Below are 114361 nucleotides of genomic sequence, written 5' to 3' on the forward strand. Positions count from 1 at the left end.
AGTCAAACGTGACCCGCCAATAGATTTCATGTTTACGCCGCATTACTCTCTGGTGGTAGGGTTGCTGCGGTCCAGCATCTGCTGTCGCAGTTTCCACATATGTCCGGCGTCCGGCCTCGCGGTTCGATCACCGCGCCGCAGTCGCGGCAAGCCAATGGCCCCTCGTGAACGACCTCTCGGGGACCATAGGTCTCGGGTGGATAAACGTCCCAAGCAGGTTCAATCGGCAAGCCGGGCTGCGGCGATTTCGCTTGAAAAAAGCTGAAACTGCCTGAGGATTCTAAATAGCCCTGCCGCACCTCACCCAAGTTGACAAAACCATCATTCCTCAAGGCTTCAAACAACTCGCTTGTGCCAATATTTCTGTGGCGCAGGGTCTGCATATTGGCCACGCCGTTGCGAATGACCTCTGCTGTTTTGCCATCAATGAGCTTCTCAACCGATTTGTAACGAAAAATAAGGATGTCGAGCGCCTTGTTAATTACAACAACAACGGTGATGACCAGCATCGCGTGAAACAGCGGCACCTCGGGGTAGAACATTGCGTCTCCCACGGAGGAACCTAGCGCGATTACCAGAAGAAATTCGACAGTCGACATCTGCGCAACTGTTCGCCCGCCGACCCAGCGGATCAGTGCCAGCGCATAGGCGTAGACAACCCCGGTGCGAAATATGATTTCGAGATAGAATAACGCCGGATCCGTCCCTAGGAAAATGCGCGTCAAGTCAAAGGGAACGATTGGATCTTCCACAAACAGCAATCCTAAAGCATGGCGAAATTCGAGGGAGCGGAAAATTCAGCCCCCTCGATCGTCTTTACTCTTACGCGTCACTCTTACGCGTCGGCGGTTGATTTCGCTGCGTCGTTGACGGTCTTGTCAGCAAGTTTGGTCAGATTCTCATCGGTCTTCCATTCCTGCTGCAAGGTCTCGTCGAGCAACTTGGCGGCCTCTGTCATTCCAAGCTCCTTAGCCCAGCGGTGCAAGGTGCCATAACGGGTGATCTCATAGTGCTCCACAGCCTGCGCTGAAGAGATAAGCCCCGCGTCCAGCGCCGGGCTGCCTTTGAATTCGTCCATGATTTCTTCGGCTTCGGAGATGATGCCTTCAATTGCATCGCAGGTTTTACCGCGCGCGGACTTTCCAAGGAGTTCGAAGACTTTTTGCAGTCGTTCAATCTGCTCCTCGGTCTCACCATGGTGTTTCTCAAATGCAGCGACCAGTTTTTCGTTCGTGGCAGCCCGTTTCATTTTCGGCAAGGCCTTCAAAATCTTGCGTTCAGCGTAGTATATATCTTTCAAGGTATCCAAAAACAGGTCGTCCAGAGTCTTCTGCTTAGCCATCGTCGCGTCCTCAATACTATTAACGGAAGTTGCTCAAAACTGTGCGTGGAGCAGGTAGTGAACGTGTAGCGGCGCGAGTGGTTCCGGCTGAAGTAAAAATCCTCAGGCCTCGATACGTAGAAAACAGAGGACGATCTTTTGGCTTTATGTAGAGCAGGTGTACGATCCTTACTGAGGCTGAGCTAACCGATACCCTTCGCCCCAGCACGTCACAATCGCACCGCCCATCTTCGCTGCCCGCTGAAATTTTGCTCGGGTTTTGCAGATGAAGACGTCGATAATCTTCACATTCGGAAATTCATCAAAATCATAGAGGTGATTCAGCAGCTGATCCCGCGTGACAATCTTCCCTTGCGCAAGCAACAGCCGCTCGACCAAAAGAAATTGCTTTCGCGGGAGCTTCACCAATTCACCCAGAATACGGAGGCTGCCGGTAGTGATGTCCATCTCAATCGGACCCGCGTGAATTAGATTATTGCGCGCTAGTGCAAACTGCCTAACGGCGGCCACCGCAGCCATCTCCAACTCAGAAACGGTCGCGTTCTCGGCGAGACAAATCATCGCGCCGAGTTCCCAAGCGCGGGCACGCTCTTGGCTACAGTCATTCTTAAGTATTGCAATAATGGGCCTGTGCGCTGTGGCATATTTCAAGCTGATTAAGGATGCAAACCCATCCGGAGCATTGCCGTCAATGTAGATAAAGACCACTTGAAACTCACTGAGCTGAAGAAGTTCATTTGTTTCAAATTCACAGCGCGGGGCAATTACCTCCCAACGCTTGCGCTCACCGAGCCTTAAAAGCGCACTCAGACGTGAAGCCATGTTTATCGCCAATATTTTCACTTGAAACTCCAAGCTTGATGTAGAAATTTTTTTATGATTACCCATCAGGGCGCTAAACTTCTCAGAAAATATATTTCTTCTGTGGTTGCATATTGCCCCACTGGCGCCCGCGCGAACGAATTGGCCTCCCAATCCTAGAAACACTGTGTCCGACGCATTCGATGGCGGCTTCATATCGGTCATGAGCGATCACTTTAATCTCAAAGGCCAAATACGATGAGTATTTATCCACTTTTGACCGAGACAAATATTGTTCCGAAAACATACCTGTAGTGAGGGCCGAATTTTCGTCGATGCCCGCCAGTATTTCAAGAAGAACCGCCCTCGGATCACGGGCAACACTACTGTCGGGGTTTAGATTAAGCGGGAGAACTTTCCCCATGACGAAGTTCCTCTCAATTAGTTGTTAACCACTTTCGAGGAATTTCCGTTCTCAATCTAGTCGGCGGATGTATAATGGCGCAGCTCATTTGAGCAAAGTTGTCTAAAAGGAGTATGAGCGTATATACTTTTGGACACGTTTCTAAGGTATGCGAAATATACGGCGCTACATCGATACGTTTTGCCCTTAGTATAAGATATTGGCTATCGAAGTTCAGGGTAATATACAGGCCCTAACACACCCCATCCTGATCTATCGGGATGATAGTCAAAAAATAAAACAGTCTGATTCCACGATTTTCGACCAAGTGGTTTCTTCTGTCACATTAACGAGAATACGCTCGTTGCTATCTCTGACCATCAAACTGAAATGAAGATCATCATCGACCATCGTGCGCCAGAGTCTCAGGTCGGATATTCCGTCCACATCCGCGACGCTAGACAAATCAATTGTATCAACCTCCGGATTGAAGTCGGTGACGTGATCAATCTGCGCCAGCCGTTCTGCACAGGATCCAGTCAGATTGCCCCAATCAACTAGGTCGTTACGTTGGAAAATGAAAACGTCTCGTCCGTGGCCCCCGGTGAGCATGTCGGCACCCGAGCCGCCGAGCAATTTATCATTTCCTCTTCCACCATTCAGTGTGTCGTGCCCCGCTCCACCGATAAGACTATCAGCGCCCATATTACCGACTATGTGATCGTTGTCGCCGCCGCCATTGATGCTATCGTGCCCACCGCCACCAAAAATGCTATCGGCACCCGTGCCGCCCCACACTGTATCATTCCCGAACCCCGCATATATTTGATCATTGCCTTGATTACCGTAAAGTCGATCGTTCCCTTCGTTTCCATAAAGTGCGTCATCGCCACCCCAGCCGGATAGCTTGTCCGACCCTGCTCCGCCATAAGCCCGATCGTCACCGCGCCCACCAATGATGACCTCATCGCCTAGCCCGCCGTAGAAAACGTCATTGCCGTCCGCGCCAAACAAGGTGTCGTCACCCGTGCCGCCCCAAATGGTGTCGTCGCCGCTCTGTGCATATACGACGTCATCGTTCAGCCCAGCCGAGATGAGATCGCCCCCCATCGACCCCATTACTGGGGCTAGTACGTCAGATCTGTTTTCATCATCGTCATGGATGATCCGCCCTCCATCGGTAGGGACAAGCCCTGCCGGGACGTAATTCTGAGGGTCAGAGAAGGCCACATCCGTTAACTGGCCGAAATCAGGGACGTCCTGTATCCTGATAAAGTGGCTCTCTTGATCGAAATCCCCGGTGAGTGGATCAAAATTTGCACCCCCATTTCCATTCATATCCACGCGAGCACCGTGCAAAGCGTAGAAGATGAATCCGCCGCCCGTGTCGATAAGCATCCACTGCTGCGGCGAGGCGTCAGGATCATTATGATCGCCATTGAATGAAACAATTCGCACATTTTCCGGTGGATTGCTCAAATCTATCGGTGTGCCACCGATCTGGATCACGTCACTTCTTGAGTCAAAATCTTCTAGCCTGCCAACGACAGTGGACCCCACTCGATGGATGTTGGTGAAGTTGAAAGTATCATTGCCACCGCCACCCCTTGCATGATGCCCGTGCGAAAATTCAGATATCCAATCAAAATCGAGGTTTTGGACGTCGTCGCGCTGGTTATCCGCGCCCCCCGAAAAGGTATGAATTTGACTTGCGCTACCCGCGCCACCTCTTACTGTAAACGTATTCGTCGGCATTTATTCTAGTCCCATCCAAATTGGATTTTTTGAGATTCTTGATTATTTTTGGATATTATTTTCGTTGAAGACGCCCGCTTTCTTCCTTGCGTTTTTCTAAACGCCGCATTGAATCTAGAATTTCATCCAGAAAGGCAGCATAAAGATCAGCTTCCGGATCTCTGGAGCTGCGGGGCTCTCTTTTTAAATTGGGAGGGAATATTTTTTCCATGGCTGCGCTCCTTTCAATTGGCTTGTTAAACAAGATTTATGAAAGGCGCTTCGCAGTCGAACGAGCGTAGGGATAATGTCTGGAATAATTGATTAGAATTTTTTTTAAAGTATATCCTTAGCTATACTTTCAGGACTAAGTTCCCGTTAAAGTTGGGAATTCACGTTGCCTGGTCTGCGGCACAAGAGGTAAACCGCTGGCCAGCGGACGTCGAACCTATGCTGTGACAGTGCAACCCATCGCGGCACAATCGACCCGAAATTCCTTGGTAACGGCTACAGTGACGTCCGCCAGCAAAATGCTGCCCGGTAATAGCAAAGTAATCGCCCCCAGCCGTGCGACCTAATTACTTCATCGAAGCTACCAGCACCATTTATACACCCGTTGGTCTGTGAGGACTTTAGGAATCTACAGATTAGCCCATCGACTTGCGATCCGCATAATTTCTGACGAAGTCACCAATCTTTTCTTCCGAGAGATCGAGGCCATTTTTCTGACCCAAGGCGATCGCCCCTTCACCAGTCAGCCCATCGTCCGCAGCCCGCGCCATTAACACCATTGCGCTCGCGCGTTTGCCCGATGCGCAATGCAGCAAAACCGGTTTTGGCAGTGCCGCGAGCTTTTGGCGAAACTGATCAACCACGCCCGCATCTAAAATATCCGCCGAAACGGGGTGATGTAGATATACGAGCCCCGCCTGCTCGGCCAAGCGCTGCTCGTCGTCCGGCAAGATATCCTGTTTTTCGTCACGGGTGCGGAAGTTCACCACGCTCTTAAAACCCTGCTCTGCAGCCCGCTCAAGGTCAGATGCATCTGGCGCAAAACGTGCGACGCTGTGATCGCTGTCGAAACTTATAAGGTTGTCCATGTCGATTCCCATCCTGTACGAACTTTCGAACTCTGCGATACTTAATGGAGATTACCGGCAGCGGCCCATGCCAAGAGTTGCTGGCTCTCCCTCCACCCAGAAACAACCGGAGTGAAGAAAGGGTTCCAGCACTGATTGCGTCGCTGCCCCGGACCAAGCGACAAGCGCAGTGGTTCGTGGTTAACGCGCCGCAGCGATCACAAGCATTTCGATGCGGTAATGCGGCTGCGCCATGCGCGCTTCTACTCACATGCGGGTCGGCGACGTGAAGCCTCAAACCCATGCGTCCCAGACCGCTTTCTTCCCGGCGTAATCACCGATATCAACCATCCAGATCTGCACCGATATCAGGCCTTCGTTTACGATCCTGCTTCGGCCAACAGCGCATCGACCTTGACGAAAACATCGCGGGACAGCGCGGTGATATCTCTGTCCTTTAGCTGCGACACTTGCCCCGCCAGATGCACCTGACCGTTGTGGATCGCACTGGCGGGAAAACGGGCCGTGCCGCCGAATTTCTTGAGGGGGCGTTCAGGGGTTTGCTCCAAGCAATGTTAAATTTTCGCTCTTATGGACAGCGCGCTATATTTCAGGCAAATTTTATCTGCTGAACGTAGCTTCAGGGTAATTGAAATTGGCAATTAAGATCGAGATGCTTCGCTGCTACTGCGCCGTGGTGCAACAGGGCAGCCTGAACGAGGCCGCAGCACAGTTGAACCGGACCACCTCTGCGGTTTCGATGACGCTCAAACAGTTCGAAGAGCATGTCGGTGCAGCTCTGTTCGAGACGGCCCGCAAATCGCGGCTCACCCCGCTAGGAGCGATGATCTATAGCGAGGCGCTACGCGAAATCGAACATTTCGAACGCACTGTCGCAACGATCGAGGGGTTATCGCGGGCCGAGGAAGGGCAAGTACGTCTGGCCGTCACGCCCTCGGTGGCCGCGGCGATCCTGCCCAATGTGATCCGGCGTTTCCGGTTTGATCATCCTAAAGTCAGGATCGACATGCGCGACATGGACAGCGAGTCGGTGCGCCGCGCTTTGGAGGGGGAACGCGCCGATATCGGTATCGGCAGCATCACCGTGGGGCCGGAATTCGAGAGCAAGCTGCTGTTTTCAGATCCGTTCGGCGTTGTCTGCGGGCCAGATGATCCCTTAGTGCGGCGCGGCAGGCCAGTAAGTTGGGAGGATCTTGCGGCGCGGGACTTCATTGCGAACGGTCTGTGCCGTTTAATCACCGATGCCAGCTTTGCGCCTATTCTGGAGGCAGCTCTTTTATCGGTGCCCAACACGGCGTCCTTGCTGGCGCTGGTCCGTGGCGGCGTTGGTCTTACCTTGTTGCCGCGCCGCGCGGTGCCGGAGGAGGACAACGGGCTCGCCTTCCTGCCCTTGGCACAGAGCGATGCGCGGCGTCGTCTGTATCTTTTTTCTCAACCACGGCGCCTGTTACAGCCTGCGGCGCGCGCTTTCTTGCAAGTCCTCGATGCTGAAGTAGCGGCCCATCAGGACACATAATTTCAGAATAGTTGAATTATATTCAATTTCTTTGAGTTTGAGTGAAGTCACTACATCAGGTCTAGTGCCTCCAACCGCGTCCGGAATTTTCCGGTCCAGACTGGAGACACACTATGAATGCCATGACGGACCTTAACTGCAACTATATCGCTGGCGCATGGGTGGCCGGTGACACAGTGATCGAGAATCGCAACCCGTCCGACCTGAGCGATCTTGTCGGACGCTACGCACAGGCAACCGCCGCGCAACTTGACGCGGCGTTGAAAGCTGCCCGCGAGGCACAGGTCATCTGGGCGGGCTACGGCCCCGAGCGGCGGCACAATGCGTTGATGGCAATCGGTACCGAGATGATGGCCCGCTCGTCCGAGTTGGGCGAATTGCTGTCCCGCGAGGAGGGCAAGCCGCACGCCGAAGGTAAGGGAGAGGTCTACCGCGCAGGCCAGTTCTTTACCTATTACGCCGCCGAATGCCTGCGACAGATCGGCGATACCGCCGATTCCGTCCGCGCCGGTGTCGAGATTGATGTGCGGCGCGAGCCTGTGGGCGTGGTCGCGGTCATCAGCCCGTGGAACTTCCCCACCGCCACAGCAAGCTGGAAAATCGCTCCCGCGCTGGCCTATGGCAACGCGGTGATCTGGAAGCCCGCAAATGCCACGCCCGCCTCTGCCGTGGCGCTGACAGAGATTATTGCGCGGCAGGATATTCCGGCGGGCCTTTTTAATCTCGTCATGGGGGCGGGCAGCGACATCGGCCAGAAATTGATTGAAAGCCCCGAACTGGATGCCATCAGCTTCACCGGCTCGGTGCCTGTCGGGCGCGGGATCGCCGCTGCTGCGGTGCAAAACTTTTCGAAGATACAGATGGAGATGGGCTCCAAGAACGCGCTGGCCGTGATGGATGACGCGGATATCGACCTTGCGGTCGGCCTTGCCCTCGGGGGCGCATTTGGCGGCAGTGGCCAGAAATGCACCGCTTCCTCGCGGCTGGTTGTTCATGCAGCGGTGCACGATGAATTTGTGGAAAAACTGGTCGCGGGGGCCAAGTCGCTCAAGGTCGGGCACGCGCTGGAGGATGGCACCCAGATCGGGCCAGTTGTCAGCCAAGCCCAGCTTGATGCCAATCTTGCCTATATCGAACTGGGCGCCTCCGAAGGCGCGACACTGGCCTGCGGCGGCGAACAGTTGAGCTTCGCGACGGAAGGCTACTATATAGCCCCCGCCGTCTTTACCGGCACCACCAATACGATGCGGATCAACCGCGAGGAAATGTTTGCGCCCATCGCCTGTGTCATCAAAGTGGACAGCTACGCCGAAGCGCTTGAGGTGGTCAATGACACCGAATTCGGGCTGACATCGGGCATCGTCACACGGTCCATCGCGCGCGCCACGCATTTCCGGCGCAACGCCCGCACCGGCTGCGTCATGGTCAACCTGCCAACTGCGGGGACCGATTACCACGTGCCGTTTGGTGGCCGCGGAAACAGCTCGTACGGACCGCGCGAACAGGGGTCCTACGCCGCGGAATTCTACACCACGGTCAAAACCGCCTATATCGCGGCAGGGACGCCGGAGGAACTGGCATGACCTATCGGATCGACTGCCTGCAATATGCCAACTGGTCGGAAAAGATCTTTCGCCAGATGCGTCAGGGCGGCGTTGATGCGGTGCATGTGACCATCGCCTATCACGAGAATTTCCGCGAAACGGTCCTGAATATTGAACGCTGGAACCGCTGGTTCGAGCAGTTTCCAACCCTGATATTTCAGGGCCGCACCGGCGCCGATGTTCGCTTGGCCCGCGAGACCGGGCGCACCGCGATCTTCTTCGGATTCCAGAACCCTTCGCCCATTGAGGATGACATCGGTCTGGTCGAGATCGCCCACACCTTGGGCGCGCGGTTCATGCAGTTGAGCTACAACAACCAATCGCTGCTGGCGACGGGCTGCTATGAGGCCGAAGACCCCGGCCTGACCCGCATGGGCCGCGAAGTGATCACCGAGATGAACCGCGTCGGGCTGGTTGTCGATATGAGCCATTCGGCTGATCGCTCAACACTGGAGGCGATTGCGCACTCAACCCGCCCCATCGCAATCACCCATGCCAACCCGCACGTCTGGACCCCCGCCCTGCGCAACAAATCTGACGACATCATCAAAGCGCTGGCCGAGAGCGGCGGTATGCTGGGGTTCTCGCTTTATCCACACCACCTGAAAGACAAGGGCGATTGCACGCTCGAAGGCTTTTGCGAAATGGTCGCGCGCACGGCGGAGCGGTTCGGGACGCAGTGTTTGGGCCTCGGGTCGGACCTGTGCCAAGACCATCCCGACAGCGTGGTCGAGTGGATGCGCACCGGCCGTTGGACCAAGCATATGGACTTTGGCGAAGGCTCCGCCGCCGCACCGGGATTTCCCGAAATGCCCGCGTGGTTCCGCGACAACCGCGACTTTGACACCATCGAAAGCGGGCTACGCGCCGTGGGTTTCGACGCCGAGGAGACGGCGGGGGTCATGGGCGAAAACTGGCTGCGCTTCTTCGACAACAGCTTTTCGGCGGCAAACAATGTCGTCGCGAAAAAGGCCGCGGAATAAGCAGCCGTCTTGCGCTTTCACGCATGAAAACTTCTTCTGGGAGGATGAGATGACAGACCAACCCCTAACGACTGCGGCCCCAAGCCCCGGTCACATCGGGCTCACTGTGCCTAAGTTTACTGTGTTCCAACGGAGCTGGTTCATCGGCTACGGCCCGATGATGGCAATCTTTTTTGCGCGCGTCAGCCGTGGCCGCTCGTCCCTGCCGGTCAGGGCATTCTGGGGTCTGGCGATGGGGCTGATGGCGATCAACCTGATTTCGCTGGGGTCGGGTGGTATCGGCAAACTGCAAAGTTTCATTGTTGTGACTGCGGTACCGGTATCGCTGATGCTGCTGCCGTCGCTTTGGGATGCGCCGAGGATCAAGCTCGCAAAAGGTCGCGCGTTAAAGTGATCATGTCGTCGGGCGACCCACATCGGGCCGCCCGACACGATACGTGGTATCATGCAGGAGGAGGCGCGTGATGAAGCTCGAAAGTGTCACCCCCGAAAGCGTCGCTTTGCGGCCCGCCGAGACCGTGATGCGCTTGGCACGTCTGGGGTCATTCCACCAGTCGCGCCTGTCCTTTATGCGTGTGCTCCTGCGCCGATTGAAAAGCGAGAGCTGGCGCTTTGAGCGGCGTGCCTTTGAAATCAACACACAAGGTGTCGGCCACGCGGTCTATACCATGCATGGCCCCGCGCGCAGCTACAGCCTTGTCGCCTTTGCCCACGATCTGCCGCCGGAGCAGCGCTCTGACAGGGTGATTGCAACGGCGTGGGACGCGACCTTTGCGCTGTTCGACGGGCTGCCAACCGAGGCCGACATCGCGCGGCTTTCCCTTAACGTGCCCTTGCAGGAGGCGGGGCGGGTCACCTCGCGCGAGCTGACAGTATCGCGCGCCAACCGCTCGGTGCGGCTGTTTGAACACGTCGTCAACTGCCTGAGCCGCGGCCTCCAGCCGATGGCGGCAGATATTGAAGCCGTCGGCTACCTGATGCGGACCACAGCGGTTTACGGCTCTGGCAAGCTGGGGGCCGCCGACCGCGAAGGCATCGCTGACCGCCCTGAATTTGCCGCGCCCTTTCAGGCCGAAATGCTTACGGTTTTCCTGATCAGGGCCTTTGCGCTGGACCTTGTCGAGCACCTTGCGCATCTGCGCGGCGGCAACAAAGCCGTACAGATTGAACCGACGCTGCGTCGCCGTTTCGGCATCGGAAATTCGACCGGTCTTGGCATGGCGCCCTTCTTGCTCAACCACCCGATTCTTCTGAACAACTGGATCAATGCCCGAGAAATTGCCCTCGCGCGGGTCCGGTCACTGACCGCAATCTCACCTGCGGAAGCCGAGGCATTTCGGATCATGCTGCGCAGGGGCCGCAGCAATGTCGATGACTGGCATTCCGAACATCCGCTGCAATCCGGAAAGATCGCGGTACTTAAGACCGATCTTGATCGCCTGGCTGCGCATATCGAGACAGGCGTGCTGGAGGCGACACAGCCATGGGATACCCTGTATCTGTGGTCCGAAAAAGAGCTTAGCCTTGATGGCCAGGAGCTTTTGGTAGCTTTGATGATGGAGCCCTACGGCGCATTGATCGACGATCTGCCCGCGCAGATGAGCGCCGACGAGGGGGCCGGTTTCGGGATCGACGGGGCGATGACTGTCGCGACTCTTCGCACAGTTGTGGAGAGCAATTACGCTTGGGCTTTGAAGATTGACTGGAGCACGCCGGAAAGTCAGGCCCGCACGTGGTACGTCTCGGCTGAGAAGCTGGAGCCGCGTCTCGGCGAGCGTCACTCAGAACCGCTTGACGGATATGAGCAGCCTCTGGCCCCCGGACGCGATGCAGCATTGCTTTATGAGGACCTCGTAAACGACCCCGCCGAGGCCCGCGTTTCCGACTTTTTGCTCCGCCATCCCGAGCATCGCCACATCCTGCGGCGTGTGCAAATCACCGCCCGGCACGCCTATGCCGAAATCCGCGACAACACAGTAAGCGCCGACGTGATGCCCATCGATCTGCTGCGCGCCAAGCTGTCGTTTTTCGGGGCTTGCCACTTTGACCCCCGCTCCGACAGGTGGGTGCGGATCAACATGTTCCGTAATGCGCCATTCCCCCACGAGCTTGCCGAGATGGAATTCGCAGGCTGGACTTATCCGGCCCTGTCAGAGGTGCCAACATGATCTACTCGCTCAACGAGATCGAGGCGCTGGCCCGCAAGGCCGCCCGCGGCAGCGGGTTGAGCTGGGGATTGGCCGAGGAAGCAGGCAAGGCCGTGCGCTGGCTCTGCGCCAACGGGTTTCAGGGGACAGAACTGCTAACCAAGCTGCTCAGCGCCAATGACGGAAAACCCTATTCCGATCTGGCCCCGCAGCAGATCGATGATGTCTGGCGCGCCCGAAGCGGCATGCTCTGCCCGATTATTTTGGGCGCTTTGATCTGCGACCGTGCTGATGAGTTGGGGCGCGGCGAGCCGATCAAAGTAGGCGAAGTCGCGATGCCGCTGATGCTCGCCCCCTTTGCCTCCCACGCTGCGCGATCTGCAGGTGTCACCGTGACGCTGGAATGGCAGGGAGCCAAGCTCACACTTGATGGCGGCGCGCCCGGGGTCCAAGGGGATGAGGCAGCACTGCACGCCGCTCGGACGACATCGGTCACGCTATCTCAGACGGATGCCGCCATCTTCCGGTCCGTTCCAACCGAGAGGGGCCGTCAACTCACTCCTGAAATCTTGAAGACACTAGAGGCCTTCGCGCAGCGCACCTACGCTCCCGCGACCGAAGCCAGCCGTGCCGGAGCGGGTGCAGAAACCGATGATGACTAGGCGCGTAGGCTTTCGACCTCAACCGCCATATCCTCGGCCAATTGACCGAAATCACCGGCCTCCATCCCCTGATGCAACGCAAGCCGCAGCGCGGTAACATTAGCCTGAAACCGACGCGCCAAACGATCGGGGTCTGCCGTTGGGGGCAGTTCCCCCGCCGTGCGGGCAGCGGCAAACGCAGCGGAAAATTCGCTCTGGATCGCGGCCAGATAATCCCGTGTCACCGCCGCAATCTCGGGGTCGGTGGTGCGTGTGTCCACCATGGTCTTCGTCAACATGCAGGCCTTGCGGGCCACATCATCGGGCGCCAGCCGCGCATAGGCACGAAAGTGCTCCGCCAAAGCCGTGAGTGGCGAGGACGCACGCGCCACCTGATCGCGAAAGCCGGTACGCGAATTCTCGAAATACCGCGCCAGCGCCAACAGATAGAGGTTCTCCTTGCTGGAAAACGCCGCATAGATGCTGCCGGGTTTCATCGCCAGCGTCGCCTCAAGATCCTTGAGGGACGTGGCATGAAACCCCTTCTCCCAGAATACCCCCATCGCAGCGTCGAGCGCTGTTTCACGGTTGTAAGAGGCAGCGCGGGCCATGGTTTAGCCCGCCTTTTGGGTCAACTGGGTGAGGATACTTTTGTAGTTTTCGGCACCCTGCGCACCGGTGACCAGATGCTGGCGATCAAACACCACGGCAGGCACACCGCGAATGCCCTGCTGGATCCAGAAGTCCTCACTCTTGCGCACCTCAGCGGCAAAACGCTGATCATCCAGAACCGCCAAAGCTTCCTCGCGATCAAGGCCGATTTCACCGGCAACATCGGCCAGAACAGCGTTGTCGGAGAGGTCGCGGCCATCGGTGAAATGCGCGGTGAACAGCGCCATTTTCAGGTCGTGCTTGCGCCCCCCCGTTTCCGCCCAGTGCAGAAGCTGGTGGGTGTTGAAGGTGTTGTGCATCCGCATGTCTTCGGTGAAGCGGAAATCGATGCCCAAATCGGCGCCCAGTGCTGCCATCTGCGCCCTGCTCTGCGCCGATTGCTCAGGGGTCGAGCCGTATTTTTCCATGATATGCTCGCGGGTATTTTGACCCTCGGCGGGCATGTCGGGGTTCAATTCGAACGGATGCCAGTGCACCTCATGCGCGACACCGGTGGCATCCAGCGCCTGCGCCAACTGGCGGTATCCGATAATGCACCAAGGGCACATCACGTCCGAGACAATGTCGATACGGAGGGGTTCGGTCATGAGATCATCCTTTTTTCCGGCAGGCGCGGTCATTGCGCAAATATAGGTGCAAACGTCGGCGTGGAAAACCGGCACATTGTGCTATCGGGAAATTTGCCCTCCGAAGAGGGGTTCGGGGCAGAGCCTTCCCTGCCCCGAGGCGTCGATTATTCAGCAGCTTTTGCTGTGCGCTCCCAAGCGAACTTTTCAAACACGCTATCCACTGGCGTCTTGGCGAAATGATTAGTGTAGTTTGACATCAGCTTCTGCGCGGCACCCAAGATCACTTCGAGGATGTTGGCATTGGTGAAGCCCGCCTCGAGGAACGCCTGCGTGTTGGCTTCGCTCACGAAACCACGGTCGCGGATCACCAGCAATGTGAAATCGCGCAGCGCTTCGAGCTTGGCTGTCGGCAGCGCCGTTTCATTGCGCAGCGCTTCGGTGATCGCGTCGTCAACTTTCATCATTTTGGCGATGCCAGTGTGGGCCGGAACACAGTAGTGGCAATTCTGCTCAACATTCACGGTTTGCCAGACAACGGTTTTTTCTTCGTCTGTCAGGCTGGTGGCCATGAACTGCTGGTGGGCAAAGTTATAGGCCGCGAGCAACGCGGGAGCATCGGCCATTACGGCGTGCAATCCGGGGATACGGCCATTGTTTTTCAGCGATGTTTCCAGATGCGGCTTGGACGCTTCGGGTGCGGATTCGATCGTGTGTTTGGTAAAAGTGGTCATATCGGCTCTCTTGGGTTGGGGTGTACGTTCGAGAACCTACTTAGGCTTATTTGAGTGATCACTCAATGCCGATATTGAGCAATCACTCAAATGTGAGTAATTCTCGCGCAAGCGCGACCTCTGTGCCTATAAGTTAAGAGAATACTGGCAGTAAATGATTGCTGGCCTTTGGTGCAGCATTGCACAGGCAATGGCGATGCAGCAGATCCTCCGAAGTTTCGAAGCCGGCATTTCAGCCTGTTTTCTGCAAAACCATTGCCGGATCCAACCGCGGCAGGCTCAACCGGAAAGTACTGCCTTTGCCCTGAATGCTCTCGACCGACAATTTGCCGTTATGCAAGGACGTAAGCTGATCTGCGATCGCAAGCCCCAATCCCAAACCACCATTCTGGCGCGACATGGATCCGTCTACCTGTTGGAACCGCTGGAAAATCCGCTCAAGATCGCATTTGGGAATACCACACCCTGTGTCTGTGATGCTGAAACTGATCTGCTCGTGCTCCTGCGCCATCGATAGGTGGATGCTGCCTTTGTCGGTGAATTTAACTGCGTTGCTGATCAGATTATACAGGATCTGTTTCAACCGGATCGCATCCACCAGTGCCTCGGCTTCGCCATCGGCTGAATACGTAAGGGTTAAACCCTTGGCGTCAGCGTCAGGGCGTAGATCTTCGGCCACGGATGCCGCGATCCCCCCGACTTCGGCGACCGCCATATCAAGCTCCAGCTGGCCGCGCGCCACCTTGGTCCAATCCAGCAAATCTTCGACCAACCGCAACATATGCTTGGCGGATTCGGCGATCTTCGCGCCCTGCTCAGAGACGAAGCTCTGATGGGTGTTGACCGCCAAAACCAGTTCTTCCTTCGTGGTGTCTTCACTCTCCAACGCCATTTTAACCCGCCGCGACTGGAGCATCTTCTCGCTGTTTCGCAGAAATGCGGCGCGCCCCGATATGACAGTCAGCGGCGTGCGCAGTTCATGCGAAACATTGTTGAGAAATTCGGTCTTTTCGCGGTCGGTCGCCTCGGCAGCTTCCTGTGCACGCTTCTCGGCGGTTACATCTGTGCGGATACCAACGGTATAGCCGTGCGGCGTACGCGCCTCGGTCACCTTCAGCCAGCGTTGCTCGTCTATCACCTGCAAAAACGGCTCTTGCGGATGGCGGAACTGTGCAAGCCGCTTGGCGATCCAATCCGCCTCCTGCCCCGCCGCTTCGGGATAGCGGCCATGGGCGACTTCCAGCTTCAGCAGCTCGCTCATCGCCATGCCGGGCACCACACGGTCGGCAAGCGCGGGGTGATAATCGAGGTATTTCTGGTTCACGATGACCAAACGCTCCCGCTCGTCGAAGGCGATGAAACCCTCGTTGATACAGTCAATCGATTCAGCGAGCAGCGCGTGGGCGTTTCTTTGCTTCACGGCGAGTGAGCGATACATTAAAAGCACACCGACAAGAAGCAGCGCCGCAACAAGCGCAAAACCGAGCAAATAAGGACTTTGCGGAGAATAGGACGGCCACCCGCCAGCAGGAAGGGCCGTCGCCTGCCACTTGCTGCCAAACATGGCAAACTGCGTTGTGACCGGTTGGTTTTTGTGAAGCTCGACCGCACCATGCAGATCGGGCGGCACGGCTTCGTTGACTTTTATTTCGCGCAAATTGAAGATATAGTTCGCGGCGTCTCCAATGTCGTGCTGATGGGCTTTCAGCAGCCCCTCCGCATCAACCACGATCGAGATAACGCCCCAGAAACTTTCGCTATTCCGTTCGTCGACCTGCAAAAATACCGGATAGCGCAGAATGTACCCCGAACCGCCTTGGATAAGCGGAACTGGTCCGTCTACAACAGGCGTCCGTGTCCGGTAGGCCCGCGCAACACTGGCCAATTGCTGGGGAACTTCCCAATATTTTAGCCCAATAGCTGAACTGTTATCGCTCTGGGGAAAACTGTGGGTTACCTGAAGATTTGGTGCGAGTGCTAATGCCAGCACACCCGGGATATGGGCTTGCAGGTCCTCAACAATGCGACCGATCTTTTTCTCGGGAATGCCATCCGAAACACTCAGCGCGCTCTCAATCTTGTTTCCGACCAGTTCGGCCTCAAAGAAGCGCAGCCTGATCTGATCTGTCGCAGTATAAAGCGCCTGTTCCACGTCCAGCCGTACAGCAGACATATGATTGTCGCGGTCGAGTTTGATCAGCGCATAGCCGATGCCGACAACACTTGCGAAACCGATAATTGAAAATAGAACGTAGGCCTTTGGGGCCAAAAACGCCCTGAACTTTTGAAACACTGCAACTCTCTCCCCGCGAAACCTGTATCGGTGCTCAACCCTTTTGATGGGCTTGGTATCTTTCGAGCACTCTTTGGCCGCAGCCTCGTTAACATTGTTGTCATAAAACGGGCGGGGTCGGCATATTTTCATGGCTTGACCCTAGGGAACGCCCAATAAAGCGGCATATTTGGCACATTTTGGTACGCCAGCGGTGCAGGATGACCTTCCGGAAGCGCTAAGTGGCTGCGTTTATCGCACAACTTGGCCAACCTGTGACGCTTGGCGTACCCCTTTTAGCCGATGTATTATGTATATTCCGTTACCCTCGTACCCTCGGGCTTTGCACAGGGCATTCGAGTTCGGTGACAAGCAGGGGCGGCTGTCCCTCGCCCATTCCCGCCTTCTAGGCGCACGCCCCAAATCTTAGGAGCCCAAAACTTAGGAACAATGCCGCAGGTGTCGGGTTAAAACCCTATCACCCACCCGAGCGAGCCGACATGCAAACTTCTCTGGGCAGACTTCTCTGGCGCGCGCGAAAAAGCAGGACGGCATTATGAAAACCGCATTAACAATCAACGGCACCACGTATCAGTTGGAGGCCGACACCCGCACCACGCTTTTAGATGCGCTGCGCAATCATTTAGGGCTAACCGGCTCGAAAAAGGGCTGCGACCACGGCCAATGCGGTGCCTGCACAGTGATCGTGAACGGGCGGCGCATCAACAGTTGCCTTACCCTCGCCTGCATGCACGATGGCGATGAGATCACTACCATCGAAGGTCTCGGTCAACCCGATGCGATGTCAGCGCTCCAAGAGGCATTCGTGCGCCATGACGGGTACCAATGTGGCTATTGCACGCCCGGGCAAATCTGTTCGGCCACCGCGATGCTGGAGGAGATCAAGGCAGGCTGGCCGAGCAATGTCTCGGACGATCTGGGCACTGACATTCGCCTGACAGCAGCAGAGATTTCGGAGCGGATGAGCGGCAATCTTTGCCGTTGCGCCGCCTACCCCAATATCGTCGCCGCGATTGCCGAAGTCGGGGGAGATAAATCATGAAGCCGTTTGATTATGACCGTGCGAAAGACGCGACTTCGGCCAGTGCTGCCGCTGCGAAAGGTGCCACAATCATCGCGGGCGGCACCAACCTGCTTGACCTGATGAAGCTTGAGGTTATGGCACCTGACAGGCTGATCGACATCACTCGCCTCCCGCTCAAAGAGATCACGCGCACCTCTGACGGCGGCGTACGCATCGGGGCTTTGGTCAGCAACAGCGACCTTGCTGCCGACCCTACGATCAGGACGAATTATGCGGTGTTGTCACGTGCGCTTCTGGCGGGGGCATCCGGTCAATTGCGCAACAAGGCGACAACAGGCGGCAATCTGTGCCAGCGCACGCGGTGCTATTACTTCTATGACACCGACATGCCTTGCAATAAACGCGCACCCGGATCGGGCTGTCACGCGCTGGAGGGGTTCAACCGTATCCACGCGATCCTTGGCACCAGCGAAGCCTGCATCGCCACCCACCCCAGCGATATGGCGGTCGCCCTGCGGGCATTGGATGCCAAGATCGAGATTGAGGGTTCAGGCGGCAGCCGCACGATAGGAATGGAGGGCTTTTACCGTCTTCCTGGAGACCGTCCAGAATTAGACAATACGCTGCAATCCGGCGATGTAATCACCGCCGTGATGCTGCCTGCGCCTGTGACCGACGCACGCCACGTTTACCGGAAGGTCCGTGACCGCGCCTCCTACGCCTTTGCACTGGTATCGGTCGCGGCGGTCGCCCAGATGGACGGCGACAAGATCAAGGAGATCGCGCTGGCCTTTGGCGGGCTTGCGCATATGCCATGGCGCGACGGTGCTGTGGAAGATCTTCTGCGCGGCGAGCGACTGACACCAGCGGTGCTGGATGCCGCGGCCGACAAGTTGCTTGCAGATGCCAAATCCTTTGGCGGCAACGATTTCAAAATTCCACTCGCCCGCCGAACGCTCAAAGCCGTTCTGCGCGAGGCCTGCACCACAGGAGAGCGGACATGAACAAGGTATTTACCATGGACGCGCCGGCGACCAGCCGGCGCTTGGATGACATGCGCCAAGGCCTTGTGGGCAAACCGCTCGACCGGCCGGACGGGCCGTTCAAGGTCACCGGAACCGCGACCTACGCTCATGAATGGAACCTAGATGGCATGGCTTACGGCGTGCTTGTAAGGGCCCCTTTCGCCCGTGGCACCATCACTCATATCGGGCGAGAAGACATTGAAGCGATGGCAGGTGTTCTGCGTGTCATCACCGATGCCCGCTTTCTCAGAAACCCCGCCCAAGGCACGGCAGACGAAGCACCGATACAAGGTCCGACCGAGGTCTTCTACCTGGGCCAGCCCGTCGCACTGGTGGTGGCCGAAACGTTTGAGGCCGCCCGCCATGGCGCACAGCAGCTGACCATGAAGTGGGACTGCAAAACGGCTGTGATCGACCCCGAGACCGCCGAAACCGAAGAAGGCGAGAACCTTGAACAAGGCGATCTCGACGCGGCGATGAAGGCCGCCCACGCGACCGTTGACGCAACCTACCATACCCCCTGCCACACAAGTGCGGCAATGGAGCCGCATTGTTCCACTGCCGTTTGGGAGGGCGACGAGCTGACCCTCTACGGCAGCTACCAGATGCTGAATTATAATATCAACGAGCTGGCCGATTCACTGGGGATCGACGCGGCAAATATCCACATGCGTGCGCCCTATGTCGGTGGTGGCTTCGGCTCTAAACTTGGCATCGCGCCTGAGGCGGTGGCCGCCGCGATTGCCGCGAAAGAGCTGGACCGCCCCGTCGTGGTCGCCCTGTCACGCCCGCAGGTTTTCGAGACCACGATGCGCCGGTCAGAAACCACACAGCGTTTGCGGCTGGCTGCCGATGCGAACGGGAAGCTGACAGGTCTGGGCCACGAGGCTTTGGTGTCGAACCTTGAGGGGGAAACCTTCTCCGAACCAGTGACCCAATCAACGCATTTCCTCTATGCCGCCGAGAACCGCAAAATGGCGATCAATATCGCGCGCCTCAATAAAACATGCGCTGGTTCGGTCCGCGCACCGGGCGAAGCGGTGGGCATGCCGACCTTGGAGAACGCGATGGACGAGCTGGCGGAAAAGCTGGGTCTGGATCCCATCGATCTGCGCAAACGCAACTTGCCAGAGCGTCATCCTGAAGAGGATATTCCGTACTCCTCGCGTAAATACGCCGAAGCGATGGATACCGGTGCCGCGCATTTCGGCTGGGACAAACGCAATCGAACTCCCGGTGGCTTGCGCGAAGGCGAATGGCTGATCGGCCACGGTATGGCGGGTGCAAGCCGCGTGAATTCCATCGGCGAGGCATCGGCTCGGGTCACCCTGTCACGCGCTGAGGATGGCAGTGCCCTTGCCACCGTAGAGACTGATATGACCGACATCGGCACCGGCACCTACGCCGTTCTGTCACAGGTTGCAGGCGAAATGCTCGGCTTGCCGATGGCGCAGGTCATCACCAAACTAGGCGATTCCCGCTTGCCGAAAGGGGCGGGGTCCGGAGGTTCGTGGGGCGCGTCTTCCTCAGGCTCTGCGGTGTTTCTGGCCTGCGAGGCAATCCGCTCCCAGATCAGCGAAAAACTGGGCTTGCGCGAAGAAGAGCTTGAGATGAAAGACAGCGAGGTCACATCCGGCAACACCCGTCGCACATTGGCAGAGGTGCTGGAAGACGGCCCGATCTCGGCAGAAGGCACGATCAAGCCCGGTGATACCGCCGACGATGTGAACCAGGCCTCCTATGGCGCGTATTTCTGCGAAGTTGCGGTCAATGCCGTGACGGGCGAAACTCGCCTGCGTCGGATGACAGGGGTGTTTGGTGCGGGGCGGATTTTGAACGAGAAAACCGCGACGTCTCAGTGCTATGGTGGCATGGTCTGGGGCATCGGCATGGCGCTGACCGAGGAGATGGTGCACGACCCACGCGACGGCCATATCGTTAACCATGACCTCGCTGAATATCACCTGCCGGTGAACCTTGATATGCCACAGCTTGACGTCATCTTGCTCGACGAACGGGACGACTGGGCCTGCCCTATCCAGACCAAGGGCATCGGTGAGCTCGGCTTTTGCGGCGCTGCGGGGGCTATCGTGAATGCAATCTATAACGCCACAGGCGTGCGCATCCGCGACTACCCCGTGACCCTTGACAAGCTGCTCGATGGATTACCGGAGGACTAAGATATTTTCGACCTCGGCAGTCGTGCCGTCTCCGCTTCGGGGGCGGCGCTTTTGCTTGGGCGGGACTGTGGGGCGGAAATGATGATCTTGGCCAAGCCCACTGGTGCGGTTACCATCCCGGCTGCCACCAACCGGAGCATACCGCGTGAAAGCTACTGCCAAACCACGACAGAAGCCTGTGCAAAACCTATCGCGCCAGCCACAGCGCAAGCGCGGCATCAGACGGTTCGAACATCTACTGGATGCTACGGAGCAGCTACTTTGCGATCAGCCTGACAGCGATATCAGCCTGTCGCTGGTGGCACAGATTGCCCAAGTACCGCTGCCATCGATCTACCACTTCTTTCCGAACAAAGACGCGATTCTGGTGGCGCTGGCCCAGCGCTATCACCAGATGCTGGGCGAAATGGCCCGCCTGCCGCTGGACCCGCCTCCCGACAGCTGGCAAGAGATCATCCGCCGCAGGCAAAGCGCGGGGGTGGATTTTCTCAACGCGCACCCCTCGGCCCTGCGCCTGTTCATGGGTGCCGGCGTGAGTGCCGAGGTCCGCACCCTCGACCTGCAAGGCAACACGGCTCTGGCAGCGCTGCGCGCCGCTGAATTCCGACAGTGGTTCGATTGCCGTGCATTGGTTGATCTGGAGAAGCATCTGGCGATTTCGATCGGCGTGACCGATGGCGTCTGGGCAATCTCGTGGTCACAACACCGCCAGATCAGCGCCGATTACCTCGCTGAGAGCAGCCGTGCTGCCATCGCCTACCTGCGTTGCTTCCTGCCCGAGTCTCTGCAACCACAGGTTACAACACATAGTTAACAAAATTTTCTATCGTTATATGCAGCTCGAAATCTGGCGGAACCCTATACGCCTCTCTGTGATTTCTCTCGGAAAACCTTGCCAATACCGCCTATAAACACCGTTAGACTGTCACATCAACACCCGCAACTACCGCACAGCCACTACCCACAAAAACCCCCTATGCAGCCGAATTTTCTGTCGCTAGCGTTGATGTAGGCGACTTGGTGCACGGGGCGCAAACGCGAGGTTCGGAATACCAAGGGCAATCAGCCGCAGGTATTCCTACAATGCGACACTAACCCCTGCCGCCCTGATTGCCTGCCGTCGCCCATGCGACCTCGCGATGGAACATGCTGTCTTATAAAAGGGGACTTACTCATGAGAAATATTTCTTTGTCCAAGAACCGCAGACGCGCGCGGCGCACGGGATTGCTGCTTGGCACAGTGGGCACTTTGGCCTTCGGCTCGGCCCTCGCCGCGCAAGAAACGCTGGTTGTCGGACGCTCGATGGATGTCAATTCGCTCGATCCGTCGCGTGCATTTTGTGACACCTGTCAGGTCTATCTAACGGCCGTTTATGAGCCTCTGCTGACTTTGGGAGAGGACAATAAAACCCTTGTGCCCAAGCTGGCCACCACATGGGAAAACAACGACACTTTCACCGAGTTCACCTTCAACCTGAACCCTGATGCCGTGTTCTCCGACGGCAGCCCAGTTGAGGCATCCGACGTTGTCTGGACCTTCGAGCGGCTGCGCAACCTCAAAGGATCGCCTTCGTTCCTGATGGATGGCACCCAGTCGATCGAGGCAGTCGATACACACACGGTCAAGATCATCGTCGAAGCGCCGAACTCGGAGTTTCTCAACAAAGTCTCCGCGCCCTATACCGGCATCATGAACGCCGAAGCGGCGATGGCGGGCGGTGCGCTTGCCGATGAAAGCGCTGCCACCGCAGATGGCGCCGAAGGCTGGTTCCTCGAAAATTCAGTTGGCAGCGGCCCCTTTGTGCTGACCAATTACGCCCCCGAAGACGAACTGCGCCTCACCGCCAACAGTGCCTATTACGGCACGGCGCCCGGCTTTGGCGAAGTAGTGATTACGCAAATTCAGGACTCGGTCAGCCAAGCCCAAGCGCTGGAAACCGGATCGATCGACATCGCGATGCAGATTGACGCCGATACCGCCAAAAACATGAACAACCCCGATGTCGTGACCGAGATCGTGCCGTCATTCAACTTCGTCTATTTCGCCTTCATGCCCGGCTCGGAAGCGATGAAGGGTAAGTTGACCCCGCCTGTCCGTGAGGCGCTGACCTATGCTGTGGACTACGACGGAATGATCGAATTCACCGTCGGCGGCAACGGCAACAAGATCGCCGCGCCCATCCCCAACGGCTTTCCGGGCACAGCAAACCTGATGCCACGCTCACAGGATGTGGAAAAGGCCAAGTCGATGCTGGCCGACGCAGGCTTGGGTGATGGCTTCACAATGGAAGCGGTCTATCCGAATGATAACGTCTACGGTGTTGATCTGAACATCATGATGCAAAAACTGCAGCAGGACTTTGCGCAGGTTGGCGTAGATGTAACCCTCAAGCCGGTGACCTACCCTGTCTGGCGGGAGGACATGGCCAATGGCCGTGCCGATCTGACAGCAGTCTACTACGCGCCAGACTATTATGGCTCGGGCCAATATGCCGCCTATTTCGGGATGACCGAAGGGTCCACATGGGTCAGCCGCGCTGGATATAAATCACCAGAAACTGTCGTGAATGCCAAAGAGGGCGAGATTTATGCCGCTGCTCTGGCCGCATCGGGCGATGCTGCTGATGCCAAATATGAAGAGCTGGCAAAAGAGCTGATGGCCGATAACGTCATCATTCCGCTGGTCAGCCCTAACCTCGTACTGGCCCATCGCAGCGACATCCAAGGCGTGCGCTACAGCGCCTGTTGCAACCTGCCACTGGCAGAAATCTCGCGTAAATAAGGGGATAGGCCATGCTGCGATACATCATACGCCGCATCTTGGGGGTGCCGTTCCTCCTGTTCGGTGTTGCCAGCGTGGCCTTCCTTCTCTCGCAAAGCACCAAGGGCGATCCTCTCTCCGCCCTTGTGCCTGAACGGATGATGAACAACCCCGAGATTGTCAGCGCGGTTAAGGCGCAGTGGGGTCTCGATCAACCGCTACCGGTTCGCTACGTAATCTACATGAAGAACCTGGTGCAGGGCGATATGGGCACCTCGTTCAACACCCGCCGCCCCGTAGCCCGCGACATCGCCGACCGCCTGCCTGCCACGTTGGAACTTGTGACTGCCGCAATGATCATTGGCACCACCTTCGGGATGGGCATTGGTCTGTTGTCGGCGCGGTTCCGCTATTCGCTGTTTGACAACGCCGCGCGGGGTTTTGCCCTGCTGGGATCGTCACTGCCGATCTTCTGGTCTGGTCTGATTATGCTCTATATTTTCTCGGTCCAGCTTAAATGGACCCCCGGCACAGGTCGGCTCGACGCGCGCAGCACGCCGCCTGAACATATCACCGGCTTTTATTCTATCGACTCGCTGCTGGCAGGCGACTGGGCGCTGCTCGGCCAGACCTTGAGCCACCTCGCCCTGCCCGCCTTTGTATTGGGTTGGTCGGTGGTCGGGATTGTGGCGCGGCTGGTGCGGTCGTCTCTGCTGGAGGCGTTGAGCCAGGATTATGTGCGCACCGCGCGGGCCAAAGGCGCGCCCGAGCGGGTCGTGCTGATCAACCACGCTTTGCGCAATGCGCTGATCCCTGTACTCACCGTCTTGGGCTTTACCTTCGCCTATCTGATCACCGGTGCGGTTTTGACCGAGGCAATTTTTAGCTGGCCCGGCATCGGCTCCTATGCGGTCGCGGCGGCACGCTCTCTGGATTATCCGGCAATTGGCGGCGTGACGATTGTCGGGGCCACGGCATTCCTGCTTGCCAATCTCGCGACCGACATCGCTTACGCTTGGGCCAATCCACGCATCAAGGTGTCAGGATGAGCATGGCGAGCACCTCACCGCGCGCCCGTATGCGGGCTCTCTCATCTGGCCGCGCTCTCTTTGGCAGGCTGCCATTAACAGGTAAAATCGGGGTGCTGATCCTGCTGTTCTGGGCCATTACCGTGGTAAGCGTTCAGTTCTGGCCCTTGGTTGATCCATTGATGATGGCGGGCCGCAGATTGCAGCCCCCCAGTGGCGCTCACTGGCTTGGCACTGATGCCTTGGGGCGTGATGTCTTTTCCCGCACACTGCACGGGGCGGCCTATACCATCCCCGTTGCGGTGATGGTGGTGGTCTTTGCTGTCGTCATCGGCTCTGCGCTTGGCGCGATTGCGGGTTATTTCGGCGGCTGGTTCGACGCGGTCATCATGCGCACCGCCGATGTGACGCTGTCGTTCCCGCCGATCCTGCTGGCGATGACCGTCGCCGCCGCACTGGGTCCGGGTTTGCCCAATGCGGGGCTGGCGATGATCATCGTCTGGTGGCCGATCTATGCCCGGTTGATGCGCGCCCAGGTGCTTGAAGTGCGCACCCGCGAGCATGTCGAGGCTGCGATTGCCGGCGGCGCAGGGCGGGGCCGGGTGTTGGTCGTGCACATCCTGCCGCTGTGCTGGACGCCGACCCTGATCAACGCAACGATGGACTTCGGTCAAGTCGCGCTGCTGGCCGCCTCGCTAAGCTTCATCGGCTTAGGTGCGGTGCCGCCGAGCCCTGAATGGGGCAGCATGATTTCCGAAGGGGCGTCAAAATTCTATAGCTGGTGGATCGCATTCGGCCCCGGCATGGCTATCCTTTCGGTGGTGCTGGCCACCTCGTTTCTGGGCGACGGTCTGCGCGACATCTTTGACCGCAGGGGGCCACAATGACCGCCGCGCCGCTGCTGGAGATACGCGACCTGCGCGCTGCGTTTCGGGGGCCGTCCGGCTTTGTCGAGGCGGTTCGGGGCGTCGATTTCACGCTTAACGCTGGCGAGGTGCTGGGCATTGTCGGAGAGAGCGGGTCCGGTAAATCAGTCGCGATGATGGCCTTGCTGCAACTGTTGCCCGCCCAAGCGCGGGTCAGCGGCTCGGCCAAGTTTAAAGGGCGCGAGTTGATCGGCATGCCGCAGCGACAGATACGGCATATTCTGGGGCGCGAGATCGGCTGTATCTTCCAGGATCCGCTGAGCGCGTTTAACCCGGTGCTCACGATCGGTGCCCAAATCATCGAGGCGATCCGCCTGCATGATCGAAAGATCAGCAAACGCGCGGCCCTGGCCCAAACCATCGACTTGCTGGCCTCGGTCTCGATACCCGAACCAGAGCGGCGGGCGCAACAATATCCCCACGAATTCTCCGGCGGGATGCGGCAGCGGGCAATGATCGCCATGGCACTTGCCAACAACCCCAGCCTGCTTATCGCGGACGAGCCGACCACTGCACTAGATGTCACAGTACAGGCGCAAATCCTCGACCTGCTGCGACGACTGGCCCAAGAGCGCGACATCGGCATGGTGCTTATCACCCATGACCTTGGCGTGGTCGCGAGCATGGCGCGGGATATATCGGTGATGTACAGTGGCCGCGTCGTCGAGACCGGCAGCGCTGACAGCGTGTTCTACGACACCTGCCACCCCTATACCCGCGGGTTGATCGCGGCGATGCCCTCGCTTGAAAGCGTCGGCACCCTGCTGACCCCCATAGACGGCACACCGCCGTCGATCTTTGACCGCCCGCAAGGCTGCAGCTTTGCGCCGCGCTGTGGCTATGCCCTGCCCGCCTGTCATGAAACCGACCCCGAACTGCGCCAGATCGGCACCACCCGTGCGGCCTGTCTGCGCGCCGAAGAGATCGCCGCCGGGACCGTCCGGCCCACCGCGCCGCTTAGCGAAAGCCTGCCGGTATGAGCTTGCATAATCTCACTCCTCCCGTGCTCGACGTGCGCAACCTGTCAAAGGTGTTCCCCATCGGCTCTAACCTGCTGGGCACCAAACCTGCGCAGATGTTGCAGGCCGTCAGTGACGTCAGCTTTCGCGTCGCCCAAGGCGAGACCTTCGGGCTGGTCGGCGAAAGCGGCTGCGGCAAGTCGACCTTGGGGCGCTGTATCCTGCGGCTGATCGATCCCACCCAAGGCGAGGTGTTGCTCGCCGGAACCGACATTACCCATCTGAACGCCGCCGAGATGCGCCCGCTGCGGCAGGACTTGCAGATCGTCTTCCAAGACCCGATGTCCTCACTGCATCCGGGCATGACAATACGGCGCATCCTGGCTGAAGGGCTGCGTTTGCTCAAGCTTGACGCGCAGACCGAGGCCGCCCGCATCGCGGAACTGATATCTCTGGTGCAACTGCCTGCCGACGTTGCTGATCGCTATCCGCACGAACTTTCGGGCGGGCAACGCCAGCGGATCGGTATCGCGCGGGCAATCTCGGTCAATCCCAAAGTGATAGTTCTGGACGAGCCGGTTTCGGCGCTGGATGTCTCGATACAGGCGGGGCTGTTGAACCTGCTGCGCAGCCTGCAAGAGCGATTGAACATCGCTTACGTCTTCATCGCCCATGATCTGAGCGTCGTACGCTATGTCTCGGACCGGATCGGGGTGATGTATCTAGGCCGGATTGTTGAAACGGGCCGCGCCTCCGATCTGTTCGATAATCCGCGCCACCCCTACACCCAAGCGCTGCTGTCGGCGATCCCCTTGGCCGACCCGCGGGCCGAGCGTAAACGCGCACGCACTGTGCTGGAAGGCGATCTGCCCAGCCCGCTGAACCCGCCATCAGGGTGTAGCTTTCGCACCCGCTGCCCGCGTGCCCGGCCGCTCTGCGCCGCCGAGCGGCCGCTGCTGGAAGACACCGCCCATGCCGTAGCCTGCCACTTTCCCGACCCTGCGGGCACCGAGGCAACTGCCCGCGCCACCCCATCAACATTGCAAACCGGAGAGGGTGCATGACCTTGCAACACGCCCAGACCAATTCGCCCCGTGACCGCATCCTGCGCGAAAGAGCCGCCTACGTTATTCCGGGCGGCATGTGGGGCCATCAACGCGCCGCCGCCTTGCCCAGCGGCTATCCGCAGTACTTCTCCAGCGGCAAAGGCGCGCGGGTGACCGATGTGGACGGGCGCGAGTATATTGATTTCATGTGCGCTTGGGGGCCTGTCATTCTGGGCCACCTGCACCCCACTGTGGAGGCCGCTGTCGCGCAGCAATCAGCGCAAGGCGTGTGCCTTAATGGCCCGACCGAACACGCGGTAACGCTGGCCGAGCGGCTGGTCGCGATGGTCACACACGCCGACTGGGCGCTGTTCCAGAAGAACGGGTCGGACGCGATGACCACCTGCGTCACCGTCGCCCGCGCCGAAACCGGACGCCGCAAAGTGCTGGTCGCCCACGGTGCCTATCACGGTGCAGTGCCATGGTGCTCGCCCTCGCTGGTGGGGGTGACCAGCGAAGACCGCGCCCATCTTCTCCACTTCACCTTCAACGATACGGCGAGCCTCGCGCAGGCCGTGGAAGCTGCCGGAGAGGATTTGGCTGCCATCGTCGTCTCAGCCTTTCGGCATGACCTCGGCGTGCCGCAAGAAATGCCCAGCGCAGCCTTTGCCAAAGCGGCACGCGCTGCCTGCGATTATGCCGGTGCGGCCTTAATTGTCGATGATGTGCGAGCGGGCTTTCGCCTCAACCTCGCCGGATCGTGGCAAACCCACGGGGTTGCCGCCGATCTCAGCGCATTTTCAAAGGCCATCGCAAACGGCCATGCTTTGGCCGCTGTGACCGGCAACGACCGGTTTCGCGAAGCCGCGTCGCGGGTCTTTGTCACCGGATCATTCTGGTATTCCGGTGCCCAGATGGCCGCCGCTATTGCCACGCTGGACGAGTTGTCCCGCATCGACGGCCCGGCGGTGATGCAACGGGCCGGCCAGCGCTTGCGCGACGGGTTAGACGCGCAGGCGGCTCACTATGGTTTTGAGCTGCGCCAATCCGGTCCGCCCGCCATGCCCTTGGTGCAATTCAACGGCGACGACGCGACCGCCACTCTGGGCGATGCCTTCTGCACCGAGGCTCTGCGGCGGGGGGTTTATCTGCACCACCGCCACAACATGTTTCTCGGCACGGCGCATACAGATGCAGAGATTGACAGCGCGCTTGACGCGACCGAGGGCGCCTTTGCCGCGCTCGCCAAAACCCGCCCCCTGCCATCAGGAGAAGCCGCATGACTACCGCGCCTCGCAACGTTACCCTCGCTGTCCTCAAAGACCGGGCCAAATTCATCCGCAAGGAAACGGTGCGCCTGTCGCGCATCGCAGGGGCTGGGCATTATTCCTCCACCTTCTCCTGCGCGGAGCTGCTCTCGGTTCTCTACTACGATCAGATGTCGATCGAGCCCGCGCAGCCCGACTGGCCCGAACGGGACCGCTTTGTTATGTCCAAAGGTCATGCCGCCATCGGGCTTTATCCGGTGCTGGCGGATCTGGGCTACTTCGACCCTTCGGAGCTTGATACCTACACGCGGCTCGGTTCCAACTATGGCGATCATCCCGACATGAAGAAGGTCAGAGGGCTGGATTTCTCTTCCGGATCGCTTGGTCACGGGCTGTCGGTTGGTGTCGGCATGGCGCTGGCGGCACGGATGACCAAACGTGCGTACCGCACCTATGTGATGCTGGGAGACGGCGAGCTCAGCGAGGGCCAGATTTGGGAGGCCGCGAATTGCGCAGGTCACTACAAACTGGACAATCTTGTGGCCATCGTTGACCGCAACGGGCTGTCAATTGACGGCCATACCGAGGACATTATGAGTGTCGAGCCGCTGGACAAACGCTTCGAAGCCTTCGGCTGGGACGTTCAGCGCATCGATGGCCATGACCTCGGCGCCATTCAGACTGCATTTGCGGCCCTTGCGACCACCACAAGCGGCAAGCCCCAACTGATCATTGCCGATACCGTAAAGGGGCGCGGCGTAGCGCGGATGGAAATGTCGCTCGACTGGCATGTCGGCAATCTGGTGGGCGAAGATTATGATGATGTGATGGCCGAGCTCGACGCCGGACTGAAACCCTTTGAACCGGAGGCGGCGCTATGACCACCGATATGCAAGACGAAAGCGAAATCTTCCGCGGCACCACCACAGGCAGCACCCGTCTGCGCGACGCCCGTTCGGTCCGTGGCACCCCCAAGGCAGGTATGCCCGCCTTTGTGCTCGGCGAGGAACTGGCCGATATCGCCGATACCGACCCGCGCATCGTGGTGGCCACGGCTGATCTGGCCTCGGCCAACCGCACCAACGATTTTCGCGATCGCCATCCCGACCGTTTTGTGAACTTCTCCATCGCTGAAAAGAACATGATCACCGCGGCGGCGGGCATGGCGTCGACAGGGCTTATCCCTTACGTCGCGACCTTTGCCAGTTTTGCCGCCATTCTGGGTGCCGAGGCGATCCGCACCGATTGCGCTTACCCAAAGATGAAGGTCCGCGTGCTGGGCAGCCATTCGGGCATGTCGATGGGCTTCTACGGCAGCTCGCACCATGCCTTGGAAGATCTGGCAATGTTGCGGTGCATGGCCGACCTGACGGTGGTCTGTGCGACCGACGCCAACCATCTGCGAGCGATCCTGCGCGCCTCGGTCGAACATCCGCGTGCGATGTATATCCGGCTGGGTCGGGGCCGCGATCCGGTCGTGTATGACACCGTGCCCGAAATTGAATTTGGCCGCGCCCTTCGCCTGCGGGAAGGCACCGATCTGACGCTCATCACCTGCGGCTCGCAGGTACGGGCCTCGCTTGACGCGGCAGAGGCTCTGCAACAGCAGGGCATATCAGTGCGGGTGGTGGATATGTTCACCATCGACGAGATGGACCGCGAGGAAATACGCGCGGCGGCGGATGACACTGGCGCGATCCTCACGGTTGAGGAGCATAACGTGACAGGTGGTTTGGGTTCAGCCGTCGCGGATGTGCTGGTTGATCTGCCCCGCATCCGGTTTCGCAAACATGGGGTGCCCGATAAATATGTCGAGGTCGGCCCGCCTGCTGCACTTTATGCCCATTACAAGCTGGATGCAGCGGGCATTACCGAGGTCGCAAAGTCCTTTTTAGAAAAGTAGTCGCGCTATGTCAGGCTTGGCGCCAAGGCCAGAAATGCCAAGCCTGACAGCCCAATGCTCAACCCCAGCGGAAAGCGGCTGTGATCCTCTATGCCGCGCCAACCGGTTTCGCGATTCTTCAGCGCAGCGCGCAACACCATCAGCAGCACCACACCCGCGACGATTCCCACCGACAGCACCAGCGCGAAGACCGCCAGCGCGTCTGTGGGGATCAGCAAGGTCAGCACAGCGAGAAGCTTCACATCGCCTCCGCCCATGAGCCGCAGCGCAAAAAGCGTCAATCCAAAAACAAAAACAACTGCCGCAGCAGCCGCACGCCAGACAATCTGTTCCAGCGACACGGAGAATGCCAGACTGCCAACGGCGACGACCAGAATGACCAGCACCAGCCGGTTGGGAATGCGCATAAAGCGCATGTCATAGAGGATGACGCAAACCAACAGGGGCGCGATGATCCAACTTACCGGGAGTTGCAAATCCACAGGTCCGTTCATTCACTTGCCTGACGCGAGTCGTTGATCACGGTGATCAGCTCCAATTGGCCGCTGGTTGATGTCTTGGCGTAGATATTGCGCAGATGCGTGCGGATTGTAGGCACAGATAACTCCAGAGTCGCGGCGATGTCTTTGGCCTTTGTGCCAATCGCCAGAAGCTCGCAGACTCGCAACTCGGCACGGCTGAGGCCACACGGATTGGCGGCGGTCAGGATATCCCCGCCAAGATAGCGCTCCGGCATGGCCTGCGAGCGTCCGTTCGAGCGGATGATCCGCCCCGCCAGCCCCTTAACCCGCAGCGCCCAGGCCTCGGCCAGGGCCGTGGTAACCAGTGAGGGGTGCAACTGCGGGTGCAGTTTGGGCGGCTGATCAAAGATCATCTCGATGGCATCAATCTGCTCGGTGTTCGCATGCAATATGACCAGGCTGACTTCATTGACCTCAGGGCGCTTGCTCCACTCTGCCGCTGCCGAGGAGCGCGCGAAGCTCGTTTCTTTTCTAAGCCGCGAAAGCCGCCAGATTGACCCCGGCACAAGCGCATCCAGCCGGGTATCGCGCAAATAGCTCGCCAACTTGCCACTGCTCACCTCGGGCTTGGAGGTCAGCAACGCATGGGTTGCGCCCGCAATCGGATGCGCCCGCCCGCCGCTCAGCCGGTACATCGCGATATTTAGCGCATCGGTCTGGCGCGAGAGTACCGCAAGCACATCCCCGAGCGCTGAGCGGCCCGAAACTGCCGCGTGAAAATCATTGAGCAGCGCAAAGCTGCGGGAAATCCGCAATTGCAGGTCATTCGCCTCTGGAAAAGGGATGACCTGCGAACGATCTCTAACGATGTGTTGTGCCATATTGATGCTCTGTCTTATTGCGCCATCCCCTAATTGCAGGGTGAACAAAGGTACAGCACGTCCACAAAACGGCAGAAAGATGGCAGAACCACCAAAACGCCACTTTCGTTAATGAAAATACGTAAGGTTTATGGTGTTTGGTGCGAATTTCCCGCGCTAGGGGAGTTTTTCACGCCCTACGAGCAGTACCAAAGCCGCACACATGCCGCGATATGGCCCCACTCACTCATCCACATGAATGATGTGAGCCCTACGCAATTCTAGTAAATTTTTATTCATCGGCGGCCCAGTGAGGGCCAAAATCACTGGGCCAATCCGCCCCCATTAATAGGAACACAACGATGAACAAATTTACAAACCTCTGGACCCGTTTCCGCACCTGTGAAGAAGGCGCGACACTGGTTGAATACGGCATCGCATTGAGCCTTGCTGTGACCCTTGGCGCCGGTGCGCTTATTGCTTTGGGCGACGATGTCGGCGCCACCATGAATGCGGCCGGCGACGCGATGCCAGCCCAAGCTGCAGAGGCTGATAGCGGTGGCTCCATTTAAGGCTATGCCTACCCCGCTCCGGTCTTTCAGGCCGGAGCGGGCCCTTTTTATCGGTTCTGTTGAAAGCGATATCCATGCCCCCCCGCTCCTCCCTCAAAGCAATCAAAGAAAGCGAAGACGGCGGCGTCCTTGTGATCTGGGCTTTGGCGTTGGTGATTTTTCTGGGGCTCATCGGTATCATTTTCGACATTGGCCGCCTCGCCACGACGCAGGCCGAACTACAGTCCTTTGCTGATTCAGTCAGCCTCTCTGCCGCAGCAGAACTTGACGGTCGCGCCGACGCCATCTCGCGGGCACAGACAGCGGCGACGACATTGATCCGTGACACCCAGACGTATGGTGATGGCGGTGCCGCTCTGGGTGCCGAGGATTTCACCTTAACATTTTACTCCCCCGGATCAGACGGTCAGTTCTCAAGCGATGCTGCCCGCGTCACCACCAACCCGCACAACGCGCGTTTTGTGACCACGCGTGTTAACCCACGCCGCGTGGCCCCCGGCCTCGGTGCCGCTTTCGCCGCGTTGAGCGGGACCCGTGAAAACTCTGGCGAGACCTCTGCACAAGCCACCGCAGGCTTTTCTCTTGAGGCCTGCAACGTTGCTCCAGTGGCCGTGTGCCTGCCGACCATCGACTTTGATGCCGCTACCAGCATTGGCCAAACTCTCGAACTTCAAGCCACCGTCGGCATCGGTCAGTTGTTGCCCGGCCAGCTGAGCGCCGTGAACTCGCTTACCAATGCACTGGACGGGCTCAGCATTTGTGCGGGCTTGTTGGGCGGCAGCCTCGAAGCCTGCCTGATCGCATCGCGCGAACCGGAAACCGCCTGCACAGGGCGCGGTGGGCTTGAGCTTTCTGCTGATATATCAGGCTCAGGCGTGCTGGATGCTATTAACACCCGCTTTGACCAATTTGGCGGAGTCGCGGCCGGACTTCAAAACAACCCGGCCTTTTCCGGTGCGCCCAACGTGTTGACTGGTATCACGAACAGATTGGGCCAGTGCAATTTTCTGCCCGGCCTTCTTAACGGGCTTTTGGGCGGCGGGTCCGGCGCTGGCGGCGATCTCGGCTTGCCTGCTGATGATTGTGTAAGCTCAGGCGCTTGCGGCATACAAGGCGATGGCACGTGGGAGGCCGGACGTACCGCCTATATCAATGCCCACTATAAGGGCACTGATCCGCACCCCTCCGCGCGGACGCGTTTCGCATTCTACCAAGCCGAGATTGCAGCATCTGCGCAGGTCACGGGCATACCCGTCATTGGTAACCTGCTGGGCGGGTTCACCGGACAGATGTGCGCGCCCCAGCCCAATAAGGATCCGACCCGCCGGCTGATGGTTGTAGCTGGCATCGATTGCCTGTCTGCCAACGTTGATGCAGCTGTCTCCGTCCCCCCTGTTCAACAGTTTTTCGAAGTCTTCGCGCTTGGTCCTGTCTCCGGCGGCAAGCTCTCCGTCGAGATCACCGCCTGCCTGGGTGGCGGTTGTGGCGGCGGCAATCTGGATACCGAAGTGAAAGATATCGTGAGGCTGGTGGAATGAAATTGCCCCGTATCCTTACGCCGATCTGGCAAGACGAAAGCGGTGCCGCACTGGTGGAATTCGCACTGCTGCTGCCTATGGCACTGCTGTTTCTTGGTCTGTGCTTTGAAGGCGGTCGGACGTTCTGGTCTTATCAGACCACCATATCCGGTGTGCGGGACGCAACGCGTTACCTGAGCCGCGTCGTCGATGCCGATATCTGCGTCAACGGCGGCTCGACCACTGAATGGAACGACAAGTTGCTCGAGATCGTGCGGACCACGCAATCAGGCGCAACCCTGTTTCCGACTGCGGTTTCGATCTCTGCTGTGACTTCCGAACTGGCGTGCATTGCAGGCAGCTATCGGGGCGGTGCAGCCCCCGTAGCGACCGTAACAGCCAACCTAAATATCGGCGTGCCGTTTGCGGGGCTGTTCTCCATCGCTGGCGTCAACGTCCAAACCATACGCACCAGCGTCACAGACAGCACAAGGGTGCTGGGGCTATGAGCGACACAGGTCTCCTCCGGCGGTTCTCAACTGATGAAACGGGTTCGGTCTTGATCGAGTTCGCGGTGGTGCTGTGCATTTTCTTCCTGCTGGTCTTTGGCATCATCGATTTCGCCCGCCTCGGGTTTTCAAACGTCATGGCCGAGAAAGCGATGGAAACGGCTGTACGCATGGCAACCGTGCGCCCCGTCGCCTGCGAGGACGTACCTACCGTCAACCAGCGCGGACTGCTCGGCACCCTGTCGGTCGATCTGCCTAACGGTACGGCGTGCACCGCGCGCGCTGGCCTGTGTGTCGAGGCCGAGACCGTGTCTTGCACCGGCGCCTCCGGCAACGCGACCTCCGCAACGATCTGGGCGCAGATCGAGCCGCTGCTGCCCGTCAACGCCGTGCCAGACAACCTGCAATTCAGCTACAGCTTCGACCCCGAACTTAACCGCGTCGGCGCGCCCTATGCCCCGATCGTGACGGTGACGATCGTCGATCTGCAGTTCGATTTCATCTCCCCACTCGGGGCGCTTGCCGCCTTGGCCGGAGCCAACGACACGAACGAGCTTGGTGCGAGTTTCGTGTTCCCGTCGCTCAGCGCCTCCCTCCCTTCTGAAGACCTAAAATAGGACTTTGACATGACACTTGCGCATCACGATATCGAAAAGCAGGTCGCGTCGGCGATCACCCCCGCGACACAGGCACCTGCGCCTGCGCGCACCAAGGTCCTGATCGTGACGCAGGATCCGGCGATGGCACAAATGCTGCAAAGCGAGATGGCCAGCGACGCAAGCGTCACAGGGCGTATCCACTCAGGCGCCCTCGCTAGTGTGGTGGATGTCCTTGCCAGCGCAAATCATGTCCCCAATGTTTTGGTATTTCAGCTTAGCGAAGATGACAACGCCGCGCTGTCTGCCATTCGCGCCCGCCATCCCGGAATGCAGATTGTTGCGATCACGCCGACCGACTTGCCTGACGCAGACCAAGCCGCCTTGCGGGCCGCTGGGGTGCAAGAAGTGTTGGTGATGAAAGTGGCCAGCGAAGCTCCTGTCGCCGAGGACCTTGAGGAAGCTCCGATTGCTGCTGCCGAGATTGAGAAGATTGTCGAGCCCGACGAGCCTAATATCGACACTGATCTAGATCTCGACCCCGAAGCGAACTTCGAAGACGACCTCAACGCCGGCGGTGAGGAGGAAAACGAAGCGCTAGCGACTGTTGAACCCGAACTGGCCGAAACGTCTGAAGCGGTTGAGGCAGAGGCCCCCGCCCTCTCCAAACCAGCCAAGTTGCCGATGCCGAAACCCACCCCGCCGCTCGCGCCCGCTGCCATGGGCATCCCCGCCCCGGCCGCGACGCCGCGCACGCCGCGCCCTCATCATGAACAGGGGCCTGCCCCCCTGTCTGCCGCCACCCGCCCTGCCTCCGCCGGAGGGGACATCACCGTCTTGCTTCGTGCGCGGGGCGGGGCCGGAGCCACGACCCTTGCGGTCAATCTGGCTGTGGCGCAGGCAAAGCGCAGCGGCGAGGGCAAAACCGCGCTCGTCGATCTGGATATCCAGAACGGCGCCGTCGCGCTGTTGCTGGACCTCCCCGATTCTGCCGAAGCCACCCGCTTTTTGCGCGGCGAAACCGCGACCGACGGTACTTTTCTCGACACAGCAATGGTGCGCCACAGCAGCGGCGTTGACGTGCTGACCGCGCCTGATGTCTTTGGCCCGCTCACCTCGATCCGCCCTGAAATGGTGGCCAGCCTGATCGATGCACTCAAGGCCCGCTACGATCATGTGATCCTCGACATGCCGCAGGCGGTCGTCGACTGGATGGAGCCGGTGCTGTCAAAAGCTTCGCGGCTTTTGGTGGTCAGCGACATGTCCCTGCTCGCGATCCGCCGCACCCGTAGGCTGATCGATTTGATCGCCGAAGAGCATATGACCCTGCCGCTGCATGTGGTGATGAATTTCCAGAAAAAGCCTGTGCTCAGCAGTGCCGCGCAGAAAGAAGCCACCCAGTTGATCGGTCGTCCGCTCAGCTATTGGATCCCCGCTGATCCCAAAGCCGCCCGTCGCGCCAGCGATACCGGCGCGCCAATGGTGCTGCAGTCCAAACGTGCGGCTGCATCCAAGGCCATTTCCGCGCTCGGCAAAGTGATTTTCGCAAACAAGACAAAGGGGTAATTTATGTTCCGCTCGTTCCATTCCGCACCCGCTGCCCCTGCCGCAAGCCAAGCCACGCCCCCCGTGGTCCCCAATGAAACAGCCCCCGTAATGACGGCACCCGCACCTGTGGCCGAACCCGCGAAGTCGCCCACACCTGCCACCCCTACCAGCGCAGCCCAGTCTGAAGGCACGGCTGCCTATAGCGGCCTGAAAAGCGAACTGCATGTCTTGTTGCTGGAGCAGCTAAACCTCGCGCAGCTTGATAAGGTCAGCAAAGCCGAATTGCGCCGCGAGATTGCCAATCTGACCGCGACCTATATGCAAGAGCATGGCCGCCACATGTCCTCGGCTGATTTTCAGTCGCTGTTGGACGAGTTGCTGGACGAGGTGCTGGGCCTTGGCCCGCTGGAGCCGCTGCTGGCCGACCCCACGATCAGCGACATATTGGTTAACGGCGTCAACAATGTCTTTATCGAACGCAACGGTTTGCTGGAGCGGACATACGTGCAGTTCCGTGACGAGCGGCATCTGCTGCGGATCATTGACAAGATCGTGTCGAGCATCGGTCGCCGGATTGATGAAAGCCAGCCTTGGGTCGACGCGCGGCTCGAAGACGGCAGCCGCGTCAACGCGATCATCCGCCCCTGCGCCATCGACGGGCCAAGCCTGTCGATCCGTAAGTTCTCCAAGACGCCGCTGCGGATGGACAAGTTGCTGGAGCACGGCGCGCTATCAAAACCTGCGGCGCAGTTTCTTGAAGCGGCTGTGAAAGGCCGGATGAACATCCTGATCTCTGGCGGCACCGGATCGGGCAAAACCACCATGCTGAACGCTCTGTCAGCCTATATCGACCCACGTCACCGCATGGTCACCATCGAAGACGCCGCCGAATTGCAGCTGCAGCAAGAGCACGTCGTACGCCTTGAGACCCGCCCGTCGAATGCCGAGGGCAATGGCCGCATTACCCAGCGCGATCTGCTGATCAACGCCCTGCGGATGCGCCCTGACCGGATCATGGTTGGCGAGGTGCGCGGCCCCGAGGCGTTTGACATGTTGCAGGCGATGAATACCGGCCACGACGGCTCCATGACCACGATCCACGCCAACACCGCGCGCGATGCCATCAGCCGGCTTGAGCAGATGGTGACAATGATCGGTGGTGATTTCCCGATGCAGGCGGTGCGTTCGCAGGTCGCGGCGGGTTTGCAGATTGTGCTGCAGCTCAACCGTTTGTCCGATGGCAAGCGCAAGGTCACCAGCATTTCCGAGATTGTCGGTCTGGAAGGCGATGTTGTGATGATGCAGGACATCTTTGTTTTCAAGAAGATGGGTGTCGATGCCGATGGCAATGTGCAGGGCCGGATGATGGCTACTGGCGTGCGCCCGCATTGCTTTGAATCGTTGATGGCGTCGGGCGTGCCTTTGGCCACCGATGCCTTCAGCACCTTCGGTCAGGTGGCATAATGGACCTTTTCGGCACTGATATTATCTCGATCCTGATCGGCTTGGCCGTTCTGCTTGTTGGCGGGCTGGCCCTGCGCCTGGTGTTCGCGCCAGAAGCTTCGCAGGAGAAAGCAGCCGCCAAGCGGATCAAGAACCTGCGCGGCACCAGCGATCAGAAAACCGCCGAAGCGATGGTGCTGAAAAAGCGCCAGCCAATAACCGGGCGCGACCTGCCTTTCGTGGGGAACTTGCCACTTATCGTGCAACGTGCAGGGCTGGAGGGGAAAGAACCGCTTCTGATCCTGATCACTGCCTCGATTGCCATGGTTCTGACGGTTGTCCTGTCGCTGAAGCTCGGATTTTACTTCGCTTTGCCCACCGGTATTGTTCTGGCCTGCCTTGGCGTGCGCCAAGTGCTGATGGCACGGCACAACAAACGCGTCGATGCCCTGACACAACAATTGCCGGACGCGCTTGATTTGATGATGCGCGGCTTGCGGGTTGGACATCCGGTCAATGCCACCATCGCGAATGTCGGACGCACTATGGCCGATCCAATCGGGGCCGAGTTTCGCATTCTGGCGCAACAGGTTAGCCACGGCGACTACCTGACAGACGCCTTCACCGACTTTGCCGAGCGCGTCGGGCGAGAGGACGTTGAATACCTTGCTGTTTCGATCAATATCCAGCACGGCACTGGCGGCAATCTGGCCGAGATGCTGAGCACACTGTCCACGGTGGTGCGCGACCGGATCCTTATGCGGCGCCGGGTGCGGGCGATCTCCTCCGAAGGGCGAATCTCGGCATACCTTTTGTCGTCCTTGCCTGTCGTGATCTACCTCGCGACCACCATAACCGCACCGTCCTATTATGCCGACGTCAGCGACGACCCGCTGTTCAAACCCATCGCCTTCGCCATCGTTGCACTGGTGGTCGGGAACTTCCTCGCCCTGCGTAAACTCGTTTCATTCCAGTATTGAGGTCTATCATGTTGTCATTTCCAGACCTTGCCGCAGCGCTTTCGTTCTCCGAGCCGCAAACCTTGATCCTGCTCTGCGCGGGCTTTGCGCTGATGCTGCTCTTGGGCGGATCGGCTGGGGTCTATACAACGCGGGACCGCTCGGTCTACCGGCTGCGCAAGATGAACGCATCGATGAACCCCGGCATCTCGTCGCTGACCAAAAAGTCAGAGGCAGACCCGCGCGGCTGGAAGAAAGCGTTGATACCCGAAGATCCGTCCGAGCGGGCGCAGATCCGGTTCCAGCTGACCAAAGTGGGCTTTGACCGCGCCGACTCGGTCGAGCTGTTCTTCCTCGGGCGGCTGATCCTTGCGCTGCTTCCGCCGGTCATCGTCTTTGCGCTGATCTTTATGCTAAAGGCCAATCTTCTGCCGCTCACGGTGCAGGAGGCGGTCATGTCGGTCTCGCGTCTGCGCTTGTTGCAGATCGCTGCCGTGGGCGCCGCGGCAGGGTTTTACGGGCCAGGCTATTGGCTTAATACCCGCATCAAAAAGCGCAAAGCCAAGATTTCGGCAGCATTTCCCAACGCGCTGGACTTGATCCAGATTTCTGTCGAGGCAGGATTGGGCTTTGATGCCGCGATCAACCGCGTCGGGCATGAATTGGGCCGGGTGGCACCAGAGGTCGCTTATGAGTTGATCCTGCTCCAGCTTGAGATTCAGGCGGGACAAGACCGCGAAGCCGCGCTTTTCGCGATGGCCGAACGGATGGGTATCGACGAGGCGAAGTCCTTTGCGCTGGTGATTTCGCAATCGCTGCAGTTCGGCACCAGCCTGACAAAAGCGCTCAAGACCTATGCGACCGAAATGCGCCAGATGCGCGAATTGGCCGCGCAGGAAAAGGCCAACAAGCTGCCGGTACAGATGTCAGCAGTGATGTCATTGCTGATGTTGCCCGCGTTGTTCATGATCACGCTGACGCCCATCGTGATCCGCTATATGGCGATTTATTAAAACCGCCGCGACGGCTTACTTTAGGCCGTTGCGCGCAATGTAGGTGGCGAGGTTGAGGATCAATTGGCCCCGCGCCGTGGCGATGGCCCCCGGCCCCCCCGCAGGATCGAACGGCACAGCGAGGTCAAACAACCCCGACCGCTCGCGCCCGCCGCTGGGCACCCCGACAAAGTATTGACCCGAGGCGCGAAACTGGCCCGCAGCACTTGCGACAAGCTCGGAGAAACGCACTTCAAGGCGGGCATCTGGATAAGCCTCGAATGGCCAAGGTTCGGAGGCCACGGCGCGACCCGACATTTTCGCGAGGTTCTGGCTGAGTTCAAGCGCGATGGCGCGTTCCGGCGCATCGGCCCAAAGCACTTTAGTCGAGCTGATCAATGTGCCGTTTGCATCCTGAACATGGATCGCATCCGCCGCGGCATAAGTCGGCAAGGATACATCGCGCACCTCGACATTGGCAAACCCGATACGGACCTGCTCAGAAACAACAGGCGGCTTGACGGCAAAGCTTTCAGGCGTGCCACAGGCGGCCAGAGTAAGGGCCAGTCCGAGGATCAACGTGCGTGATGCATATGTCATGATTTAGCGTCCCAGCAAAAGTGAATTGGGGTTACGTTCTATAGCGCGGGCCAAAGACGCAAGAGCGTCGGCGGCCTTCTGGATATCGCGCAGGGTCTCTTTGGTGGCACGGCTCAGCTCTTCGCCACGATCATAACCTGCGATCGTTGTGCTGGCCTGTGAGAACAGTGCGGTCAGGCGTGTCACAATCTGCGGCAGGTCTTTGGCGGAAACCGCGATGCTATCAGCAGCATTGCGGGCCGAAGCGAGGGCTCTGTTGACGTTCTCGACCGCCCCGCCTTCACGCAATTCCTGCAAAGTATAGTTCACCTCGTCCAACGCCCGTTTTAGCGCGCCCGGTAGGGCAATCGCGTCTTCGGTGCCAACGACCGCATCCACCGATTTCGTCAGGGCGGTCAGTTCAGTCAACAGCTCTTCGACCTCAAGCGATTCCGCCTTGGCGGCAACCGCTTTGATCTGCTCAACCAGCTCTGGCACCCCTTCGACCGATGAGGTGACCGAGTCTGCTGCGGCTGCCGCATTGTCGAGCACACCATAGAGGCGTTGGGTGATTTCAGGCAATGTTTTGGTGGTATTGGCAATATCGTTCGCGGCAGAGCGTGCCGAGGCCAAGGTCGCGTTGATGTCACCCAATGCGCCACCCTCACGCAATTCACGCAGTGCGGTCGAGACTTCGGTCACTGCATCTTTCAACGCGCCCGGCAATGCGGCGGCATCGTCTGAACCCAGTACCTTTTCGGCGGTCGCCACCAGCGTTGTCACTTCGGCGACGAGATCTTCGATCTTGAGCGCTTCGGCCTTGACCGCCACAGCCCGCACATCGGCAATCAGCCCCGGCACGCCTTCGATAGAGGTCGAGACATTGCTCGCCGTGGCGACGACGGTATCCACTGCATCGACCAGCTTTTGCGCGAGACGCTGTTCCTCAAGCTGGGTCACGAGGCTTTCAACCCGCGTCAGCGTCGCGTTCAGCGAGACCGGAATGTTCTGCACGTCATCCGAAGTTACCAACTCGCTTAGGTCAGTAAGCAGCACGCGCAGGTCTTGCGGGGTGCCACGGATATCGGGGTCAGAAACCAGCGCATCTGCCGAGTTCATGAACGAAATGGCGCTGTTAAGCAGCTCTTCGATAGGCAGGTTGTTAATGCGGTTAAACACCCCCTCAACAGTCGCGGCTGCGTCGGAAGTTTCGCTTTTTGTGGTCGGCATTACCGCCACACTGTTTTCCGTCGTGGTCATTCTGGCCTGCGGTGCATCGGGCACATTCACAAGCTCGACCTTGAGGCCGCCTGTCAGCAAGCTCGCCGATGTAAGACGCGCCCGCAGACCGCCCTCAACGCTCTCGGACAGGAACTTCAGCGCATTTTCAGCCGTCACATCGCCGGGCAAGCCCAAACGTGCGGGCTGGATCGACAGGTTCACGTTCAACCGCACGCGGCTGTCGCCAAACTGGTTGTAATCCACCACGCCGTTCAGCGTATCGACCTTACCGATTTTCAACCCGCTCAATTCAACCGGAGCGCCGACAGTGAGGCCGGAAATATTGTCATCAAAGATTACACTGACTTGGAGAGGCTCAACTTCGGAGGAGTTGAACACCGAATTGCGTGCGGTCTCTTTGTCGGGGAAAATCTCGAAAACCGTGCCGTCCTGCACAGTGCCACCCCCTGACACAAACGTGTCAAAGGTCACGCCGCCGCCGATCAGCGTGGCGAGCGAAGAAAAGTCGATCTCTGCCCCGCCGGGGCCAATGTTAACGCTGAAGCCGGAGACATCCCAGAACCGCGTGGAGGCATTGATCAGCGAGCGGTGCTCGTCATAGATCAGCGCTTCGACAATCGCGAAGTTGCCCTTCGGCGCGATCTTGGCACGCCCGACCCGCCCGACTTCGATGCCTTTGAACAGGATCGGGGCATTGTCGGTCAACTGACCGTTGGCAGAGGTACGAAACGCGATCTCGAGCCCGCTTTGGCCCGAACGGATCAGGGGCGCCTCGGTCGCGCCGACAAAGCGGTAGGCGGGGGTGCCGATCTGGTCGTTCCATGAGCCTTCGATATGCACGCCGCTCAACACTGTGCTCAGCCCTGTGATGCCTTGCGCGGTTACTTCAGGCTGCACGACCCAGAAGACCGAGTCGCTGTCGACAAAAGGCGCCACGTCCTTGTCGATACGGATCGAGGCCAGAACGCGTTCCAAACCTTGGGTGAAGCCAACTTTTTCGACAACCCCGACCGTAATGTCGCGATACTTCAATTCGGTCGCACCGGCGGCGATGCCTGCGCCATTCACAAACTCGACTTCGATGATCGGGCCACGGTCATTATAGCTGCGCCATGCCACAGCAAGGGCGACAAAAAGCGCAAGGATCGGAAGGATCCAGATGATAGAAGCGCCACTGAGGAAAACTTTGCGGGCCGGAGAAACCGATACGTCCGGTGGTGTATCACTCATTACGTCTCAGAACCCCTATCGCCAGTCGGCTTGGTCTTGGCCTGGACATCCCAGATCATGCGGGAGTCAAAGGCCTGCGCAGCCAGCATCGTGAAAATCACAGACAGTGCAAAGAACATCGCCGCAGTGCCCGGATGGATGGATGCAAGTGTATTGAGTTGCACCAATGATGATAAAATCGCAACAACAAAGATGTCGATCATCGACCAGCGGCCAATATACTCAACGATTTCGTACAAAACCTGCCTCTGGTGGCGCCCGCGCCCTGTCGGCTGTTGCACAGATAGCGCCAGAAATGCCACGGCCCAGAATTTGCCCAAGGGGATCACAACCGAGGCAAAAAGGATGATCGCCGCAATCCCGAGGTTGCCATGGGTGGCCAGCTCGACCGCCCCGCCAATGATTGTGCTTTCATCGACCTGAAACAGCGTTTGGGTCTTGAGCATCGGATAGATATTGGCTGGAACATAGCAAATGACGCCCAGCACCCAAAAGGCCCAGACCCGCTGTAGGCTCATTCTGTCGCGCGAGACCAGCGCATGGCCACAGCGCCCGCAGACCTGTGTGCCCAAAGGCCAAGCCTTGGTGCAGCGCGTGCAGGCAACGATGCCCATCTCCCGCGCGCTCAGGATCTTCGGGGCCGTTCCAGAGCGTTCCATACTGACCACTTACACATAAAGTTGTCCTGCGCGATTACGAGGACAACAAGAATTCCAAACATCCAGAATGCCGGACCGAAACCGACTGTGGCCAGATCGGCCACTTTCACAAGCGCGATCGCACAGCCGATCACGAATATCTCTGCCATAGACCATGGTCGCAGCGCCTCCGATAAGCGAAACGCTTTGACCGCATGGCGCGCGGGCGGGCGGTCCAGCACCAGCGGCACCAAAACATAGATCGTCAGCAGCATCCGCGCCAATGGCACCACGATGATCAGCGCCGCCGTCGTCAGCGACAGCAAGATCATCGGCCCGCCGACAAAAGCGAGTGCGGCATCAATCACCGATACCGCGTTTTTGTTGCCCGCGGCATCAATTGTCAGAAACGGAAACACCGCCGCACCGGTGATCAAAAACACCACTGCCAGCGACACCGCGATGATCCGCAGCCCCGCATTGCGGCGCGGCGCGATCAGCACCTTGCCGCAGCGCTGGCAAATCGCCCGTTCCCCATGGGCCGGAACCTTGAGGTGATAGGCCGCATCGCACTGTGGACAGACAATCAGCTCTGCCAAGGGGAGGCTCGTATCAGGGGCGAGATCATTCATGGAACGAGTGTTATAGGAACCTTGGTCTGTGTGTAATCACTTTATGTATAGCACATTTTTCGTGACGCGGCGTGATTTCGCCGCGCGGGCTGCCTTGCCTTAGCGGCAGCAATTCAAGTGCGCCTTACGCTGCAGCCGGCATCAGCACCGAACGGCCGCCTTCGACGAAGTCTTTAAGTGACAAGGCCCATGTCGTCCCCGGCCAGCGCAACTCCATCTCGCGTTTGCGCGGGCGGTAAACGGCTGTGTAGAGCGTGCCAAACCCTGCGTTGAACGCGGTCGAGTAAAGTGGCGGCTTGAGAAAGGCGTTGATGAATTTCTCTTCGGGATCGCGGTGCAAGCGGAGACGTTGCAGCAAGAACCGCTCGCGCTCGACCGTGGCAGTGAACCGCGCGTGGCTGATCCACTCGACATTCTCTTGATGGTTGGTCGCCACTGCCGCGCGGGTAATCAGGGTTTCGCGGTCCGGCCCCATCATCGCAGTGATATAGTTGCGCTTGGCGTCCAGCACGGTGACGTTATAGCTCATATGGGTCGGCACTCGCGATAACACCGCCGCCGCCTCATCGGTGGTTTTGCAGGTTTGCAGCACATAGCGCAGGATCAAAGGCACGCCAAAGCCTTCACCGACGATGCGCCGCCCGCCAAAGGTCAGCGAGATCGACAAGCCCGCGTCATTGACCCCATCCACCAACCCCCACAGTCCATCCGAGGTGCCCATGACCTGCCGGCCCTGCCAGCCGGTTTTCAGCACCAGCCCGTCAAAGGCATTCGGATTATAGTCATAATTACGCACCATGACCGGCTCTTTGCCCGCCCAGATCGCCTGACTACAGGCCGAGAGGTAGGGCGGAGGACAATAGAAACTGAGGAACCGCGCCGCTTGATCTCCGCCCCCTGCCAGCCCGCAAAGTTGATCGTAAAGCGGCACCATTTCGGGCATGTGTTCGGTCAGCGCACGGCGGCTGGTGGCATAGGTCGGACGCGCGGCGTCACCTTCCTTGAGCCACCACTTGCGGTAGTCGGGCCAGTATTCGGCGAAAAGCCCGGACCATTTCGGTCCGGGCATTTCTTCTGACAGGGCGCGCCAAAACATGGGCTGGCCTTTCTGGGGGCTCACAAGATCTTGAAGGCCGGATCAGACAGAAACGGATCAGCCTGAGCAGTGGCCAAAGGTTTGCCGTCTACGGCTTGCTTGATGCCGTGAATCCACTTTTTCGCCCGCTCATTCAACTGGAAAGACTTGGTCATCGACCGGCCCCGCGTCACGAGTATGCCGATATCGGCGCCTTCATAGCGGTAATCGCCCGGTTGCAGGATGCGCAGGAAGAACGCTTCGTTCTCGGATTCGACCGCGCGGCGGTGATAATCGAAACGGTCAAACACCACGCTGCCGTCTTCCTTCATCTTATAAATGCCGGTTTCGGGGCAGGACGCACAGATATCAACGCTGTCATCGGTGTGCTTGATCACCATCTGCGACCAGCCGTCGATATTGTCCGGATCGGCCCAGCGGGAGTTCAGTTCATCCACATCAAGGTTGAACTTCTTCTTGGAGAACTCAAGCAGGTGGAACAGGAACAACGGCGCATCGGCGTGGGCGAAGGCCGCGTGGTTGGTCATCGACGAAGCACCGGTGATGCGCGGGTTCAACTCGCCCAACCAAAGGTCGCCGGTTTTCCGGTCGATCAGAAAATCGAGCTCGAAATAGCCGCGATAACCTTCCTTGCGGAGCTGCTCACCGAACTTGAAGGTCAGCTCACGCGCCCGCTCGCGCACCTTAGGCGGGAATGCCGTGGCGAGGATTTCGTTGCCACACCAGCCGCCACGATAGGGGGTCAGCTCCTTAAAGCCGACCAGTTCGGTCATCAGCGGGCCGACGATGGTGCCTTCTTTGGTGGCACAGCCCTCGATCGCCGCACCGCGGCAGTCGATCCGTTTCATGATCTTGATCTCGCCCTCGCCGATAATCTCGGACTCGTGGCGACGGAAATCGGCTTCGGACTTGATAAAGAAGGTGGTGTGGCCGCTATCGCCGTAAGCCGATTGCAGCACCAGATCATGGCCGATACCGGCCTTCTCACAGGTCTTCTTCAGGTCGTCATAGGACTTAACCTCGGCCAGCACGTTCGGCACCGAAGGCACCCCCGCCTTATTGCCGATCCGCACAGTTTCGATCTTGTTGTCCATCGACTGGCGCAGCTTGGCCTTGGGGAACCAGACTTCGGCGCCGAGTTCTTTCGACAGACGCTCGGTCTCTTCGTCGAACATCAGGAAGACAAACTTGGGCTTGCCACCGCGCCGCTTGATAAAGTCGATGACCTCTTTGTGCTGCAGCAAGTAATTGTTGATGTCCTCGATGGACTGGAATTCCGCATGCGGCTGCTCGGACGGGCAGAACACGTTGGGGTGCTTGCCGCCGTAGCAGTCGATGTAGCAGATATATTTGAAGTTCTTTACCCATTCGTCCAAGCCCAACAGATTAAAGTTGGTCGCCGAGATGAAGTAAACAGGGTCTTCGTTCCGGTGAAAGAACCGGCGGATTTCAGAGATATTTTTCAGAACTGTAGCCATTTTAGAAGGTCCTTTTCTTAAGCAGGAGAAGACGAGAGGTTTTTCTTGCGCACGCTTTTCAGCGCCGCATCGGTGAAGACGCGGAGCCCCAGATCGGGGCGGTAGCCGTGGATTTCGCTGACATCCAAGGCCCGCATGAACGACAGGATTTCCTGACTGACCACCTGCCCCGGCACGAGGATCGGAAAGCCCGGCGGATAGGGGATGATGAAACTGGCCGAGACCACTGTTTGCCCTGCATCCATCGCCTCTTTCAGCGATCCGTTAAGCTCCAGATAGTCGCAATTCTTTTCGTCATAGGCGAGAAAGAAGGGCGTGCGGATATCGCCTTCGGGGGTCACATCATCGGCGCGAAACGCCTCGTGGAAGCGGCTAAAATCCGGCAGCGGCGGGTAGTTTTCCATCAAGTTGGCAACGCGGCGATCAAACGACAAACGCTCCATCCGGCTGGCATCGTCCAACAGCTCGTCGAGCGAATTGGCGATTTCGACCAATACTTCGATCAGGTAGGCCACCGAAGACCGCGTGGTGCCGATGTTGGTCATGAACAACACGGTATTGCGCGAGGTCTTATTGATCTGAATGCCGTATTTATCCATCAGAATCTGGGTCTTGAAAGTATCGCCATCCCAGCCGGTGCCGCCAACTGCCAGCGTGACCCGGGTGGCATCGAGCACAAACTCGTCCTTCTCCCAGCAATCCCACATATCCGTCCAGCCTTGTTGCTGGTCGGAATAGCTGGTGACGCCGCTTTCACGGTGCTCCTCGGGGATCATGTCGCCCGCTGTCAGCACCTTGAAGTACTTGTTCAGCAACGGATGGTCGGTGATCGCGCGGCGCATCGACATCGCGGCCTCGATCTGGCGCTGGACGAACTCGAAACCCTCGAGCTCCACCTGCCTGCGCCCGACATCAAGCGAGGCGATGATCTGATAGTTCGGTGAGGTCGAGGTATGGGTCATATAGGCTTCGTGGAAGCTCTGCTCGACCTCGCCCTTAAAGTCCTGATCGTTGACGTGGATCATTGACCCCTGCCGCAGCGAGGTCAGGGTTTTGTGGGTCGATTGCGTGGCATAGACCCGCACCCGCGCCGTGGGTGGCGGGATGAGCCGCGTGTTCATCAAGGTCTCGTCGTCGGCGTTCTTCAGTGTTTCCTGCTGCGCTTCATAAGCACGGGCGTGGGCCTCGGACTTGAACTTGACCCGCAGGGTGTTCGCGGCGTTCATGCCCGTCCGCTGGCGGTAGGTCGGGTTGAAACGGGCAAAGGCAAACCACGCCTCGTCCCAGAGGAAAATCAGGTCGGGCTTGATCGCCAGACATTCCTCCATCATCCGCTCGACGTTATAAACCAGCCCGTCAAAGGTGCAGTTTGTCAGCAACAGCATCCGCACACGGTCAAGCTTGCCTGCCGCCTTCAGCGCCAGCAGTTGATGCTTGATTTCGCGCAGCGGCACCGCGCCATACATCGAATATTTGTTCAGCGGATAGCTGTCGAGATAGCAGACCTGCGCGCCTGCCAGCACCATGCCGTAGTGGTGCGACTTGTGGCAGTCCCGGTCAACCAGCACGATATCCCCGGGCCTGACCAGCGCCTGTACCACGATCTTGTTACAAGTCGAGGTGCCGTTGGTGGCAAAGAAGGTCTGTTTGGAGCCAAAGGCGCGGCTCGCCAGTTCTTGCGCTTCCTTGATCGGCCCATGCGGCTCCAGAAGGCTGTCGAGGCCGCCGGAGGTGGCAGAGGTTTCCGCGAGGAAGATATTGGGCCCGTAGAACGCGCCCATATCCTGAATCCAGTGCGAGCGGGTGATCGACTTGCCGCGGCTGATCGGCATCGCGTGAAACACACCCGTCGGTTGCTTGGAGTATTCGACCAACGCCGTGAAGAAGGGCGATTTGTTGCGCGACTGCACCCCGCGCAGGATGTTCAGGTGCAGTTCCATGAAGTCTTCTTGGTTATAGAAAACCCGACGGCAAATCCCCAGATCAAGGCCGGCAATATCCTCGACCGAGCGTTCGGTCACCAGATAGGCGTCAAGCTCGGGACGGACCTTGGCAATCATCCGGCAGAGTTCGGGGCCATAGTTTTCAGGTTCAAGCGCGCTGATCTCTTCGCGGCCACCCGCGCGGGCAAGATAGCGGGTCAGGATGGATTCGACCATTTTGGATTGCAGCGTCAGACCCGGGCGGACAACGATGGCTTGAATGTTGTGGTTGAACATCACCGCGATTAGCGCATCCTCGATGGACGGCACTACCACCGCCTCATAGATAAACGGATCTTCGGGGCGGCGCATACGGGTGACGTTGGACTTGAGCCAGCGTTCTTGCTGCTCGTTCACGTTGTCAACGATGAGCACTTCGAAATAGGGTTTGCTAAGCGCGCGTGCTTCGGGGCTGAGCAACTCCTCGTCGTTATGTTCCTCTGAATCCATGCTGTCGCGTTCCAGCGGGATCGTGCGACGGCGGTAAGCACCCGTGGTCAGGGCGCGGGTGACGCGGCTTACGGCAAAGGCCATATCGTCATAATTGCCATGGGCCAACTGGCGGCGCATATAATCGAAGGCAGGCATCCCCGGAAACGCCCAATAGGGTTCGATCAGCTCCAGAGATTTGAGCAACTCTTCGGCACGTTTGACCAATACGGTTATTTCGCGGGCATTGGGCCCACGGGTCAGTGCAGCACTGGCTTCGCGCAGCGCGCTCCACCGGTCGGATCGCAACTGGATGGCAGAAGAATAGTCGTTCATTGAGTGCATCAATCGTTCTCCGTTGTACGGGTTCGAACGATGCACTCAGGGTCCGGCGGTAGTGCCGGACGTGAACGCTTCGCTCTACCCGCTGGATGTATCGCCCGATCCGGTGAGAACACCGGGTTTCACGGGAGGATTAGGGATCGCCGCAGGTGCGACAGGTGCAGCGACAGGAATATTGGCCGTGCCCGCAGACGGGTTCGGCATTGGCTCTATCGGGAATTCGCTGGCCGTAAGGCCGTGCGCCGCCACGGAATCGTGACCTTTGAAAACTGGCAGTTCCGGCACCACTTGCGCAGGCACATCAACGTGCAAGCCTGCGCGGCTGCCCTGATGTGGGATTTCGAGTGGCCCGAGTGTGTGCAGATAGGCATCGGTGCCGCTGTCACGGTCATAGACAGAGAAGTCGGTCGACCGGTCGCGGAAGGATTTCAGAACCTGCCCCAAACCTTTCATGCCCGCCTCGCGCTGGCGGCGCACCATGCTCAGATCGACCTCGATCGGGAACATGTCTTCCTGGCCTGCCGACTGGTGCAGCACCATGGAGGTCGGATCCACAACGCAGGACTTGCCCACACCGCCAGCGCCAAGGCCATTCACGTCAATGATATAGCACTGGAATTGTGCCGCCGTGGCGCGCGCGATCGCCAGTTCGGCATCGCGGTCGGTGGTGCCGGTCAGCACGGGGTGCAACAGCACCTCGACGCCTTGGCTGGTCAATTGGCGCGTGGTTTCGGGGAACCACATGTCATAGCAGATCGATAGGCCGAAACGGCCCACATCCGGCACGTCAAAGACGCAAAATTCGGTGCCTGCTGCGATGCCAGCCTCATAGGGCCGGAACGGAAACATCTTGGCATAACGGCGGATGATCTCGCCTTCGGGGTTAATCACCACCGAGGTGTTATAGATGCGGCCATCTTCAGGGTGCTTGAGGAACATGGACCCCGGAATGAGCCAGACACGGTGCTTGGCGGCGGCCGCCTGAAACTGCTCCAGCGCTTCGTTCTGCTGTGGCAGGGCAAAGCGGTCCAACGGGCCAAAGGGGGCAAGTTCGGAGAACAGCACCATCTGGGTCCACGGGAAGCGGGCCATCAGGATATCAAGCCGCTGGATCATCCCTTCGACATTCGACTGAAGGGCGTTGACGTACATCTGGACGCCGGCAATCGCGAATGGTGTCATAACTGTTCACTCCGTACAGGGCAGACCGGCACGGGGGAGATCCCCCCACGCCTCGGCCCGCGTTGCACGTTCCTTACGCCGATGCGCACAGATGTGGAACAGGTGACTTGCGAACACCGTAAACGGCCTGTGTAAGGCCCATATGCAGCGAAATCCCCGATGACCTTCAGGCCGCTGCCGTCTGACGCAGACCGCGCGTATTGCGCCCGCGCTGCAGGAACACGATGAGGCCCAGCAACAGCAGCGCCGGAATGAACATCAGATACTTGCTGGGCTGCGGCACAGGCTTGAGCACGCGCAGCACCTCTTGGTCCCAATCAAGCCCGGCAGACTGTGCCGCACTGTTATAGGTGACGTCATCCACGATCATCTTGTCGCCGTCCTCGCGGAAGAGAAGACCAGCGTTTTCAAGCTTCTCCTCGCCTGTTGCACCATCGCCAATTGGCAGCAGCGCCACAAAAGTGATCGGATCGCCCAGATCGTTCATCCCCGCGACCCGCAGGCGCAAACGATCCCCTGCTGGCGTATCCGCCGCCGCCTGAACGATCTCGGACGGTGCTTCTTCGACGTAGGGCGGAGAGACCATATCCATCCAGAAACCGGGGCGGAACAGCGTGAAGGCGATGAGCAACAATGCGATGGATTCGTAGAAGCGGTTTTTCGCCAAGAACCACCCTTGGGTTGCAGCCGCAAAGAGCAGCATCGCGATGGTCGCGACGAAAAACACGAACAAGCCCTGTGCCCATGTCACATTTATCAGCAGTAATTCGGTGTTGAAGATGAACAGGAACGGCAGCGCCGCCGTCCGCAAGCTGTAGAAAAATGCGATCACACCGGTTTTGATCGGGTCACCGCCCGACACGGCGGCGGCGGCAAAGCTCGCCAGACCGACGGGCGGGGTCACGTCCGCCATAATACCGAAGTAGAACACAAAAAGGTGCACCGCGATCAGTGGTACGATCAGGCCGTTTTGCTGACCCAGCGTAACGATAACCGGTGCAAGCAAGGCTGACACCACGATATAGTTCGCCGTTGTCGGCAGCCCCATCCCGAGGATCAGCGACAAGACCGCCGTGAGCAACAAGATCGCAAGGATATTGCCGCCAGACAGCACCTCGACCACATCGGCCAGCGCCGAGCCAACACCGGTCTGGCTGACTGCGCCGACGATAATACCGGCCGTCGCCGTGGCGATACCGATGCCGATCATATTGCGCGCACCGGTCACCAATCCGTCGATCAGATCAAAAACACCGGCCTTAATGTCCGCCACCAACCGGCTTTCACCGCGGAAAATTGCCATCAGCGGACGCTGGGTGACGAGGATGAAAATCATAAATGCCGAGGCCCAGAAAGCCGACAAGCCCGGCGACAGACGGTCCACCATCAAGGCCCAGACCAGCACGACAACTGGCAGGATGAAATGCAGACCCGAGCGCACCGTCGGACCCGGCAAAGGCAGCGAAGTCACTGGCGCGTCAGGGTCTTCCATCTTGAGCGGCTTTTCACGCGAGGCGACATAGAGAAGCCCGGCGTAGACCAGCGAGATGAAGGCAAAGACGATATAACCCGCCGTCTCGGGGAAGGCCGGACGGATCCAGCCCATGCCGTAATAAACCGCAAAGGACACAACGCAGATCACCGCAATCGTAAAGGCGATACCGATCAGACGCTGGACGATCGGTTTGGGCGTATAGGCGCGCGGCAGACCTTCCATGCCCGCCTTCAGCGCCTCAAGATGCACGATATAGACCAGCGCGATATACGAGATCACCGCAGGCAGAAACGCATGTTTGACCACGTCGAAATAGGGAATGCCGACATATTCGACCATCAAGAATGCCGCAGCGCCCATGACCGGCGGCATGATCTGACCATTGACCGAGGACGCAACCTCGACCGCGCCTGCCTTTTCAGAGCTGAAGCCGACCTTCTTCATCAGCGGAATGGTAAAGGTGCCTGTGGTCACGACGTTGGCGATAGAAGAACCCGAGATCAGCCCCGTCATCGCAGAGGACACGACCGCAGCCTTGGCAGGTCCGCCCTTCATATGGCCCATCAGGCTGAAGGCGACCTGAATGAAATAGTTGCCCGCGCCCGCACGGTCGAGCAGCGAGCCGAAAAGCACAAAGAGGAACACGAAAGAGGTCGAAACCCCCAGCGCGATGCCGAAAACGCCTTCGGTGGTGATCCACTGGTGGTTGACGATCTCGGACAGGCTGTTGCCCTTGTGGGCAATGATGCTGGGCATATTCGGGCCCATAACTGTGTAGAGCAGGAATACCGAAGCCACGATCATCAAAGCTGGCCCCAGTGCGCGGCGCGTCGCCTCCAGCAAAATCAGGATGCCCGTGACGGCAACCACATAGTCTTGCATGATCGGGGCACCGACACGGTCAGCGATGTCGCGGTAGAACATAAACAGGTACAGCGCACAAAGTGCACCAACGATGGCCAGCGCCCATTCCCAAACCGGCACGCGGTCTTTGGGAGAACCGAGCACGACCGTCGCAATAACAAAAAGCGCGGGGATCGGCACCCACCAGACGGCTGTGCCGTCCTTCGCGCTGAGCATGAAGAGCGCGGCAAGTGCCAAGGGTATGATTACCCCGAGGGCGAGTTGGAATTTCGTCCGGGCTGCGGGAAACATCATGATGCCCAAGAACACCGCAAAGCCGAGGTGGATCGAACGGGCCAGCGTGTCGTTAAACAGACCGAAAGGAGATGCGATATAAAGCTGGAACAGCGACCACGCCAGCGCAACCAACAAAAGCAAGGTGCCTACCATGCCGGAAACAGACCGCCCGCCCGTATCGGAAGAGGCAACCAGCTCGTCGAGCTCCATCTGGCTCAGCCCGCCATGGCCCGCGCCGTAGGCTTCTACAGCCGCGGCCTTCTGTTGGTCTTTCTGAGACATCGCATTTTCCCTGATAACCCGACCTTAAGGTCGGTGTTTTTATTTTTAGGTGCGCACGGCGGCGCAAAACGCCGCCGTGCAAAAGCAATCTTAGGCGATGATTACATCAGGCCTGCTTCTTTGTAGTACTTCTCGGCACCAGGGTGCAAAGGTGCAGACAGCCCGTCAGAGATCATCTCTTCTTTGGTGAGATTTTCAAAGGCAGGGTGCAACTTTTTAAAGCGGTCGAAGTTCTCGAACACGGCTTTCACCACCTCGTAGACCACCTCGTCATCTACATCCGCCGAAGTGACAAATGTCGCCTTCACGCCAAAGGTTTCGACGTCTGCGTCGGTGCCTTTATACATGCCGCCCGGCACGGTGGCCTTGGCATAGAACGGATTGTCGGCGACCAGCTTGTCGATCTCAGGACCAGTGACGGGCACGATATGCGCATCGATGGTCGAAACCGCCTCCTGGATGGAGCCGTTGGGATGGCCGACGGTATAGATGATCGCGTCAACCTTGTTATCGCCCAATGCGGCGGCCTGTTCGGCTGGCTTCAGCTCCGACGCCAGCGCGAAATCGTCCAGCGTCCAGCCTTTGGCCGCCATCACGACTTCCATCGTTGCCCGCTGACCTGAGCCAGGGTTGCCGATGTTGACGCGCTTGCCTTTAAGGTCATCGAAGCTTTCGATGCCGCTATCGTTACGCGCGATCACGTTGAAAGGCTCACCGTGTACCGAAAAGACAGCGCGTTCTTTGTCGAACTTGTTGCCTTCGAATTCGGACGTGCCGTTATACGCATGGTACTGCCAGTCGGACTGGGCGACGCCCATATCCATGTCACCCGCTTTGATTGCGTTGATGTTGGCAATCGAACCACCGGTGGAGGGCGCCGTACATTTCAGGCCGGTTTTATCGCTGTCACGGTTAACCAGACGGCAAATCGACTGACCCACAACAAAGTACACACCCGTCTGACCGCCGGTCCCGATGGTGATGAACTTTTCCTGAGCTGTCGCCGCGGTTCCGGCCACAAGAGCCCCCGCGATTGCTAGTGTTTTGAACATTTTCATAAATGTCTCCCCTTTTTTAATTTTTGATCACCAAGCCCCGTAAGCTGGCCATCACTGGCCTAAGGCTAGTCTTTTAAAAAGTGGCTTCAAGTCAAACCCGAACAGTACCGGATCCTCCCCTACTCTCGTTTAAAAGCCGCACCGTCACACAACGGGCAAGATTCTTGCGTTCAGGTTAGGCATGTTTGATATTATGATCAAGCCAGCATCGCATAAAGCCTTTTTCGGGCCATAAGCGCATGAATTCGCATGCTTTAGCTAGGTCACTGATCAGATAATTACGGAAAAATCACCCAATGTGTTTAATATAATAACCAAATACCGGCTTTACGCCACGCGCTCCCTTGCGCATTTCGGTGAACTCAGCAAACTGCGCCCTCCGGCCCTTTTTCGCGATTTTCTGGAGCAAACATGCCCGACTTGCAACGCTATAACCGGTTTATTCCTCTCATCGGGATCGCCCTGCTCGCGGCAGTCTCCCTTGTACTGAGTTTCACTTGGTCGATCTGGTTTCTCATCCCGCTCGCGGTGCTGGCCATCCTGTCGGCGTTGGGCATTTACGACTTGTTCCAGACCAAACACTCGATTTTGCGAAACTATCCTGTGCTCGGGCATATGCGGTTTTTCTTTGAAGGCATCAGGCCAGAAATCCGCCAATATCTGATCGAATCCGATCAAGACGAAGAGCCGTTTAGCCGCGATGATCGCAGTCTGGTGTACCAACGCGCCAAGGGCGAGGAAGACGCCCGCCCCTTCGGCACGCGCATGCGGGTCTATGATGCAGGGTATTCATGGGTCACCCATTCGGTGCAGCCTAAACACATCGAGAACACCGATTTTCGCGTGCGCATTGGCAATAAGGACTGCAAGCAGCCCTATGACGCGTCGATCTATAACATCTCCGCAATGAGCTTTGGCTCGCTGTCGGGCAATGCGATCCAGGCATTGAACACCGGTGCACAGCTTGGCGGATTTGCCCATGACACTGGCGAAGGCTCGGTCAGCCGATACCACAAGGCGGGTGGCGGAGATCTGATTTATCAGGTCGCGTCGGGCTACTTTGGTGCGCGGGCGGCAGATGGCAGCTTTGACCCTGATAAATTTGCCGCAACCGCCTCGCTGGATCAGGTCAAGATGATCGAACTCAAGCTGAGCCAAGGCGCCAAACCCGGCCATGGGGGCATGTTACCCGCCCGCAAAATCAGCCCCGAAATCGCCGAGGCGCGCGGCGTACCGATGGGAGTAGATTGCATTTCGCCCGCCCACCACTCTGCGTTTTCGACCCCGATCGAGATGATGCATTTTCTGGCAAGACTGCGCGAGCTTTCGGGCGGCAAGCCTGTGGGTTTCAAACTCTGCATCGGCCACCAGCGTGAATTTATGTGCATGGTCAAGGCGATGCTGGAAACCGGCATAGCACCTGATTTTATTGTGGTTGACGGGGCCGAAGGCGGCACGGGTGCGGCCCCGCTCGAATTTGCCAATCACGTCGGCATGCCAATGATCGAAGGGCTGACCTTTGTGCACAACACACTGCGCGGCGCTGGCATCCGGGATCAGGTCAAGCTCGGTGCGGCAGGTAAGGTCGTCTCGGCTTTTGACATCGCCCGCGCATTGGCGCTGGGGGCCGATTGGTGCAATTCGGCACGGGGTTTCATGTTTGCCATCGGCTGTATTCAGGCGCAGGCCTGCCATACAAACCATTGCCCCGTCGGTGTCGCCACCCAGGATAAAACCCGCGAGCGGGCTTTGGATGTGGGCGATAAAAGCGTGCGCGTCGCACGGTTTCATCGCAACACGATGCGAGCCTTGGGCGAGATGGCTGGGGCGGCGGGTCTGGGCCATCCAAACGAGTTTCTACCGCGCCACCTGATGCAGCGCCAAAGCGACCGCAGCATGGTGCAGGGTGATCAGGTCTATGCCTATCTGCCCGAGGGGTATTTGCTGGACGACAGCGCGGCCGACTATAAGGGCAACAAAACCCGCTGGGCACGCGCCCGCGCCGATAGCTTCGCGCCGTTTGACTAGGCGCGGCCGTCAGGGACTTAGGAAATAAACGCCCGCGCTTCGCCGCGATGCTCTGGCGCAAACCGTTTGAACGCACCGGGCGGCATGATCGCATCGCAGACCTTGAGCGCCGCGCCAAATCCCTTGCCGCCCGTTACGATGGCGAGCCTGCCAACCTTATCAAGCTGCGCGAGGATGCGCGCGTCGAGCGAACGTTGGTCCGTTGTGCTGGGTGCAGAAAGACCGGTCATGTCGATCATCGCGTTCACCGCGCCTTCGTCTTCGAGATAGGGGCCGAGGATTTTTTCGATTGCTTCAACATCGCGCGCGTCGATCTGACCGGTCAGCGTCATCGCGAGTTTTCGAGGGGCAAATTCCTGAATTTCAATCACGTGCAAGCTCCTTCATTGAAGCCGATAAACGCATGCCGAAGCTATGTTGTTCACAATAAAAAAGCCGCCGAAAGATTTCCGGCGGCTTTTCGCTTGAGTTTCGGTGTGTGGAAAAGCTTACTTTGCTTCTTCTGCAATCGCAGCTGCGATCGATGCTTCAAAGATTTCAAGGCCTTCTTCTACAATCGCGTCGGAGGCGGTCAACGGCACCATCACACGGATCGCGTTGCCGTGCATGCCACAGCTCAGCAACAGCAGGCCGCGCTTGAGGGCGTGCGCGATAACGCGTTTGGTGAAATCGGCGTCCGGCTTGATGGTGTCAAAGTCAGTGACAAACTCCACCGCGACCATCGCACCCAGCCCGCGAATATCCCAGAACCGATAAGGCGCGGCGCGCGCACCGATTTCTGCGAAACGGACCTTGAGGGTTTCACCCATCGCCGTTGAACGTGCCAGCAGACCTTCGTCTTCGATCGCTTCGATTGCTGCCAAAGCCGCAGCACAGGCAACAGGGTTGCCGCCATAAGTGCCGCCCAGACCGCCGGGGGCCATGGCATCCATGATGTCGGCACGGCCAATTACGCCGGCCAGAGGATAGCCGCCCGCCATTGATTTAGCGACGGTGATCAGGTCTGGCACCACGCCGGAATGTTCAATCGCGAACCATGTGCCAGTCCGGCCAAAGCCCGCCTGAACTTCATCAGCGATCAACAAGATACCATGCTGGTCACAGATGTCGCGCAGGGCTGTCATCATTTCGAAGGGCACTGGCGTATAGCCACCTTCGCCCAAAACCGGCTCGATGATGATCGCGGCCACACGTTCGGGCTGTGCATCCGTCAGGAAGAGGTTCTTCAAACCAGTCAGCGCGTCCTGGACAGTGATGCCATCGCGGACCGACGGGAAAGGCGCGCGGAAGATATCGGACGGGAACGGGCCCACGTCTTTCTTGTAGGGAGAGACCTTACCGGTCATGCCCAGCGTCAGCAGAGTGCGGCCATGGTAGCCGCCGGTAAAGGCGATCACACCGGGGCGGCCTGTTGCTGCACGCGCAATCTTCACGGCATTTTCGACAGCTTCAGCGCCAGTTGTGACCAGAAGTGTCTTCTTGGGAGCATCACCGGGGGCTAGGCTGTTCAGCTTTTCCGCAAGTTCGATATAGGGGCCGTAAGGCACAACCTGAAACGAGGTATGCGTGTAGTGGTCTTCTTGCGCCTTGGCAGCTTCGATCACTTTAGGGTGGCGGTGGCCGGTGTTCAGCACACCAATGCCGCCGACGAAATCGATGAAACGGTTGCCTTCAACATCCCAAAGCTCGGCGTTTTCCGCGTACTTGGCATAGATTGGCGCGGCAGAGGCAACACCGCGTGGCACGGCGGCTTCGCGGCGGGCAATCATCTCGGCGTTGGTCAGGTCGGCCGACTGCACCAGCTTTGGCGAGATGGACTGCACAACTGCCATTGCCGGCTTTTTCTTTGTGCTATTTTTGCTGGACTGCTTTTTGACGGTGCTGGACATTTCAGATTTCCTTTGCTGCCAACGCGCTCTTGCGTTTAAAAAAACGTCTTAGAATGTTTAATATAATTGTCAATCACCTTGTCTGTCCTTAGGTAAACAGCCGCAGACTGCGGAACTTTGGCTGTGACATCGGGGCCAACTGCCGTTAGGTAAATTCGGGCAGGAATTCAGGGATATAGCTGTTGGACATCGGACAGAAACTCAGAACCATCCGTAAGCAACGCGGCTTGTCACAGCGAGAGCTGGCAACGCGGGCGGGGCTAACCAACGGGACGATTTCGCTGATTGAAAAGAATCGCACCAGCCCTTCAGTTGCGTCTCTCAAAAGTCTGCTGGACGCGATCCCGATCAGCATGGCCGAATTTTTCTCGACACTGGAGCAATCGGACACGCCGAAGGTGTTTTACACCGCCGATGAGTTTACCGAAGTTTCCCCCTCGCGGCCTGGGCAGGTCAGTCTGCGGCAGTTAGGCGATGCGGAGCATCACTCGTTGCAAGTGCTGCACGAAACCTATCCCGCAGGAGCCGACACCGGACCTGAATGGCTGTCGCATGATGGCGAGGAAGCAGGGGTAGTGGTGCGAGGCTCGATTGAAGTGACTGTTGACGGAAACATTTCGGTGTTGAACACAGGCGATGGTTATTTGTTCGACAGCACTTTGCCGCACCGTTTTCGCAACACCAGTGACGAGATCTGCGAAGTGATCAGCGCCTGCACGCCACCGAGTTTTTAAAACGACCTGACCCCGCAGGGGGTGCTGCGGGGTCAGGTCATGTCAAATATAGTGCTCCAGTCAGTCCGACCTTGGCATGCGTGACGCAGTTTTGCGATTGTCTGCCGACTTGTCGCGATAGGAGTATTTCTCCCGGCTTGAGGTCGTCAACGTCACTATAATTACAGCCGCCAAGGTAAGAAGAGTAAAGCAACCAAGAAGTAGTTCGGTGGTCATCTCGTCTCCTTTCCAAGTCAGGTTTCACAAGCACAACCTACCTGCGACACGAGGGTTCCAGCGGGAGGAAAGGAATCTTTTTACGTGGGCGACATGTTGCGCAGTTGCACAGCGCTTTCTGATGCTAGTAGTCGCGGATTTCCTTGCCCCGCTGGGGCACGGGGAATTTGACGGTCAGGGTGTAATCGGTCTCGGTCTCCTCGACCTCGATCTGTCCGTTAAGCTGCCTTGTGAAGGCAAGGATCAAGCGTGATCCAAGGCCAGTGCCAGGCTCGGTGTGGTCCTTACCGACGGCATTTTTCACTATTAAAATAGCGTTTTCGGGGCTGTCATAACCAAGGTTCACAGTGATGTCGCTTTCGCGCTCTGGGTCGCGCGACACGTATTTTAGCGCATTGGTCAAAGCTTCGGAAACCAACAGAGTTAGGGGCGCGGCATCATCGGCGTCGACCGATATCTTGTCATAATGTTGGTGCACTTTCACATCAGATCCAGGCGCGAGACCGACGCTGAGCAGTTGGTTCACAACTTCGTGCAACAGCACGCTGGCGTCGACGCGTACCAAATCGTCGTTCTGGTAGAGGTTCTTGTGCACTGTCGCGAGGCCGAGAATCCGCTCTTGCAAACGGCGCAAGACGAAACGGGCATCCGCCGTGGATGCCTGCCTGATCTGCATATTCATGATCGAGGAAATCAGTTGCAGGTTGTTCTTGACCCGATGGTGCACCTCTTTGAGCAGGATGTTCTTTTCGCGCAGGCTGTCCTCTAGGGTCGCTTCGTCGCGCAGAATGGATTCAGCCATTCCGATAAAAGCGCTCTCCATCTCCATCAGTTCGGTCGGAACACTGGGGTTCAGCGTATCGCGCGGCAAGGTGCGGTTGATTGCAAAGCGCCGCATCTGACGCCCGAGTTTGCGGATATGCGTGATCGCCAAACGGTTCAACGCCCAGAAGGCCACGATCAAGCTTGCCAGCCACATCAACACAGGCAGCAAAAGCCCGATGCGGGACGACAGCGGCGTCTGCAAAAACGGCGTGTCCGATGGCCAAACGCTCAGCGCGAAAACCGTGTTAGGCACGATTGGTAGCACCGCGTAGGCCCGCTCCTGCCCACCCTTGCTAGCCGCGCGAAACACCTTGGTCTCATCGCCGGTGAACACCGAAAGCGCCACATCCTTCGGGAGTTCCTTCTCAACCACGGCATAGCCCCGCTCGGTGGTGAGGATATCGCCGTTTTGGTTAAAGGTCATCATCGCCAGCGGCGTCAAACTAAGGGCCGGTTCGGAGACCTTTTTGAAGGTTTCAAATGGGATCGAGATCGACATAACCCCAATCAATTCGCCTTGATCGAAGACCGGCGTGTTCACCACGGTCACGGGCCGCTGACTGACAGTGCCGCTGCGGAAAGTGGTCGCGCGTCTTTGTTGGCTTTCGACGGACAAATGAAAACTGTCGTTCTCAGTGAAATCGAATTCCTTCTCTTCCGACGAACACTCCATAATCCCGTCGGCTCGAATGAATCCGACCAAAGTATAAACGTTAGACGCGTCTCGATAGTCGCGCAGGAAAGCCGAACAATCTGGCGAGTCCCGGCGGATACGAATGATTGATCCCAAGGCCTCGGCGGCGCCAAATGCTTCCTGCAGCACCTGACGTTCGGCTCCCGACGCCTGTTCGGTCACCGCAAGCAACGAAAGCTCGGCGTTCAACTTGCTTTGCTCGGTGATCTGCTGGGTTTGCACAACAGCGATCAAACCGATTGGCAACAGCGCGAGCGACAGAAAGAATAGCACTCTGAGTTCCAGCCCTCTCATGACACTCCCGCTGAAAAACCCTGACGTCATCGCTAGAACGAAGACACTTTGGAGGCTGAAAGCACCGACATTGTCGCATCGTCCGTCATCTCAAGTGAGTCGTTTTCGCCGTGACCCATCAGTTCTGCCAGCCGGATTCGGGCGCGATTGGTCCGGCTTTTGATGGTTCCGACGGCCACGCCACACATTTCTGCGGCTTCTTCGTAAGAAAATCCAGAGGCGCCGACGAGCAACAAAGCCTCGCGCTGTTCGTCTTTCAGCTTGGCCAATGCGCGGCGGAAATCCGTCATCTGCATGTGACCGTCGTGGGCAGGTTTCTCGGCGAGATTCTCGGTGAACACCCCGTCCACATCCGACACTTCGCGCTTGGCTTTGCGGCGAGATGAATAATAGGTGTTGCGCAAAATCGTGAAGAGCCAAGCCCGCATATTTGTGCCGACTTCAAATTTCTCTATATTTGTCCACGCCTTAACAAGCGTGTCCTGAACCATGTCATCCGCGATTGCCCCGTTGCGGGTCAAGCTGATGGCAAAAGCCCGCATGGCCGGTAGATGCTCTACCAGCTCCTCACGTGGGTCGCGTTGGGTCATGTTATTGAACCTTGCCGGTGTCTTGCTGTTGCAACTGCTTCAACAAATCTTTGAACCGGTCAGGAATCCCTTCTTCGAGCGTTTCGTCAAAAACGCGTTTCAGATTCTCGTCAATGACGCGTTCACGATCTGCGCTGGTGTTAGATTTCACAAACATACCTCTGGATTCGCCCGCTAGTAGTCAAATATTATACACATGCATCGGAACCAAACACCGCTGATCCACGTTTGGTTCCGAGAATAGTAAAAAAAAAGGACTGGTCCAGATGAATGACGCACCTAACACGCCAAGTATCAGCGACGAACTCGGGGCGACGATCCCATTTCTGCGCCGGTTCTCGCGGGCAATGACGGGCAGCCAGCAAAGCGGCGACTCCTTCGCCGCTGCCGCTCTGGAAGCGATCCTTGCGGATCGGTCTGTCTTGCAAGGTAGCTCGACCAAGACGGCATTGTTCAAAGTTCTTTACAGCATTTGGGCCAGCGTCGGCGCCCCTGTCGAGCACGGTGAACATGGCGCGCGCGCCAAAGCGCAGAAGCGTTTGGAAAGCCTGACCAACAACAGCCGCGAAGCGTTGTTGCTGCACACCATCGAAGGTTTCTCCTTTGACGAGATCGCCGAAATCATCGGCGTTGAGCAAAGCGAAGCAGAAGAACTGGTGACAATTGCCCGCCGTGAAATGGCCGATAGCGCCACAGGTTCAGTGATGATCATCGAAGACGAAGCGATCATCGCGATGGATATCGAAAGCATCGTGGCCGAGATGGGCCACCGTGTGACCGGCGTTGCCCGCACCCGCGATGAAGCGGTGAAGCTGGGTAAGGCCGATGTGCCTGACCTGATTTTGGCGGACATCCAACTGGCCGACAACTCGTCGGGCATTGATGCGGTCAATGACCTTCTTGAAGCTCTGGGCCATCGTCCGGTGATCTTTATCACAGCCTTCCCCGAGCGTCTGTTGACCGGTGACAAGCCAGAGCCAGCCTTCCTGATCTCCAAGCCATATTCGGTCGATCAGGTCATGTCGGCTGTGTCTCAGGCGATGTTCTTTTCGTCGACCGAAACCATCACTGCTTAAACTTTAATAGGCAGTAAACCACTTCATGAACGCCGGGCTTGCGAAAAGTCCGGCGTTCTTTACACTTCCGGGAACAATTCTCGCGTCCGCTGCGTTTGTCGTTTGACACATACATCTCGACCTCTTGGAAGGAGCCATCACATGGCGACCACAACCACCAACGGCAAAAAGTCCGACTCCATCGTCACGATCGACGATCTGGCGGGCCAGCTTACCACTCTGAAAAACGAAATCGCTTCGCTGACCTCGGCGATGGGCGATTATGGCAAGGCAAAAACTGCCGAAGTAAGTGACACGGCAAAATCGACAGTGAACGATTTGTCGAATGCAGGTCGCGAACGGGCGCTGGACGCCCAGAAACAGGCCGAAGAGTTTGTCCGCACTCAGCCCTCGACCGCTTTGGGCATTGCGGCTGGCGTAGGTTTTCTTGTTGGCATGATCACGGCCCGCCGCTGAGATGATCTCACTGATAGGCCAGCACGTTCAGGATGCTGCATCACGGACCGCACAAACTGCTGTGATCGGTCTGGGTGCAGCAATTGCCATGTTTATCGGACTAGGCTTTCTGACGCTTGCCGCATGGCTTTTTCTGATCGCTGTTGCCACACCCATCACGGCCGCCTTGATATTGGGCGGCCTTTATTTTGGCATAGGGTTGGTCGCGCTTTCCATTCTATCGGCGCGTCAAAGGGCACGGGCGCGCGCCAAAGCAGTCGCCGCGCAGCAGTCCGCCAGCGCCGAGGGCGCACTGTCAAAAATAATCTTGGCCTTTATCACCGGCATTACCGCAGGTCAGAAATCGCGGTCCTGATCGCGGAGATCAGCATCGTCGTATCAAACGGCAATGGCACCATCTGCATCCAGCCCGGCAAGGGCTGAGACACTTTGCTGCCGCCCCCGATCACCACAAACCGCACATTCTGCGCCAACTTGGTCGGATCCATCAGCCGTGCGAACAAGCACACGGTCGGACGCGCGACAATTGCGACAGCGGGTTCGGTGTAGGCCGCCAGAGTTTCGAACAATTCATCTACCGAGTCGAACAATCTTATGGAACAGTCAGAAAAGAGCTCCGACAGTGTTTCGGAGATATCCTCCTGAACAATAAGATCTGGCTCATAGATAAAGAAAGACATCACGCACCCTCCACGAATAGTGCAAGTTCTATGCAACCTCTTCGCGGGGCGCATTAAACAGTGACATACACAAAGGCTATTTTTCGATGACAACCCAATGTCGGTACTGTCCTTTACTTCGCAAGGACGCCTTTGTTCGCATGTCGAAGGAAGAGATTGAATTTATGCAAAAATTCAAGGCTGGTGAGCTTACGGTAGAGCCGGGCACGCCAATCTTGATGCAAGGCTCGAACGCGCCGCAGTTGTTCACCGTACTTTCCGGTCTCGGTATACGCGACAAGATGCTTGAAAATGGCCAGCGTCAGGTGATCAACTTCGTCTTTCCGGGCGATTTTATCGGGCTGCAGGCAGGTGTACTGGGCAAAATGGGCCATTCTATCGAGGCGCGCACCCACATGCGGCTTTGTGTTTTCAATCGGTCCGAGTTCTGGAATTTCTTCAAGAACCACCCCTCACGGGCGTTCGACATCACATGGCTGGCCGCTATTGAAGAGCATTTTCTGGGCGAAACGCTCGCTACTTTGGGTCAGCGTACAGCCGTTCAGGCAGTCGCTTGGGCATTAGTGCGGATTTATCAGCGGGGTGAAACGCTCGGCATGGTGACCAACAACCAGATGGAGCTGCCCTATACCCAACGCGATATGGCCGATGCGCTTGGGCTGTCGCTGGTGCACACAAACAAAACACTCGCCAAACTGAAAGAACGGCAGCTTGCCTCCTGGTCGGATCGCACGCTGCGGATTTCTAATTTGCATGCGTTGGCCGAAGTGGCTGTTACCTCCCTGACCGAACCGCCCAAACGCCCGCTGATGTGAAACCGCGGGGCCAGCAGCTTCAGCCGTCCACGTCGACCACATGATCGGCGACGTAAGCGCCGCGCTTGCCCAACGGCTTGGCGCGCCCGGTGGTGCTATCCGACTTGGTGCGCAGTTCGATTTGCGCATTCAGCGAGGCACCCAGCAGCACCAGAAAGCTGGTGATCCACAGCCAGATCAGCATGGCGATGACCGCACCGATGGACCCGTAAACTTGATTATAGTTGCCGAAATTTGCCACGTAATAGGAAAACCCGATCGATACGGCAGCCCATGATGCCACGGCCAGAATGGCCCCGATGCTCAGCCACTGCATCTGCGCGGCTTTGCGGTTCGGGCCATAGCGATAAAGTACGCCAACCCCCATCAGCAGCACAGCAATCGCAATGGCCCAACGCAGAAACTCGACCGCGAAGTTACCCAGCCCACCCAGCGGAAAGAACGCCAGTATCACAGGTGCTACCACCAGCATCAGCATCGCGATAATCCCGACAAACACGAGCGCGATGGTCAGGATCAGCGCCCGCGCATAATGGTGCGCGGCCTTGCGATTGCGTTCACTATAGACGTTATTGAGGCCCTTCATCATCGCCCCCACCCCTGCGCGCGCCGACCACAGCGCAAACAGCAGCGACAACACGCCCGCCCAGCTCAGCTTGTCGGCACTGGTATTCACCAGCGAGACAACCTGCGCATTGATCAGGTTATAAACGTCATGCGGCAACAGCCCGCGCACATCCTCAAGCTGCGCCACGACGACAGCGGGGTCAGAGATCAACCCGAACAGCGCAATGATCGCCGCGAGGGCAGGAAACATCGACAGCATCGAGAAAAACGCCACACCCGCCGAAATCAGGCTGAGGTCGTTTTCCGCCACGTGGGTCAGGCTGGCCCTGAAGGCCTGCCAATAGAGTATCGGGCGCGTCGGAAGGCTGCGCTTCATAGGTGTCCCCTGCTCGTGCCGCGTCAAGTGCTTGGTCGGGCGCTAGCTGCCCTCGACATCATCGCGCACTTGGCCCCATGCAACCAGCGTGAAGATAACGGTTCCTCCGACGATGTTGCCAACCAGCACCGGAATAAAGAACCGGAAGATTGCTGGCAGAATGTCCAGTTCACCGCGCACGATAAGGAACGCCATCTCGACCGAGCCCGCGACAATATGGGTGAAATCCCCTGCCGCGATCAGCCACGTGAAGGTGAGGATCAGGAAAAATGCCGTCTCATCGGCCTGCGGCAGCATCCACACGATCAGGGCCACGATGACACCGGCTGGAATAGCCCGCCAGAAACCTTCCATCGCGGGCATCCCAGTCGCGTGATGCGACAGATCGGCCATAGCGGCAAGTACCTCACCCGATACCGCAGGCGTAAACTCGAACAGCGACGCCGCCGCAAAGGCGCCAATGACATTGGCCCCCAGAACAATGCCCCAAAGCCGCAGCATACACATCAGCGCGTGCGTAGTCCGCGCTTGCATCACAGGCAGCACGGTAGTGATCGTGTTTTCCGTGAAAAGCTGCATCCGGCCCATGATCACGGCGAGAAACCCCAGAGAGTAGCCAAGGTTCTCGATCAAAAAGCGATACGGCGTATCGGGCAGATAGGCGCGAAAGATCGATTCGCCCAAAACCGAGAGGCTGATCAACATCCCCGCCGCGATCCCCGACCAGACCAGCGATTTGGTCGAGCGGCGCAATTCTTCCTCGCCCTCGCGCCGGATCACTTCGTAGATCAGCTTGGGCGACAGCGCCGCCGCTTCGGAAACGGATCTTTCTTCCGCCGCCGCCTCGACTGCGGCCTTACGTCTGTGTTTCGAGATCAGCGGAGCCATATGCGTCTTCCATCTTAGAGTTTTGCTAATCTAGCGCAGACTGGCGTTTCGCACACCAAAAATGATCAGACAGATCATCGCATTCGACTTGCACACCCCGCGACAAAAGCAAAAATAGCGCGACCTGAAAGGACCCTCCTATGACCGCTGACCTCTCCAATCTGATGCCCGAAATCCGCAGCCGCTTTGCCCATGTAGAGAGCTGCCCGTTTCAGGGCCCTCGGGTATTCTTTGAGAACGCGGGCGGTGCGCTGACGCTGAATTCCGTCGTCGAAACCTCGACTAAATTTGCCGCCATTCCCGACAATCAGGGCCGCGACAACCCTGCCTCCAAGGCTTTGGTCGACATCATCAACCGCGCAAAAGCCGACATGGCGGTGTTCTTCAACGCCCCGCAAGGCCGCTTTTTCGTTGGAGAATCCGGCACCGAGCTAAGTTTCCGCCTGATCCGCACCGCGATCATGGGCAGCGCGACCGGTGGATCGGTCATCGGCTCGTCGATTGAACACCCCGCCTCGCGCAGTGCCGCACTGCATTGGGCCGAAGTCGCGGGCAAACCCTATATCGACGTGCCGCATGATGACGCCACCGGACAGGTCACCGCCGAAACCTATGCTGCCAAGATGACACCGGACGTGCGGGTCGCCACAATCCTGCACACTTCGCCCGTTACAGGCATCGGAAATGACGTGGCGGCAATTAGCGCCGCAATCCGCGCAGTTTCGCCCGAAGCGTTGATTTTCGTCGATGGCATCCAGCACGCCAGCCACGGCAGGATCGATATCGCCTCCTATGATATCGATGGCTATGTCGTTTCGCCCTACAAGGTGTTCTCGCGCCACGGCTATGGCATTGCCTGGGCGTCCGACCGGCTGACAAGCCTCTCAATCGAGACACTGCGCAACAGCCCCGCTGGCAACTGGGAGATGGGCACCCGCGATACCGGCGCCTATGCGACATTCTCCGATGTGGTGGCCTATTTTGACTGGCTCGGCGGCCAGGTATCGGACGCCGATACTCCGCGGGGCCGGATCGAGGCGGCAGGGGCGGCAATCCATGCCCATGAAAAGACCCTTACCGATGCGATGCTGCATGGGGTTGGCAACCTGCAAGGCTTGGCCGAACTGCAGGGTGTCACGATCCTGGGCGGTATTGAGAATAAAGACCGCGAAGGGCTGGTATGTTTCGCGCTAGACCACGTGCCCGCCGCAGACATCGTTGCCAAGCTGAATGATCAGGGCATCCGCACCCATATGCGCAAGGCGGATCATTACTCCGGTAACGTGCTGAACCCGCTAGGAATAGAGGCTGCCGTGCGCGTGTCGCTGTGCCATTACAACTCGCTCGACGAGGTGCGCAGCCTGCTCGCTGCTATGAAAGGCATCGCTGGCTAACGGATCGGGACGAATTCAACGCTGGGTGGTTCGCAGCCTCTTGCCAAGGGGCGCGAACCGTTCAAACATGCGGCCATGATACAGTCCCTTTCCAGCACCATTCACGCGCGGCGCGACGATCTGATCGCCCTGACGCAAGACCTGATCCGCATCCCGACGCTTAACCCTCCGGGCAGCGACTATCGGCTGATTTGCGAATACCTTGATACACGCCTGAAAAAGCACGGCTTCCAGACCGAGCTGATCCGTGCCTACGGCACACCGGGCGACAGCGAGAAATATCCGCGCTGGAACATCATCGCGCGCCGCGAAGGCACGCACTCGGGCGATTGCGTGCACTTTAACAGCCACACCGATGTTGTCGAAGTTGGTGCGGGTTGGACCTTTGATCCCTTCGGCGCCGAGATCTCGGACGGGAAAATCTATGGCCGTGGCACCTGTGACATGAAGGGCGGCTTGGCGACCTCGATCATCGCCGCCGAAGCCTTTATTGAAACCTACCCCGAATACAGCGGCGCCATCGAAATCTCCGGCACGGCAGATGAGGAATCCGGTGGCTACGGTGGCGTCGCCTATCTGGCCGAAAAGGGCTATTTCGATCCGGCCCGCGTCCAGCATGTGATCATCCCCGAACCGCTGCACAAAGACCGCATCTGCCTTGGTCACCGCGGCGGCTGGTGGGCCGAGATCGAAACCAAGGGCGAGATCGCCCATGGCTCGATGCCGTTCTTGGGCGATTGTGCGGTACGGCATATGGGCGCGGTGCTGTCGGAGTTCGAATCCAAACTCTTCCCAGCCATGGCATCCCGCTTCACCGAAATGCCCGTAGTGCCCGATGGCGCCCGCAATTCGACGATGAACATCAACTCGATCCACGGCGGCCAAAAGGAGCAGGACGACGACTTTGACGGCCTGCCCGCGCATTGCGTGCCGGATTCCTGCCGTATCGTCATCGACCGGCGGTTTTTGGTCGAGGAATCGCTGGATCAGGTCCGCGACGAGGTGACCGCCTTGCTCGAAGGGCTGCGCGCCAACCGTGTCGATTTTGACTATGAGCTGACCGAGCTGAACTCGGTCCTGCCCTCAATGACCGACCGTGATGCACCCGTGGTGCGCACGGTGGCCGATGCGATTGAAAAGGTAATGGGCAAGGTGCCTGACTACGTCGCCTCGCCCGGCACCTACGATCAAAAACACATCGACCGGATCGGCAAGCTGAAGAACTGCATCGCGTACGGCCCGGGCATTCTGGAAATGGCGCATAAGCCGGATGAATACATCGGCATTGATGACATGGTCGATGCCGCCTGTGTGATGGGTGCGACGCTGGAAACGTTACTGCTGCCCAAAAGCTAGGCTGCAGGGCGATCAGTCAAAGGCGCTGGCCGACGCGATGGCCAGCCCGTCGATAATTGCGGTGAGCGCCGAGCCGCGTTGCATTGTTGCCTGCGGGAACCGGCTCTGCAGCGCAGTTTCGATTACCCCCATCAGGCTCGATCCGCCCACAAGAATAAGCCGTGTGACTTGGCTCGGCTCGATCTGCGCCATGGTCGCCGTCTCGACGGCAGTCTCGGCAATCTCTGCCGCCATGTCGCTCAGGATGGCCATGAGCATCGCGGCAGGCAGCGGCAAGCGCAAATCCCGTTCCAACACGCCCAGCTTGATCTCGGGCGGGGCGCTGGCATTGGGCGTATTGGCGGCGATCTTGCCCGCCTCCACGGCAAAGGCGATATCGTGGCCCAACTCTTCTTCCAGCACCATCACCAGCCGGTTCAGCAGCTCCGGTTGTTCGGCGTATTTTGCAAGGTCGGCGGCGGCGCGGCGGGTTTCATGGGTATAAAGAAACGGAATTTTCTGCCACGTCGCCAGATCGTCAAAGATTGATTGCGGCGCGGCATGGCTTTCGTCACCGAAAACATGGCGGATTTGGCTGCCCAACCCCAAAACCGGCATCACCTGATCGAGGCTGATCTCGCGGTCGAAATTTGTGCCCCCCAGCCGCAAACCGTGGCTGACCAGAATATCGATCCCGTCCTGCGCACCCTGCCGGAACAGCGTGAAATCCGAGGTACCACCGCCGATATCGACGATCAGCGCCAAATCTCCTGCTTCCAGCGTATCGCGATTGGCCAGCGCCGCAGCGGCAGGCTCGGCCATGAAGGCAACATCCTCAAACCCAGCCGCCTGATAGCATTCGCGCAGATCAACCAAAGCCTGCGCGTTGCGCGCCTCGTTGGCGCTGTGAAACAAAACCGGTCGGCCCGAGAGTGCATGGGTAAAGGTCTGCCCTGTCGCGGCTTCGGCGCGGGCCTTCAGCTCGGCCAGAAACCCGCCGAAAAGCGCGATAAAATCCATCCGCCGCCCCAGCACCATCCGGCTTTCACGCATCAACGCTGTGCCCAGAAGGCTTTTCAACGCCCGCATATAGCGCCCTTCGACACCTGCAATCAGCGCCTCCTGCGCGGGGCTGCCATAGACCAGCTTTTTCTCATATGAATCAATGAACAGCGCGGTGGGCAGGGTCATGCCCCCTGCCTCCATCTCGATCAGCCGCCCTTGGCCTTCGATGGCATAGCCGACCGCAGAGTTTGATGTGCCGAAATCAACGGCTAATGTGGAGAATGTCTGTGCCATAATAGGTGCTTTTCTTAAATCCGGAGCCAGCCTCATAGCGGTTCAAAAGCAGGCATGCCACGCCAAAGCGGCTGCTAGTCAAACAAAACAAACCGCGCTAACGTTCGGACGTCATAAAAACGGGGAGCCCCACCATGTCACATTTTCGCGCACTTCTGCTTGGCGCCAGCGCGGCGTCGCTGATCGCCGGTGCTGCGTTTGCCCAGCAGACCGACATCACCGTCGCGATGCAGCTTGAGCCGCCACACCTTGATCCCACCTCGGCAGCCGCCGGTGCGATCGATTCCGTTCTCTACTCCAACGTGTTCGAAGGGCTGACCCGCTTCATGGGCGATGGCTCGGTCGTGCCCGGACTGGCGCAATCCTGGGAAATCTCCGAAGACGGAATGACCTATACATTCAAGCTGCGTGACGGTGTGACCTTCCATGACGGCTCCACGATGGACGCCGAAGATGTTAAATTCACCCTCGACCGGATCCTCGCCGAAGACAGCGCAAATGCACAAAAGGCGCTGTATACCGGCATCACCGGCGTCACCGTGATTGACCCGATGACCGTTGAGGTAAAGCTGGCCGAACCGAACGGCAACCTGCTGTTCAATCTGGCTTGGGGTGACGCAGTGATCGTGGCACCCGAAAGCATCGACAACATCAAGCAAGCCCCCGTCGGCACTGGTGCTTTCAAGTTCGATAGCTGGACCCAAGGCGACAAGGTCGAACTGTCCAAATACGCCGAGTATTGGGGCACCCCCGCAAAGCTCGACAAGGTGACCTTCAAGTTCATTTCCGACCCGACTGCCGCCTTTGCAGCGATGATGGCCGAAGATATCGATGCCTTCGCTAGTTTCCCTGCCCCTGAAAACCTGCCGCAGTTCGAGGCAGACCCACGCTTTCAGGTCTTGATCGGCTCGACCGAGGGTGAAACGATTTTGGCGATGAACAACAAGCAGGCACCGTTTGACAACAAAATGGTGCGCCAAGCTGTTTCCCACGCGATTGACCGTCAGGCGATTATCGATGGTGCGATGTTTGGCTACGGCACCCCGATCGGTACGCATTTCGCGCCGCACAATCCGGCCTATGTCGATGAACTTGCGCTGAGCGCTTATGATCCTGAACAGGCCAAGGCGATGCTGGCCGAAGCCGGATTTCCCGACGGTTTTGAAACCACGCTGGACCTGCCCCCTCCCTCCTATGCCCGTCGTGGCGGCGAGATTATTGCCGCGCAGCTGGCCGAAGTTGGTATCACCGCCAAAATCAATAACGTCGAATGGGCGCAGTGGCTTGAAACAGTGTTCAAGGGCAAGAACTTTGGCATGACGATCATCAGCCATACCGAGCCGATGGACATCGCGATCTATGCAAATCCGGATTACTACTTCCAGTATGACAATCCGGCATTCCAAGAGCTGATGACCAAGCTTAACAGCACCACGGACGCCGCCCAGCGCGACGCGATTTTAGGTGAGGCCCAGAAGATGATCGCGGAGGATGCAGTGAACGGGTATCTGTTCCAGCTTGCTGCGCTGTCAGTTGCCAAAGCGGGCGTTCAGGGGCTTTGGACGAACGCACCGACCCAGGCCGCCGATATGACCGGTGTCAGCTGGGCTGAGTAAACGCACATGGTGAGGGTGGCGCTTCTCAGGCGACCCACACCGAAACACAAAAAAGGGGCGCCAAATGGTGCCCCTTTTTCGTTACGAACGAGTGGTTCGGTTACTTGGTGCCGTCAAGACCGGCAGCAGCTTCGGAAACCATCGCGTCGAGGTTCTGGTCGCAAACAGTGATGAATGCTTCGAGATCTTCTTCGGTCATGGGCTCTGAATCCATGTTCGAAGCAGCTTCGTTGCCGCCCGTTGCTTCAACAGCTTTTGGCTCGCCATCGCTGATGCTGCCAACTTCGGCAGTGCTATCAGTCGCTTCGGCTTCGGTCGTGGTGCCACCAGTGGCTTCGACTGCCATGGCTTCGCCTTCAAGGCTCTGGCCATCAGCGCCGCTGCTGACTTCGGCAATCGCCATCGTGGCAACTGTCATCATGTCTTCGCTGCTCAAGGCTTTGAATTCTGCGCAGCTCATTGAGGCGCTCATGTGCGCGTCGGCGAAGGCAGGCGCGGAGACTGTGCCCATCAATGCGGCGATTGTAAGTGATTTAAATACGGTATTCATTTTTACGCTCCAGTGCGATTGACTATATCACGGGGAGAACCCCGCCCACGCCATAAGGTTCCCAGCCATATGCAAACGTGACAATTAAAAGCGAGGGCACCCGCAGGCACCCTCGCATTTTAGTATCAGGTAGGTTTCGTAACAGATTAGCGTGTGCCGAACTGGCCTGCCGCAGCTTCGGATACCATTGCATCCCAGTTGCGCGAACATACGCGGTTCAAGACTTTGATTTCTTCTGCAAAGCGGGTCATGTCGTCGTCGGCAGGCCGCGTGCTTGTCGCCATCGCAGTGCCTTCGAGCGATGCGGTGCCGTCGCTTTCAACAGCCGCAGTGCCCACTGAGGATTCAGTCGCGGTGGCTGTGCCGTCGGATGGCTGGCCATCGTCGTTCAATTCACTGACGGCCATGACCGCAATGGTATCACGCTCTGCGCCGCTCAGCTGGTTATAGTCTTCGCAGGTCATGGAATTCAGGTCCATGTGTGCGGCGGCAAACAGTGGTGTCGAAAGGGTGCCCATCAGGCCTGCGATCGCGAGAGTTTTGAAAGTGTTTGTCATAATAATCTCCTGGTTGGTTGGGAATATAACTGAGCGGCCAACAAATTGGTTCCTAACAATCTGCATAAAAGCGACATCACATGCCGCAAACGAGGCACGTGATGGAATTTTCACAAATAACATTTGGCCGGACTGGACGCCGCCGCACGGCCCGCATACCGTCCGCCCTAATGCTTCGATATACCCTCAAACGCTTTGTCTCTTTGGTGCTTTCGCTGGTCGTGGCTTCAATGGTGATTTTCACGGTGATCGAGATCGCACCGGGTGATCCGGCGTCGTTTATGCTCGGGATCAATGCCCAGCCCGAAACCCTCGCCGCTTTGCGTGCCGAACTGGGATTGGAAGGCTCCAAGACCACCCGCTATCTGGCGTGGATCGGCGGCATGGTGACGGGCGATTTCGGCACTTCCTATACCTACCGCACCCCGGTGTTGGACATGGTCGGCGACAGGCTTTGGGTCTCTCTGCCTCTGGCCAGTCTGGCGCTTCTGCTCAGCACCCTCATTGCATTTCCGGCGGGGATTTATGCGGCGTCTCGGCGCGGGCAAGCGGGCGATATGGGCGTGATGGGGGCCACACAGCTTGGCGTAGCGGTGCCCAACTTCTGGTTTGCGATGATGCTGGTGCTGGTATTCGCGATCAACCTGCGCTGGTTTTCGGCGGGCGGTTTTGTGGGATGGGACAAAGGCCTGCTGGCAGGATTGCACGCGCTGACCCTGCCCGCCATCGCATTGGCGCTGCCACAGGCGGCCATTCTAGCCCGCGTCATGCGCTCCTCCCTGCTGGATGTGCTGGGCGAGGATTTCATGCGGACCGCGCGGGCGAAGGGGCTGAGCGAGCGGCAAGCGCTGTGGCGGCACGGGCTGCGCAATGCATTGATACCGGTGCTGACAATCATCGGCTTGCAGTTTTCCTTTCTGTTGGCAGGGTCGATCATCATCGAACAGGTATTTTACCTGCCGGGCCTTGGGCGGTTGATCTTTCAATCGATCTCGGCGCGCGATCTGATTGTGGTGGAGTCAGTGGTGATGCTGTTGGTCTTCTCGGTGATCATGATGAACTTTCTGGTCGACTTGGCTTACGCCGCCGTTGACCCGCGACTGAGGGCCCGCACATGAACCGCAACCTGATCACCGGCGCGGTTCTGTCGGGCATCTTCGTTGCTGCCGCGCTGATCAGCTTTGTCTGGACCCCGTTCGATCACAGCACCCTGAACATCGCCAACAAGCTCAAGCCCCCAAGCGGCGCGCACCTGCTGGGGACCGATCATTTTGGCCGCGATATCCTGAGCATGATCATGGTCGGCGCGCGCACGTCGATTGCGGTGGCGTTTGTCGCGGTGGGGATCGGCATGGGCGTGGGCGTGCCGCTTGGCCTCTGGGCTGCGGCCCGCAACGGCACGTGGCTGGATGAGTTAATCATGCGCGGTAACGATCTGGTCTTCGCCTTCCCCAGTCTGGTCATCGCGATTCTCATCACGGCGATCTTCGGCGCGGGCGCGGTCAATGCCATCATCGCCATCGGCATCTTTAACATTCCGGTTTTTGCCCGCATCACCCGCGGCGCGGCGCTGTCGCTCTGGCAGCGTGAGTTTATTCTGGCGGCCCGTGTGGCCGGAAAATCCGCCGCGCGTATTTCGGGCGAACATATCCTGCCCAATGTCGCCAACCTGCTGATCGTTCAAGGCACGATCCAATTTTCCTTAGGCATCCTTGCCGAAGCGGGGCTGAGCTATGTCGGCCTTGGCGCGCAGCCGCCAACCCCCTCTTGGGGCCGGATGCTCGCTGATGCCCAGACGCTGGTCAGCATCGCGCCGCATATGGCGCTTGTACCGGGTTTTGCGATCATCTTTACCGTGCTGGGGCTGAACCTGATGGGCGACGGCCTGCGCGATTTGCTTGACCCACGTTTGCGGGTGGCGCGGGTATGAGCTTGCTGGACATCACCAACCTGTCGCTGTCGATCCACGACTACAGCGTATTGCACGATGTGACCCTGACCGTTGATGCGGGCGAGATCGTGGCAATTACCGGTGAGAGCGGCTCTGGCAAGTCGATGACCGCTCTCGCCGCGATGCAGCTGCTGCCCAAGGGCAGCCGGACCTCGGGCAATATCATGCTCGGCGAGCGTGATCTCACCCGCCTGTCCGAGCGGGCGCTCTGTGATATTCGCGGCAACGAGATCGGCATGGTGTTTCAAGAACCGATGACCGCGCTCAATCCGGTGCAGACCATTGGCCAGCAGGTGGCCGAGACGATCCGCGTCCACCACCCCGAGATTACCCGCGCCGCCGCGATGGCGCGTGCCGCCGAAACGCTGGCCCGGGTCGGCCTGCCGTCCGAGCGTTTCCCTCTGTCGCGCTACCCGCATGAGCTCAGCGGTGGCCAGCGCCAGCGCGTGGTGATCGCCATGGCCATCGCCCTGCAACCCCGCCTGTTGATCGCCGACGAGCCAACCACAGCACTTGATGTCACCACACAGGCGCAGATCCTCGCATTGCTCAAACGCCTGACCCAAGAAGACGGCATGGGCCTGTTGATGATCACCCATGATCTGGCCGTTGTGGCGGATATGGCCGACCGGATCGTGGTAATGCGGCAGGGCAAGGTCGTCGAACAGGGTGCCACACACCAGTTGCTGCGCGACATGCGCCACCCCTACACCAAGATGCTTTTTGCCGCGTCGGGCCATTTGGTCAACCTGCCACCCGCGCCACCGCCGCGCCCCTTGCTGAAGGTCGAAAACGTCAGCCGTGCCTACCGTCTGCCGCGCAGCAGCCTGTTTGGCGCGCCGTCCTCAATGACAGCTGTCGATGATGTGTCCTTTACCATCCAGCGCGGCGAGCGGTTGGGGCTGGTCGGCGAATCCGGCTGTGGCAAATCCACCCTGACCCGCGCGCTGCTGGGGTTGGAGCAAGTGCAATCAGGTGCCATTACGCTCGATGGTGAACCAGTATTTTCCGGCGACAAACCCAACCTCGCGGTGCGGCGCAAGATGCAGGTGGTGTTCCAGGACCCCTTCGGCAGTTTCAACCCCCGCCACCGTGTCGAGCGGCTTATCACCGAATCGTTTCACCTGTTGCCCACTCCGCCGCGCGGCGCCGAACGCCAAAAGATGATTGACGAGGCGCTTATCGCTGTGGGCCTCAAACCCTCCGACGCCCGCAAATACATCCACGAGTTTTCCGGCGGTCAGCGCCAGCGCATCGCCATCGCCCGCGCGTTGATCATCCGGCCCGATCTCATCTTGTTTGACGAAGCCGTCAGCGCGCTGGATGTCTCGGTACGGGCGCAAATCCTTGATCTGCTGGCCGAACTCTGTGCCGCCTACGACCTGACCTATCTGTTCATTTCGCATGACCTTTCGGTGGTCCGCACCGTCACTGACCGCGTGCTGGTAATGAAATCCGGCAAAATCGTCGAGGAAGGGCCGACCGCGCAGGTTTTCGAGAACCCGCAGCATCCCTATACCCGCAAGCTGATCGCCGCAGCCCCTGTGCTGCCTGACACGTCAAAGGTTCCGGTATGACAGGGCGCATCTCCATCTCTCCGGTCCCCGAAAGCCGCCGCGCGATGATTGACGCAATGGCCGCCGCCTATTTCGACGAGCTGTTGCCCGAGGGTCCGCGCTTTTACCCCGCCGCCATTGACCGTTACTGGATCGAACGGGGCCGCCACCCCTATCTGATCGAGCAGAACGGCGCAGCCATCGGCTTTGCGCTGGTCTGGAACCACCCAGACGGCACCCATGAACTTACTGAATTCACTATCCAGCCCGCCTTTCGCCATCAGGGGATCGGCACCCAAGCCGCTGGCCTGATTTTTGCCGCGCTTGGCGGGGATTGGGTGCTCGGCGTCGCCGAAAACTCGCCCGGCGGCATGGAGTTCTGGCGCCAGTGTCTGGACGGTATCGACGGCGTCTGTGACGTGGCAGAGGCCCCCCCGCGCACCCGCCACCAAAGCGGCAGCTTTTCGTTCCGTGTCGAGCGTTAGACTGCACGCTCTTGGCAAGTGGCTTGGAAAACTTCACACTCAGCCGCATCTGCACCCTTAACGGAGAGCTGCCATGCGACTGACCGGAAAGACTGCAATCGTGACCGGAGGTGCCTCCGGTTTTGGCGCGGGCATCGTCAGGCGATTCCTGCAAGAAGGCGCGAAAGTAATGATCGCCGACATCAACGGCGAGGCCGCTAAACAGTTGGCACAGGAGATGGGCGATCACGCCACTGCACTGCGGGTTGATGTCGGCGACAGGCCGAGCGTGCAGGAAATGGCCCGCCATGCCATCGAGCAATGGGGCCATGTGGACATCTTGATCAACAACGCCGGCATCACCCATATGCCGACCCCGCTGGAGGAGGTCAGCGAGGAAGATTTTGACCGCGTGTATCGGGTGAATATGAAATCGGTGTACCTGACGGCCCATGCGCTGGTGCCGCATCTCAAGGAACGCGGCAAGGGGGTTATCCTCAACATTGCGTCTACGGCGGGCGTATCGCCCCGCCCGAAGCTGAATTGGTACAACGCCTCCAAGGGCTGGATGATCACCGCGACCAAGGCGATGGCGGTCGAGCTTGCGCCGGACGGCATTCGCGTCAACGCGCTCAACCCCGTCGCAGGCGAAACGCCCCTGCTGAAAAGCTTTATGGGTGAAGACTCACCACAAATGCGGCAAAAATTCTTGTCAACGATCCCGCTGGGGCGCTTTTCGCAGCCCGAAGATATCGGTAATGCGGCGCTGTTCTTATGCTCAGACGAGGCCAGCATGATCACCGGCGTCGCTATGGAAGTCGATGGCGGTCGCTGTATATGACGCCCGGTCCCAAGAACCTGATCACCGATGTGCGCGGTCTGCGGGTCGGCAATGCGCAAGACGACCGCTTGAAATCGGGGGTGACGGTGTTGCTGCCTGACCAGCCCGCTGTGGCATCGGTGCATGTGATGGGCGGCGCCCCCGGCACGCGGGAGACTGACCTGCTGGCGCCAGATAAGTCCGTCGCCGCGATTGACGCGTTGGTGCTTTCGGGCGGGTCAGCCTACGGCATCGACGCCTGTTCCGGCGTGGTGGACCGGCTGCGCGCCGCTGGGCGGGGTTTCAAGGTCGGTGCCGCGACGATCCCGCTGGTGCCCGGCGCGATCCTGTTTGATCTGCTCAATGCCGGCGCCAAGGACTGGGCCGAAAATCCCTATCCCGCGCTTGGCCGCGCCGCCTTTGACGCCGCCAGCGACGATTTTGAGTTGGGCACCGTGGGGGCTGGCACCGGCGCACTCAGTGCAATGTTGAAAGGCGGGCTTGGTTCCGCGTCACTGCGACTGCCGGATGGCACGATGGTCGGCGCGCTTGTCGCCGCCAACCCGGTCGGGGCAGTGACCACACCCGGAGACAAGCATTTTTATGCCGCCCCGTTCGAGATTGCGGGCGAGTTTGGCGGGCTAGGTCCCGATCCGGCAAGCGGCCTTGGTTTGTCGCTCGAAAGCCGCAAGGCCGCGGCCATGTCACCGCGAGAAAATACCACCATCGCGATCATCGCCACTGATGCCACGCTCACCAAGGCCGAATGCCACCGCGTTGCCGTTGCCGCGCATGACGGCATCGGCCGCGCCACAGTGCCAGCCCATACGCCGCACGACGGTGATCTGGTGTTTGCCCTGTCGACAGGCGTGCAGGCCAAGGGCGATGTGCTGATGATCGGCCATGCAGCCTCGCTCTGCCTTGCCCGCGCGATTGCCCGCGCGATTTATGCCGCCACCCCCGCCGAAGGGGATTTGTTGCCCTGTTGGAGCACTTTGAATGCCTGAACTATCGCTAAAGGACGTCACTCTGCATTATGAAATCGAAGGCGACGGCCCGCCGCTGTTGATGCTTGCGGGGATGATGGGGGATAGCGCCAGCTGGGGTGCGCTCGCGCCACTGCTGACCCCGCATTTCACCGTAATCCGCCCCGACAATCGCACCACCGGACGCACCATTCCATGGAACGCGCCCGTATCTGTGCACCGGATGGCACAGGATGCGCAGGCGTTGATGCAGCACTTGCGGCATAGCTTATATCATGTTGCAGGCCATTCGATGGGCGGGCTGATGGCGATGGAGTTGGCAGGACTGGCAGGAGGCGCGCTTGCATCGCTCAGCATCCTCGCCTCCGCGCCCGTGCGGGTGCCGCGCACTGCGGCCGTCTTCGACACGCTGCTGACAATCCGCCAGAGTGCCGCAGGCGAGGAGCTTTGGCTGCGGGCGCTCTATCCGTGGATATTCCAGCCCAACTTTTTCAACGATGCCAAAAATACCGAAATCGCGCTAAAGGCCGCGCTTGGCTATCCACATGCGCAAACAGCCGACGCGATGGCCCACCAGATCGAAGCGCTGCGCAGTTTTCGCCCGACCGTCCGCCCCACCGATCTCGCCTGCCCGACCCAGACCCTTTTCGCAGAACATGACCTTTTGATCCCCGAGCCCGCGGGCCGCACCGTGTTCGAGGCAGTCCCTGACATTACTCAACACAGCGTCGCAGGCGCGGGCCATTCCCTGCATTGGGATGCCCCGCAAGCAGTGGCCGACCACCTGCGCAGCTTTATCGCCCAACACCCCATTGCGGAGCCAACATGACGACCGATCTCTATGGCTTGCCGATCACCGCAAGCACCGCCGCAACCGAGGCTGCGATAAACGACTTCATCCACGGTTTCATCGCCTATGAGCAAAAGGCCACGGGTATCATCGCCGCTGCCGACGCTGATCCGGAATGCGGTCTCGCCAACGCCTATGCCGCGATGCTGTGGATGTTTCTTGAGCACCCGGTCGCGCCCGCGAAAGCCGCGCCTTACCTTGCTCGCGCGCGTGCCGCGCCGCAGGGCACCGCGCGTGAACAGGCGGTTATCGACGTGGTTGGCTACTGGGTGGACGGCGACATCCCTGCCGTCCTCACAGGTTGCGACGCGATCACCACCGAACACCCGCGCGACATGGGTATGCTCAAGCTGGCGCAGTACCACCTCTTCAACCTCGGTGATGCGGCGGGCATGTTGCGGATGGCGCTAAAGGCCTTGCCGGATGCAGCAGACATTTCTTACGTTCACGGCATGATCGCTTTTGGCTATGAGCAATGCCATCTGCTCGACCAAGCCGAAGTCGCCGCACGCCACGCGATGTCCCTGCGCCATGATGAGCCTTGGGCGCATCACGCGCTGGCTCACGTGATGCTGACCCAAGGCCGCGTTGCCGAAGGGGCGACATTTCTTGAAAGCGTCGCACCGACATGGCAGCCGCTGAACTCCTTCATGCGTAGCCATAACTGGTGGCATCTGGCGTTATTCTACTTGTCGCAGGGACGGCACGATGAAGTGCGCAATGCGTATGACACGCATATCTGGGGCTTGGCCAAGGACTACAGCCAGGATCAGGCTGGCGCCGCCTCCATACTGGCACGTATGGAATTTGCCGGTGTCGATGTCGGAGACCGTTGGGCCGACGTTGCTGCCCATGTCGCCGCGCGGGGCATCGACACCGTGAACCCCTTCCTGACCCTTCAGTACCTCTATGCACTGGGCCGGACCCGCCACGGCGAGGCGAAGATGCTGCTTAGGGCGATTGAGGAAAGGGCCGCCACAGCCGAGCGTTTTGAACATGCCGCTTGGGCAGAGGTCGCTCTGCCTGCGGCGCGGGGTATCCTGGCCTATTGCGAGGGCGACTTGTCCACGGCGATCCGCCAGCTTGGGCAACGCCTGCCCCGCATGGCGGAATGCGGAGGCAGCCACGCCCAACGCGATCTGTTCGAGCAAATTCATCTGGATGCGCTGGTGAGGGACGGACGTGCTTCAGCCGCGCAGCAGGTGTTGGAAATGCGCCGCACCTATGATCCCGACGGGGTGCCGCTTAACCTGCTGTTAGGGGATATCTATGACCAGACTGGTCTACCCGATCTGGCCGAAATAGCACGGGCCCGCGCGGCGCGGACCCGTGCAGAGTTTCAAACCGCGTCGGGCTGATTGGCAGGGGCCGCATCTGCCAGCACTTTTACGTTCATGCAGTTATCGTGGATGCGGCTGATCGTCGGATAGGCCGACATATCGACATCGAACCGCGCATTGTTCAACACCTGAGCATAGAGGCAAAGATCGGCCAGCCCCACCGCATCGCCGTGGCAGAACGCGCCGGTTTCCGACTCGCTTGCCAAACGCGCTTCAAGCGCCGTCATGCCTGCTTCTGCCCATTTGCGGAACCACGCAGCTTTGCCTGCGGCATCAACGCCGTATTCGGCCTCCAGATGCTTGAGGATGCGCAGGTTGTTCAGCGGATGGATGTCCAGCGCCACGATATGCGCGAGGCTGCGCACCCGTGCACGGCCCCATGCGTCAGCGGGCAGCAGCGGCGGCTCCGGATGCACCTCATCCAACCATTCAAGGATCGCCAGAGATTGCGGCAACGGTCCTTGGGGCGTCACCAAGGTCGGCACCAACCCCGAAGGGTTTAGCGCCATATGCTCCGCATGCGCATGCTCCCCTTTCAGTAGCGAGAGCGGCACATAGTCATAGGCCAGGCCCTTGAGGTTTAGCCCTGCCCGAACCCGCACCGAAGTGGACGAGCGAAAGTAGTTGTGCAGTGCCAGATCGCTCATGCGCGCGGGCCGATCTTAACCTCAAGCTCGCCAATACCGTCAACGCCACCCGTAATCACATCCCCCGCAACAACCGAGCCGACACCGGCAGGCGTGCCAGTCATAACGATATCACCAGGCTCCAGCGTCATGGATTTGCTGAGCGTCGACACATGTTCGCGCACCGACCAGATCAGATCAGCGAGATCGGCGTCTTGGCGGACTTCGCCGTTCACCGCCAGCCAGATGCGACCCGTTTCGACCGAGGGCACATCGGCAATCGGCTTGATCGGCCCGATCGGCGCGGAGGCGTCGAAGGCTTTGCCCCAATCCCAAGGGCGGCCCATGTTCTTGGCTTCAGTCTGCAGATCACGGCGGGTCATATCAAGGCCAACGGCAGCGCCCCAAACGTGGTCCATCACATCCGTCTCGGCAATATCCGAGCCGCCTTTGCCGATGGCGATGACAAGCTCGATCTCGTGATGCAGATTCGCGGTCAATTTCGGATAGACCATGGTGCAGGGCGTATCGACAGCGGCATCGGCGGGTTTGGTAAAGAAGAACGGCGCCTCACGGGTCGGGTCTTTGCCCATCTCGCGGGCATGGGCCTCATAGTTGCGGCCAACGCAAAAAATCCGGCGGATCGGAAAACGGTCCTCGGTGCCCTGAACGGCAAGGCTGGCCTGCTGCGGCGCGTCAAATACATACATCAGTGGTTTCCTCTGTGGTCGCGGAAAAGACCGAGCTTTTCCTGAATGGGTCGGTCGGAGTACGAAAACAGCACGGCGTCGCTGTCGGCGTCGTGGATGATCTCGTGCCAGCTTGGCACAACGAACACGTCACGCGGGGCCCAGTCAATCACCTGATCGCGCACGCGGGTGCGGCCCGTGCCTTCGACACAGACATAGACGGTAGCATCGGTAGACTTATAAGGCGCGCCGCTAAAGCCTTTGGGCAAAAGTTGCAGACAGGTGCCAATGGTCGGCATCGCCCAACCCCCATCGACCGGATTGATATAACGCATTTTCAGGCCATGCGACGGGTCCCATTCTTCGGTCCGGCGCATCAGTTCCAGCGCCTCGCGCGAGCGGGCATAGGGGTAGTTGAAGATTGGCGAAGAGGGCTTGGCCCGTTCATATCCCAAAGGCAGCATATTGGCACCATACCGTGCCGTACTGTCATTGGTCGGCTTGGTGATTTCCTGCTGGTCCTCGCCCAACCCTTCGGCAAAGGAGGCATCGAGAAACTGCACAACGGGGATATCGAGCCCGTCGAGCCAGAAAATCGGATCTTCAGTAGTATTGCCGTGGTCATGCCATTCCCAGTTCGGCGTGATCACGAAATCACCAAAATGCATCTCGGTCTTTTCGCCACCGACTGCCGTGAACCCGCCTGAGGATTCCAGCACGAAGCGCAGTGCTGATTGGGTGTGTCGGTGCGCAGGCGCGACCTCGCCCGGCATCACGCATTGCACGCCGCAATAAAGGCTCGTGGTGACCTTGGAGCTGCCTTTGAGGCCGGGGTTCTCGAGGATCAGCACGCGGCGCTCGGCCTCCTTCGCAGTGATCAGCCCTGCGGCTTCGATCAGCCGTGCGCGCACGCTGTTATAGGACCATTTGAACGGGATACAGCCCGACTTCGGCTCAGGTGTAATGATGCCCGCCATGACGGACCACAAGGCGCGCATCGATTCCGGTTCAATCGCGGCATAGAACGCATCGCGTTCGGGGGTGTTGGGCGGAGCGTCTTGGGTCATCTCACAGTCTCCATGCGTTTCAGGGCTTGGCGATCGATCTTGTCGGTGCCGGTTTTTGGCAGCGCATCAAGAAAGACGATCTCTCGGGGGTATTTATGCGGCAGCAGTGCTGCCTTGGCATGGCGTACCAGATCGGCACGCAGGGCGTCGTTGCCTTTGGTTAGCGGCGCCACCCATGCTTTGATCGTCACCCGCCCGTCGTCCAGCGGCATGGCAAGCACGCAGGCCTCGCGGACCTGCGGATGATCGTTCAGCGCCCATTCGATCTCCAGCGGATAAACCCACTGCCCGCTGACCTTGACCAGATCATCGGCGCGGCCTTTGAAGAAGTAATAGCCGTCTGCATCGCGCGTAAAACGGTCGCCGGTATCAATCCAGCCGTCGACCATAGTCTCAGCCGTTTTCTCTGGGCGGTTCCAGTATTGTTCGGCGCCCGACAGGCCCATGACCTGCATCACGCCCTCCTCATCGTCCTCGGCCTCGCGGCCTTCAGGGGTCAACAGCCGAATGCGATATCCGTCGACAACACGCCCCGCCGCGCCCGGCTTTTGCATGGCCTCAGTGTTGCTGAGGTAGATGTGCAGCATCTCGGTAGAGCCGAGCCCTTCGACGATGGGCAGGGCGAACCGTTCCTGCCACTCCCGCGCCAGTTCGGGCGACAGCACCTCGGCTGCGGAAACGCAGAGCCGGACCGAGGCCATATCCACGCTCTCGATCGCCGCATCGTTGGCCAGCGCAGTATAGAGCGTCGGCAAGCCAAACAGGATCGTCGGGCGGTGGGTATTGATCTGGTCAAAGCAGCGCACGGGTGTGGGCCGCTCTGATAGCAGGACCGATGCCGCGCCGACGGCGAAAGGGAACGTGACCGAGTTACCGAAGCCGTAGGCAAAGAATATTTTGGGGATCGAGAAGCAGATATCATCCCTGCTGATTTTCAGCACTGTGCGGGCGTAGGTATGGGCGATATAGGCTGCATCCTCGTGCCGATGCACAACGCCTTTTGGCTTGCCTGTTGAACCCGATGAATACATCCAAAATGCCATATCTGTCCGCGCTGCCGGATGTTCGGCAAGCGTGGCGGGTTGGTCCTGCCACGGGCGGTCAGCGGCGTTTAGCACCTTAACTTTAGCACTTGCGAACAACTCACCATACGATGCCGAATGGAGTACGGCCGTCGCACCTGAATCCGCAAGATAGAAGTCTACCAATTCTTGTGTCGACAGCGTATTAATCAGCATAGGCACCAGCCCGGCCCGCATCGCGCCCATAATCGCCGCCGGATAGACCGGATGGTCGTCGAGATAAAGCAGCACCCTATCGCCAGCGGTGCAGCCAGCGGCCAGCAGCGCATTGCCGATCCGCGCGGCCTCGGCCTGAACATCGCCGTAGGTCCAGTTGCCGTCGTCGTGAAAAATCGCCATGCGGGCGGGATTATTGTCCCACAGCAGCCGTGAGGCGTTGTAGCTGTCCGGCAGATCGAACCCGACCGATTGCGCCAGATCTTGGGCGTTCATACCGTGGCCTCCAGATTGATGCCCATGGCTTGCAATTTTGCTGTGAACTCGGGCGCCAGACGGGCAAGGCGGTCTGCATCCAGCCGTCCGGCGCGGCGGATGTAGCTTAGCGCGAAGGGATAAGGATCAAGCTGCATGTGTGTGCCGAAATCCTCGTACCAGTTTGCACTCGCTTGGGCGGCGGTGACAATTTTATTGAGCACCGGCTGGCGTGCGGCCTGATAGGCAGGCAAGGCGGCGGCCACATCCCAGTCGGCGTCGCGCAGGGCGCGGGCCAAGGCGATCACATCCTCCAGCGCCAACCGTGTGCCGGAGCCGATGGAGAAATGCGCCGTGTGCAGCGCGTCCCCCACCAACACGCGGTTACCGAGATGCCACGTTTCGCAAGTCAGGGTCGGAAACTGCCGCCATGTCGAATTGTTGGGGATTAGTTCAGCCCCTTGCAGATGGTCCGCAAAGAACGCCTCACAGGCGGCGCGGTACTCAGGCTCCTCCATCTGGTCAAAGCCATTGCGGCGCAGAGTTTCGGACCCCATCTCGATGATGAATGTCGCGCGCGCCGGTGCATAGCTGTAGTGATGGGCATTCATTGGGCCGTGCGGCGTGTCGATGAAGGTCTGGGTCAGCGCATCAAATTCACGGTTTGCGCCGTACCAGACAAAACGGTTGCCTAAGTGGCTGACGCTCTCGCCAAAAGCATCGGGCGTAGCGCTGCGGACAACCGAGTTCAGCCCATCTGCGGCGATCATCAGGTCTGCTTCCGGCAGGTCATCAGGCTTGTCGATGCGGATGTCGTATTGCGGCACTACGCCCAGATCAGCGGCGCGGGTCTGCAGGAGCTTAAGCAGCTCCAACCGCCCAATGCCGGCAAAGCCGATACCGTCGATCGCGATGCGTCTGCCTTTGTGGTTGATCACGATGTCCGACCACCGCTGCATATGCGGCGCGATCAGATCAGCGGTGTCGGGATCATCGGCACGCAAAAACTCAAGTGCTTGATCGGAGAACACCACGCCAAAACCAAAGGTCGCGCCCGCCAGATTTTGCTCAAAAACCCGCACGTCCAGATCGGCCCGCATACGTTTGAGCAGAATCGCGGCGTAAAGTCCTGCGGGCCCTGCCCCCAAAATATTAATGCGCATGGCCTCCCCTTCCCTTTGCATATTTTTACGTAACACGTTACGCTATACGTAATCAAGGGAGTTATCAGATGGCTGATCAGGATCGTGGACGGGGCGTGCAATCGGTTGAGGTATCGGTCGCGCTTTTGACGGCATTGGCACGGCACGGGGCGGCAATGCCGCTCACCGATCTGGCGGCGGCGGCAGGCATGGCGCCCGCAAAGGTCCACCGTTATCTGGCAAGCTTCATCGAAAGCGGCATGGTGCGGCAGCGCACGTCGGGCAAATATGATCTGGGCCCCCGCGCCGCCGAGATCGGTATTGCCGCCGTGGCACGTATTGATCCGGTGAATTCTGCTGCCGATGGACTGTCGGACTTGGTCGAGCAGACGGGAATGAGCGCTACCCTTGCCGTTTGGGGCACCCACGGCGCGACCGTGATCCGTTGGGAGCGGGCGGCGACGGCTCTGGTCACGACATTGGGGGTCGGGTCGGTTTTGCCGGTCACCCGCTCTGCAACGGGCCGGATTTTTCTGGCGCATTTGCCCGACAGGTTGTTGGCGGATTTGGTCAGTGCCGAGGGCACCAACCTCGCCGCCACTGAACCTCTGCGCGCCGACATACGCAGCATTGGCATCGCAATCGCCGATCAGGAATTTATCCCCGGTCTCTATGCGCTGGCCTGTCCTGTCATGGATGTGCAGGGCAGTCCTGTTGCCGTGGTCACGCTGGTCGCGACCGACCGCAAAGTGCTAAAGCCCAACCATCCGGCCCGCCAACAGCTACGGGCCTATTGCGCGCGATAACCATTCGTGGCTGTTATTTGCCGGTACGGTTGATAACATAGGTTTACAGTTGCCCCATATCCGTCTTTTAACGGGGCGCAATTCAACCGAACCAAATAAATTGTCCGTAATTACTTTTATATCAATCATGCTAAAACGCTAGTCGCCTGAAGGCGCATTGGGCGTGAATTAGACGAAGGATAAACTATGACGTCGAACGACATCACACCGGTCATCTTGTGCGGCGGATCGGGCACACGGCTTTGGCCCGTGTCACGGCAAAGCTTTCCTAAACAGTTCATCCAGCTGATCGGCGAAGGCAGCCTGTTTCAGCAGTCCAGCACCCGCCTGTCCGGTGCCGGATTTGCCGCGCCGATTGTGGTGACCAATTCCGACTTTCGCTTTATCGCCACCCAACAGTTGGCAGAAGCGCAGATTGATCCCGGCGCTGTGCTGATCGAACCCGCTGCGCGCAATACCGCACCCGCCCTGCTGGCAGCGGCGATTTTGCAAGCCAAGACTGACGCAAACGCGCTGATGCTGGCGGCTCCCTCGGATCACTACATCACGCAGGCCGACACTTTCCGCGACAGTGTGCGAAAAGGCATCACCGCCGCGCAGGCCGGACAAATCGTCACCTTCGGCATCACCCCAGACCAGCCTGAAACCGGCTATGGCTATCTGGAGCTTGGTACCGATGAGGTCCATGGCGCTGTCCCGTTGAAGCGCTTTGTCGAAAAACCGCAACTGGCCGAGGCCGAGCGGATGCTCGCGGCTGGCGGCTATCTGTGGAACGCTGGTATCTTCATGTATACCGCGCAGGCAATGATTGACGCTTTCGCCAAACATGCGCCCGAAACCCTTGAACATGTCACCGCTGCGGTTGATGCGGCTGAACCCGACCTCGGGTTCTTGCGGCTCGATCCTGCGGCATGGAATAAATGCGCCGATATTTCGGTCGATTTCGCAATTATGGAGAAGGTCGATAATCTCTCGGTCATCGAACACCACGGCGACTGGTCCGATCTAGGCGGCTGGGGCGCTGTGCATATGCATGCCGACACAGACGAAAACGGGGTTGCCGTGCAAGGCGCTGCCCTCGCTGTAGATTGCGAAAATACCTTGCTACGGTCCGAGAATGACGGGCTGCAGATCGTCGGTCTGGGCCTTAAGGATATCGTCGCTGTAGCAATGCCGGATGCGGTGCTGGTGGCGGATCGGTCGCGGGTCGCAAATTTGGGCGATGTGGTTAAGCAGATGCGCAAATCCACGATCCCGCAGGCCAATACCTTCCCCAAAGACCACCGGCCATGGGGCTTTTTCGAGACCCTGATCTTGGGCGGGCGTTTTCAGGTGAAACGGATTGTCGTGACGCCCGGCGCGGCGCTCAGCCTACAAAGCCACGTCCACCGCTCCGAGCATTGGATCGTTGTGGCAGGCACGGCAAAGGTCACCATCGACGACAAGGTGCAATTGGTTTGCGAGAATGAGTCCGTCTATATCCCGCTCGGCGCGGTTCACCGGATGGAGAACCCCGGCAAGGTACCGATGGAATTGATCGAAGTGCAAACCGGCAGCTATCTCGGCGAGGACGACATCGTGCGCTATGAGGATGTCTATGCCCGCGGTCAGGGCGCCAAGGGGTAATTTCCCGCCCCCGCCACGGCAAAAATACGTGGTTATATTCTAATGATCTGGCGGGAAAGTATTTCGCCAGATCGGCCTGTACAAATGGCACCAAACGCGGAAATGCTGCCCCCGACAGAAGCGTTTGATTTGGGGAGACGGCAGCAGATGCATTTTGGATTGTCCGAAGAGCAGGAAATGATCGTATCAACGGTCAGAAGTTTCGTCGAAAAAGAGATTTACCCGCATGAAGCAGAGGTCGAGCGTACCGGACAAGTGCCGCATGAGCTTGGCGAGAAGATCAAACAGAAGACCATCGACCTCGGCTTTTACGCCTGCAACTTCCCCGAGGAAGTCGGCGGCGCAGGGCTCTCGCATGTCGATTTCACACTGGTCGAGCGTGAGCTTGGCCGTGGCTCGATGGCGCTGACGCATTTCTTTGGCCGCCCGCAGAACATCCTCATGGCCTGCAACGACGAGCAGCGCGAACGCTATCTGCTGCCTGCCGTGCGTGGCGAGCGGATGGACGCGCTGGCCATGACCGAGCCCGATGCAGGATCAGACGTGCGCGGCATGAAATGTAACGCCGTACGCGATGGTGGAGATTGGGTGGTGAACGGTTCCAAACACTTCATCTCGGGCGCAGAGCACGCGGATTTCTTTATCGTTTTCATCGCGACAGGCGTTGACGACACCCCAAAAGGCCCGAAAAAACGGATCACCACCTTCCTCGTCGATCGCGGCACACCCGGGTTTGAAGTGCGCGACGGCTATAACTCGGTCAGCCACAAAGGCTACAAAAACTGCATCCTCTACTTCGACAACTGCCGCCTGCCCGATGCGCAGGTTTTGGGCGAGGTCGATGGCGGTTTTGCGGTGATGAACGAATGGCTCTACGCCACGCGGATCACAGTCGCTGCGTTTTCCGTCGGCCGCGCGCGGCGCTGTTTCGATTACGCGCTGAACTATGCCGCCGAGCGCAAACAGTTCGGCCAGCAGATCGGCAAATTTCAGGGCGTTGGCTTCCAGATCGCCGATATGATCACCGAAATTGACGCGGCTGACTGGCTGACGCTGGCGGCGGCATGGCGGCTGGATCAGGGTCTGCCCGCCAACCGCGAGATTGCCTCGGCCAAGCTTTATGCCTCCGAGACTCTGGCGCGGGTCACCGACAAGACATTGCAGATCTTCGGCGGCATGGGCCTAATGGACGACTTCCCGATCGAGCGTTTCTGGCGCGATGCACGGGTTGAGCGCATCTGGGACGGCACCTCGGAAATTCAGCGCCACATCATCTCCCGCGACCTTCTGCGACCCTTGGGGGCCTGATGCCGCGCGATCTGAACCGGCTGCTCCGCCCCCGCTCCGTCGCTGTGATCGGCGGTGGCGCGTGGTGCCGCGCTGTGGTGGAGCAATGCCGCAAGATGGGTTTTGACGGGGCGATCTGGCCGATCCACCCGCGCGAGGCCGAGATCGCAGGCGTGCCCGCCTATCCCGACCTAGCCGCCCTGCCCGAAGCCCCCGATGCGACCTTTGTTGGCGTAAACCGCGAGGCCACTATCGCGCTGGTAAAAGAATTGTCGCAGCGCGGTGCAGGCGGCGCGGTTTGTTTCGCCTCCGGTTTTCGCGAAGCGCAGGCCGAGGACGCCAGCGGCGCAGGGCTGCAAGACCAATTGCTTGAGGCGGCAGGCGAGATGCCGATTCTTGGCCCCAACTGCTACGGCTACGTGAACTATCTCGACGGCGCGCTGCTTTGGCCAGACCAGCATGGCGGCAAGCGGGTGACGCGCGGCGTGGCCGTGGTCACGCAAAGCTCCAACATCGCGATCAACATTACCATGCAGACCCGCGGGCTGCCGCTGGCCTATGTCGTGACCGCAGGCAATCAGGCGCAATCGGGCATTTCGGAGATTGGCCGTGCCCTGTTGGATGACCCTCGCGTCACAGCGCTTGGCCTGCATATCGAGGGCATCGGCGATTTGCGCGAGTTCGGGGCGCTCGCCGCCCACGCCCGTGCCTTGGGCAAGCCCATTGTGGCGATCAAGGTCGGGCGCTCGGCGCAGGCCCGTGCCGCGACGGTTTCTCACACCGCATCACTGGCAGGCGGTGATGCTGGCGCCGACGCGCTGCTCTCGCGGCTGGGGATCGCGCGGGTGAATGACCTGCCGACCCTGCTGGAAACTCTCAAGCTGCTCCATGTCACCGGTCCCCTGCCACAAAACGCCATTGCGACGATCAGCTGCTCCGGCGGAGAGGCGAGCCTTGCCGCCGATACCGGCGTCGGCCAAGTCGTCTTCCCGCCACTGAACGAGCGCCAGAAGGCCGATCTGCGCGCCGCTCTCGGCCCCCGCGTCGCCCTTGCCAACCCGCTGGACTACCACACCTATATCTGGCGCGACGTACCCGCGATGACCCGTGCTTTTGCCGCGATGGCTGATCCGCAAATCGCAATAACCCTGCTGATCGTCGATTTCCCCCGCCCTGATCGCTGCGACCCCTCGGACTGGGATTGTGTGATCGCTGCCGCCACGGGCGCGGCGCAGCAAACCGGCGCCCGCTACGGCATGGCCGCAACTCTGCCCGAGCTGATGCCCGAGGAAGTCGCCGAGCAGTTGGTCGCCGCAGGTATTGTACCGTTCTCGGGCCTCAGCGAAGCGATTGCCGCCTGCGCCGCCGCGACCCTAACCCCCGCGACTCACTCCGCACCGATCCTGCTACCGGGGGAAGACGGCGTGCCGCAGATAGTTTCTGAGGCTGAAGCCAAGCAGCGCCTCGCAGCCCACGGCCTGCGCGTCCCGCGTTCGACCCGCTGCGCCACGGCCAAAGAGGCAGGCAAGGCTGCCGCAGATGTTGGCTTCCCCACCGTGCTAAAAGGCGAAGGCATCGCGCATAAGACCGAAGCCGGCGCGGTACGGCTGGGCCTGATGTCCGCCGCCGAAGTTGAAGCCTGCGCCGCCGCAATGCCTGCGACCGGGTTTCTGGTTGAGGAAATGATCACCGGCACGGTCGCGGAACTGCTTGTCGGCGTGGTACGCGACCCTGCGCATGGCTTTGTGCTGACCCTCGCCGCGGGCGGCATCTGGACCGAGATCATGCGCGATTCGGTATCGCTACTGGTGCCTGCCACTGACGCTGTGGTCGACGCCGCGCTCAGCCGGTTGAAAATTGCGCCCCTGCTTGATGGCTACCGCGGCGGCGCTCCCGCTAATCGTGCGGCCATCCTGCAAGCGATCCGCGCGGTTCAGGACTATGTTATCGTCAACGCCGACGGCCTGCACGAGATCGAGATCAATCCGCTGATCTGCACCACCGACGACGCCATCGCTGCCGATGCCCTGCTCCGCACAACCGACTGAAAGGATTCTGCTCATGTCAGACACGATCAAAACCCGTACCGAAGGGGCCATTTTCGAGGTCACGTTGGACCGTCCCAAAGCCAACGCCATTGACCTCAAAACCTCCCGCGAGATGGGCGAAGTTTTTTCCGCCTTCCGCGATGACCCTGCCCTGCGCGTCGCGATCATCACCGGCGGCGGCGAGAAATTCTTTTGCCCTGGCTGGGACCTCAAAGCCGCCTCGGACGGGGATGCCGTGGACGGCGACTATGGCGTCGGCGGCTTTGGTGGTTTGCAAGAACTGCGCGGGCTTAACAAACCGGTCATCGCTGCTGTGAACGGTATCGCTTGCGGCGGCGGGCTGGAATTGGCCCTGAGTGCCGACATGATACTTGCTGCTGAACATGCGACCTTCGCCCTGCCTGAAATCCGCTCCGGCACCGTGGCAGACGCGGCGAGCGTGAAGCTGCCCAAACGTATCCCCTATCACATTGCGATGGAGCTACTGCTGACGGGCCGGTGGTTCGACGCGGCGGAGGCCAAGGGCTGGGGTCTGGTCAACCAGATTTTGCCCGCTGACCAGTTGATGGACCGCGCATGGGAGCTTGCCCGCCTGCTCGCCTCTGGCCCGCCGCTGGTCTATGCCGCGATCAAGGAAATCGTGCGCGACGCCGAGGATTCAAAGTTTCAAGACGCGATGAACCGGATCACGGGCCGACAGCTTTCCAGCGTCGATGTGCTATATTCATCCGAAGATCAGCTAGAGGGCGCGCGCGCGTTTACGGAAAAGCGCGATCCGGTCTGGAAGGGCAAGTAGAAACGAAAAAGGCGCCCGCATTGGGGGCGCCTTTATTGGCAACCGTTCAGCTATACGAAGGAGCGAACGGTCTCTATCGCGCCCGTCAGTGCCTTGCCTTCAGGGTCTTGCAGGGCAGCTTCGCGCAGTCGGGCGATCCATTCTGCGGCGTCCTTGCGACCTTTTAACATGTCTGCTGCATTCATCACCGTGTCGAATTTGGTCAGCCCCCGCGCGTGGGTGTCGGAATAGCCTTTGACCAAGCGGCGGCATTTCAGCAATTCAACACTTAACGCATAGTCTTCGGCCAGCGGCGCCAGCGACCGATCCAGCCACGATTGCAGATGCGCCATTTCGACGGCATGACGCCGCGTACGCAGCCGATAGCCTTTTAGGCCACCGAGAATATGCAGCATCAGGAAAGCAGGCAGGGTATCGGTGCGAAGCCGACGACCTTTGCCAAACAGCCGCTCAAGCCGTTCCATCGTGCGCGGGTTCGCTTCTGCTCGTGCCCCTAGCTTGGCGGGCAACATGCCAGCGACTTCCTCGGCACGGGGATGAAAGAATTCGGTCAACTGCACGAGCTGGCCATCCTTCACGCTCATTTCGTCTCTAATACGGGCAAAACGTGGGGCGCGGGTCTTGAGGTCGGCGACCTTGATGATGTCGTCATAGGCCATCGCGTTCGCGATATACTTTGCTGCGGTGGTGCTGAGTTCCCATTCTTGCGCAGCGCTGTCGCGGCCAATAACTGCGTTCAACTCATCCAGATAGGTCGCGCCATAAGTGCAGTCTTGGAAATCAACAACCTTACCCAAACCCGCCCGTGCCATCGCGACAACGGGAGCGGGCAAGGCCTCCGTGCGGTCCAACAGAACCTGCCATTCGGTGGCTTGCTCGTTCGACCCTGTCACGGGGCTTTCATCCGTTTCTAAAATAGGCTCCGGCGCGGCCACACCATTCTGTGCCACATCAAAGCCAACGGCAAAGGCCTTAAGCGAGGGATCCACCCCTTTACCACCTGCACGGATCGCATCCTCAAAGGCTTCGCGTGAGAAAGGCAGCGCGCCGGACCCCGCCAACGCACCGAACAGACTGGCAGATATCACCGACCCTTGTAGAACGGCAAGCTGGTCCATATCCGCCAAAATCAGTCTCTGTGCAGCGATTTCAGCGGCCGCCTTAACCTCTTCCGCGTCAGCAATCCCGTCCCCCGGGACGCTCTTTTCACTTACTGCCAGCTGGCGATGGGTCGAACCAATTAGCGTTGTCCTGTCTGGCGTCACAAACCCGCGCATGACTGCGCGGCCCACTTCCATCATCTCGGCGGCGATCACCACATCGACATCACCGGCGGAGGGCGCGAGGGCGAACACTGGCTGGTTGTCACTGTGCGGGATCATCTCGACGTAGTAGATCGTCGCCCCCGTCCGCTGCGCCACGCCCGCGACACTAGTCGATTGGGCAACATAGCCTTGCGACCGCGCCAGCGATTCAATCCAGCCGGTCAGCACGCCGCCGCCTTGCCCGCCAACGGCCATCACCGCCAACTTGATAATTTCGGCGACCCGCGCATCGGGGGTCTTTTGACGCAGCATCTGGTTCACGTGAGCGCTCCCATCGGTGGTTGTGGGGCTGCCCGCGCGCCTTGTGGGGCGGTGACATGCACATCGCCGACCCGAATGCGCCGTGCATCGCGGCGGTTTTGCAGCCAGCTGATTGTTTTGGTGCGAAGCCCAGCACGCCATTTCTCGAAACTCGAGGGGTTATGCACCACATCAGCACGGTAAAATGACGGGCAAAGCACGGCGGCGTCAGCCACCTCGCCACAGTTACCGCAGCCCACGCAGGTCTGGTCAATATGCGCGACGGGGTCATCACGCAGCGGATCCTCCAGCCGCTTCAACGACAACGACGGACAACCCGAGAGCCGAATACAGGCGTGATCACCCGTACACACATCACTATCGACACCAAAGCGAGGCACGTCGACGCGGCGACCTTCCTTGATCGCCTTGTTGCGCAACGGTTTTTCACGGCGCTGTTTGTTGAGCATGCATTCCGACGACATGACGATGACTTTCGGACCGTTGTAATCAGTCGTCAGCGCCTCGCGCACCGTGTCGCGCACTTTGGCCACATCATAGGTATGGTCAATCTGACGGATCCACTCCACGCCGACGCCTTTAAGCGCAGCAGAAATTGGATTATTCGTCGATTTAGTGTCGTTATGCGCCCGTGAGGACAGCACGTCCTGCCCGCCCGTGGCGGCGGAATAGTAGTTGTCCACGATCACCGCAACGCTGTCAGACTTGTTAAACACCATGTTCCCGATCGAGGAACTGAGACCGTTGTGCCAGAACCCGCCATCCCCAAGGATCGAGATCGCACGCCGCTCGCCGCCACCGTCAAAGGCCGCGTTGGAGGCTGGGCCAAGGCCATAGCCCATTGTCGCGCCGCCAATTTCGAAGGGCGGCAGGCTTGCGAACAGGTGGCAGCCGATGTCGCCGGTGATCTGGTGCTTGCCAAGTTCCTGCTCAACCAGTTTCATGCCTGCAAAGATCGGGCGTTCAGGACAGCCGGTGCAAAAACCAGGCGGACGGATAGGCACTGTATTGCTCAGATCGGGGATCGCGGGTGGCGCATCGTTTGGCGCCCGAACCTGCCCCGGCAGCATGTCGGGCGCTGCGGCCTTGAGGAACCCGGTTACGCCGTCAAGCATCACTTGACCTGTATATTCCCCCGCCATCGGCAAGACGTCTTTGCCATAAAGCTTGGTCTTACGTCCCAGCTTATAAAGGTAGGACCCAAGCTGCTGTTCAATGTGGTCGGGCTGGCCTTCCTCAATCACCATCACATGATCTTTGCCGGCGCAGAATCCGTCAAATTCGTCTCTAACAATAGGATAAGTAACGTTTAGAACATAGATCGGGATTTCGGTGTTGCCGAAAACATCAGCGAGGCCCAGCCGTTGCAGAGCGCGGATCAACCCGTTGTACATGCCGCCCTGCACGATGATGCCTAAGGGCGCTTTTTCAGGGCCAAAGAATTCATTAAGCTTGTTCTCGACGATGAACTTCTCGGCGGCAGGCCAGCGGTTCTTGACCTTGTCCTGCTCGTGCAAATAGCTCATCGGTGGCAGCACGACGCGGTTAAAATCAGAACGCGGGTTGGCCACAGCCTCTTTCACCGTGAGCGGCGGGCGCACATTATCCTTGGTCGCAAAACTGCCGGTGACGTGGCAGGACCTTATCCGCACCATCAGCATTACGGGCGTGTTCGACGCCTCGCTCAACTCGAACCCGTCCTTCACCGCCTTGGTGATCGACGGCAGGTTGGGACGCGGGTCCAGCATCCAGAACTGCGATTTCATCGCGAACGCGTGTGAGCGCTCCTGCATGATCGACGATCCCTCGCCGTAATCCTCGCCGACGATCACCAACGCACCACCGGTCACCCCTGAGGACGACAGGTTCGCCAGCGCGTCCGATGCTACATTGACCCCGACTGGCCCTTTGAACGTCACAGCGCCGCGGATCGGGTAATGCACCGAGGCGGCCAGCATCGCCGCTGCGGCAGCCTCGCTCGCGTTGGCCTCGAACCGCACACCAAGTTCGGACATCAGCTCTTCGGCGTCGGCCAGTACATCCATCAAATGGGAGATCGGCGCGCCCTGATAGCCGCCGACATAACCGACACCGTTTTCCAGCAGCGCTTTGGTGATCGCGAGAATCCCCTCGCCGGTAAAGACATCCCCTTCGCCTTTGCGCAGATGCTCTACCTCGGCTTTGAACGAACGTTCGGCCATGGTCTCTCCCTCTTAAAAATCGTGTTTTCGGATGTTGCGCATGATCGTCTTGAGCGTCGCGATGAAGGCCTTCTTCTGCTCATCGTCGATCCCGCGAAACATTGCAGCATAGGCATCCGACATATGCGGCCAGAGCCGCTCATAGGTTTCGCGGCCCGCGTCGGTCAGGAAAACGCGGGTGGCACGGCTATCGACTTCATCTGTCTCTCGGCGGATCAAGCCGTCGCGTGCCAGTGCGTCTAGTGCCCTGCTTAGAGTCGATTGTTGGACAACGGCATACACTGCCAGTTCCCTGATCAGGATGCCATCAATCGCCGACAGCACCGACAAGGACCGCATCTGCGGCGTGGTCAACCCAAGCTCGGCCATTTCGCTTTGCACGGCGGCGTTATAGCGGCCCATGATCCGGTTCATCAGGTAGGGCGCGAAATTCTCAAGCCCCATTTCAGCCAGCCGTTGCGAGGCGGCTGTGGGTACGGCTTTGTTCTCGTTCATGCGCCCAGTCCCTTTGCGATGTTAAATCCCGATCCACCGCCGAGGCCGGGACCGGGATGGGTGGAGGCGCCGATATGGTGCAGCCCCTTGATTGATGTGGCGTTATTTACCTGCCCTGCAAACGGGCGCCAGACAAAGAACTGGTCCAACGCACATGCGCCGCCATAGGGATCGCCGCCCACCAAATTGACATTCAGCCCCTCAAGATCGGCGGGGGAATATGCGCGGCGTTTCAACTTCAAAGTGTCAAAATCTTCGATGTGAGAGGCCAGGATCGCCTCAATCCGGTCAGCGAATGCCTCTCGCATCGCTTCGGTCCATTCCGGCGTGGTATCGATCCGCCCTGCGGCATCGCCTTTGATTACCAACGGCGCGTCGGGAATTTGCAGCCACAGGATCGCCTTGCCTTCGGGGCAGCGCGACGGGTCGAGCCGGTGCGGCTGTCCGACACAGATGGTCGGCGTTGCAGGCAACATGCCGCGCTCGGCTTCGTTGCTAGATTTTGAGACCGCGTCGATCCCGTCAGACAGGTGGATCAAGGCAACGTCGTCCAGCCCCTCGGCCTTCCATTTGATTGGGCCATCAAGAGCGTAATGCAGTTGGAAATTGCCACGTCCGTGCCGGAATTTCTTCGGGCTTTCAGGGCGGTGCTGTTGCGGCAGCAATTGGTCGTAAAGCTGCCCCGGCGCCGTGCAGGCAATTACGTTGCGGGCGTAAATCTGCTCTTCCTGCGACGTGATGATGCCGTGCGCTTTTCCGCCATCGATCATAATGCTGCGCGCCTCGACACCGGTGCGAATGACGCCGCCGTTCGCCTCGATCAAAGCTTTGAACGCGTGTGCTGCTCGGCCTGCGCCGCCTTTAACAACCGGCGCGCCTGCGGCTTCCAATGCAAATGCAATCACGCGGGACATCTGCCCGCCATAACTTGCTTCGGGTGTCAGCCCGACATGCAACACCCAAGGTGCCCAAAGCGCTTGGATCGTTTCAGAAGCATAGCGCGTTTCAAGCCAGCCCCGCGCAGGCTCCAAAGCTTCGCCGAACCATGCTCTTAAATTATGAATCCCGCGTTTCCACGCCTGTTTCGTCAATAAAGCGGCGGTTTTTCGCGACCACAAGGATTGGCCCAGCAGCGCAAAAAGAAACTCTGCATCCAGCTCAACACGGCCCACATCGGCCCCGTGTTGATCCCCGTCGCCCGCACTTTGAGCGTTGAAGGCGGCGACGTTAGCAGCGCGGTCGGTGCTTAGCACCAGCGCCCTTCCATCAGGACGCAGCACAGCCGTTGGATGCGGGCTATGGCAGAATTCCAGCCCGTGGCGGGCCAGATCTTCGGCTAAAGCTGCATAGGCCGGACTGGTCAGAAACAGCACGAATGTCGCCGCCATCACATCATGATGATAGCCCGGCAGCGTCACCTCGTCCGTATACATGCAACCGCCGATGCGGTTTTCACGTTCCACCACCAGCACGCTGTCGCCTTTACGCGACAGCAATGCTGCGGCCACCAACGCATTGATGCCCGATCCGATGATCAGATGGTCGAACGTGGCCACCGCTTCAGCCTTTCGGAACCAGCGCCAGCGCGCGAATCGGGCTGCCTGTGCCGTCCTTGATCTTAAGCGGTGCAGCAATCAGGATCGCGCCCTTGGCGGGCAGTTTGTCCAGATTTGCGAGGCTCGCGAGACCAAAACAGTTGTCGCGGTGCAGCAAGTTATGCGCAGGATAGGGCGGGTCCATCTCGCCAGCTTGGCCTGCATCGGTGCCAATGCACTGGGTGCCCCAGCCGACGATCTTTTTCGACAGCAGGTATTCAATCGCATCTGGTGTTGGGCCAGGCGAATGCGGGCCTTTGTCGTCTGCATTCAAGAACTTGGCCTCGTCGCCGGCACGCTGATCCCAATCGGTGCGCATCACAACCCATTCGCCGGCGCCGATCTCGCCGTACTGGCTTTCCCACTCTTTGATGCCCGCCGCCGTCAGCAGATAATCCGCGTTTTCCTGAGTTTGCTCGGAGCAATCGATAACGTTCACCGGCGCAACCAGACGCTGCACATCAAGCTTATCGGTATAGCCGTCGGGGTAATCCTTGCCGGTGATCCAGTGGTGCGGCGCATCGAAGTGCGTGCCTGAATGCTCGCCCAGTACCATCCAGTTCCACGCAAAGAATGGGCCGTCTTCGTCATATTCCGAGATTTTGTGGATCTCTACTTTCGGTGTATTCTTGGCAAAATCTGGCGGCAATTGCAGGATGGGCGTATCAGGACCCAAAACCCCCGTGCAATCGACCACCTCGACCCCGCCAGAGGCCAGCATCTTACCCAAATTTGTTACGACGTCCGCAGCGCTCATTTTTTGTTCTCCCTGATGTCCGGGCTCTCTACGCCCGGTTGAAATCATAATTCAATGCTAGACATGTTTAGATGCATTTGCAATTATATTTCAGGCAAGGGGAGCGCAAGAATTTATGGCTGAAGATGCAGACGCAATCCTGATCGGAGCAGGGCATAACAGCCTTGCCTGTGCGTGCCATCTGGCTGTGCAGGGTTGGAAAGTTTCGGTCTATGAGCAAGCCCCCGAAGCAGGGGGGGGGGTAAAATCCGGCGCCTATACTTTGACCGGTTTCCGGCACGACTGGGCCGCGATGAACCTGTCGCTTTTTGCCGGATCGGCTTTTCATACCCAGCACGGAACCGAGCTGGCGCAGCATGGGCTGGCCTTCGCACCAACGGCCCATCCTTTCGCCAGCCTGTTTCCAGATGGCCGCTGGATGGGGGTGTCCAATGACGTGGCCACCACGACCGCGCGGATCATGGCGTTCTCCGAGAAAGACGCCGAGACTTGGGGCGCACTCACCGAAGCCTTCCCCGCCGAGGCAGAGACGATCTTTGCCCTTCTCGGCAGCCCGATGCGCATGGGTGCGCTGTCAAAACTGGGATGGAAAACATGGCGCAAGCGTAAGGCCGAGACTTTGGATCTTGCGCGGTTCCTGATGATGTCGCCCCGCGCATGGCTCGACCAGACCTTCGAGAGCGACCATCTGAAGGCGACCTTGGCGGCGTGGGGCATGCACCTCGACTTCGCGCCCGACATCGCGGGCGGCGCAATGTTTCCCTATCTCGAAGCGATGGCGGGTCAGGCCTTTGGCATGGTTTTGGGCCAAGGCGGTGCCGATACGGTGACCCGTTCAATGGTTAGGATGATCGAAGCCCGCGGCGGCACGGTTCACTGCAATGCGCAGGTGACAGGGATTGAGCAGGCGGCGGGCAAAGCCACGGGCATCACCCTTGCGGATGGCCGCTTTGTCGGCGCGAAAAAGGCAGTTATCGCCAATGTCTCGCCGCAGGCCCTTTTAAAGCTAACGGGCGGCACTGGCGAAGCCCGCCATGAACGTGCGCTTGAGAGCTATCAATACGCGCCCGGCACGATGATGATTCATCTGGCGATGGACGATCTGCCCAACTGGCCCGATGCCGCGCTGCGCGATTTTGCCTATGTGCATCTGGCGCCCTCAATGGACCAGATGGCGCGGACCTACGCGCAGGCCAAAGCAGGATTGTTGCCGGATGAGCCGGTGATCGTTTGCGGACAGCCCAGCGTGGTAGACCCCTCCCGCGCCCCTGCGGGAAAACATGTGCTCTGGCTCCAGGTGCGTATGGCCCCCGGCACGATCAAAGGGGACGCCAAGGGCGAGATAACCGCGACCGATTGGGAAAGTGCCGCCGAACCCTTCGCCAATCGCGCGCTGGATATTCTTGAGGGATACGCCCCCGGCACACGAAGCCGCATTCTGGCGCAAAAGATTGTCACTCCCGCCATGTTAGAGGCTGATAACCCCAACCTCGTCGGCGGTGATCAAGTCTGCGGCAGCCACCATCTGCACCAGCATTTTATGAACCGCCCTGCACGGGGCTATGCGGATGGCAGTACGCCGATCCGCAATCTCTACCACACTGGCGCCGCCGTTTGGCCCGGTGGGGGCACTGGCGCAGGGCCCGGCACCCTGCTCGCCAAGAAACTCGCCGGATAAATATAAAAAGCGAACGACCAACAAGGGAAACACACCAATGAAACTCTCCAGAAGAAGTTTATTAAAAACCACTGCCGCCGCTGCGGCCTTTGCCACCGTCGGCCTGCCCAGCTTTGCGCAGGCCATCGACGAGCTTGTCATCGCCTATAACGTCAACCTGCCGAGCTGGGACCCGACCGTCGGTCCCTCGGCGGTGAACCCGACCATTCAGGGCTTCTACCAGTCGGTCTTTGACCTCTATATCCCGCAGAACCCTGATCTCAGCTTTGGCCAAGGCATCATCACCGACTACGGCTGGAACGATGACCAAAGCCAGATCTGGATGGACGTGCGCGAAGGTGTGACATGGCACAACGGCGACCCACTGACCGCAGAAGATGTGGTTTGGTCGCTGACCCGCGCCGGCACCGCCGAGACCGGCAACCCGATCCAGTTCATCTGGGGTAAGGTCGCCAATGTGCAGGCCGAGGGCAACCGGGTTACCGCCGACGTCAAGGAATACGAGCCAACGTTCTTCAAATGGATGTCCTTCCTCACCGGCTATATTCTGCCCAAGAAATACTACGAAGAAGTCGGCGCAGAAGGGTTCGAGGCCGCGCCTATCGGTTCCGGCCCCTACATGGTTGAGAAATTCGAGCGCAACGCCTTCGTGCGTCTGAAAGCCAATGAAAATTACTGGGGCGGTGCGCCGGAGTTCAAAACCGTGACGATCAAGTTCGTCACTGATGCCGCCAGCCGCGTCGCAGAGATTGAATCGGGCAATGCCCATGTCACGCTCGAAGTGCCTTACGAGGAGTTCGACCGTCTGAAAGCCAAAGACGGCATCGAAGGCGTGGCCGAGCCGATCTCCGACATCGGGATGATTTTCCTCAACGATATCGAGGTGATGACCGACCCCAACGTGCGTAAGGCCGCGGCCCACGCCATCGACAAACAGTTGATCGTGGACCGCCTGCTCTCCGGCTACGGCGTGCCGATCGACACGCTGCAAACCCCAGACTACATCGCTTTTGACGACACCATTAAGGTCGAATTTGATCCTGAAAAGTCCAAGGCGCTGCTGGCGGAATCGGGCTTTGGCCCTGACAATCCCGTCAAGTTCACCATCCAGACCACCAAAGGTTTCAAGCCTAAGGACTATGAGATGGTGCAAGCCATCGTCGGGTTGTGGCGCAAGGTCGGTATCGAGGCCGAAATCGAAGTCTACGAGATCGCCAAACACTACGAGTTGCGCGCGGCCGATACGCTGGCCCCTGCGGCCTTCTACAACTGGGGCAACTCGGTGGGCGATCCCACCACGTCGACAGGTTTCGCGATGTTCGGCCCCTCGCCGCACTCGGTCTGGGACGGGCAGGACACCTTTGACATGATCGCGCCACTCTGGGGCGAAAAGGACGAAGCCAAGCGCATCGCCGGCTGGAAGGCCGTGGACCGCCACATTGCCGAACAGGCCGAGGTGATCCCGCTGCTGCAATACGTCCAGCCGATCCTGCATGTCGCAGGCGTGAATGTTGTGCCGCATCGTTCGGGCGCGCTGTTGCCGCATCTGATGACTCGCAGCTAATCCACCCTCCCTGAACTGACGGGGCCGCATCGTCGGCCCCGTCCTTTTGTCTGGACCCTTCATGGCTCTATTGCGCGCTATCCTCGTGCGGCTCCTCACCACCGCCATCACGCTTTTCGGCGTGGCGGTGATTGTGTTCGTGGTGATCCGTGTCGTTCCCGGTAATCCGATTGCGATGATGCTTCCCCCCGGCGCGACCGAGGCGGATATCGCCCGCCTGCAAATGCAATACGGCTTTGATAAATCGATCTTCGAGCAATTCACCATCTGGCTGTCCGGCGTGGTGCAGGGTGATTTCGGCACCTCGATCTCGCTGCGCCAGCCCGTGTCCCTATTGGTGTTGAACCGCCTGCCCGCAACGCTGGAGCTGAGCATCGTCGCCCTGCTGATTGCGGTCTTGATCGGCGGTACGATGGCCTTGGTCGGCACCCGCTTTCGCGACACCGGCGCCGAGGGTGCGATTGATATGGGCGCAGGCATGGCCCTGTCGATCCCCGATTTCCTCTGGGGGCTGGTGCTGATCCTGCTCTTTGGCGTGCTTTGGCCCGTCTTTCATATCTCGGGGCGGATATCGCCTTCGCTCGACATCGATTTCACCACAAATTTCTACCTTTTCGAGGCGCTGTTCCGGCTGCGCTTTGATGTGCTGGCCGATCTGATTGGCCATATGTTCATGCCCGCCGTGGCACTGGCCATCCCGCTCGCCGCGATCATCGCGCAACTGCTCAAGCAAAGCCTGAAGGAAACCATGCATCTGGATTACGTCACGCTGGCGCGCACCAAAGGCTATGCCGAGCGTACGGTGATCACCCGCGAGGCGCTGCCCAATGCGATCCTGCCAACGCTGACGCTGGTCGGGGTACAATTTACCTTCCTGATCGGCGGCACCGTGATCATCGAGCGGCTGTTCAGCTACGAAGGCCTTGGCAACATGGCGATTGATGCAGTGATCAACCGCGACTTGCCGTTAATCCAAGGCATCGTGATCCTGTTTGCGCTGATCTTTACCCTCGTCAATCTGGTGGTCGACATGATGTATGTGGTGCTGAACCCGAGGCTCCGCCATGCGTGACGCCCGCAGCGAGTTGACACGCCCGATTGGAGTGCGGCTGTGGCTTTCGGGCGGCTGGCTGATGCTGCTAGCCTGCGCCGCGATATTTGCGCCGTGGATCGCACCGCAAGACCCGCTGGCGCAGGACCTGTTCCTTGGCCGGATGCCGCCCTTCTGGGAGAACGGCAGCGAGGCAGGGTTCTGGCTTGGCACTGATTCACTGGGCCGCGATGTGCTGTCGCGCATCCTTTATGGCGCGCGTCTGGCGATGATCGTGGCACTAGTGGCGGGCACGCTGACCTGTCTGATCGGCGCAAGCCTTGGCCTGATCGCAGGCTTTTATCGCGGCTGGCCGGACCGGATCATCAGCCGTTTCGTTGATATCTGGATGGCTTTCCCGCCCGTGCTCTTTGCCATTCTGCTGATCGCAGTGTTGGGCACGGGCCTAACCTCCATCATCATCGCCATCGTCATCATCGACTGGACCCGCTTTGCCCGCGTCATCCGCGCCGAAGCGTTAAGCCAAAGCGCGATGGATTACGTCGCCTCTGCCCAAGTAGCAGGGCGGGCCCGGTTTGGCACCATGCTGACCGAAATCTTGCCCAACGTCCTGCCGACCATCGTCGCACTGCTTACTTTGGAAATGGGCATCGCCGTGATTGTCGAGGCGATCTTGAGCTTTGTGAACCTCAGCATCTCCACCGACAGCCCGACATGGGGCGGGATGATCGCCGAAGGTCGCATATCGGTGCACCAAGCATGGTGGGTGCTGGTTTTCCCGCTGATCACACTGTTCCTGACTGTGCTCAGTTTCAGCCAGTTGGGCGAGGGCCTGAAAGACCGTTTCGATCCGGTGCTGCGATGAGCGGATACCTTAACATTCGCAATCTCTCGGTGTCGCTGCGTGGCGGGGGCCCGATCTTGCGGTCGGTCACGCTGGATGTGGCGGCGGGGCAGGTGCACGGGCTGGTGGGCGAATCCGGTGCGGGCAAGTCAATGATCGGCAAGGCGGTTTTGGGCACCCTGCCCCGTGCGTTGCAGATCACCGCGGGCGAGATTTGGCTCGACGGGCAGGACCTACTTAAACTCTCCCCCGGCCAGCGCCGCCACCGGATCGGCGCCACCACCGCGCTGATTCCGCAAGATCCGCTGACCGCGCTCAACCCCTCGCGCCGCATCGGGCCGCAGATCACCCGCCGCTTGGTCGATATCCTCGGCTGGACTAAAGCTGCCGCTGAGGCCCGCGCGTTGGAGTTGCTGGCGGAGGTGGACATTCCCGACCCGCGCCGCGTGATGCGCACCTATCCGCATGAGCTGTCTGGCGGCATGCGCCAGCGCATCCTCATCGCCTCCGCCTTCGCAGCAGAACCGAAGCTGATCATCGCAGATGAGCCGACGACCGCGCTGGACGTGACTGTGCAGAAGCAAATCTTGCGGCTGATCGCTGAGATGCAAGCCCGCCACGGCACCGCGCTGCTGTTCGTGACCCATGATCTGGGCGTGGTCAGCAAGGTCTGCGACAGCCTCTCGGTGCTTTACGCGGGCAAGATCGTGGAGAACGCGCGGATGCGGCGGTTCTTCATGCACCCGATCCACCCCTATTCCGCTGCCCTACTCGCCGCGACGCCGACCTATACCAACCCGCAAGGCAGCCTGATGCCCGTGCCGGAATCAGTGATCGAAACGGTTGAGCAGGAAGTGACCGCCCATGACAGACGCTGGGGCCGCCGATGATGTACCAAATCCGCGATCTGCATCTGTCGCTGCCTGACATGACGCGCAAACCCCTGCTCGGCCCCGCGCCGCGCATCAACATCCTGAACGGGTTGAGCTTCGACGTGCCACAAGGCGCGGTGCTGGGCATCGTCGGCGGCTCCGGATCGGGCAAATCCACGCTGGGCCGTGCCATGTTACGCTTGTTAGAGCCTACTTCCGGCAGTATCACATTTGATGGCATCGACATCACCCATCAACGCGAAGCCGAGTTGCGCAGCATGCGGCGGCGGTTTCAGATGATATTTCAAGACCCGATGTCCTCGCTCAACCCGCGCCGTCGGGTGGGCGGGATTATCGCAGGGCCGCTCAAGCTGCACGGGTTCGACAACCCGCGCGCCCGTGTCGATGAGGCGCTTGATATGGTCGGGCTGCCCCGCAGTTTCGCCAGCCGCTATCCACATGAACTGTCCGGTGGACAACGCCAGCGGGTCGGCATCGCGCGGGCCATCGCGTTGCGCCCCGATTTTATCCTTGCGGATGAGATTGTCTCGGGCCTCGATGTTTCCAGCCAGGCGCAGGTGCTGAACCTGCTCGAAGAACTTGTGCGCGAGTTGGGCCTGACACTGGCCTTCATCAGCCACGACCTCTCGGTGATCCGCCGCTTGTGCAGTCGCATCGTTGTGCTGCATCAGGGCAAAATCGTTGAAGAAGCCGAGACCGCCGCCCTGTTCGACGCCCCACAAGCCGAATATACTCGTGAATTGATGCGGGCGATCCCGCTACCCGACCCTGATCAGGTCTGGATCTGACCCCCAAGGAGTGCGACCATGGCTGACGCCAATGACCCCGGCTATTTTCTTTATCACTCCATTGGCCAGTACCCTGACAAGGCCGCGGACATGGCGCAGATGCTCGGCACCTTCGCCGATATCTGGGGCACACTGGATGACGCACAATGGCCAAAGGTGCTGGAGGCGCGGCAGGAATTTATCGACCATTGGCGCGCCCTGCTCGGTGCGCCCGAAGGCACGCTCACCAGCGCCGAGAACGTCACAACAGGGCTGTTTTCGATCCTTGGCGGCCTGCCCGCGCATCATCTGCGCGGCAAGCGTGTGCTGATCGCGGCGGATTGCTTTCCGTCGCTGCATTTCCTGCTGAGCGGGCTGGCTGATCGGATGGGGTTTACGCTCCACACCGTCCCGCTCCGCCCCGGCGCACATTGGGTCGAAGATGAGGACATGGTCGCCGCATGGGGGCCTGACGTGGGCCTCGCGCTACTCACATGGGTGACCTCGACCTCTTCGCACCGCTGCGATCTACCGAGCCTGATCGCACATGGTCGCAAGATGGGATCGCTTATCGGCGTCGATCTGACCCAAGGCATCGGGATCATTCCCTTCTCCCTCAAAGAATACCCAGTCGATTTCGTCGTTGCTTCTTCGCTAAAATGGCTCTGCGGCACGCCGGGGGCGGGGATTATCCAGATGCACGCGGATTTGCTTGCGACAGTTGAACCCGAGCTCAGAGGCTGGTTCAGTCAGGATAACCCGTTCTCATGGGACTTGGATGCCTTCGACTATGCCCCCGATGCGCGGCGGCTGGAACATGGCACACCCTCGGTTTTAGCCTGTTTAGGGTCTATTCCTGCATTGCGGTGGCACAGGGCGCAAACCGGTCTATTGGCCGATAATCAATCCATGACCACGCAGATCATCGAAGGTGCCGCTAACGCAGGGCTGACCCTTGCAAGCCCTGCCGACAAGGACCAGCGCGGCGGCTCTGTCATGCTGCAATTGCCTGAAGACACCGACACGGCGGCCTGTGTATCTCAACTCCGCGCGCAAGGTCTGTTTGTTGATTGCCGCGGCCGCATCATGCGCCTTTCACCCGGGGCGGTGACGAAACCGCACCACGTCACACGGCTGATCGAGGCGCTGCACCGCATCGGTTGAGGCTTAAAGCTCGTTGAAGAACCGTTGCATCCTGTTCATCGCCTCGTCCAACACCTCAAGCTCGGCACAGCCGAAACAGACCCTAATATGGCCTTCACCTGCGGCGCCGTAAAAGCTGCCCGCCTCGACCACCACGCCGGTCTCATGCAGCAGTCTGTCTGCACAATCCGCCGCACTTAGGCCCGTGGCCGAGATGTCGGGGAAGGCGTAAATCGTGCCTTCCACTGGCGCACAACTGACATTCGGCATCTGGTTAAGGCGCGAAACCACCAGATCACGGCGCTTGCGGTCCCGCGCGACCATCTCGTGCAGCACCTCGGGCGGGCCGTTTAGCGCGGCAATCGCGCCCGCCTGAATAAAGGTGTTCACATGGGTCACCTCATTGGTGGTGATCTTCATGCAGGGCCCGATCAGCGCGGCATCTGCTGCGATATACCCGATGCGCCAGCCGTCCATCGCATAGGCCTTGGTAAAGGCAAACATCGTGATCGTGCGCTCTTTCATTCCCTCCAAGGACGCGATGGAGATATGCTGAGCGCCGTCATAGGTGATCTCTTCATAAACCTCGTCCGACAGCACCAGCAGGTCATGCTTCTGGGCGAGGTCAGCGATTATCTGAAGCTCATCGCGCGAATAGACGCGGCCCGTCGGATTGCACGGGTTGATCAACGCAATTGCCCGCGTATTGGGCTTTATATGCGGCTCTATCAGGCCTCTTTTAATCGAAAATCCATCTGACGCATCCAAGGGAGCGATGGTGACTTTCGCGCCTGCAAGCTCGGCCTTGCCGATATGTTGCGGGTAATAGGGAGCGAGCAACAGACATTCATCACCCTCATCCAGAAATGCCATGAAAGCAGCAAAGGACGCCTGCGTCAGCCCGTTGGTCACGATCACCTCATCGGGCGAGATATCCAAGCCGTTCTGCCGCCGCAGCTTATCGGAAATCGCTTGCCGCAACTCCGGCACGCCTTGCAGATCAGAGTAATGTACCGCCCCACCTTGCAGTGCCGCAATCGTGGCGTCCTTGATATGTGCCGGTGTGTCTTCGGCAGGCATGCCCAATTCAAGGTGGATCAAATCGCCCTGCATCCCCACGGCCTTGGCGAACATGCCAAAGTTCTTCGGCGAGGTCTGGGTGATACGGCGGGCTGGGCGGATTGGCATGAAGCATTCCTTGCGGCTGTGTTTACGTGCGTTTACATCTAAATCAATCAAACGGGAAACAGAAAGGCCGAGCATGAAAAAGATCGCAGTGGTAACTGGCGCGGCAGGTGGCATGGGGCGTGCCATAACAACCCGGCTCATGGCGGATGGGCTGCATGTTGTCGGTCTGGATATCGACCAGGCGGGCCTCGCGGAAATGGCCAAAGCCGACGGCTTTACCGGAATGGTTACCGATCTGACCGACGCAGGCGCCATCGGCGCCGCGTTTGACCGGATCGCCGAGGATCATGGCGGGGTCGACGTGCTGGTGAACAACGCGGGCACTTGTTTTATGTCCGAATTCCCTGACATTCCGGCGGAGGAGTTTGACCGCCAGATGTCGATCAACTTTTCCAGCGCCTTCCACTGTTGCCAAGCGGCAGTAAAACAGATGCTGGGGCGCGAGGGCGTGCGCAAGATTATCAACATCTCTTCCAACGGTGCGTATAATTTCGACGTCTTTGATCCGCCGCACTATCGCGCTTCAAAAGCCGCTTTGGACAATCTGACCAAGGACCTTGCCCGCCGCTATGCCCAAGATCTGATCACGGCCAACTCCATCGCGCCCGCAATGACCGAAACACCGCTATTCGGCGTGCTCAGTGAGGATGTGCTGAAAAAGGCGATCTCGATGATGCCGCATGGCCGCGCCATGAAAGCTTCCGAGATCGCGGAGTGGGTCGGGTTTCTCGTCTCTCCGGCAGGCGATATCTCCAGCGGCAATGTGATCATCCTCAATCAGGGCCGCGACGTCCGGTAAAGCTATTCAAACCAATCCGGCGCTTTTTTGAGCGTCGGCCATTGCTCGGGGCTGTGGCCGAAGATCACATACGCGTCGCGCTCGGCTGCCAGTGCCATCAGGCGGTCACCATGGTGGATCGCCTGCGCGACATCCCACGACCCCGCGAATTTCTCGTCAACTTCGGCGGCGCGGCTGATCGCGTCCGAGGTGAGTAGCACCCAGCCGGTTTGCGGCAGATGCACCATAAAGGCGAGTTGCCCCGGCGCGTGACCGGGGCAATGCAGTACCTCAAAACCCTCGCTCAACGATGTATCCTCGGCAATTTCGACATAGTCCCGATCCGGCCATTCCATTGCTTGCTTGCCAGACCAATAGAGCGGACGCGGCAGAGCACGTTCGGCAGTAGAAATAAGGATTGGTGCCTGCGGGTAGCCTGCCATATCACCGACGTGATCGATGTGCGTATGGCTCTGGATCATCAAAGTGACGTCAGATTTTTTCAGCCCCAGCTTTGCAAGTTGCGGCCCTGGAATATTTTCTTGGGTCACTGAGATAACACGCCCGAAACCGCCCAACTCATCCTCGGCAGTGGCGGCATCCGCATCATCGGCATACTTTTGCGGAAATCCAGTGTCGATCAGCACGATTTCCCCTGCATCAGTCTCGATTACCGCGCCGCAAATACCAATGGTGCGCGGGCCAGCGTGCACCTCGAACAGCCCGTAATCCAGCATTGCCAGCCGTTTCGGTTTGCCCTTCAGCTTAAACCCGTTCATCATTTTCACAGCCTCCTAAATCCGGAGCAAGCTAGCCGTCGAGGGGCCATGAAAGTCAAGATACACACCTTGTTCCAGTACCTGCTGGACACCACCGAAGCCGCACCGGAGGCTGTCGTAGGCTTTTCACTCTCACGTTCTCCCGTGCTGGGCGATTTTTTGGACGAGCTTGATCCGAACCTGCCGCTTGACTGGAACAACCGCGATTTTCGCGGATTGCCGGAATTGCGTGATCATGTACTGGCGCAGGCTGGGTTGAATGGCATGTGCACCCGCAAGGATGTGCTGATTACCGCAGGTGCGGCAGAAGCGAATTACCTCGCAATTATGCAGCTTTTACAGCCCGGCGACGAAATTGTCGTTGAGACTCCCGGCTGGCCGCAAGCCGAAGTGCTGGCCCGCGCCATCGGCGCCCATGTGGTCAAGGTCGCGCGACAGGAGGCCGACAACTGGCGCTTGCCGCTGGACCAGTTGGCCGCCTGCGTCACCCCGCAAACCAAGATGATTTTTCTGTCCAACCCCAATAATCCGACCGGCGATCTGCTGAACAGCGACGAAATCGCAGAAGTGGTGCGCATTGCCGACCGTGTCGGTGCCTGGCTGCTGATTGATGAGGTCTATGCCGGCCTCGAGTGGAACAACCCGCGTGCACCGAGCGTCGCGGGGATGTATGCGCGCGGCATCACCACCGGGTCGGTGAGCAAGGCGCTGGGTCTGCAAGGGCTGCGTACCGGCTGGATTGTTTGTCCTGATCCGCAGATGGTCATGGACGCGGTGATCCTGAGGGAAAACTCTTCCGAAATTATGAACATCATGGGGGAGGTGATCGCGGAGATCGCCCTGCGGCCTGACCGCTACGCCGTCGCGCTAGAGGCTGCGCGGCGCGAAGGGGCCGCGAACCTTGCACAGATGAACGATTGGGTCGCCGCGCAGGACGGGTTGAGCTGGGTCAGCCCGCAAGCAGGGCTAATCGGGTTGGGGCGCTTGCCCGAAGGCATCGACAGCGATGGATTTGCGAAGTTTCTTCTGGCCGATCCATATCGGACGTTTTTGCTGCCGGGCAGCGCCTATGACCAGCCAAACCACATACGGCTCGGCGTCGGCGGTGGTGCCTCGGTTAACCTGCAAACGGGGCTGGACCGCCTATCAGAAGCTCTCCGCGCATGGAAGCAGACCTAAGAGGGGCGCACCGTTTAGGCGACCTGCTGCCCTGCGCACCACGCCGATTTCATCACCGGCCCGCCGCCATCCTCAGCGAATCGGATTATGTCGGCCCGCAGTCCGGCCCGCAAAGCGCCGCGATCCTTCAGACCCACCCGCGCAGCAGGGGCGCTGGTCACCGTGGCGATGCCCCGCGCCATATCGCCCCAGAGGTGCCCCAATTGCACCGCCGCCATCAGCAGGGAGGCGGGCACATAGTCCGAAGATAAGATGTCGAGCCGGTCCAGATTGGCCAGATCGCTTGCCGCAACATTGCCGGAATGCGACCCGCCACGCACCAGATTTGGCGCGCCCATCATCACGCCGATATCGGCACTGTGGCAGGCATTGGCCGCCTCCACCGTGGTCGGAAATTCTGCCAAAGCAACGCCGTAGGTCTTGGATGTCGCGACTTGTCCCGCGGTGGTGTCGTCATGGCTGGCCAGTGTTGCTCCCAAACGCGTCGCAGCCGCCACCGCTGCCTCTTCATGCGCCACGCCAAAGCGGCTTTGCAGCCCATAGAGGAAGGTCACGTAATCCTGAAAATCGGTGCGCGATAGCCCGTGCTTGCCGCAGACATAATCCTCGAATTTCTTTAAGTCAGTAAACTGCCGCTGGCCGGGCGTATGGTCCATCAGTGATACAATGCCGACCCGATCTTCGGTGCCGAACTCGCCCAACTCATCAATTAAAGTCTCCGAGCAAACCTCGGCGCGCAGATGTAGATGATGGCTGATCTTTAGCAATCCCGCCGCTCGGCTTTCGAGAATTTCATCCGCCATTTGGCGGGCATATCTGCCGTTTCTCTTGCGGTTGTCCGACAGAATAGAACCGACCCGGATTGCGTCGAAAACTGTGGTGATCCCCGTGCCCGCCAACTCGCGATCATGGGCAATTATCGCCGCCCGATGGGGCCAGCTTACCCCCGGACGCGGTGTCATGTGGCGCTCCAGATTGTCGGTATGAAGCTCGATCAACCCGGGGGCGATAAAATCACCCTCACAGTCGATCGCGCCTGCCGCAGTAGAACGCCCCGTATCGACATCGGCAATCTCGCCACCCGCAGCGCGCAGTGTACCGCTGACCACCTCATGGCCCAGCACCAGCCGCGCGTTTGTCAGAATGAGGTCGGCTGGCATTACAACGGCACCTTCAGTTACTTCCCCACAAATAGTGCTTCGGCAGCGAAAAGTCAGTGTCCGGCACAGACCCTTCCCCCCGAATATGTCGCAGGGTTAGCCCTTCCTGACAGTATCAATCATCAACTGCACATTCGCAGGGTCCGCATCCGGCGTGATGCCGTGACCAAGATTGAAAATATGCGGCCCGCCGCTCAGCGCATCGACGATGCCGCGGGTTTCGCGTACCAGATCGTCGCCACCCGTGACCATATGGCGTGAGGCGAGATTGCCCTGCACACAGCCCGCAGGCTGGACGTGCTGCGCCGCCCAAGCGGCATCAACTCCGTCATCCAGCGCGATACAATCCGCGCCAATCGCGGCATGCGCACCAGCAAAGCGCTCACCTGCCCCGCGCGGGAACGCAATGACCGGTACACCGGGGTGCGCCTTTTTAACAGCAGCGGTGATCGCTTGCATCGGGGCCAGCGAGTACCGCTCGAAATCGGCGCCTTGCAGAGAGCCTGCCCAGCTGTCGAATAGCTTAACTACCTCGGCACCCGCTTCGATCTGGGCGCTCAGATACGCAATCGTTGCTTCGGTGATCCGCTCCATCAGGGCGTCAAAAACCGGACGATTTTCCTGCTTGAGCAGATGCGCTGGCGCCTGATCGGGCGTGCCCTGCCCCGCAATCATATAGGTCGCCACGGTCCACGGCGCACCAGCAAAGCCGATCAGTGTGGTTTCCTTAGGCAGTTGTTTGGCAAGGATGCCAACCGTTTCGTACACTGGTGCGAGATGATCGTGGATCTCGCTCGCGGGCTTAAGCGCTTCCAGTCCGCGCGCGTCAGTGATGGTCGAAAGGCGTGGCCCCTCACCGGTGACAAACCACAGATCAGCCCCCAGCGCTTGCGGCACCAACAAGATATCCGCGAAGAGAATCGCGGCATCAAATCCGTAACGACGGATCGGCTGTAGCGTCACCTCGGCGGCCAGTTCGGGGTTGTAGCACAGCGACAAAAAGTCGCCCGCCTTGGCGCGGGTGGCTTTGTATTCTGGCAGGTATCGCCCCGCTTGCCGCATCATCCAGATCGGGGGAGTGGGCAGGGTTTCGCCCGCAAGTGCGCGCAGAATGAGTTTATCAGAGGCCATAAGTCAGGATTACTTTCGATTTTTTCATTGCATATAACGTGCGGCACAGGGCAGGGAAGGCACCAGAGACGATTAAATTGAGACGACGCCTATAGGGATGACTGATGCCCAACGATTTGCCTACCCCAAACCGCCCTTTGAAAATCGGTACCCGTGGCTCGCCGCTGGCGCTGGCACAGGCGCATGAGACGCGCAGTCGGCTGGCCCATGCCTTCACGCTGCCGTTTG

Annotated in this window: 106 protein-coding genes and 1 pseudogene (1 of these 107 cut by a window edge); 58 read left to right on the forward strand and 49 right to left on the reverse strand. The window is 59.1% G+C overall.

Going from position 1 to position 114361, the window contains the following annotated elements; translation table 11 throughout:
* Positions 1–32: 32 nt before the first annotated feature.
* From BM174_RS07675 to BM174_RS07700, 8 genes are all read right to left on the reverse strand, one after another.
* Positions 33–752, reverse strand: coding sequence for a DUF421 domain-containing protein (locus BM174_RS07675; protein ID WP_093923275.1), 720 nt, complete (start codon positions 750–752; stop codon positions 33–35).
* Positions 753–835: 83 nt separating this feature from the next.
* On the reverse strand, positions 836–1342 hold the full coding sequence (locus BM174_RS07680) for a YciE/YciF ferroxidase family protein (protein ID WP_093923276.1): 507 nt from the start codon (positions 1340–1342) through the stop codon (positions 836–838).
* A gap of 168 nt (positions 1343–1510) precedes the next feature.
* Positions 1511–2230 (reverse strand): winged helix-turn-helix domain-containing protein, encoded by a 720-nt coding sequence (locus BM174_RS07685; protein WP_177209442.1) that lies wholly within the window; start codon positions 2228–2230, stop codon positions 1511–1513.
* A gap of 16 nt (positions 2231–2246) precedes the next feature.
* Positions 2247–2567, reverse strand: a complete 321-nt coding sequence (locus BM174_RS21045) for a hypothetical protein (protein ID WP_177209443.1) — start codon at positions 2565–2567, stop codon at positions 2247–2249.
* A gap of 267 nt (positions 2568–2834) precedes the next feature.
* Positions 2835–4301 (reverse strand): calcium-binding protein, encoded by a 1467-nt coding sequence (locus BM174_RS21575; protein WP_093923278.1) that lies wholly within the window; start codon positions 4299–4301, stop codon positions 2835–2837.
* A 55-nt stretch (positions 4302–4356) separates the two neighbouring features.
* On the reverse strand, positions 4357–4512 hold the full coding sequence (locus BM174_RS21050) for a hypothetical protein (protein WP_177209444.1): 156 nt from the start codon (positions 4510–4512) through the stop codon (positions 4357–4359).
* 415 nt (positions 4513–4927) lie between these two features.
* Entirely contained in the window at positions 4928–5380 is a 453-nt protein-coding gene (locus tag BM174_RS07695; RefSeq protein ID WP_093923279.1) for a protein tyrosine phosphatase family protein, read from the reverse strand.
* Positions 5381–5739: 359 nt separating this feature from the next.
* Positions 5740–5928: a RidA family protein gene (locus tag BM174_RS07700; RefSeq protein WP_093923280.1), complete on the reverse strand. Its 189-nt coding sequence runs from the start codon at positions 5926–5928 to the stop codon at positions 5740–5742.
* 86 nt (positions 5929–6014) lie between these two features.
* Between BM174_RS07700 and BM174_RS07705 the strand changes: the two genes are divergently transcribed.
* The 6 genes and pseudogenes from BM174_RS07705 (at position 6015) to BM174_RS07730 (ending at position 12292) form a co-directional block, all read left to right on the forward strand.
* A complete protein-coding gene (locus tag BM174_RS07705; protein ID WP_093923281.1) occupies positions 6015–6896 on the forward strand; it encodes a LysR family transcriptional regulator in 882 nt (293 codons plus the stop codon).
* 122 nt (positions 6897–7018) lie between these two features.
* Positions 7019–8479 carry an aldehyde dehydrogenase family protein gene (locus BM174_RS07710; RefSeq protein WP_093923556.1) on the forward strand — a complete coding sequence of 487 codons (1461 nt, stop codon included), beginning with the start codon at positions 7019–7021 and terminating at the stop codon, positions 8477–8479.
* Positions 8476–9483: a membrane dipeptidase gene (locus BM174_RS07715; RefSeq protein ID WP_093923282.1), complete on the forward strand. Its 1008-nt coding sequence runs from the start codon at positions 8476–8478 to the stop codon at positions 9481–9483. The genes BM174_RS07710 and BM174_RS07715 overlap by 4 nt, the downstream gene beginning before the upstream one ends.
* 202 nt (positions 9484–9685) lie before the next feature.
* Positions 9686–9877: pseudogene (locus BM174_RS07720) on the forward strand (BCCT family transporter); the annotation flags it as partial.
* A 70-nt stretch (positions 9878–9947) separates the two neighbouring features.
* Positions 9948–11651, forward strand: coding sequence for a hypothetical protein (locus BM174_RS07725; protein ID WP_093923283.1), 1704 nt, complete (start codon positions 9948–9950; stop codon positions 11649–11651).
* The gene (locus BM174_RS07730) at positions 11648–12292 is read left to right on the forward strand and encodes a DUF3726 domain-containing protein (RefSeq protein ID WP_093923284.1); all 645 of its coding nucleotides are present in this window, start codon (positions 11648–11650) and stop codon (positions 12290–12292) included. The genes BM174_RS07725 and BM174_RS07730 overlap by 4 nt, the downstream gene beginning before the upstream one ends.
* Here the strand turns inward: BM174_RS07730 and BM174_RS07735 are convergent.
* The 4 genes from BM174_RS07735 to BM174_RS07750 all read right to left on the reverse strand — a co-directional run bounded on the left by BM174_RS07735 (position 12289) and on the right by BM174_RS07750 (position 16536).
* Positions 12289–12882 (reverse strand): TetR/AcrR family transcriptional regulator, encoded by a 594-nt coding sequence (locus BM174_RS07735; protein ID WP_093923285.1) that lies wholly within the window; start codon positions 12880–12882, stop codon positions 12289–12291. The genes BM174_RS07730 and BM174_RS07735 overlap by 4 nt on opposite strands.
* A gap of 3 nt (positions 12883–12885) precedes the next feature.
* The gene (locus BM174_RS07740; RefSeq protein ID WP_093923286.1) at positions 12886–13530 is read right to left on the reverse strand and encodes a DsbA family oxidoreductase; all 645 of its coding nucleotides are present in this window, start codon (positions 13528–13530) and stop codon (positions 12886–12888) included.
* 146 nt (positions 13531–13676) lie between these two features.
* A complete protein-coding gene (locus BM174_RS07745) occupies positions 13677–14243 on the reverse strand; it encodes a carboxymuconolactone decarboxylase family protein (protein ID WP_093923287.1) in 567 nt (188 codons plus the stop codon).
* Positions 14244–14475: 232 nt separating this feature from the next.
* Positions 14476–16536 (reverse strand): sensor histidine kinase, encoded by a 2061-nt coding sequence (locus tag BM174_RS07750; protein ID WP_245766298.1) that lies wholly within the window; start codon positions 16534–16536, stop codon positions 14476–14478.
* Positions 16537–17071: 535 nt separating this feature from the next.
* Here BM174_RS07750 and BM174_RS07755 point away from each other — a divergent pair.
* From BM174_RS07755 to BM174_RS07810, 12 genes are all read left to right on the forward strand, one after another.
* A complete protein-coding gene (locus BM174_RS07755) occupies positions 17072–17578 on the forward strand; it encodes a 2Fe-2S iron-sulfur cluster-binding protein (RefSeq protein ID WP_093923289.1) in 507 nt (168 codons plus the stop codon).
* On the forward strand, positions 17575–18564 hold the full coding sequence (locus BM174_RS07760) for an FAD binding domain-containing protein (RefSeq protein WP_093923290.1): 990 nt from the start codon (positions 17575–17577) through the stop codon (positions 18562–18564). The genes BM174_RS07755 and BM174_RS07760 overlap by 4 nt, the downstream gene beginning before the upstream one ends.
* Complete coding sequence (locus BM174_RS07765) at positions 18561–20765, forward strand: xanthine dehydrogenase family protein molybdopterin-binding subunit (RefSeq protein WP_093923291.1); 2205 nt, start codon at positions 18561–18563, stop codon at positions 20763–20765. The genes BM174_RS07760 and BM174_RS07765 overlap by 4 nt, the downstream gene beginning before the upstream one ends.
* Positions 20766–20910: 145 nt before the next feature.
* Positions 20911–21579 (forward strand): TetR/AcrR family transcriptional regulator, encoded by a 669-nt coding sequence (locus BM174_RS07770; protein WP_177209445.1) that lies wholly within the window; start codon positions 20911–20913, stop codon positions 21577–21579.
* Between the two features lie 360 nt (positions 21580–21939).
* On the forward strand, positions 21940–23547 hold the full coding sequence (locus BM174_RS07775) for an ABC transporter substrate-binding protein (protein ID WP_093923293.1): 1608 nt from the start codon (positions 21940–21942) through the stop codon (positions 23545–23547).
* Between the two features lie 11 nt (positions 23548–23558).
* Complete coding sequence (locus BM174_RS07780; RefSeq protein ID WP_093923294.1) at positions 23559–24575, forward strand: ABC transporter permease; 1017 nt, start codon at positions 23559–23561, stop codon at positions 24573–24575.
* Positions 24572–25441: an ABC transporter permease gene (locus tag BM174_RS07785; RefSeq protein ID WP_218152921.1), complete on the forward strand. Its 870-nt coding sequence runs from the start codon at positions 24572–24574 to the stop codon at positions 25439–25441. The genes BM174_RS07780 and BM174_RS07785 overlap by 4 nt, the downstream gene beginning before the upstream one ends.
* Positions 25438–26460, forward strand: a complete 1023-nt coding sequence (locus tag BM174_RS07790) for an ABC transporter ATP-binding protein (protein WP_093923295.1) — start codon at positions 25438–25440, stop codon at positions 26458–26460. Before BM174_RS07785 ends, BM174_RS07790 begins: the two co-directional genes overlap by 4 nt.
* A complete protein-coding gene (locus BM174_RS07795; protein WP_093923296.1) occupies positions 26457–27503 on the forward strand; it encodes an ABC transporter ATP-binding protein in 1047 nt (348 codons plus the stop codon). The genes BM174_RS07790 and BM174_RS07795 overlap by 4 nt, the downstream gene beginning before the upstream one ends.
* Positions 27500–28768: an aminotransferase class III-fold pyridoxal phosphate-dependent enzyme gene (locus tag BM174_RS07800; RefSeq protein WP_093923297.1), complete on the forward strand. Its 1269-nt coding sequence runs from the start codon at positions 27500–27502 to the stop codon at positions 28766–28768. Before BM174_RS07795 ends, BM174_RS07800 begins: the two co-directional genes overlap by 4 nt.
* Entirely contained in the window at positions 28765–29634 is an 870-nt protein-coding gene (locus tag BM174_RS07805; RefSeq protein WP_093923298.1) for a transketolase, read from the forward strand. The genes BM174_RS07800 and BM174_RS07805 overlap by 4 nt, the downstream gene beginning before the upstream one ends.
* Positions 29631–30656: a transketolase family protein gene (locus BM174_RS07810; protein WP_093923299.1), complete on the forward strand. Its 1026-nt coding sequence runs from the start codon at positions 29631–29633 to the stop codon at positions 30654–30656. Before BM174_RS07805 ends, BM174_RS07810 begins: the two co-directional genes overlap by 4 nt.
* 5 nt (positions 30657–30661) lie before the next feature.
* Here BM174_RS07810 and BM174_RS07815 read toward each other — a convergent pair whose 3' ends face one another.
* Positions 30662–31150, reverse strand: a complete 489-nt coding sequence (locus BM174_RS07815; protein ID WP_093923300.1) for an A24 family peptidase — start codon at positions 31148–31150, stop codon at positions 30662–30664.
* Positions 31147–31998, reverse strand: coding sequence for a helix-turn-helix domain-containing protein (locus tag BM174_RS07820; RefSeq protein ID WP_093923301.1), 852 nt, complete (start codon positions 31996–31998; stop codon positions 31147–31149). Before BM174_RS07820 ends, BM174_RS07815 begins: the two co-directional genes overlap by 4 nt.
* Positions 31999–32339: 341 nt before the next feature.
* Here BM174_RS07820 and BM174_RS07825 point away from each other — a divergent pair, with 341 nt between their 5' ends.
* The 8 genes from BM174_RS07825 (at position 32340) to BM174_RS07860 (ending at position 40134) form a co-directional block, all read left to right on the forward strand.
* The gene (locus BM174_RS07825; RefSeq protein WP_093923302.1) at positions 32340–32549 is read left to right on the forward strand and encodes a Flp family type IVb pilin; all 210 of its coding nucleotides are present in this window, start codon (positions 32340–32342) and stop codon (positions 32547–32549) included.
* A gap of 74 nt (positions 32550–32623) precedes the next feature.
* On the forward strand, positions 32624–34087 hold the full coding sequence (locus BM174_RS07830; protein WP_093923303.1) for a TadE/TadG family type IV pilus assembly protein: 1464 nt from the start codon (positions 32624–32626) through the stop codon (positions 34085–34087).
* Complete coding sequence (locus BM174_RS07835; RefSeq protein ID WP_093923304.1) at positions 34084–34575, forward strand: TadE/TadG family type IV pilus assembly protein; 492 nt, start codon at positions 34084–34086, stop codon at positions 34573–34575. The genes BM174_RS07830 and BM174_RS07835 overlap by 4 nt, the downstream gene beginning before the upstream one ends.
* A complete protein-coding gene (locus tag BM174_RS07840) occupies positions 34572–35192 on the forward strand; it encodes a TadE/TadG family type IV pilus assembly protein (protein ID WP_093923305.1) in 621 nt (206 codons plus the stop codon). The genes BM174_RS07835 and BM174_RS07840 overlap by 4 nt, the downstream gene beginning before the upstream one ends.
* A 9-nt stretch (positions 35193–35201) precedes the next feature.
* A complete protein-coding gene (locus BM174_RS07845) occupies positions 35202–36737 on the forward strand; it encodes a CpaE/TadZ family protein (protein ID WP_093923306.1) in 1536 nt (511 codons plus the stop codon).
* A 3-nt stretch (positions 36738–36740) separates the two neighbouring features.
* Complete coding sequence (locus BM174_RS07850) at positions 36741–38183, forward strand: TadA family conjugal transfer-associated ATPase (protein ID WP_245766299.1); 1443 nt, start codon at positions 36741–36743, stop codon at positions 38181–38183.
* Positions 38183–39142 carry a type II secretion system F family protein gene (locus BM174_RS07855; RefSeq protein ID WP_093923307.1) on the forward strand — a complete coding sequence of 320 codons (960 nt, stop codon included), beginning with the start codon at positions 38183–38185 and terminating at the stop codon, positions 39140–39142. The genes BM174_RS07850 and BM174_RS07855 overlap by 1 nt, the downstream gene beginning before the upstream one ends.
* An 8-nt stretch (positions 39143–39150) precedes the next feature.
* Positions 39151–40134 (forward strand): type II secretion system F family protein, encoded by a 984-nt coding sequence (locus tag BM174_RS07860; protein ID WP_093923308.1) that lies wholly within the window; start codon positions 39151–39153, stop codon positions 40132–40134.
* Positions 40135–40149: 15 nt separating this feature from the next.
* Here BM174_RS07860 and BM174_RS07865 read toward each other — a convergent pair whose 3' ends face one another.
* The 10 genes from BM174_RS07865 to BM174_RS07910 all read right to left on the reverse strand — a co-directional run bounded on the left by BM174_RS07865 (position 40150) and on the right by BM174_RS07910 (position 54918).
* Positions 40150–40713: a PqiC family protein gene (locus BM174_RS07865; RefSeq protein WP_093923309.1), complete on the reverse strand. Its 564-nt coding sequence runs from the start codon at positions 40711–40713 to the stop codon at positions 40150–40152.
* A gap of 3 nt (positions 40714–40716) precedes the next feature.
* Positions 40717–43164: a PqiB family protein gene (locus BM174_RS07870; RefSeq protein ID WP_093923310.1), complete on the reverse strand. Its 2448-nt coding sequence runs from the start codon at positions 43162–43164 to the stop codon at positions 40717–40719.
* Positions 43164–43778 carry a paraquat-inducible protein A gene (locus BM174_RS07875; RefSeq protein ID WP_093923559.1) on the reverse strand — a complete coding sequence of 205 codons (615 nt, stop codon included), beginning with the start codon at positions 43776–43778 and terminating at the stop codon, positions 43164–43166. The genes BM174_RS07870 and BM174_RS07875 overlap by 1 nt, the downstream gene beginning before the upstream one ends.
* A gap of 11 nt (positions 43779–43789) precedes the next feature.
* Entirely contained in the window at positions 43790–44434 is a 645-nt protein-coding gene (locus BM174_RS07880) for a paraquat-inducible protein A (protein ID WP_093923311.1), read from the reverse strand.
* A gap of 124 nt (positions 44435–44558) precedes the next feature.
* On the reverse strand, positions 44559–45530 hold the full coding sequence (locus BM174_RS07885) for a C45 family autoproteolytic acyltransferase/hydrolase (RefSeq protein ID WP_093923312.1): 972 nt from the start codon (positions 45528–45530) through the stop codon (positions 44559–44561).
* Positions 45531–45550: 20 nt separating this feature from the next.
* Positions 45551–47008 (reverse strand): biotin carboxylase, encoded by a 1458-nt coding sequence (locus tag BM174_RS07890; protein WP_093923313.1) that lies wholly within the window; start codon positions 47006–47008, stop codon positions 45551–45553.
* Between the two features lie 17 nt (positions 47009–47025).
* Positions 47026–49764 (reverse strand): aminotransferase class I/II-fold pyridoxal phosphate-dependent enzyme, encoded by a 2739-nt coding sequence (locus tag BM174_RS07895; protein ID WP_093923314.1) that lies wholly within the window; start codon positions 49762–49764, stop codon positions 47026–47028.
* Between the two features lie 75 nt (positions 49765–49839).
* Positions 49840–50943: a carbon-nitrogen hydrolase family protein gene (locus BM174_RS07900; protein WP_093923315.1), complete on the reverse strand. Its 1104-nt coding sequence runs from the start codon at positions 50941–50943 to the stop codon at positions 49840–49842.
* 166 nt (positions 50944–51109) lie between these two features.
* The gene (locus tag BM174_RS07905) at positions 51110–53860 is read right to left on the reverse strand and encodes a TRAP transporter permease (protein WP_093923316.1); all 2751 of its coding nucleotides are present in this window, start codon (positions 53858–53860) and stop codon (positions 51110–51112) included.
* 101 nt (positions 53861–53961) lie between these two features.
* Positions 53962–54918, reverse strand: a complete 957-nt coding sequence (locus BM174_RS07910) for a TAXI family TRAP transporter solute-binding subunit (protein WP_093923317.1) — start codon at positions 54916–54918, stop codon at positions 53962–53964.
* A gap of 411 nt (positions 54919–55329) precedes the next feature.
* Here BM174_RS07910 and BM174_RS07915 point away from each other — a divergent pair, with 411 nt between their 5' ends.
* The gene (locus tag BM174_RS07915) at positions 55330–56946 is read left to right on the forward strand and encodes an FMN-binding glutamate synthase family protein (RefSeq protein ID WP_093923318.1); all 1617 of its coding nucleotides are present in this window, start codon (positions 55330–55332) and stop codon (positions 56944–56946) included.
* A 17-nt stretch (positions 56947–56963) separates the two neighbouring features.
* Here BM174_RS07915 and BM174_RS07920 read toward each other — a convergent pair whose 3' ends face one another.
* Both BM174_RS07920 and gabT read right to left on the reverse strand, forming a co-directional pair.
* Complete coding sequence (locus BM174_RS07920) at positions 56964–57317, reverse strand: SpoIIAA family protein (RefSeq protein ID WP_093923319.1); 354 nt, start codon at positions 57315–57317, stop codon at positions 56964–56966.
* Between the two features lie 117 nt (positions 57318–57434).
* Positions 57435–58778, reverse strand: coding sequence for a 4-aminobutyrate--2-oxoglutarate transaminase (gabT, locus tag BM174_RS07925; RefSeq protein ID WP_425442345.1), 1344 nt, complete (start codon positions 58776–58778; stop codon positions 57435–57437).
* 239 nt (positions 58779–59017) lie between these two features.
* Between gabT and BM174_RS07930 the strand changes: the two genes are divergently transcribed.
* Positions 59018–59569: a cupin domain-containing protein gene (locus BM174_RS07930; RefSeq protein ID WP_093923321.1), complete on the forward strand. Its 552-nt coding sequence runs from the start codon at positions 59018–59020 to the stop codon at positions 59567–59569.
* Between the two features lie 340 nt (positions 59570–59909).
* Here BM174_RS07930 and BM174_RS07935 read toward each other — a convergent pair whose 3' ends face one another.
* From BM174_RS07935 to BM174_RS07945, 3 genes are read right to left on the reverse strand one after another with little or no spacing between them, the layout of a single operon-like run.
* The gene (locus BM174_RS07935) at positions 59910–61577 is read right to left on the reverse strand and encodes a sensor histidine kinase (protein ID WP_245766300.1); all 1668 of its coding nucleotides are present in this window, start codon (positions 61575–61577) and stop codon (positions 59910–59912) included.
* Positions 61578–61630: 53 nt separating this feature from the next.
* Positions 61631–62188: an RNA polymerase sigma factor gene (locus BM174_RS07940; protein WP_093923323.1), complete on the reverse strand. Its 558-nt coding sequence runs from the start codon at positions 62186–62188 to the stop codon at positions 61631–61633.
* A gap of 1 nt (position 62189) precedes the next feature.
* Positions 62190–62339, reverse strand: coding sequence for a NepR family anti-sigma factor (locus BM174_RS07945; protein ID WP_093923560.1), 150 nt, complete (start codon positions 62337–62339; stop codon positions 62190–62192).
* 115 nt (positions 62340–62454) lie between these two features.
* Here BM174_RS07945 and BM174_RS07950 point away from each other — a divergent pair, with 115 nt between their 5' ends.
* The 3 genes from BM174_RS07950 to BM174_RS07960 all read left to right on the forward strand — a co-directional run bounded on the left by BM174_RS07950 (position 62455) and on the right by BM174_RS07960 (position 64075).
* Entirely contained in the window at positions 62455–63264 is an 810-nt protein-coding gene (locus BM174_RS07950) for a response regulator (RefSeq protein WP_093923324.1), read from the forward strand.
* 141 nt (positions 63265–63405) lie between these two features.
* Positions 63406–63720: an ElaB/YgaM/YqjD family protein gene (locus tag BM174_RS07955; RefSeq protein ID WP_093923325.1), complete on the forward strand. Its 315-nt coding sequence runs from the start codon at positions 63406–63408 to the stop codon at positions 63718–63720.
* 1 nt (position 63721) lies between these two features.
* Positions 63722–64075, forward strand: a complete 354-nt coding sequence (locus tag BM174_RS07960) for a phage holin family protein (RefSeq protein ID WP_093923326.1) — start codon at positions 63722–63724, stop codon at positions 64073–64075.
* Here BM174_RS07960 and BM174_RS07965 read toward each other — a convergent pair.
* The gene (locus BM174_RS07965; protein ID WP_093923327.1) at positions 64047–64400 is read right to left on the reverse strand and encodes a hypothetical protein; all 354 of its coding nucleotides are present in this window, start codon (positions 64398–64400) and stop codon (positions 64047–64049) included. The genes BM174_RS07960 and BM174_RS07965 overlap by 29 nt on opposite strands.
* 86 nt (positions 64401–64486) lie before the next feature.
* Between BM174_RS07965 and BM174_RS07970 the strand changes: the two genes are divergently transcribed.
* On the forward strand, positions 64487–65215 hold the full coding sequence (locus BM174_RS07970) for a Crp/Fnr family transcriptional regulator (RefSeq protein ID WP_093923328.1): 729 nt from the start codon (positions 64487–64489) through the stop codon (positions 65213–65215).
* Between the two features lie 19 nt (positions 65216–65234).
* Here BM174_RS07970 and BM174_RS07975 read toward each other — a convergent pair whose 3' ends face one another.
* Both BM174_RS07975 and BM174_RS07980 read right to left on the reverse strand, forming a co-directional pair.
* A complete protein-coding gene (locus tag BM174_RS07975) occupies positions 65235–66158 on the reverse strand; it encodes a YihY/virulence factor BrkB family protein (protein ID WP_093923329.1) in 924 nt (307 codons plus the stop codon).
* Positions 66159–66200: 42 nt separating this feature from the next.
* Positions 66201–67046 (reverse strand): formate/nitrite transporter family protein, encoded by an 846-nt coding sequence (locus tag BM174_RS07980; RefSeq protein ID WP_093923330.1) that lies wholly within the window; start codon positions 67044–67046, stop codon positions 66201–66203.
* Positions 67047–67186: 140 nt separating this feature from the next.
* Between BM174_RS07980 and BM174_RS07985 the strand changes: the two genes are divergently transcribed.
* Both BM174_RS07985 and BM174_RS07990 read left to right on the forward strand, forming a co-directional pair.
* Complete coding sequence (locus tag BM174_RS07985) at positions 67187–68440, forward strand: aminotransferase class V-fold PLP-dependent enzyme (protein ID WP_093923331.1); 1254 nt, start codon at positions 67187–67189, stop codon at positions 68438–68440.
* A 75-nt stretch (positions 68441–68515) separates the two neighbouring features.
* On the forward strand, positions 68516–69796 hold the full coding sequence (locus BM174_RS07990) for an acetylornithine deacetylase/succinyl-diaminopimelate desuccinylase family protein (protein WP_093923332.1): 1281 nt from the start codon (positions 68516–68518) through the stop codon (positions 69794–69796).
* A 12-nt stretch (positions 69797–69808) separates the two neighbouring features.
* Here BM174_RS07990 and BM174_RS07995 read toward each other — a convergent pair whose 3' ends face one another.
* On the reverse strand, positions 69809–71074 hold the full coding sequence (locus BM174_RS07995; RefSeq protein ID WP_093923333.1) for an Hsp70 family protein: 1266 nt from the start codon (positions 71072–71074) through the stop codon (positions 69809–69811).
* Between the two features lie 134 nt (positions 71075–71208).
* Here BM174_RS07995 and BM174_RS08000 point away from each other — a divergent pair, with 134 nt between their 5' ends.
* Positions 71209–72690, forward strand: a complete 1482-nt coding sequence (locus BM174_RS08000; protein ID WP_093923334.1) for an ABC transporter substrate-binding protein — start codon at positions 71209–71211, stop codon at positions 72688–72690.
* A 100-nt stretch (positions 72691–72790) separates the two neighbouring features.
* Here the strand turns inward: BM174_RS08000 and BM174_RS08005 are convergent, their stop codons facing one another.
* Together BM174_RS08005 and BM174_RS08010 are read right to left on the reverse strand one after the other, a co-directional pair.
* Positions 72791–73240 (reverse strand): hypothetical protein, encoded by a 450-nt coding sequence (locus tag BM174_RS08005; protein ID WP_245766301.1) that lies wholly within the window; start codon positions 73238–73240, stop codon positions 72791–72793.
* 146 nt (positions 73241–73386) lie between these two features.
* On the reverse strand, positions 73387–73797 hold the full coding sequence (locus BM174_RS08010; RefSeq protein ID WP_093923335.1) for an HdeA/HdeB family chaperone: 411 nt from the start codon (positions 73795–73797) through the stop codon (positions 73387–73389).
* 170 nt (positions 73798–73967) lie between these two features.
* On the opposite strand from BM174_RS08010, the gene BM174_RS08015 reads away from it, so the two are divergent.
* The 8 genes from BM174_RS08015 to BM174_RS08050 all read left to right on the forward strand — a co-directional run bounded on the left by BM174_RS08015 (position 73968) and on the right by BM174_RS08050 (position 81782).
* A complete protein-coding gene (locus tag BM174_RS08015) occupies positions 73968–74915 on the forward strand; it encodes an ABC transporter permease (RefSeq protein WP_093923336.1) in 948 nt (315 codons plus the stop codon).
* On the forward strand, positions 74912–75727 hold the full coding sequence (locus BM174_RS08020) for an ABC transporter permease (RefSeq protein WP_093923337.1): 816 nt from the start codon (positions 74912–74914) through the stop codon (positions 75725–75727). The genes BM174_RS08015 and BM174_RS08020 overlap by 4 nt, the downstream gene beginning before the upstream one ends.
* Positions 75724–77325: an ABC transporter ATP-binding protein gene (locus BM174_RS08025; protein WP_093923338.1), complete on the forward strand. Its 1602-nt coding sequence runs from the start codon at positions 75724–75726 to the stop codon at positions 77323–77325. Before BM174_RS08020 ends, BM174_RS08025 begins: the two co-directional genes overlap by 4 nt.
* Positions 77322–77789 carry a GNAT family N-acetyltransferase gene (locus BM174_RS08030; protein ID WP_093923339.1) on the forward strand — a complete coding sequence of 156 codons (468 nt, stop codon included), beginning with the start codon at positions 77322–77324 and terminating at the stop codon, positions 77787–77789. Before BM174_RS08025 ends, BM174_RS08030 begins: the two co-directional genes overlap by 4 nt.
* Positions 77790–77862: 73 nt before the next feature.
* Entirely contained in the window at positions 77863–78609 is a 747-nt protein-coding gene (locus BM174_RS08035; protein WP_093923340.1) for an SDR family oxidoreductase, read from the forward strand.
* Complete coding sequence (locus tag BM174_RS08040; RefSeq protein WP_093923341.1) at positions 78606–79595, forward strand: P1 family peptidase; 990 nt, start codon at positions 78606–78608, stop codon at positions 79593–79595. The genes BM174_RS08035 and BM174_RS08040 overlap by 4 nt, the downstream gene beginning before the upstream one ends.
* Positions 79588–80403: an alpha/beta fold hydrolase gene (locus BM174_RS08045; RefSeq protein ID WP_093923342.1), complete on the forward strand. Its 816-nt coding sequence runs from the start codon at positions 79588–79590 to the stop codon at positions 80401–80403. The genes BM174_RS08040 and BM174_RS08045 overlap by 8 nt, the downstream gene beginning before the upstream one ends.
* Positions 80400–81782 (forward strand): tetratricopeptide repeat protein, encoded by a 1383-nt coding sequence (locus BM174_RS08050; RefSeq protein ID WP_093923343.1) that lies wholly within the window; start codon positions 80400–80402, stop codon positions 81780–81782. The genes BM174_RS08045 and BM174_RS08050 overlap by 4 nt, the downstream gene beginning before the upstream one ends.
* On the opposite strand, the gene maiA is transcribed toward BM174_RS08050, so the two are convergent.
* From maiA to BM174_RS08075, 5 genes are read right to left on the reverse strand one after another with little or no spacing between them, the layout of a single operon-like run.
* The gene (gene maiA / locus BM174_RS08055) at positions 81764–82411 is read right to left on the reverse strand and encodes a maleylacetoacetate isomerase (protein ID WP_093923344.1); all 648 of its coding nucleotides are present in this window, start codon (positions 82409–82411) and stop codon (positions 81764–81766) included. The genes BM174_RS08050 and maiA overlap by 19 nt on opposite strands.
* The gene (locus BM174_RS08060) at positions 82408–83100 is read right to left on the reverse strand and encodes a fumarylacetoacetate hydrolase family protein (RefSeq protein WP_093923345.1); all 693 of its coding nucleotides are present in this window, start codon (positions 83098–83100) and stop codon (positions 82408–82410) included. Before BM174_RS08060 ends, maiA begins: the two co-directional genes overlap by 4 nt.
* The gene (gene gtdA / locus BM174_RS08065) at positions 83100–84146 is read right to left on the reverse strand and encodes a gentisate 1,2-dioxygenase (protein ID WP_093923346.1); all 1047 of its coding nucleotides are present in this window, start codon (positions 84144–84146) and stop codon (positions 83100–83102) included. Before gtdA ends, BM174_RS08060 begins: the two co-directional genes overlap by 1 nt.
* Positions 84143–85660 (reverse strand): benzoate-CoA ligase family protein, encoded by a 1518-nt coding sequence (locus BM174_RS08070; protein WP_093923347.1) that lies wholly within the window; start codon positions 85658–85660, stop codon positions 84143–84145. The genes gtdA and BM174_RS08070 overlap by 4 nt, the downstream gene beginning before the upstream one ends.
* Positions 85657–86802: an FAD-dependent monooxygenase gene (locus tag BM174_RS08075; RefSeq protein ID WP_093923348.1), complete on the reverse strand. Its 1146-nt coding sequence runs from the start codon at positions 86800–86802 to the stop codon at positions 85657–85659. Before BM174_RS08075 ends, BM174_RS08070 begins: the two co-directional genes overlap by 4 nt.
* Positions 86803–86870: 68 nt before the next feature.
* Between BM174_RS08075 and BM174_RS08080 the strand changes: the two genes are divergently transcribed.
* From BM174_RS08080 to BM174_RS08100, 5 genes are all read left to right on the forward strand, one after another.
* Entirely contained in the window at positions 86871–87587 is a 717-nt protein-coding gene (locus BM174_RS08080; protein ID WP_093923349.1) for an IclR family transcriptional regulator, read from the forward strand.
* Between the two features lie 186 nt (positions 87588–87773).
* Positions 87774–89213, forward strand: coding sequence for a mannose-1-phosphate guanylyltransferase/mannose-6-phosphate isomerase (locus BM174_RS08085; protein ID WP_093923350.1), 1440 nt, complete (start codon positions 87774–87776; stop codon positions 89211–89213).
* 147 nt (positions 89214–89360) lie between these two features.
* The gene (locus tag BM174_RS08090) at positions 89361–90521 is read left to right on the forward strand and encodes an acyl-CoA dehydrogenase family protein (protein ID WP_093923562.1); all 1161 of its coding nucleotides are present in this window, start codon (positions 89361–89363) and stop codon (positions 90519–90521) included.
* Positions 90521–92548 (forward strand): acetate--CoA ligase family protein, encoded by a 2028-nt coding sequence (locus BM174_RS08095; protein WP_093923351.1) that lies wholly within the window; start codon positions 90521–90523, stop codon positions 92546–92548. The genes BM174_RS08090 and BM174_RS08095 overlap by 1 nt, the downstream gene beginning before the upstream one ends.
* Before the next feature lie 13 nt (positions 92549–92561).
* A complete protein-coding gene (locus tag BM174_RS08100) occupies positions 92562–93344 on the forward strand; it encodes a carnitinyl-CoA dehydratase (protein WP_093923352.1) in 783 nt (260 codons plus the stop codon).
* A 50-nt stretch (positions 93345–93394) separates the two neighbouring features.
* Here BM174_RS08100 and BM174_RS08105 read toward each other — a convergent pair whose 3' ends face one another.
* From BM174_RS08105 to BM174_RS08125, 5 genes are read right to left on the reverse strand one after another with little or no spacing between them, the layout of a single operon-like run.
* Positions 93395–94921 (reverse strand): indolepyruvate oxidoreductase subunit beta family protein, encoded by a 1527-nt coding sequence (locus tag BM174_RS08105; protein ID WP_093923563.1) that lies wholly within the window; start codon positions 94919–94921, stop codon positions 93395–93397.
* A gap of 5 nt (positions 94922–94926) precedes the next feature.
* A complete protein-coding gene (locus BM174_RS08110) occupies positions 94927–97131 on the reverse strand; it encodes a thiamine pyrophosphate-dependent enzyme (RefSeq protein WP_093923353.1) in 2205 nt (734 codons plus the stop codon).
* Positions 97132–97143: 12 nt separating this feature from the next.
* Positions 97144–97626 (reverse strand): MarR family winged helix-turn-helix transcriptional regulator, encoded by a 483-nt coding sequence (locus BM174_RS08115; protein ID WP_093923354.1) that lies wholly within the window; start codon positions 97624–97626, stop codon positions 97144–97146.
* On the reverse strand, positions 97623–99182 hold the full coding sequence (locus BM174_RS08120; protein ID WP_093923355.1) for a phytoene desaturase family protein: 1560 nt from the start codon (positions 99180–99182) through the stop codon (positions 97623–97625). Before BM174_RS08120 ends, BM174_RS08115 begins: the two co-directional genes overlap by 4 nt.
* Positions 99183–99186: 4 nt before the next feature.
* On the reverse strand, positions 99187–99978 hold the full coding sequence (locus BM174_RS08125) for a cyclase family protein (protein ID WP_093923356.1): 792 nt from the start codon (positions 99976–99978) through the stop codon (positions 99187–99189).
* 115 nt (positions 99979–100093) lie between these two features.
* Between BM174_RS08125 and BM174_RS08130 the strand changes: the two genes are divergently transcribed.
* The 7 genes from BM174_RS08130 (at position 100094) to BM174_RS08160 (ending at position 107939) form a co-directional block, all read left to right on the forward strand.
* Positions 100094–101656, forward strand: a complete 1563-nt coding sequence (locus BM174_RS08130) for a phytoene desaturase family protein (RefSeq protein WP_093923357.1) — start codon at positions 100094–100096, stop codon at positions 101654–101656.
* Between the two features lie 37 nt (positions 101657–101693).
* On the forward strand, positions 101694–103220 hold the full coding sequence (locus BM174_RS08135; protein ID WP_093923358.1) for an ABC transporter substrate-binding protein: 1527 nt from the start codon (positions 101694–101696) through the stop codon (positions 103218–103220).
* 61 nt (positions 103221–103281) lie between these two features.
* Positions 103282–104292, forward strand: coding sequence for an ABC transporter permease (locus BM174_RS08140; RefSeq protein ID WP_093923359.1), 1011 nt, complete (start codon positions 103282–103284; stop codon positions 104290–104292).
* Complete coding sequence (locus tag BM174_RS08145) at positions 104285–105136, forward strand: ABC transporter permease (RefSeq protein WP_093923360.1); 852 nt, start codon at positions 104285–104287, stop codon at positions 105134–105136. Before BM174_RS08140 ends, BM174_RS08145 begins: the two co-directional genes overlap by 8 nt.
* On the forward strand, positions 105133–106005 hold the full coding sequence (locus BM174_RS08150) for an ABC transporter ATP-binding protein (protein WP_093923361.1): 873 nt from the start codon (positions 105133–105135) through the stop codon (positions 106003–106005). Before BM174_RS08145 ends, BM174_RS08150 begins: the two co-directional genes overlap by 4 nt.
* Positions 106002–106796 carry an ATP-binding cassette domain-containing protein gene (locus BM174_RS08155; protein WP_245766302.1) on the forward strand — a complete coding sequence of 265 codons (795 nt, stop codon included), beginning with the start codon at positions 106002–106004 and terminating at the stop codon, positions 106794–106796. The genes BM174_RS08150 and BM174_RS08155 overlap by 4 nt, the downstream gene beginning before the upstream one ends.
* Before the next feature lie 18 nt (positions 106797–106814).
* Positions 106815–107939: an aminotransferase class V-fold PLP-dependent enzyme gene (locus tag BM174_RS08160; protein WP_093923362.1), complete on the forward strand. Its 1125-nt coding sequence runs from the start codon at positions 106815–106817 to the stop codon at positions 107937–107939.
* 3 nt (positions 107940–107942) lie between these two features.
* Here the strand turns inward: BM174_RS08160 and BM174_RS08165 are convergent, their stop codons facing one another.
* On the reverse strand, positions 107943–109106 hold the full coding sequence (locus BM174_RS08165) for a pyridoxal phosphate-dependent aminotransferase (protein ID WP_093923363.1): 1164 nt from the start codon (positions 109104–109106) through the stop codon (positions 107943–107945).
* Positions 109107–109179: 73 nt separating this feature from the next.
* Here BM174_RS08165 and BM174_RS08170 point away from each other — a divergent pair, with 73 nt between their 5' ends.
* Positions 109180–109905, forward strand: coding sequence for an SDR family NAD(P)-dependent oxidoreductase (locus tag BM174_RS08170; protein WP_093923364.1), 726 nt, complete (start codon positions 109180–109182; stop codon positions 109903–109905).
* Positions 109906–109907: 2 nt separating this feature from the next.
* On the opposite strand, the gene BM174_RS08175 is transcribed toward BM174_RS08170, so the two are convergent.
* Positions 109908–110666: an MBL fold metallo-hydrolase gene (locus BM174_RS08175; RefSeq protein WP_093923365.1), complete on the reverse strand. Its 759-nt coding sequence runs from the start codon at positions 110664–110666 to the stop codon at positions 109908–109910.
* Between the two features lie 45 nt (positions 110667–110711).
* On the opposite strand from BM174_RS08175, the gene BM174_RS08180 reads away from it, so the two are divergent.
* Positions 110712–111842, forward strand: a complete 1131-nt coding sequence (locus tag BM174_RS08180) for an aminotransferase class I/II-fold pyridoxal phosphate-dependent enzyme (RefSeq protein ID WP_093923366.1) — start codon at positions 110712–110714, stop codon at positions 111840–111842.
* A 14-nt stretch (positions 111843–111856) separates the two neighbouring features.
* Here BM174_RS08180 and BM174_RS08185 read toward each other — a convergent pair whose 3' ends face one another.
* Both BM174_RS08185 and hemE read right to left on the reverse strand, forming a co-directional pair.
* Positions 111857–113002 (reverse strand): alpha-D-ribose 1-methylphosphonate 5-triphosphate diphosphatase, encoded by a 1146-nt coding sequence (locus BM174_RS08185; protein ID WP_093923367.1) that lies wholly within the window; start codon positions 113000–113002, stop codon positions 111857–111859.
* A gap of 96 nt (positions 113003–113098) precedes the next feature.
* Positions 113099–114133 carry a uroporphyrinogen decarboxylase gene (gene hemE, locus BM174_RS08190; protein WP_093923368.1) on the reverse strand — a complete coding sequence of 345 codons (1035 nt, stop codon included), beginning with the start codon at positions 114131–114133 and terminating at the stop codon, positions 113099–113101.
* Between the two features lie 104 nt (positions 114134–114237).
* Here hemE and hemC point away from each other — a divergent pair, with 104 nt between their 5' ends.
* Positions 114238–114361 carry the 5' portion of a hydroxymethylbilane synthase gene (gene hemC, locus BM174_RS08195; protein WP_093923369.1) on the forward strand. The gene runs 830 nt beyond the window's last position, so the window shows 124 of its 954 coding nt (coding positions 1–124); it begins with the start codon at positions 114238–114240; the stop codon falls past the right edge of the window.

The organism is Sulfitobacter brevis, from assembly GCF_900112755.1.
Lineage (GTDB): Bacteria > Pseudomonadota > Alphaproteobacteria > Rhodobacterales > Rhodobacteraceae > Sulfitobacter > Sulfitobacter brevis.

What these genes read in the sequence shown, in the direction of transcription:
- BM174_RS07745 (WP_093923287.1), bottom strand. Translation starts at nt 14,243, where the DNA reads ATGACCACTTTTACCAAACACACGATCGAATCCGCACCCGAAGCGTCC.
- BM174_RS07960 (WP_093923326.1), top strand. Translation starts at nt 63,722, where the DNA reads ATGATCTCACTGATAGGCCAGCACGTTCAGGATGCTGCATCACGGACC.
- BM174_RS08155 (WP_245766302.1), top strand. Translation starts at nt 106,002, where the DNA reads ATGATGTACCAAATCCGCGATCTGCATCTGTCGCTGCCTGACATGACG.
- BM174_RS07985 (WP_093923331.1), top strand. Translation starts at nt 67,187, where the DNA reads ATGACCGCTGACCTCTCCAATCTGATGCCCGAAATCCGCAGCCGCTTT.
- BM174_RS08040 (WP_093923341.1), top strand. Translation starts at nt 78,606, where the DNA reads ATGACGCCCGGTCCCAAGAACCTGATCACCGATGTGCGCGGTCTGCGG.
- BM174_RS07845 (WP_093923306.1), top strand. Translation starts at nt 35,202, where the DNA reads ATGACACTTGCGCATCACGATATCGAAAAGCAGGTCGCGTCGGCGATC.
- BM174_RS08140 (WP_093923359.1), top strand. Translation starts at nt 103,282, where the DNA reads ATGGCTCTATTGCGCGCTATCCTCGTGCGGCTCCTCACCACCGCCATC.
- BM174_RS07715 (WP_093923282.1), top strand. Translation starts at nt 8,476, where the DNA reads ATGACCTATCGGATCGACTGCCTGCAATATGCCAACTGGTCGGAAAAG.
- BM174_RS07820 (WP_093923301.1), bottom strand. Translation starts at nt 31,998, where the DNA reads ATGGCACAACACATCGTTAGAGATCGTTCGCAGGTCATCCCTTTTCCA.
- BM174_RS07940 (WP_093923323.1), bottom strand. Translation starts at nt 62,188, where the DNA reads ATGACCCAACGCGACCCACGTGAGGAGCTGGTAGAGCATCTACCGGCC.
- BM174_RS07800 (WP_093923297.1), top strand. Translation starts at nt 27,500, where the DNA reads ATGACCTTGCAACACGCCCAGACCAATTCGCCCCGTGACCGCATCCTG.
- BM174_RS07685 (WP_177209442.1), bottom strand. Translation starts at nt 2,230, where the DNA reads ATGGGTAATCATAAAAAAATTTCTACATCAAGCTTGGAGTTTCAAGTG.
- BM174_RS07900 (WP_093923315.1), bottom strand. Translation starts at nt 50,943, where the DNA reads ATGACACCATTCGCGATTGCCGGCGTCCAGATGTACGTCAACGCCCTT.
- BM174_RS07830 (WP_093923303.1), top strand. Translation starts at nt 32,624, where the DNA reads ATGCCCCCCCGCTCCTCCCTCAAAGCAATCAAAGAAAGCGAAGACGGC.
- BM174_RS07890 (WP_093923313.1), bottom strand. Translation starts at nt 47,008, where the DNA reads ATGGCTACAGTTCTGAAAAATATCTCTGAAATCCGCCGGTTCTTTCAC.
- BM174_RS07840 (WP_093923305.1), top strand. Translation starts at nt 34,572, where the DNA reads ATGAGCGACACAGGTCTCCTCCGGCGGTTCTCAACTGATGAAACGGGT.
- BM174_RS07855 (WP_093923307.1), top strand. Translation starts at nt 38,183, where the DNA reads ATGGACCTTTTCGGCACTGATATTATCTCGATCCTGATCGGCTTGGCC.
- BM174_RS07755 (WP_093923289.1), top strand. Translation starts at nt 17,072, where the DNA reads ATGAAAACCGCATTAACAATCAACGGCACCACGTATCAGTTGGAGGCC.
- BM174_RS07790 (WP_093923295.1), top strand. Translation starts at nt 25,438, where the DNA reads ATGACCGCCGCGCCGCTGCTGGAGATACGCGACCTGCGCGCTGCGTTT.
- BM174_RS07905 (WP_093923316.1), bottom strand. Translation starts at nt 53,860, where the DNA reads ATGTCTCAGAAAGACCAACAGAAGGCCGCGGCTGTAGAAGCCTACGGC.
- maiA (WP_093923344.1), bottom strand. Translation starts at nt 82,411, where the DNA reads ATGAGCGATCTGGCACTGCACAACTACTTTCGCTCGTCCACTTCGGTG.
- BM174_RS07990 (WP_093923332.1), top strand. Translation starts at nt 68,516, where the DNA reads ATGATACAGTCCCTTTCCAGCACCATTCACGCGCGGCGCGACGATCTG.
- BM174_RS08130 (WP_093923357.1), top strand. Translation starts at nt 100,094, where the DNA reads ATGGCTGAAGATGCAGACGCAATCCTGATCGGAGCAGGGCATAACAGC.
- BM174_RS07725 (WP_093923283.1), top strand. Translation starts at nt 9,948, where the DNA reads ATGAAGCTCGAAAGTGTCACCCCCGAAAGCGTCGCTTTGCGGCCCGCC.
- BM174_RS08080 (WP_093923349.1), top strand. Translation starts at nt 86,871, where the DNA reads ATGGCTGATCAGGATCGTGGACGGGGCGTGCAATCGGTTGAGGTATCG.
- BM174_RS08175 (WP_093923365.1), bottom strand. Translation starts at nt 110,666, where the DNA reads ATGATGAACGGGTTTAAGCTGAAGGGCAAACCGAAACGGCTGGCAATG.
- hemE (WP_093923368.1), bottom strand. Translation starts at nt 114,133, where the DNA reads ATGGCCTCTGATAAACTCATTCTGCGCGCACTTGCGGGCGAAACCCTG.
- BM174_RS07805 (WP_093923298.1), top strand. Translation starts at nt 28,765, where the DNA reads ATGACTACCGCGCCTCGCAACGTTACCCTCGCTGTCCTCAAAGACCGG.
- BM174_RS08185 (WP_093923367.1), bottom strand. Translation starts at nt 113,002, where the DNA reads ATGCCAGCCGACCTCATTCTGACAAACGCGCGGCTGGTGCTGGGCCAT.
- BM174_RS08095 (WP_093923351.1), top strand. Translation starts at nt 90,521, where the DNA reads ATGCCGCGCGATCTGAACCGGCTGCTCCGCCCCCGCTCCGTCGCTGTG.
- BM174_RS07730 (WP_093923284.1), top strand. Translation starts at nt 11,648, where the DNA reads ATGATCTACTCGCTCAACGAGATCGAGGCGCTGGCCCGCAAGGCCGCC.
- BM174_RS07780 (WP_093923294.1), top strand. Translation starts at nt 23,559, where the DNA reads ATGCTGCGATACATCATACGCCGCATCTTGGGGGTGCCGTTCCTCCTG.
- BM174_RS08105 (WP_093923563.1), bottom strand. Translation starts at nt 94,921, where the DNA reads ATGCTGCGTCAAAAGACCCCCGATGCGCGGGTCGCCGAAATTATCAAG.
- BM174_RS08135 (WP_093923358.1), top strand. Translation starts at nt 101,694, where the DNA reads ATGAAACTCTCCAGAAGAAGTTTATTAAAAACCACTGCCGCCGCTGCG.
- BM174_RS07795 (WP_093923296.1), top strand. Translation starts at nt 26,457, where the DNA reads ATGAGCTTGCATAATCTCACTCCTCCCGTGCTCGACGTGCGCAACCTG.
- BM174_RS07775 (WP_093923293.1), top strand. Translation starts at nt 21,940, where the DNA reads ATGAGAAATATTTCTTTGTCCAAGAACCGCAGACGCGCGCGGCGCACG.
- BM174_RS07895 (WP_093923314.1), bottom strand. Translation starts at nt 49,764, where the DNA reads ATGCACTCAATGAACGACTATTCTTCTGCCATCCAGTTGCGATCCGAC.
- BM174_RS08150 (WP_093923361.1), top strand. Translation starts at nt 105,133, where the DNA reads ATGAGCGGATACCTTAACATTCGCAATCTCTCGGTGTCGCTGCGTGGC.
- gabT (WP_425442345.1), bottom strand. Translation starts at nt 58,778, where the DNA reads ATGGCAGTTGTGCAGTCCATCTCGCCAAAGCTGGTGCAGTCGGCCGAC.
- BM174_RS08070 (WP_093923347.1), bottom strand. Translation starts at nt 85,660, where the DNA reads ATGAACGCCCAAGATCTGGCGCAATCGGTCGGGTTCGATCTGCCGGAC.
- BM174_RS07835 (WP_093923304.1), top strand. Translation starts at nt 34,084, where the DNA reads ATGAAATTGCCCCGTATCCTTACGCCGATCTGGCAAGACGAAAGCGGT.
- BM174_RS08090 (WP_093923562.1), top strand. Translation starts at nt 89,361, where the DNA reads ATGCATTTTGGATTGTCCGAAGAGCAGGAAATGATCGTATCAACGGTC.
- BM174_RS08015 (WP_093923336.1), top strand. Translation starts at nt 73,968, where the DNA reads ATGCTTCGATATACCCTCAAACGCTTTGTCTCTTTGGTGCTTTCGCTG.
- BM174_RS08100 (WP_093923352.1), top strand. Translation starts at nt 92,562, where the DNA reads ATGTCAGACACGATCAAAACCCGTACCGAAGGGGCCATTTTCGAGGTC.
- BM174_RS08020 (WP_093923337.1), top strand. Translation starts at nt 74,912, where the DNA reads ATGAACCGCAACCTGATCACCGGCGCGGTTCTGTCGGGCATCTTCGTT.
- BM174_RS07910 (WP_093923317.1), bottom strand. Translation starts at nt 54,918, where the DNA reads ATGAAAATGTTCAAAACACTAGCAATCGCGGGGGCTCTTGTGGCCGGA.
- BM174_RS08170 (WP_093923364.1), top strand. Translation starts at nt 109,180, where the DNA reads ATGAAAAAGATCGCAGTGGTAACTGGCGCGGCAGGTGGCATGGGGCGT.
- BM174_RS07860 (WP_093923308.1), top strand. Translation starts at nt 39,151, where the DNA reads ATGTTGTCATTTCCAGACCTTGCCGCAGCGCTTTCGTTCTCCGAGCCG.
- BM174_RS08115 (WP_093923354.1), bottom strand. Translation starts at nt 97,626, where the DNA reads ATGAACGAGAACAAAGCCGTACCCACAGCCGCCTCGCAACGGCTGGCT.
- BM174_RS08075 (WP_093923348.1), bottom strand. Translation starts at nt 86,802, where the DNA reads ATGCGCATTAATATTTTGGGGGCAGGGCCCGCAGGACTTTACGCCGCG.
- BM174_RS07735 (WP_093923285.1), bottom strand. Translation starts at nt 12,882, where the DNA reads ATGGCCCGCGCTGCCTCTTACAACCGTGAAACAGCGCTCGACGCTGCG.
- BM174_RS07885 (WP_093923312.1), bottom strand. Translation starts at nt 45,530, where the DNA reads ATGTTTTGGCGCGCCCTGTCAGAAGAAATGCCCGGACCGAAATGGTCC.
- BM174_RS07970 (WP_093923328.1), top strand. Translation starts at nt 64,487, where the DNA reads ATGACAACCCAATGTCGGTACTGTCCTTTACTTCGCAAGGACGCCTTT.
- BM174_RS07995 (WP_093923333.1), bottom strand. Translation starts at nt 71,074, where the DNA reads ATGGCACAGACATTCTCCACATTAGCCGTTGATTTCGGCACATCAAAC.
- BM174_RS08045 (WP_093923342.1), top strand. Translation starts at nt 79,588, where the DNA reads ATGCCTGAACTATCGCTAAAGGACGTCACTCTGCATTATGAAATCGAA.
- BM174_RS07680 (WP_093923276.1), bottom strand. Translation starts at nt 1,342, where the DNA reads ATGGCTAAGCAGAAGACTCTGGACGACCTGTTTTTGGATACCTTGAAA.
- BM174_RS07710 (WP_093923556.1), top strand. Translation starts at nt 7,019, where the DNA reads ATGACGGACCTTAACTGCAACTATATCGCTGGCGCATGGGTGGCCGGT.
- BM174_RS07785 (WP_218152921.1), top strand. Translation starts at nt 24,572, where the DNA reads ATGAGCATGGCGAGCACCTCACCGCGCGCCCGTATGCGGGCTCTCTCA.
- BM174_RS07695 (WP_093923279.1), bottom strand. Translation starts at nt 5,380, where the DNA reads ATGGACAACCTTATAAGTTTCGACAGCGATCACAGCGTCGCACGTTTT.
- BM174_RS07765 (WP_093923291.1), top strand. Translation starts at nt 18,561, where the DNA reads ATGAACAAGGTATTTACCATGGACGCGCCGGCGACCAGCCGGCGCTTG.
- BM174_RS07810 (WP_093923299.1), top strand. Translation starts at nt 29,631, where the DNA reads ATGACCACCGATATGCAAGACGAAAGCGAAATCTTCCGCGGCACCACC.
- BM174_RS08025 (WP_093923338.1), top strand. Translation starts at nt 75,724, where the DNA reads ATGAGCTTGCTGGACATCACCAACCTGTCGCTGTCGATCCACGACTAC.
- BM174_RS08125 (WP_093923356.1), bottom strand. Translation starts at nt 99,978, where the DNA reads ATGAGCGCTGCGGACGTCGTAACAAATTTGGGTAAGATGCTGGCCTCT.
- BM174_RS21045 (WP_177209443.1), bottom strand. Translation starts at nt 2,567, where the DNA reads ATGGGGAAAGTTCTCCCGCTTAATCTAAACCCCGACAGTAGTGTTGCC.
- BM174_RS07975 (WP_093923329.1), bottom strand. Translation starts at nt 66,158, where the DNA reads ATGAAGCGCAGCCTTCCGACGCGCCCGATACTCTATTGGCAGGCCTTC.
- BM174_RS08085 (WP_093923350.1), top strand. Translation starts at nt 87,774, where the DNA reads ATGACGTCGAACGACATCACACCGGTCATCTTGTGCGGCGGATCGGGC.
- BM174_RS07955 (WP_093923325.1), top strand. Translation starts at nt 63,406, where the DNA reads ATGGCGACCACAACCACCAACGGCAAAAAGTCCGACTCCATCGTCACG.
- BM174_RS07950 (WP_093923324.1), top strand. Translation starts at nt 62,455, where the DNA reads ATGAATGACGCACCTAACACGCCAAGTATCAGCGACGAACTCGGGGCG.
- BM174_RS07965 (WP_093923327.1), bottom strand. Translation starts at nt 64,400, where the DNA reads ATGTCTTTCTTTATCTATGAGCCAGATCTTATTGTTCAGGAGGATATC.
- BM174_RS08030 (WP_093923339.1), top strand. Translation starts at nt 77,322, where the DNA reads ATGACAGGGCGCATCTCCATCTCTCCGGTCCCCGAAAGCCGCCGCGCG.
- BM174_RS08010 (WP_093923335.1), bottom strand. Translation starts at nt 73,797, where the DNA reads ATGACAAACACTTTCAAAACTCTCGCGATCGCAGGCCTGATGGGCACC.
- BM174_RS21575 (WP_093923278.1), bottom strand. Translation starts at nt 4,301, where the DNA reads ATGCCGACGAATACGTTTACAGTAAGAGGTGGCGCGGGTAGCGCAAGT.
- BM174_RS08110 (WP_093923353.1), bottom strand. Translation starts at nt 97,131, where the DNA reads ATGGCCGAACGTTCGTTCAAAGCCGAGGTAGAGCATCTGCGCAAAGGC.
- BM174_RS08050 (WP_093923343.1), top strand. Translation starts at nt 80,400, where the DNA reads ATGACGACCGATCTCTATGGCTTGCCGATCACCGCAAGCACCGCCGCA.
- BM174_RS07850 (WP_245766299.1), top strand. Translation starts at nt 36,741, where the DNA reads ATGTTCCGCTCGTTCCATTCCGCACCCGCTGCCCCTGCCGCAAGCCAA.
- BM174_RS08000 (WP_093923334.1), top strand. Translation starts at nt 71,209, where the DNA reads ATGTCACATTTTCGCGCACTTCTGCTTGGCGCCAGCGCGGCGTCGCTG.
- BM174_RS07740 (WP_093923286.1), bottom strand. Translation starts at nt 13,530, where the DNA reads ATGACCGAACCCCTCCGTATCGACATTGTCTCGGACGTGATGTGCCCT.
- BM174_RS08160 (WP_093923362.1), top strand. Translation starts at nt 106,815, where the DNA reads ATGGCTGACGCCAATGACCCCGGCTATTTTCTTTATCACTCCATTGGC.
- BM174_RS08145 (WP_093923360.1), top strand. Translation starts at nt 104,285, where the DNA reads ATGCGTGACGCCCGCAGCGAGTTGACACGCCCGATTGGAGTGCGGCTG.
- BM174_RS07875 (WP_093923559.1), bottom strand. Translation starts at nt 43,778, where the DNA reads ATGGGCATCGTTGCCTGCACGCGCTGCACCAAGGCTTGGCCTTTGGGC.
- BM174_RS08060 (WP_093923345.1), bottom strand. Translation starts at nt 83,100, where the DNA reads ATGTATGTATTTGACGCGCCGCAGCAGGCCAGCCTTGCCGTTCAGGGC.
- BM174_RS08165 (WP_093923363.1), bottom strand. Translation starts at nt 109,106, where the DNA reads ATGCCAATCCGCCCAGCCCGCCGTATCACCCAGACCTCGCCGAAGAAC.
- BM174_RS07815 (WP_093923300.1), bottom strand. Translation starts at nt 31,150, where the DNA reads ATGAACGGACCTGTGGATTTGCAACTCCCGGTAAGTTGGATCATCGCG.
- BM174_RS08180 (WP_093923366.1), top strand. Translation starts at nt 110,712, where the DNA reads ATGAAAGTCAAGATACACACCTTGTTCCAGTACCTGCTGGACACCACC.
- BM174_RS08005 (WP_245766301.1), bottom strand. Translation starts at nt 73,240, where the DNA reads ATGAATACCGTATTTAAATCACTTACAATCGCCGCATTGATGGGCACA.
- BM174_RS08035 (WP_093923340.1), top strand. Translation starts at nt 77,863, where the DNA reads ATGCGACTGACCGGAAAGACTGCAATCGTGACCGGAGGTGCCTCCGGT.
- BM174_RS07760 (WP_093923290.1), top strand. Translation starts at nt 17,575, where the DNA reads ATGAAGCCGTTTGATTATGACCGTGCGAAAGACGCGACTTCGGCCAGT.
- BM174_RS07865 (WP_093923309.1), bottom strand. Translation starts at nt 40,713, where the DNA reads ATGACATATGCATCACGCACGTTGATCCTCGGACTGGCCCTTACTCTG.
- BM174_RS21050 (WP_177209444.1), bottom strand. Translation starts at nt 4,512, where the DNA reads ATGGAAAAAATATTCCCTCCCAATTTAAAAAGAGAGCCCCGCAGCTCC.
- BM174_RS07915 (WP_093923318.1), top strand. Translation starts at nt 55,330, where the DNA reads ATGCCCGACTTGCAACGCTATAACCGGTTTATTCCTCTCATCGGGATC.
- BM174_RS07870 (WP_093923310.1), bottom strand. Translation starts at nt 43,164, where the DNA reads ATGAGTGATACACCACCGGACGTATCGGTTTCTCCGGCCCGCAAAGTT.
- BM174_RS07880 (WP_093923311.1), bottom strand. Translation starts at nt 44,434, where the DNA reads ATGAATGATCTCGCCCCTGATACGAGCCTCCCCTTGGCAGAGCTGATT.
- gtdA (WP_093923346.1), bottom strand. Translation starts at nt 84,146, where the DNA reads ATGACCCAAGACGCTCCGCCCAACACCCCCGAACGCGATGCGTTCTAT.
- BM174_RS07825 (WP_093923302.1), top strand. Translation starts at nt 32,340, where the DNA reads ATGAACAAATTTACAAACCTCTGGACCCGTTTCCGCACCTGTGAAGAA.
- BM174_RS07980 (WP_093923330.1), bottom strand. Translation starts at nt 67,046, where the DNA reads ATGGCTCCGCTGATCTCGAAACACAGACGTAAGGCCGCAGTCGAGGCG.